General features: G+C 48.7%; 120 protein-coding genes and 7 pseudogenes (2 of these 127 cut by a window edge). 105 read left to right on the forward strand and 22 right to left on the reverse strand.

Annotation, left to right across the window (positions count from 1 at the left end):
* From DWX00_RS02865 to DWX00_RS03050, 40 genes and pseudogenes are all read left to right on the forward strand, one after another.
* Window positions 1-483 carry the 3' portion of an energy-coupling factor transporter ATPase gene (locus DWX00_RS02865; RefSeq protein WP_118594702.1) on the forward strand. Its footprint begins 363 nt before the window's first position, so the window shows 483 of its 846 coding nt (coding positions 364-846); its start codon lies off the left edge, out of view; it ends in the stop codon at window positions 481-483.
* Window positions 474-1,358 carry an energy-coupling factor transporter ATPase gene (locus DWX00_RS02870; protein ID WP_055265743.1) on the forward strand — a complete coding sequence of 295 codons (885 nt, stop codon included), beginning with the start codon at window positions 474-476 and terminating at the stop codon, window positions 1,356-1,358. The genes DWX00_RS02865 and DWX00_RS02870 overlap by 10 nt, the downstream gene beginning before the upstream one ends.
* Window positions 1,352-2,152 (forward strand): energy-coupling factor transporter transmembrane component T family protein, encoded by an 801-nt coding sequence (locus DWX00_RS02875; RefSeq protein WP_118594635.1) that lies wholly within the window; start codon window positions 1,352-1,354, stop codon window positions 2,150-2,152. Before DWX00_RS02870 ends, DWX00_RS02875 begins: the two co-directional genes overlap by 7 nt.
* Window positions 2,153-2,176: 24 nt before the next feature.
* Window positions 2,177-2,929 (forward strand): tRNA pseudouridine(38-40) synthase TruA, encoded by a 753-nt coding sequence (truA, locus tag DWX00_RS02880; protein ID WP_055226919.1) that lies wholly within the window; start codon window positions 2,177-2,179, stop codon window positions 2,927-2,929.
* Between the two features lie 214 nt (window positions 2,930-3,143).
* Complete coding sequence (gene rplM, locus DWX00_RS02885; RefSeq protein ID WP_055219851.1) at window positions 3,144-3,572, forward strand: 50S ribosomal protein L13; 429 nt, start codon at window positions 3,144-3,146, stop codon at window positions 3,570-3,572.
* A gap of 17 nt (window positions 3,573-3,589) precedes the next feature.
* Window positions 3,590-3,982: a 30S ribosomal protein S9 gene (gene rpsI / locus DWX00_RS02890; RefSeq protein ID WP_055219853.1), complete on the forward strand. Its 393-nt coding sequence runs from the start codon at window positions 3,590-3,592 to the stop codon at window positions 3,980-3,982.
* Window positions 3,983-4,415: 433 nt separating this feature from the next.
* Window positions 4,416-5,246, forward strand: coding sequence for a phage antirepressor Ant (locus DWX00_RS02895; protein WP_002576413.1), 831 nt, complete (start codon window positions 4,416-4,418; stop codon window positions 5,244-5,246).
* The gene (locus DWX00_RS19810) at window positions 5,243-5,410 is read left to right on the forward strand and encodes a hypothetical protein (protein ID WP_171032223.1); all 168 of its coding nucleotides are present in this window, start codon (window positions 5,243-5,245) and stop codon (window positions 5,408-5,410) included. Before DWX00_RS02895 ends, DWX00_RS19810 begins: the two co-directional genes overlap by 4 nt.
* Window positions 5,391-6,065: a helix-turn-helix domain-containing protein gene (locus tag DWX00_RS02900; RefSeq protein WP_097772875.1), complete on the forward strand. Its 675-nt coding sequence runs from the start codon at window positions 5,391-5,393 to the stop codon at window positions 6,063-6,065. Before DWX00_RS19810 ends, DWX00_RS02900 begins: the two co-directional genes overlap by 20 nt.
* On the forward strand, window positions 6,062-6,907 hold the full coding sequence (locus DWX00_RS02905; protein ID WP_005929990.1) for an ATP-binding protein: 846 nt from the start codon (window positions 6,062-6,064) through the stop codon (window positions 6,905-6,907). The genes DWX00_RS02900 and DWX00_RS02905 overlap by 4 nt, the downstream gene beginning before the upstream one ends.
* Window positions 6,904-7,050: a hypothetical protein gene (locus DWX00_RS19545; protein WP_158574624.1), complete on the forward strand. Its 147-nt coding sequence runs from the start codon at window positions 6,904-6,906 to the stop codon at window positions 7,048-7,050. Before DWX00_RS02905 ends, DWX00_RS19545 begins: the two co-directional genes overlap by 4 nt.
* Window positions 6,983-7,891, forward strand: a complete 909-nt coding sequence (locus DWX00_RS02910) for a ParB/RepB/Spo0J family partition protein (RefSeq protein ID WP_117963962.1) — start codon at window positions 6,983-6,985, stop codon at window positions 7,889-7,891. Before DWX00_RS19545 ends, DWX00_RS02910 begins: the two co-directional genes overlap by 68 nt.
* A gap of 13 nt (window positions 7,892-7,904) precedes the next feature.
* Window positions 7,905-8,411: a hypothetical protein gene (locus tag DWX00_RS02915; protein WP_005929984.1), complete on the forward strand. Its 507-nt coding sequence runs from the start codon at window positions 7,905-7,907 to the stop codon at window positions 8,409-8,411.
* A 10-nt stretch (window positions 8,412-8,421) separates the two neighbouring features.
* Window positions 8,422-9,057: a DUF3846 domain-containing protein gene (locus DWX00_RS02920; protein WP_117963961.1), complete on the forward strand. Its 636-nt coding sequence runs from the start codon at window positions 8,422-8,424 to the stop codon at window positions 9,055-9,057.
* A gap of 18 nt (window positions 9,058-9,075) precedes the next feature.
* The gene (locus DWX00_RS02925; RefSeq protein ID WP_005929980.1) at window positions 9,076-9,558 is read left to right on the forward strand and encodes a PcfB family protein; all 483 of its coding nucleotides are present in this window, start codon (window positions 9,076-9,078) and stop codon (window positions 9,556-9,558) included.
* Window positions 9,555-11,312 carry a VirD4-like conjugal transfer protein, CD1115 family gene (locus DWX00_RS02930; RefSeq protein WP_005929977.1) on the forward strand — a complete coding sequence of 586 codons (1,758 nt, stop codon included), beginning with the start codon at window positions 9,555-9,557 and terminating at the stop codon, window positions 11,310-11,312. Before DWX00_RS02925 ends, DWX00_RS02930 begins: the two co-directional genes overlap by 4 nt.
* Window positions 11,313-11,520: 208 nt before the next feature.
* Entirely contained in the window at window positions 11,521-11,736 is a 216-nt protein-coding gene (locus DWX00_RS02935; protein ID WP_002576404.1) for a Maff2 family mobile element protein, read from the forward strand.
* 306 nt (window positions 11,737-12,042) lie between these two features.
* Window positions 12,043-12,909: a VirB6/TrbL-like conjugal transfer protein, CD1112 family gene (locus DWX00_RS02940; protein ID WP_117963960.1), complete on the forward strand. Its 867-nt coding sequence runs from the start codon at window positions 12,043-12,045 to the stop codon at window positions 12,907-12,909.
* A gap of 17 nt (window positions 12,910-12,926) precedes the next feature.
* Window positions 12,927-13,319: a PrgI family protein gene (locus DWX00_RS02945; protein WP_002576402.1), complete on the forward strand. Its 393-nt coding sequence runs from the start codon at window positions 12,927-12,929 to the stop codon at window positions 13,317-13,319.
* A 19-nt stretch (window positions 13,320-13,338) separates the two neighbouring features.
* Window positions 13,339-15,726 carry a VirB4-like conjugal transfer ATPase, CD1110 family gene (locus DWX00_RS02950; protein ID WP_117963970.1) on the forward strand — a complete coding sequence of 796 codons (2,388 nt, stop codon included), beginning with the start codon at window positions 13,339-13,341 and terminating at the stop codon, window positions 15,724-15,726.
* 3 nt (window positions 15,727-15,729) lie between these two features.
* Window positions 15,730-17,499, forward strand: a complete 1,770-nt coding sequence (locus DWX00_RS02955; RefSeq protein ID WP_117963958.1) for a CD1108 family mobile element protein — start codon at window positions 15,730-15,732, stop codon at window positions 17,497-17,499.
* 35 nt (window positions 17,500-17,534) lie between these two features.
* The gene (locus DWX00_RS02960) at window positions 17,535-17,786 is read left to right on the forward strand and encodes a DUF4315 family protein (protein ID WP_117963957.1); all 252 of its coding nucleotides are present in this window, start codon (window positions 17,535-17,537) and stop codon (window positions 17,784-17,786) included.
* Window positions 17,783-18,946 (forward strand): CD1107 family mobile element protein, encoded by a 1,164-nt coding sequence (locus DWX00_RS02965; RefSeq protein ID WP_117963956.1) that lies wholly within the window; start codon window positions 17,783-17,785, stop codon window positions 18,944-18,946. The genes DWX00_RS02960 and DWX00_RS02965 overlap by 4 nt, the downstream gene beginning before the upstream one ends.
* Before the next feature lie 312 nt (window positions 18,947-19,258).
* Entirely contained in the window at window positions 19,259-19,918 is a 660-nt protein-coding gene (locus tag DWX00_RS02970) for a phosphatase PAP2 family protein (protein WP_173745128.1), read from the forward strand.
* A 23-nt stretch (window positions 19,919-19,941) separates the two neighbouring features.
* Window positions 19,942-20,559: a helix-turn-helix domain-containing protein gene (locus DWX00_RS02975; protein ID WP_117963955.1), complete on the forward strand. Its 618-nt coding sequence runs from the start codon at window positions 19,942-19,944 to the stop codon at window positions 20,557-20,559.
* 117 nt (window positions 20,560-20,676) lie between these two features.
* Window positions 20,677-22,755: a DNA topoisomerase 3 gene (locus DWX00_RS02980; RefSeq protein WP_117963954.1), complete on the forward strand. Its 2,079-nt coding sequence runs from the start codon at window positions 20,677-20,679 to the stop codon at window positions 22,753-22,755.
* Window positions 22,752-23,639 carry an LPD16 domain-containing protein gene (locus DWX00_RS02985; RefSeq protein WP_117963953.1) on the forward strand — a complete coding sequence of 296 codons (888 nt, stop codon included), beginning with the start codon at window positions 22,752-22,754 and terminating at the stop codon, window positions 23,637-23,639. The genes DWX00_RS02980 and DWX00_RS02985 overlap by 4 nt, the downstream gene beginning before the upstream one ends.
* Entirely contained in the window at window positions 23,636-23,944 is a 309-nt protein-coding gene (locus DWX00_RS02990; RefSeq protein WP_117963952.1) for an immunoglobulin, read from the forward strand. The genes DWX00_RS02985 and DWX00_RS02990 overlap by 4 nt, the downstream gene beginning before the upstream one ends.
* Complete coding sequence (locus tag DWX00_RS02995) at window positions 23,931-24,524, forward strand: YodL domain-containing protein (RefSeq protein ID WP_117963951.1); 594 nt, start codon at window positions 23,931-23,933, stop codon at window positions 24,522-24,524. Before DWX00_RS02990 ends, DWX00_RS02995 begins: the two co-directional genes overlap by 14 nt.
* On the forward strand, window positions 24,525-24,731 hold the full coding sequence (locus tag DWX00_RS03000; RefSeq protein ID WP_097783070.1) for a transposon-transfer assisting family protein: 207 nt from the start codon (window positions 24,525-24,527) through the stop codon (window positions 24,729-24,731).
* Between the two features lie 803 nt (window positions 24,732-25,534).
* Window positions 25,535-25,879 (forward strand): TnpV protein, encoded by a 345-nt coding sequence (locus DWX00_RS19975; protein ID WP_227970575.1) that lies wholly within the window; start codon window positions 25,535-25,537, stop codon window positions 25,877-25,879.
* 1,349 nt (window positions 25,880-27,228) lie between these two features.
* Window positions 27,229-30,207: pseudogene (locus DWX00_RS20505) on the forward strand (DEAD/DEAH box helicase family protein); the annotation flags it as partial.
* 749 nt (window positions 30,208-30,956) lie between these two features.
* A complete protein-coding gene (gene ltrA, locus DWX00_RS03010) occupies window positions 30,957-32,843 on the forward strand; it encodes a group II intron reverse transcriptase/maturase (RefSeq protein ID WP_118594703.1) in 1,887 nt (628 codons plus the stop codon).
* Between the two features lie 284 nt (window positions 32,844-33,127).
* A complete protein-coding gene (locus tag DWX00_RS03015; RefSeq protein WP_243037933.1) occupies window positions 33,128-34,984 on the forward strand; it encodes a helicase-related protein in 1,857 nt (618 codons plus the stop codon).
* The gene (locus DWX00_RS03020; RefSeq protein WP_117963949.1) at window positions 34,981-35,313 is read left to right on the forward strand and encodes a plasmid mobilization protein; all 333 of its coding nucleotides are present in this window, start codon (window positions 34,981-34,983) and stop codon (window positions 35,311-35,313) included. The genes DWX00_RS03015 and DWX00_RS03020 overlap by 4 nt, the downstream gene beginning before the upstream one ends.
* Window positions 35,314-35,464: 151 nt before the next feature.
* Window positions 35,465-35,770 (forward strand): hypothetical protein, encoded by a 306-nt coding sequence (locus DWX00_RS03025; RefSeq protein ID WP_117963948.1) that lies wholly within the window; start codon window positions 35,465-35,467, stop codon window positions 35,768-35,770.
* A gap of 16 nt (window positions 35,771-35,786) precedes the next feature.
* Entirely contained in the window at window positions 35,787-36,056 is a 270-nt protein-coding gene (locus DWX00_RS03030) for a protein BART-1 (protein WP_117963947.1), read from the forward strand.
* Between the two features lie 61 nt (window positions 36,057-36,117).
* Window positions 36,118-37,584, forward strand: coding sequence for a relaxase/mobilization nuclease domain-containing protein (locus tag DWX00_RS03035; protein WP_117963946.1), 1,467 nt, complete (start codon window positions 36,118-36,120; stop codon window positions 37,582-37,584).
* A gap of 178 nt (window positions 37,585-37,762) precedes the next feature.
* A pseudogene (locus DWX00_RS03045) lies at window positions 37,763-39,235 on the forward strand (YodL domain-containing protein); the annotation flags it as partial.
* Between the two features lie 4 nt (window positions 39,236-39,239).
* Window positions 39,240-39,449, forward strand: a complete 210-nt coding sequence (locus DWX00_RS03050) for a transposon-transfer assisting family protein (RefSeq protein ID WP_002584960.1) — start codon at window positions 39,240-39,242, stop codon at window positions 39,447-39,449.
* A gap of 201 nt (window positions 39,450-39,650) precedes the next feature.
* Here DWX00_RS03050 and DWX00_RS03055 read toward each other — a convergent pair whose 3' ends face one another.
* The 3 genes from DWX00_RS03055 to DWX00_RS03065 all read right to left on the reverse strand — a co-directional run bounded on the left by DWX00_RS03055 (window position 39,651) and on the right by DWX00_RS03065 (window position 41,833).
* Complete coding sequence (locus DWX00_RS03055; RefSeq protein ID WP_118594636.1) at window positions 39,651-40,985, reverse strand: relaxase/mobilization nuclease domain-containing protein; 1,335 nt, start codon at window positions 40,983-40,985, stop codon at window positions 39,651-39,653.
* Entirely contained in the window at window positions 40,946-41,275 is a 330-nt protein-coding gene (locus DWX00_RS03060; RefSeq protein ID WP_002584958.1) for a plasmid mobilization protein, read from the reverse strand. The genes DWX00_RS03055 and DWX00_RS03060 overlap by 40 nt, the downstream gene beginning before the upstream one ends.
* Window positions 41,276-41,476: 201 nt before the next feature.
* A complete protein-coding gene (locus DWX00_RS03065; protein WP_002584957.1) occupies window positions 41,477-41,833 on the reverse strand; it encodes a helix-turn-helix transcriptional regulator in 357 nt (118 codons plus the stop codon).
* Between the two features lie 397 nt (window positions 41,834-42,230).
* Here DWX00_RS03065 and DWX00_RS03070 point away from each other — a divergent pair, with 397 nt between their 5' ends.
* Complete coding sequence (locus DWX00_RS03070; protein ID WP_003431289.1) at window positions 42,231-42,416, forward strand: cysteine-rich KTR domain-containing protein; 186 nt, start codon at window positions 42,231-42,233, stop codon at window positions 42,414-42,416.
* Between the two features lie 126 nt (window positions 42,417-42,542).
* Here DWX00_RS03070 and DWX00_RS03075 read toward each other — a convergent pair whose 3' ends face one another.
* The gene (locus tag DWX00_RS03075) at window positions 42,543-43,751 is read right to left on the reverse strand and encodes an IS110 family transposase (RefSeq protein ID WP_117964060.1); all 1,209 of its coding nucleotides are present in this window, start codon (window positions 43,749-43,751) and stop codon (window positions 42,543-42,545) included.
* A 289-nt stretch (window positions 43,752-44,040) separates the two neighbouring features.
* Here DWX00_RS03075 and rlmN point away from each other — a divergent pair, with 289 nt between their 5' ends.
* The 8 genes from rlmN (at window position 44,041) to DWX00_RS03125 (ending at window position 50,414) form a co-directional block, all read left to right on the forward strand.
* Complete coding sequence (rlmN, locus tag DWX00_RS03080) at window positions 44,041-45,024, forward strand: 23S rRNA (adenine(2503)-C(2))-methyltransferase RlmN (RefSeq protein WP_002584956.1); 984 nt, start codon at window positions 44,041-44,043, stop codon at window positions 45,022-45,024.
* Between the two features lie 473 nt (window positions 45,025-45,497).
* Window positions 45,498-45,935 carry a sigma-70 family RNA polymerase sigma factor gene (locus tag DWX00_RS03085; protein WP_003502131.1) on the forward strand — a complete coding sequence of 146 codons (438 nt, stop codon included), beginning with the start codon at window positions 45,498-45,500 and terminating at the stop codon, window positions 45,933-45,935.
* Window positions 45,919-46,161: a helix-turn-helix domain-containing protein gene (locus DWX00_RS03090; RefSeq protein ID WP_002604473.1), complete on the forward strand. Its 243-nt coding sequence runs from the start codon at window positions 45,919-45,921 to the stop codon at window positions 46,159-46,161. The genes DWX00_RS03085 and DWX00_RS03090 overlap by 17 nt, the downstream gene beginning before the upstream one ends.
* A gap of 455 nt (window positions 46,162-46,616) precedes the next feature.
* The gene (locus DWX00_RS03100) at window positions 46,617-46,790 is read left to right on the forward strand and encodes a transposon-encoded TnpW family protein (RefSeq protein WP_002604472.1); all 174 of its coding nucleotides are present in this window, start codon (window positions 46,617-46,619) and stop codon (window positions 46,788-46,790) included.
* A gap of 77 nt (window positions 46,791-46,867) precedes the next feature.
* Window positions 46,868-48,541: a recombinase family protein gene (locus DWX00_RS03105; protein WP_069989194.1), complete on the forward strand. Its 1,674-nt coding sequence runs from the start codon at window positions 46,868-46,870 to the stop codon at window positions 48,539-48,541.
* Window positions 48,542-48,748: 207 nt separating this feature from the next.
* Window positions 48,749-49,567, forward strand: coding sequence for a hypothetical protein (locus DWX00_RS03115; RefSeq protein WP_117964041.1), 819 nt, complete (start codon window positions 48,749-48,751; stop codon window positions 49,565-49,567).
* An 18-nt stretch (window positions 49,568-49,585) separates the two neighbouring features.
* Complete coding sequence (locus DWX00_RS03120; protein ID WP_117964040.1) at window positions 49,586-50,014, forward strand: MmcQ/YjbR family DNA-binding protein; 429 nt, start codon at window positions 49,586-49,588, stop codon at window positions 50,012-50,014.
* On the forward strand, window positions 49,983-50,414 hold the full coding sequence (locus tag DWX00_RS03125; RefSeq protein WP_117964039.1) for a hypothetical protein: 432 nt from the start codon (window positions 49,983-49,985) through the stop codon (window positions 50,412-50,414). Before DWX00_RS03120 ends, DWX00_RS03125 begins: the two co-directional genes overlap by 32 nt.
* 71 nt (window positions 50,415-50,485) lie before the next feature.
* On the opposite strand, the gene DWX00_RS03130 is transcribed toward DWX00_RS03125, so the two are convergent.
* A complete protein-coding gene (locus DWX00_RS03130) occupies window positions 50,486-50,998 on the reverse strand; it encodes an ImmA/IrrE family metallo-endopeptidase (RefSeq protein WP_330416899.1) in 513 nt (170 codons plus the stop codon).
* A gap of 45 nt (window positions 50,999-51,043) precedes the next feature.
* Window positions 51,044-51,460: a helix-turn-helix domain-containing protein gene (locus DWX00_RS03135; RefSeq protein WP_002576372.1), complete on the reverse strand. Its 417-nt coding sequence runs from the start codon at window positions 51,458-51,460 to the stop codon at window positions 51,044-51,046.
* 201 nt (window positions 51,461-51,661) lie between these two features.
* On the opposite strand from DWX00_RS03135, the gene DWX00_RS03140 reads away from it, so the two are divergent.
* From DWX00_RS03140 to DWX00_RS03160, 5 genes are all read left to right on the forward strand, one after another.
* Window positions 51,662-52,897 (forward strand): DNA polymerase Y family protein, encoded by a 1,236-nt coding sequence (locus DWX00_RS03140; RefSeq protein ID WP_117964037.1) that lies wholly within the window; start codon window positions 51,662-51,664, stop codon window positions 52,895-52,897.
* An 81-nt stretch (window positions 52,898-52,978) separates the two neighbouring features.
* Window positions 52,979-53,239 (forward strand): hypothetical protein, encoded by a 261-nt coding sequence (locus DWX00_RS03145; protein ID WP_013274265.1) that lies wholly within the window; start codon window positions 52,979-52,981, stop codon window positions 53,237-53,239.
* Window positions 53,236-53,967: an ImmA/IrrE family metallo-endopeptidase gene (locus DWX00_RS03150; protein ID WP_117964036.1), complete on the forward strand. Its 732-nt coding sequence runs from the start codon at window positions 53,236-53,238 to the stop codon at window positions 53,965-53,967. The genes DWX00_RS03145 and DWX00_RS03150 overlap by 4 nt, the downstream gene beginning before the upstream one ends.
* Window positions 53,964-54,224, forward strand: coding sequence for a hypothetical protein (locus DWX00_RS03155; RefSeq protein ID WP_008396552.1), 261 nt, complete (start codon window positions 53,964-53,966; stop codon window positions 54,222-54,224). Before DWX00_RS03150 ends, DWX00_RS03155 begins: the two co-directional genes overlap by 4 nt.
* Before the next feature lie 216 nt (window positions 54,225-54,440).
* Window positions 54,441-54,731: a helix-turn-helix domain-containing protein gene (locus tag DWX00_RS03160; RefSeq protein WP_002576367.1), complete on the forward strand. Its 291-nt coding sequence runs from the start codon at window positions 54,441-54,443 to the stop codon at window positions 54,729-54,731.
* A gap of 265 nt (window positions 54,732-54,996) precedes the next feature.
* Here the strand turns inward: DWX00_RS03160 and DWX00_RS20510 are convergent.
* Window positions 54,997-55,179: pseudogene (locus DWX00_RS20510) on the reverse strand (ATP-binding protein); the annotation flags it as partial.
* Between the two features lie 145 nt (window positions 55,180-55,324).
* Here DWX00_RS20510 and DWX00_RS03170 point away from each other — a divergent pair.
* The 13 genes and pseudogenes from DWX00_RS03170 (at window position 55,325) to DWX00_RS03250 (ending at window position 66,550) form a co-directional block, all read left to right on the forward strand.
* Window positions 55,325-56,476: an AAA family ATPase gene (locus tag DWX00_RS03170; RefSeq protein ID WP_117964034.1), complete on the forward strand. Its 1,152-nt coding sequence runs from the start codon at window positions 55,325-55,327 to the stop codon at window positions 56,474-56,476.
* Window positions 56,477-56,488: 12 nt separating this feature from the next.
* Entirely contained in the window at window positions 56,489-57,007 is a 519-nt protein-coding gene (locus DWX00_RS03175) for a hypothetical protein (protein WP_117964033.1), read from the forward strand.
* A gap of 648 nt (window positions 57,008-57,655) precedes the next feature.
* Window positions 57,656-58,078 carry a type II toxin-antitoxin system PemK/MazF family toxin gene (locus DWX00_RS03185; protein WP_002576364.1) on the forward strand — a complete coding sequence of 141 codons (423 nt, stop codon included), beginning with the start codon at window positions 57,656-57,658 and terminating at the stop codon, window positions 58,076-58,078.
* Entirely contained in the window at window positions 58,071-58,301 is a 231-nt protein-coding gene (locus DWX00_RS03190) for a hypothetical protein (RefSeq protein WP_002576363.1), read from the forward strand. The genes DWX00_RS03185 and DWX00_RS03190 overlap by 8 nt, the downstream gene beginning before the upstream one ends.
* A 71-nt stretch (window positions 58,302-58,372) precedes the next feature.
* Window positions 58,373-59,581 carry a tyrosine-type recombinase/integrase gene (locus DWX00_RS03195; RefSeq protein ID WP_118594637.1) on the forward strand — a complete coding sequence of 403 codons (1,209 nt, stop codon included), beginning with the start codon at window positions 58,373-58,375 and terminating at the stop codon, window positions 59,579-59,581.
* A gap of 145 nt (window positions 59,582-59,726) precedes the next feature.
* Window positions 59,727-60,938 carry a tyrosine-type recombinase/integrase gene (locus DWX00_RS03205; protein WP_055222189.1) on the forward strand — a complete coding sequence of 404 codons (1,212 nt, stop codon included), beginning with the start codon at window positions 59,727-59,729 and terminating at the stop codon, window positions 60,936-60,938.
* Between the two features lie 621 nt (window positions 60,939-61,559).
* Window positions 61,560-62,381 carry a ParA family protein gene (locus DWX00_RS03220; protein WP_002592136.1) on the forward strand — a complete coding sequence of 274 codons (822 nt, stop codon included), beginning with the start codon at window positions 61,560-61,562 and terminating at the stop codon, window positions 62,379-62,381.
* Window positions 62,338-63,267 (forward strand): ParB/RepB/Spo0J family partition protein, encoded by a 930-nt coding sequence (locus DWX00_RS03225; protein ID WP_004798093.1) that lies wholly within the window; start codon window positions 62,338-62,340, stop codon window positions 63,265-63,267. The genes DWX00_RS03220 and DWX00_RS03225 overlap by 44 nt, the downstream gene beginning before the upstream one ends.
* 12 nt (window positions 63,268-63,279) lie before the next feature.
* Entirely contained in the window at window positions 63,280-63,558 is a 279-nt protein-coding gene (locus DWX00_RS03230) for a DUF5720 family protein (RefSeq protein WP_117453426.1), read from the forward strand.
* A 26-nt stretch (window positions 63,559-63,584) separates the two neighbouring features.
* A complete protein-coding gene (locus tag DWX00_RS03235; protein WP_442857804.1) occupies window positions 63,585-63,776 on the forward strand; it encodes a hypothetical protein in 192 nt (63 codons plus the stop codon).
* 69 nt (window positions 63,777-63,845) lie between these two features.
* Window positions 63,846-64,103, forward strand: a pseudogene (locus DWX00_RS03240) (helix-turn-helix domain-containing protein); the annotation flags it as partial.
* Window positions 64,096-66,333, forward strand: a pseudogene (locus tag DWX00_RS03245) (YodL domain-containing protein); the annotation flags it as partial. The pseudogenes DWX00_RS03240 and DWX00_RS03245, both read left to right, overlap by 8 nt.
* Before the next feature lies 1 nt (window position 66,334).
* Window positions 66,335-66,550 carry a transposon-transfer assisting family protein gene (locus DWX00_RS03250; protein WP_003526257.1) on the forward strand — a complete coding sequence of 72 codons (216 nt, stop codon included), beginning with the start codon at window positions 66,335-66,337 and terminating at the stop codon, window positions 66,548-66,550.
* 96 nt (window positions 66,551-66,646) lie between these two features.
* On the opposite strand, the gene DWX00_RS19985 is transcribed toward DWX00_RS03250, so the two are convergent.
* Window positions 66,647-67,414 (reverse strand): hypothetical protein, encoded by a 768-nt coding sequence (locus tag DWX00_RS19985; RefSeq protein WP_243037934.1) that lies wholly within the window; start codon window positions 67,412-67,414, stop codon window positions 66,647-66,649.
* On the opposite strand from DWX00_RS19985, the gene DWX00_RS19990 reads away from it, so the two are divergent.
* The 6 genes from DWX00_RS19990 (at window position 67,413) to DWX00_RS03280 (ending at window position 77,317) form a co-directional block, all read left to right on the forward strand.
* Entirely contained in the window at window positions 67,413-67,757 is a 345-nt protein-coding gene (locus tag DWX00_RS19990; protein ID WP_442857805.1) for a TnpV protein, read from the forward strand. The genes DWX00_RS19985 and DWX00_RS19990 overlap by 2 nt on opposite strands.
* Window positions 67,758-69,253: 1,496 nt before the next feature.
* Window positions 69,254-75,418, forward strand: coding sequence for an SNF2-related protein (locus DWX00_RS03255; RefSeq protein WP_442857806.1), 6,165 nt, complete (start codon window positions 69,254-69,256; stop codon window positions 75,416-75,418).
* Between the two features lies 1 nt (window position 75,419).
* Window positions 75,420-76,226, forward strand: a complete 807-nt coding sequence (locus tag DWX00_RS03260) for a DUF3849 domain-containing protein (protein ID WP_118594639.1) — start codon at window positions 75,420-75,422, stop codon at window positions 76,224-76,226.
* A 2-nt stretch (window positions 76,227-76,228) separates the two neighbouring features.
* Window positions 76,229-76,567 (forward strand): plasmid mobilization protein, encoded by a 339-nt coding sequence (locus DWX00_RS03265; RefSeq protein WP_118594640.1) that lies wholly within the window; start codon window positions 76,229-76,231, stop codon window positions 76,565-76,567.
* Window positions 76,568-76,718: 151 nt separating this feature from the next.
* Entirely contained in the window at window positions 76,719-77,021 is a 303-nt protein-coding gene (locus DWX00_RS03275; RefSeq protein WP_015529855.1) for a hypothetical protein, read from the forward strand.
* The gene (locus DWX00_RS03280; RefSeq protein ID WP_097772891.1) at window positions 77,018-77,317 is read left to right on the forward strand and encodes a CD1845 family protein; all 300 of its coding nucleotides are present in this window, start codon (window positions 77,018-77,020) and stop codon (window positions 77,315-77,317) included. Before DWX00_RS03275 ends, DWX00_RS03280 begins: the two co-directional genes overlap by 4 nt.
* 73 nt (window positions 77,318-77,390) lie before the next feature.
* On the opposite strand, the gene DWX00_RS03285 is transcribed toward DWX00_RS03280, so the two are convergent.
* Window positions 77,391-78,815 carry an ATP-binding protein gene (locus tag DWX00_RS03285; protein WP_118594642.1) on the reverse strand — a complete coding sequence of 475 codons (1,425 nt, stop codon included), beginning with the start codon at window positions 78,813-78,815 and terminating at the stop codon, window positions 77,391-77,393.
* A 114-nt stretch (window positions 78,816-78,929) separates the two neighbouring features.
* Here DWX00_RS03285 and DWX00_RS03290 point away from each other — a divergent pair, with 114 nt between their 5' ends.
* On the forward strand, window positions 78,930-80,345 hold the full coding sequence (locus tag DWX00_RS03290; protein ID WP_117485008.1) for a relaxase/mobilization nuclease domain-containing protein: 1,416 nt from the start codon (window positions 78,930-78,932) through the stop codon (window positions 80,343-80,345).
* 222 nt (window positions 80,346-80,567) lie between these two features.
* Here the strand turns inward: DWX00_RS03290 and DWX00_RS03300 are convergent, their stop codons facing one another.
* Together DWX00_RS03300 and DWX00_RS03310 are read right to left on the reverse strand one after the other, a co-directional pair.
* Window positions 80,568-80,924 (reverse strand): helix-turn-helix domain-containing protein, encoded by a 357-nt coding sequence (locus DWX00_RS03300; protein WP_005337966.1) that lies wholly within the window; start codon window positions 80,922-80,924, stop codon window positions 80,568-80,570.
* A gap of 567 nt (window positions 80,925-81,491) precedes the next feature.
* Window positions 81,492-82,463 (reverse strand): helix-turn-helix transcriptional regulator, encoded by a 972-nt coding sequence (locus DWX00_RS03310; protein WP_008395299.1) that lies wholly within the window; start codon window positions 82,461-82,463, stop codon window positions 81,492-81,494.
* Between the two features lie 180 nt (window positions 82,464-82,643).
* Here DWX00_RS03310 and DWX00_RS03315 point away from each other — a divergent pair, with 180 nt between their 5' ends.
* Genes DWX00_RS03315 through DWX00_RS03340 form a run of 6 tightly spaced genes read left to right on the forward strand, consistent with a single transcriptional unit; the run spans window position 82,644 to window position 89,294 of the window.
* Window positions 82,644-83,252, forward strand: a complete 609-nt coding sequence (locus DWX00_RS03315) for an MptD family putative ECF transporter S component (protein WP_008395298.1) — start codon at window positions 82,644-82,646, stop codon at window positions 83,250-83,252.
* Complete coding sequence (locus tag DWX00_RS03320; RefSeq protein ID WP_117485010.1) at window positions 83,249-83,974, forward strand: energy-coupling factor transporter transmembrane component T; 726 nt, start codon at window positions 83,249-83,251, stop codon at window positions 83,972-83,974. The genes DWX00_RS03315 and DWX00_RS03320 overlap by 4 nt, the downstream gene beginning before the upstream one ends.
* Window positions 83,971-85,443: an ABC transporter ATP-binding protein gene (locus DWX00_RS03325; protein ID WP_117485012.1), complete on the forward strand. Its 1,473-nt coding sequence runs from the start codon at window positions 83,971-83,973 to the stop codon at window positions 85,441-85,443. The genes DWX00_RS03320 and DWX00_RS03325 overlap by 4 nt, the downstream gene beginning before the upstream one ends.
* A gap of 4 nt (window positions 85,444-85,447) precedes the next feature.
* Window positions 85,448-87,217 carry an ABC transporter ATP-binding protein gene (locus tag DWX00_RS03330; RefSeq protein ID WP_117485014.1) on the forward strand — a complete coding sequence of 590 codons (1,770 nt, stop codon included), beginning with the start codon at window positions 85,448-85,450 and terminating at the stop codon, window positions 87,215-87,217.
* Window positions 87,204-88,913 carry an ABC transporter ATP-binding protein gene (locus tag DWX00_RS03335; protein WP_117485016.1) on the forward strand — a complete coding sequence of 570 codons (1,710 nt, stop codon included), beginning with the start codon at window positions 87,204-87,206 and terminating at the stop codon, window positions 88,911-88,913. Before DWX00_RS03330 ends, DWX00_RS03335 begins: the two co-directional genes overlap by 14 nt.
* A 12-nt stretch (window positions 88,914-88,925) precedes the next feature.
* Entirely contained in the window at window positions 88,926-89,294 is a 369-nt protein-coding gene (locus DWX00_RS03340; protein ID WP_117485018.1) for a metal-dependent transcriptional regulator, read from the forward strand.
* Between the two features lie 111 nt (window positions 89,295-89,405).
* Here the strand turns inward: DWX00_RS03340 and DWX00_RS19815 are convergent, their stop codons facing one another.
* On the reverse strand, window positions 89,406-89,567 hold the full coding sequence (locus DWX00_RS19815) for a hypothetical protein (protein WP_015529866.1): 162 nt from the start codon (window positions 89,565-89,567) through the stop codon (window positions 89,406-89,408).
* 217 nt (window positions 89,568-89,784) lie between these two features.
* On the opposite strand from DWX00_RS19815, the gene DWX00_RS03350 reads away from it, so the two are divergent.
* From DWX00_RS03350 to DWX00_RS03375, 5 genes and pseudogenes are all read left to right on the forward strand, one after another.
* Window positions 89,785-90,198: a sigma-70 family RNA polymerase sigma factor gene (locus DWX00_RS03350; RefSeq protein ID WP_118594643.1), complete on the forward strand. Its 414-nt coding sequence runs from the start codon at window positions 89,785-89,787 to the stop codon at window positions 90,196-90,198.
* 113 nt (window positions 90,199-90,311) lie between these two features.
* Window positions 90,312-90,728: pseudogene (locus tag DWX00_RS03355) on the forward strand (RNA polymerase sigma factor); the annotation flags it as partial.
* A complete protein-coding gene (locus DWX00_RS03360) occupies window positions 90,709-90,969 on the forward strand; it encodes a helix-turn-helix domain-containing protein (protein ID WP_016289899.1) in 261 nt (86 codons plus the stop codon). The pseudogene DWX00_RS03355 and the gene DWX00_RS03360, both read left to right, overlap by 20 nt.
* Window positions 90,970-91,386: 417 nt before the next feature.
* Complete coding sequence (locus tag DWX00_RS03370; RefSeq protein ID WP_004607973.1) at window positions 91,387-91,614, forward strand: transposon-encoded TnpW family protein; 228 nt, start codon at window positions 91,387-91,389, stop codon at window positions 91,612-91,614.
* A 100-nt stretch (window positions 91,615-91,714) separates the two neighbouring features.
* Window positions 91,715-93,391 carry a recombinase family protein gene (locus DWX00_RS03375; RefSeq protein WP_009447114.1) on the forward strand — a complete coding sequence of 559 codons (1,677 nt, stop codon included), beginning with the start codon at window positions 91,715-91,717 and terminating at the stop codon, window positions 93,389-93,391.
* Between the two features lie 48 nt (window positions 93,392-93,439).
* Here DWX00_RS03375 and DWX00_RS03380 read toward each other — a convergent pair whose 3' ends face one another.
* From DWX00_RS03380 to DWX00_RS03415, 7 genes are all read right to left on the reverse strand, one after another.
* Window positions 93,440-93,631 carry a recombinase family protein gene (locus DWX00_RS03380; protein ID WP_118594704.1) on the reverse strand — a complete coding sequence of 64 codons (192 nt, stop codon included), beginning with the start codon at window positions 93,629-93,631 and terminating at the stop codon, window positions 93,440-93,442.
* An 80-nt stretch (window positions 93,632-93,711) separates the two neighbouring features.
* Window positions 93,712-94,014, reverse strand: a complete 303-nt coding sequence (locus DWX00_RS03385; protein ID WP_085531218.1) for a hypothetical protein — start codon at window positions 94,012-94,014, stop codon at window positions 93,712-93,714.
* Between the two features lie 18 nt (window positions 94,015-94,032).
* Complete coding sequence (locus tag DWX00_RS03390) at window positions 94,033-95,322, reverse strand: plasmid recombination protein (RefSeq protein WP_117788320.1); 1,290 nt, start codon at window positions 95,320-95,322, stop codon at window positions 94,033-94,035.
* Window positions 95,323-95,399: 77 nt separating this feature from the next.
* Entirely contained in the window at window positions 95,400-95,585 is a 186-nt protein-coding gene (locus DWX00_RS03395) for a hypothetical protein (protein WP_117522849.1), read from the reverse strand.
* A 63-nt stretch (window positions 95,586-95,648) separates the two neighbouring features.
* Window positions 95,649-95,864 carry a phosphoribosylglycinamide formyltransferase gene (locus DWX00_RS03400; RefSeq protein ID WP_109258817.1) on the reverse strand — a complete coding sequence of 72 codons (216 nt, stop codon included), beginning with the start codon at window positions 95,862-95,864 and terminating at the stop codon, window positions 95,649-95,651.
* A gap of 399 nt (window positions 95,865-96,263) precedes the next feature.
* A complete protein-coding gene (locus DWX00_RS03410) occupies window positions 96,264-97,637 on the reverse strand; it encodes a DNA primase family protein (RefSeq protein ID WP_227143262.1) in 1,374 nt (457 codons plus the stop codon).
* A complete protein-coding gene (locus tag DWX00_RS03415; RefSeq protein ID WP_117522847.1) occupies window positions 97,621-98,232 on the reverse strand; it encodes a CHC2 zinc finger domain-containing protein in 612 nt (203 codons plus the stop codon). Before DWX00_RS03415 ends, DWX00_RS03410 begins: the two co-directional genes overlap by 17 nt.
* A 220-nt stretch (window positions 98,233-98,452) precedes the next feature.
* On the opposite strand from DWX00_RS03415, the gene DWX00_RS03420 reads away from it, so the two are divergent.
* From DWX00_RS03420 to DWX00_RS03435, 4 genes and pseudogenes are all read left to right on the forward strand, one after another.
* The gene (locus DWX00_RS03420; RefSeq protein ID WP_117522886.1) at window positions 98,453-99,556 is read left to right on the forward strand and encodes a DUF6076 domain-containing protein; all 1,104 of its coding nucleotides are present in this window, start codon (window positions 98,453-98,455) and stop codon (window positions 99,554-99,556) included.
* Window positions 99,557-99,570: 14 nt separating this feature from the next.
* Window positions 99,571-100,860: a protein kinase family protein gene (locus tag DWX00_RS03425; RefSeq protein ID WP_117522846.1), complete on the forward strand. Its 1,290-nt coding sequence runs from the start codon at window positions 99,571-99,573 to the stop codon at window positions 100,858-100,860.
* A 31-nt stretch (window positions 100,861-100,891) separates the two neighbouring features.
* Window positions 100,892-102,079, forward strand: a complete 1,188-nt coding sequence (locus tag DWX00_RS03430) for a hypothetical protein (protein WP_117522845.1) — start codon at window positions 100,892-100,894, stop codon at window positions 102,077-102,079.
* Window positions 102,080-102,156: 77 nt separating this feature from the next.
* Window positions 102,157-102,675 (forward strand): annotated as a pseudogene (locus DWX00_RS03435) (ABC transporter ATP-binding protein); the annotation flags it as partial.
* Between the two features lie 24 nt (window positions 102,676-102,699).
* On the opposite strand, the gene DWX00_RS03440 reads toward DWX00_RS03435, so the two are convergent.
* Complete coding sequence (locus DWX00_RS03440) at window positions 102,700-104,094, reverse strand: recombinase family protein (protein WP_118594645.1); 1,395 nt, start codon at window positions 104,092-104,094, stop codon at window positions 102,700-102,702.
* Between the two features lie 165 nt (window positions 104,095-104,259).
* Window positions 104,260-104,670 (reverse strand): NINE protein, encoded by a 411-nt coding sequence (locus DWX00_RS03445; protein WP_199669499.1) that lies wholly within the window; start codon window positions 104,668-104,670, stop codon window positions 104,260-104,262.
* 83 nt (window positions 104,671-104,753) lie between these two features.
* Here DWX00_RS03445 and DWX00_RS03450 point away from each other — a divergent pair, with 83 nt between their 5' ends.
* A complete protein-coding gene (locus DWX00_RS03450; protein ID WP_118594646.1) occupies window positions 104,754-104,951 on the forward strand; it encodes a helix-turn-helix domain-containing protein in 198 nt (65 codons plus the stop codon).
* Between the two features lie 268 nt (window positions 104,952-105,219).
* Here DWX00_RS03450 and DWX00_RS03455 read toward each other — a convergent pair whose 3' ends face one another.
* Window positions 105,220-105,600, reverse strand: a complete 381-nt coding sequence (locus tag DWX00_RS03455) for a helix-turn-helix domain-containing protein (protein WP_118594647.1) — start codon at window positions 105,598-105,600, stop codon at window positions 105,220-105,222.
* A 174-nt stretch (window positions 105,601-105,774) separates the two neighbouring features.
* Between DWX00_RS03455 and DWX00_RS03460 the strand changes: the two genes are divergently transcribed.
* From DWX00_RS03460 to DWX00_RS03520, 15 genes are all read left to right on the forward strand, one after another.
* Entirely contained in the window at window positions 105,775-106,011 is a 237-nt protein-coding gene (locus tag DWX00_RS03460; protein ID WP_004840176.1) for a hypothetical protein, read from the forward strand.
* A 17-nt stretch (window positions 106,012-106,028) separates the two neighbouring features.
* Window positions 106,029-106,196 carry a hypothetical protein gene (locus tag DWX00_RS19550; RefSeq protein ID WP_158578735.1) on the forward strand — a complete coding sequence of 56 codons (168 nt, stop codon included), beginning with the start codon at window positions 106,029-106,031 and terminating at the stop codon, window positions 106,194-106,196.
* A gap of 48 nt (window positions 106,197-106,244) precedes the next feature.
* Entirely contained in the window at window positions 106,245-106,562 is a 318-nt protein-coding gene (locus tag DWX00_RS03465; protein WP_118594648.1) for a hypothetical protein, read from the forward strand.
* Window positions 106,555-106,779 (forward strand): hypothetical protein, encoded by a 225-nt coding sequence (locus tag DWX00_RS03470; protein WP_118594649.1) that lies wholly within the window; start codon window positions 106,555-106,557, stop codon window positions 106,777-106,779. Before DWX00_RS03465 ends, DWX00_RS03470 begins: the two co-directional genes overlap by 8 nt.
* An 11-nt stretch (window positions 106,780-106,790) precedes the next feature.
* On the forward strand, window positions 106,791-107,339 hold the full coding sequence (locus tag DWX00_RS03475) for a hypothetical protein (protein ID WP_118594650.1): 549 nt from the start codon (window positions 106,791-106,793) through the stop codon (window positions 107,337-107,339).
* Entirely contained in the window at window positions 107,336-107,641 is a 306-nt protein-coding gene (locus DWX00_RS03480) for a DUF6874 family protein (RefSeq protein ID WP_118043588.1), read from the forward strand. Before DWX00_RS03475 ends, DWX00_RS03480 begins: the two co-directional genes overlap by 4 nt.
* A gap of 15 nt (window positions 107,642-107,656) precedes the next feature.
* On the forward strand, window positions 107,657-108,007 hold the full coding sequence (locus DWX00_RS03485) for a hypothetical protein (protein ID WP_118594651.1): 351 nt from the start codon (window positions 107,657-107,659) through the stop codon (window positions 108,005-108,007).
* A gap of 213 nt (window positions 108,008-108,220) precedes the next feature.
* Entirely contained in the window at window positions 108,221-109,234 is a 1,014-nt protein-coding gene (locus DWX00_RS03490) for a DNA cytosine methyltransferase (RefSeq protein WP_118594652.1), read from the forward strand.
* Complete coding sequence (locus DWX00_RS03495) at window positions 109,231-110,067, forward strand: hypothetical protein (RefSeq protein ID WP_118594653.1); 837 nt, start codon at window positions 109,231-109,233, stop codon at window positions 110,065-110,067. The genes DWX00_RS03490 and DWX00_RS03495 overlap by 4 nt, the downstream gene beginning before the upstream one ends.
* The gene (locus DWX00_RS20000) at window positions 110,049-110,588 is read left to right on the forward strand and encodes a hypothetical protein (protein ID WP_243037940.1); all 540 of its coding nucleotides are present in this window, start codon (window positions 110,049-110,051) and stop codon (window positions 110,586-110,588) included. The genes DWX00_RS03495 and DWX00_RS20000 overlap by 19 nt, the downstream gene beginning before the upstream one ends.
* 10 nt (window positions 110,589-110,598) lie before the next feature.
* A complete protein-coding gene (locus tag DWX00_RS03505) occupies window positions 110,599-111,039 on the forward strand; it encodes a hypothetical protein (RefSeq protein WP_118043593.1) in 441 nt (146 codons plus the stop codon).
* Window positions 111,030-111,170 (forward strand): hypothetical protein, encoded by a 141-nt coding sequence (locus DWX00_RS19555; RefSeq protein ID WP_158578737.1) that lies wholly within the window; start codon window positions 111,030-111,032, stop codon window positions 111,168-111,170. The genes DWX00_RS03505 and DWX00_RS19555 overlap by 10 nt, the downstream gene beginning before the upstream one ends.
* Before the next feature lie 304 nt (window positions 111,171-111,474).
* Complete coding sequence (locus tag DWX00_RS03510) at window positions 111,475-112,365, forward strand: rolling circle replication-associated protein (RefSeq protein WP_243037942.1); 891 nt, start codon at window positions 111,475-111,477, stop codon at window positions 112,363-112,365.
* Window positions 112,295-113,086, forward strand: coding sequence for a lytic transglycosylase domain-containing protein (locus DWX00_RS03515; protein ID WP_243037943.1), 792 nt, complete (start codon window positions 112,295-112,297; stop codon window positions 113,084-113,086). The genes DWX00_RS03510 and DWX00_RS03515 overlap by 71 nt, the downstream gene beginning before the upstream one ends.
* Window positions 113,083-113,389: the 5' portion of a hypothetical protein gene (locus DWX00_RS03520; protein ID WP_118594655.1), read on the forward strand. The gene runs 137 nt beyond the window's last position; only the first 307 of its 444 coding nucleotides appear in the window; its start codon is at window positions 113,083-113,085; its stop codon lies off the right edge, out of view. Before DWX00_RS03515 ends, DWX00_RS03520 begins: the two co-directional genes overlap by 4 nt.

A 113,389-nucleotide genomic window follows, 5' to 3' on the forward strand; every position in this document is an offset into this window, starting at 1 on the left:
GATGAAATCTGGAAACGGGTGGAGGAGAGCCTTACGGCGACCGGGATGATTTCATACCGGGCCCACTCTCCGAATAAGCTCTCGGGAGGTCAGAAACAGAGGGTTGCAATTGCAGGAGTGATGGCTATGCAGCCGGAATGTATTGTTCTTGATGAACCAACCGCGATGCTGGATCCGAACGGACGAAAAGAGGTTCTTCGCGCTGTGCGTAAGCTGAATGAAGAAAAGGGCGTTACGGTTATTCTGATTACGCATTACATGGAAGAGGTTGTTTTTGCGGACCGTGTGTTCGTTATGGACAGCGGCAGACTGGTAATGCAGGGGACGCCAAGGGAGATTTTTTCCGAAGTGGAGAAATTAAAAGAGCTCCGTCTTGATGTACCCCAAGTGACACTGTTGGCTTATGAATTGAGAAAAAATGGTGTAGATCTCCCGGAGGGAATTTTGACCATTGAAGAACTGGTGAATGCATTATGTCATTGAAACTTGAAGATGTAACGTACACATACAGCCCGGGAACGGCATATGAAATGCACGCCCTGGAGCATATCAATCTTGAAATTCCGAATGGCCAGTTTGTTGGGATTATCGGCCATACGGGAAGCGGAAAATCGACGCTTGTGCAGCATTTGAACGGTCTGATCCGCCCGACATTGGGACGGGTGCTGTATAACGGAGAGGATATCTGGAAAGAAGGATATCCGCTAAGAGAGCTTCGAAGCCATGTGGGACTGGTTTTCCAGTACCCGGAGCATCAGCTCTTTGAGACGGATGTGATCACAGATGTCTGCTTCGGACCGAAAAATCAGGGACTTTCACCGGAGGAATGCAGAAAACGGGCGGAAGAGGCACTGGATCATGTCGGATTTCCAAAGGAAATGTATGAAAAATCGCCGTTTGAACTCTCCGGAGGTCAGAAGCGTCGTGTTGCGATTGCCGGTGTGCTTGCCATGAACCCGGATTTTCTGGTGCTTGACGAGCCGACGGCGGGCCTTGATCCGAAGGGACGCGATGAAATCCTCGATCAGCTTGCATTGCTGCATAAGACGCGCGGCATTTCGGTCGTGCTCGTATCGCACAGCATGGAGGATATTGCAAAATATGTAGAGCGGATTATTGTCATGAACCACGGTCATGTGGCGTTTGACGATACACCGAAGAAAGTCTTCGCTCACTATAAAGAGCTGGAGAAAATCGGTCTTGCGGCGCCGCAGATGACGTATATTATGCATGCGCTAAAGGAACACGGCATGGACGTGGATGTAACGGCGACAACGGTTGAGGAGGCGCGCGATACGATTCTTGCGGCACTGGAAAGTCAGAAGAAAAACGGGAAAAAAGGAGCAGAAGTATGTTAAGAGATATTACTCTGGGACAGTATTACCCGGCAGATTCCATTCTGCACCGGCTTGACCCGCGTGTGAAATTTGTAGGAACGATCGTTTATGTCATTTCCCTCTTTTTGTTCCACAACTGGGGCTATCTGCTTGGAACCGTATTCCTTGCGGTGATGATTAAACTGTCGAAGGTACCGTTCAAATTTATCACGAAGGGTCTGAAATCAATTTTTGTGCTGCTCGCGATTACGATGGTATTTAACATCTTATTCACGCCGGGTGAGGTGCTCGTCCGTATCTGGAAAATTACGATCACCCACGAGGGTGTGGCCATGGCATGCCGTATGTCGGTGCGTCTGATTTTCCTGATGATCGGCTCTTCGCTGATGACGCTGACGACAACACCGAACCAGCTGACGGATGCACTCGAAAGCCTGCTCGGACCATTGAAAAAAATCCATGTGCCGGTGCATGAGATTTCCATGATGATGTCAATCGCGCTCCGTTTTATCCCGATTCTTCTGGAAGAGACAGACAAGATTATGAAAGCGCAGATGGCGCGCGGCGCGGATTTTGAGAGCGGAAATATTATCCAGAGAGTAAAGAACATGGTGCCGCTTCTGGTGCCGCTGTTTATTTCAGCCTTCCGCCGTGCAAATGATCTGGCGCTGGCAATGGAAGCACGCTGCTACCACGGAGGAGAGGGAAGAACACAGATGAAGCCGCTTCGGTATCAGACGCGCGATTATGCGGCGTATGGCGTCCTTATGGCATACCTTGTGTGCAGTATTGGCCTTCGCGTGTGTGGACTCTGATTTTGGCGAAAACGGAGGAGAAGAATGCGCAGAATTAAGCTGATTGTAGCGTATGACGGCACAAATTACTGTGGATGGCAGGTGCAGCCAAACGGCATTACAGTACAGGAAGTATTAAATCAGGCTCTTTCCGATCTCTTTGCAAAAAAAATTGCCTGCATCGGCGCAAGCCGGACCGACGCCGGGGTACATGCTCTCGGCAATGTTGCGGTATTTGATACGGATGCGAGAATGCCGGCGGACCGTATCGCTTTTGCACTCAACACACGGCTTCCGGCAGATATCCGTATTCAGGGATCATCCGAAGTGCCGCCGGACTTTCACCCGCGTTTTACCGCAACAGTCAAAACATATGAGTACAGGATTTTGAACCGCACCTTTGCAGATCCGACGCGGAGACTGAATTCCTATTTCTGGTACGGCCCGCTGGATGTGGATGCGATGCGGCAGGCAGCATCGTATCTGGTTGGCATGCATGATTTTAAAAGTTTTGCAACAGCCAAACCGGAGGTGACCGACACGGTCCGTACGATCTATGAAACGAGTTTGGAAAAAGAAGACGATCTGATCCGCTTCCGGATCACTGGAAACGGTTTTCTCTACAATATGGTGCGGATTATCACCGGAACACTGCTTGAGGTTGGAAAGGGTGATTATCCGCCGGAGAAAGTAAAAGAAATTCTTGCGGCGAAGGATCGAAAAATGGCGGGAGCAACGGCAAGGCCGGAGGGGCTGACCCTGGTGCAGATCCGGTATCCCGAATGGGATTTCGAGTAAAGACATAAGTGGTCTGTATTTTCCGCAAAACGGGACTCGCAGTTTGCGAAAAAATGCAAAATATGGGTAAAAAACAGTTGACATTCCAAAATCCGTATAATATAATTACTAAATGTGTGACGTAGTTTGAAAACGCCGATGCCATAAGCCCCGGTAAGGCGGTTTCCTATATACATGAAACAGTAAATTGAATTTTTCACAGGAGGTTATATCCATGAACACCTTTATGGCAAATCCAGATAAGATTGAAAGAAAATGGTATGTTGTTGATGCAGAAGGATGTACATTAGGACGTCTGGCATCTGAAGTAGCAAAAGTATTACGTGGAAAAAACAAACCGGAGTACACTCCACACGTAGATACTGGTGATTACGTAATCGTAATCAACGCTGATAAAGTAGCAGTAACCGGTAAAAAACTGGATCAGAAGATCTATTACAGCCACTCCGATTATGTTGGTGGAATGAAAGAAGCTACTCTTCGTGAGATGATGGCTAAGAAACCGGAGAAGGTTGTTGAACTTGCAGTGAAAGGCATGCTTCCAAAAGGACCTCTTGGAAGACAGATGTTCACAAAACTTCACGTATACGCTGGTGCAGAGCACGCTCATGCAGCTCAGAAACCAGAAGTATTAACATTTTAATAGGGAGGTAAAGAACATTGGCTAGCGCAAAATATTACGGAACCGGAAGAAGAAAAAAATCTATCGCAAGAGTATATCTTGTACCGGGAACTGGTAAAGTTACCATCAATAAAAGAGACATCGATGAGTATTTTGGTCTGGAGACCCTGAAAGTTATCGTTCGTCAGCCTCTGGCAGCTACAGAGACCGCTGATAAATTTGACGTGATCGTAAACGTTCACGGCGGCGGATACACAGGACAGGCAGGAGCAATCCGTCACGGTGTTGCACGTGCCCTTCTGACTGTAGATAACGACTACAGACCAGTTCTGAAAAAAGCAGGATTCCTGACTCGTGATCCTAGAATGAAAGAGCGTAAGAAGTACGGCCTCAAAGCCGCTCGTCGCGCTCCGCAGTTCAGCAAGCGATAATCTACAGCTTAATAATGCTAAAAAAGCCCGGAAATACGCCATTTTCCGGGCTTTTTCTATGCCTGAAATCGCCTGATTCCGATGGTGAAATTTGAGGAAATTTGACTTCAAATTAACCCATTTTGATGGGTTTACCATGGGTTTACGGCCTATTTTTGAGCCTAATGGGTGGGAAAATGGGTTTACAGAAGGCCATTTTGGAGGGGAAATTAGCCCCATATCCTTGACAGATTTTCGGCAAAAATCCGGCTGAAACGGAATGAAAAACAGTGTCAGGTTCGTTTGGCGAGTTCTGACAAATTCTGCAAAAATTTAATATCAGGTATCCTGTTACATAGAGCCTTGGCTCATTCTTTGAAAACGAGAATGGGTCGAGGCTCTATTTTTTTCGCCCGAAATCCGGCGAGACAAATTTGAGCAGGAGGTAACAGGTATGACGGATTTCAATCAGAAGACCCATGACACCGATGTGGGCAGTCATGGCGGACAGTCAAGGCAGATGATGGAGGTGTTTGAGAACCAGGAGTTTGGTTCGATCCGCGTGTTGCAAGAGGCGGGCAAGACCTTCTTCTGTGCAAGCGATGTGGCGAAAGCGTTGGGGTATGTGAATCCCTACGCCGCAGTGAAACGCCATTGCAGAGGCCCCCTAACGAAACGCGAGGGGGTCGTTCAGAAGGTGAATCAGTATGGAGATGCTGGAGAGCAGGTCGTTGAAATCTCCTTTATCACAGAAGGCGATGTTTACCGGCTGATCGTTCACAGCAAGCTGCCATCGGCAGAACGATTTGAACACTGGGTGTTTGATGAAGTTCTCCCGTCCATTCGCAAGCATGGTGTGTATATGAGCGATTCCATTTTGGATCAGGTGATTCAGCATCCGGAGGTCATCTACACACTGGCACAGGAGCTTGTAGCCGAGAGAGAGCAGCTTGAGGGTATCCGCAAACAGCTGGATGCGGCACAGCCCAAGGCAGACTACTTCGACACCTTTGTAAATTCGGAAGATTGCACCTGCATCCGGAATTTCTGTAAGGAAATCGGAATCCCAGAGAAGACGGCAGTAGCTCTCTTACTGGATCACCGCTATCTGTACCGCAGTCCAAGCGGCTGGCTGATGCCTTTTGCAGACAAATCTGCAAGGGGCTATTTTATTGTCCGGGATTGCTACGGCAGAAGCGGAAAACTGGTGCAGCAGACGAGAGTGACCTGCAAGGGAAAGAATCATCTCTTCAAGTTGTTTAAGAAATGGGGTGTGATCGAATGACGCTTTTTACAGAGGGACGCCTTCAGGCGTTTGAACGCATGATGCAGGATACCGGCAAATACCATCGACGGGAGGACAGCGAAGATCGTTCGCGCAAATGTCCGAAGAAAAAAACGGAGCCTGCGAAAAAGGATGGTGAGCACCATGCCGGTATTCAGGGTTGAGAAAAACAGCAATTACACAACGATGTGCAATTACCACCTGCGGGATCAGGGTCTCAGCCTGAAAGGAAAAGGACTTCTCTCTATGCTGCTTAGTTTACCGGACACATGGAACTATTCGGTACGGGGATTATCTTCGATTACACCGGATGGCGTAGATGGGGTGCTTACAGCTCTGAAAGAACTGGAACGTCTTGGATATCTGGAAAGGAACCAGCAGCGTGAGAGTAACGGTCGGATGGGCAGAGCGGAGTATGTGATCTATGAGATGCCAAGGAAAAAGCCGTGTTCGGAATCACCGTGTACGGAAAAGCCGTATACGGTAAATCCGGATACGGACACACCGGTTACGGAAAATCCCGCGCAATTAAGTACTAATAGAACAAGTACTGAAACAATCAATAAAAGAGAGAAGAAGGAAATCCAGCACCGGTATGGCTCATACGAAAATGTCCTTCTCTCTGACACGGAATACGGCAAGCTCCGGCAGGAGTTCCCAGGAGATTATCAGATGCGGGTGGAACGGCTCTCTGAGTATATGGCTTCCACCGGCAGGAGCTACAAAAATCACCTTGCCACAATCCGGAGCTGGGCAAAGAGAGAAAAGCCGAAGTATAACCCGGCAGACTACACATTTGAGGAAGGAGACAGCCTATGAGCGACATGGTGCCTGAAGTATTGAATGCGGCGTTGGATTCGCTCTTTACGCCGAAAGAACCCGGAGAGCAGGAATACCAGGGCGTGGACGGACTGCTGTATTGCCGGAACTGTCATACTCCGGTGCAGTGCAGGGTAAAGCTCTGGGGCAGAGACAAGATTGTTCCCTGCCTTTGCAGATGCCAGCAGGAAGCGATGGCGGAAAAGAAACGCCAGGATGAACTGGTGGAGCGGCAGCGTAAAATCAGGCAGCTGAAAGCAACTGGGATTCAGGAAAAGCATCTTCTGGAATGGAATTTTGGCGTTGCAGAAGACAACAAGGACATCCAGATGGCAAAACGTTATGTGGAGCAGTGGAAAAAGGTCAAGGCTGAAAACCTTGGCCTTTTGTTATGGGGAGATGTCGGAACCGGAAAGTCCTTTGTGGCGGCATGTATAGCAAATGCGCTGCTGGATCAGGGCATTCCGGTTTTGATGACGAACTTCTCCAAAATCCTGAACCAGATGGGTGCCATGTATTCGGAAGAACGATACCGGTATATCGCTTCGTTTTCCAACTATTCTTTGCTGATTCTGGATGATCTGGGAATTGAGCGCAGCACCGAATATGCGCTGGAGCAGGTCTACGCTGTCATTGATGAGCGGTATAAGTCCGGGCTTCCGGTCATTATCACAACCAATCTGAAAATTGCAGAAATCCGCAATCCGCAGGATGTGGCATACGCCCGGATTTACAGCAGGATTCTGGAAATGTGTACGCCGGTGCGAATCAGCGGAGAGGACCGCAGAAAGAGCATTGGAAAAGAAAAACAGCAGGTCGTTAAGGAGGTACTTGATCTATGAAGTGCAAGGCAAAAAAGGCGTTTTTCGCAGGTAAGAATGACATCTATCACCGCTGGAAGGAGGTTAAGAAGCTGAATGGCAAAAGCAAAAACCAGTATTACAACAGAAAACCGCAGTGGCTCAGCTGCCGACGCTGCGGCTAAGGAGAAGCGGACGGAGATGCCGTTTTCTGACCTGCATCCTTTTGAAGGGCATCCCTTTAAGGTGCTGGATGACGAGCTGATGGAACAGACCGTAGAGAGCATCAAGCAGATCGGTGTGGTATCACCACTGATTGTCCGACCTGACCCGGAAGGCGGATTTGAAATTCTTTCAGGACACCGCAGACTTCATGCGGCGCAGCTGGCAGGTTTGGAGACTGTGCCGGTCATCGTCAAGGAAATGGACGATGATGCAGCAATCATCTTTATGGTGGACAGCAACTTGCAGCGGGAGAATATTCTTCCCAGCGAGAGAGCGTTTTCCTACAAGATGAAGTTGGAGGCGATGAAACATCAGGGTCAGAGAAAAGATTTGACTTCGGAGCAATTTGCACCGAAGTTGTCTACGGAGATTATTGGTGAAGCTGTTGGAATGAGTAAGGATACGGTTAAACGCTATATCCGCCTTACCAACCTGATTCCTGAAATTTTGGATATGGTGGATGAGAAGAAAATCGCCTTTAATCCGGCGGTGGAGTTGTCTTACCTGAAACCGTCTGAACAGAAGGAATTTCTGGAGGCAATGGACTATGCACAGGCATCTCCATCCCTGTCGCAGGCACAGCGGCTGAAGAAGCTCTCACAGGAGGGCGGCTGCACGTTGGATGCCATGTGTGAAGTGATGAATGAAGTCAAAAAGGATGAGCTTGACCATGTGACGATTAAAAACGAGGTTCTTCGGAAGTATTTCCCAAAATCCTATACGCCGAAGCAGATGCAGGACACGATTATCCGGCTGCTGGAAAAATGGCAGCGAAGTAAACAACGAGATATGGAACGATGAGAAGGAGATTTTTATGATGATGAACTTTAAGAAGAATCAGAACAACGCAGTGTGCAGCATGGATTGCAAGAACTGCCCGCACGGTGCATCGCAGCCCAATCCGATGGATGATCCCATGTTTGAGAAGTCCATTGCGATGCTTCATAACTGGCTGATGCTGGAGGCAATCCGTGAAGATCACCCGAAGGAGCGCATTGTGATGGTGATCCTGCCGGGGGCTGGCGGCGAACTCCTGACCGAGGATGGCAGTCGAGACATCTTTGAGGATGTTTACGATGAGATGGAGGCTGATCTGGTGGCAGATGGGGAACTGCTTCTCCATTATGATAAGAGCGATGTGATCGAGACTGACAGAACCCGCTATCTGTTGGGAGCTGCGGAGGTTTCGGAAATCGACCAGAACGGCAACGAATGCAGCATCAATCTGTTTACGCTGGAACGCACCATCGACTATGTGAACGAGAACCTGACGGTGGTTTCCATTGGCGGCGAGTTGGTTCCGGCACTGCGCCTGATCTAAGGAGGTGCCTATGAAGAAATTTGATGTGGAGATTACAGAGACTCTCCAGAGAAAGGTTTCCGTGGAAGCTGCCTCACAGGAAGATGCGGAACGCATGGTGACGCAGGCGTGGAACAATCAGGACTATGTTCTGGATTCCGGCGATTTCACCGGTGTGGATTTCAAGACCGTGGGAGAACATGAATTGGCAGAGGCCAGGACAATGGATGTGCTGCTGGTACAGCCCAATGCCTATCCGAAGAAAATCAGTGTTGGCACGGAGCTGGAAGATTTGCAGGCCATGGTCGGCGGCGATATTGAAGTCACCTATCCATTTGAGGATGAAGTGGCCATTATTCTGAATGAATCCGGCAAAATCAATGGTCTGCCGCTGAACCGTGCGATTTACACCGAAGACGGGGATATGCAGGACATTTATGCCGGTGATTTTCTGGTGGTAGGGCTGACAGAGGATGACTTTGGTTCTCTGACTTCGGAGCAGATGCAGAAATTTGAGGAGCAGTTCCATCAGCCCCAGATGTTCGTTCGTATGGGGCGCAGCATCATGGCGATTCCGGTTCCGGATGACATGGTGAAGAAGATGGAGGAAAAGGCTGCAAAGCCCCAAGAAAAGAGTAAACCGGCACCGGACCGGGACAGTTTGTAAGGAAGGAGGCGGAGATTCATGCAGGAAGAAGTTGAAAATCGTACCGTCAATCTGGCAATCAGTACCACGAAACTGACATTTCGCACTATCGTGAATGGCTATAATGCGTGGAAACGGCACCATCAGGCAAAGGCGGCTCAGAAATCAGCGCAGATGCCGCTTGGAAAGCAGAGCATCAAAGAACTGATCGGTCAGAATCAGGGAGTCAGCAGTATCCCCATTGAGAAAACGGATTTGAAAGGCTTTGAACAGGTGGCGCGGAAATACGGTGTGGATTATGCCATTACGAAAGACCAAAATGTGATTCCACCCAAGTACACGGTGTTCTTTAAGGCGAAGGATGCGGATGCACTGACTTCCGCTTTTGAGGAATTCACCAACCGCAAGCTGAAAGCAAAGGAAAAACCGAGTGTTCTGGAGCAGCTTAACAAGCTCAAAGAACTGGTGGCTGCAATTCTGCCGGATAAGGTTCGTCACAAAAGTCAGGAGCGTGATCTATGAGTAATAAGACCAAGAAGCTGCTGATCCTGAACCTGCCGTACTTCATTGCCGGTCTTGTATGTACCAATCTGGGAGAAGCGTGGAGAATTGCCGAGGGCGCAGACATGTCTGAAAAGCTCCTCGGCTTTCTTTCTGCCCTGGGTGCAGCATTTTCCAACCCGATGCCAAGTCTGCATCCGCTGGATTTGCTGATTGGTGTGTGCTGCGGAGCGGGTCTGCGGCTTGCTGTGTATCTGAAAGGCAAAAATGCCAAGAAATATCGTCATGGTATGGAGTATGGCTCTGCCCGGTGGGGTACGCAGAAAGACATCGAACCGTTTGAAGATCCAGTGTTTGCAAACAATGTGATTCTGACCCGGACGGAGCGGCTGATGATGGGCAATCGCCCGAAGAATCCGGCAAATGCCAGAAACAAAAATGTGCTTGTGGTCGGCGGTTCCGGCAGCGGTAAGACGAGATTTTGGCTTAAACCCAACCTTTTACAATGTCACAGTTCCTACGTGGTCACTGACCCGAAAGGTGATATCGTAATCGACTGCGGCCAAGCCCTTTTGAAGAACGGATACAGTATCCGGATTTTCAATACTATCAATTTCAGAAAGTCGATGCATTATAATCCCTTCGCGTATATTCACAGCGAAAAGGATATTTTGAAGCTGACCACAACCCTCATTGCCAACACTAAAGGGGACGGCAAGGCCGGTGACGAATTCTGGACGAAGGCAGAGACCTTGCTGTATTGTGCTTTGATTGGTTATATCCATTATGAGGCACCGCTGGAAGAGCAGAACTTTGCAACGCTGATTGAATTTCTGAACGCGATGGAAGTGCGCGAGGATGATGAAACCTTTCAGAATCCAGTGGATCAGATGTTTGAAGCTCTGAAAAAGAAAAAACCGAACCACTTTGCTGTCCGCCAATATGCCAAGTTCAAGCTGGCGGCGGGCAAGACCTTAAAGTCGATTCTGGTGAGCTGCGGTGCACGTCTGGCTCCCTTCGATATTGAGGAAGTCCGCGATATCACCATGTACGATGAGCTGTCGCTGGATACGGTGGGAGATAAGAAAACGGCTCTGTTCCTCATTATGAGCGATACAGACCCGACTTTTAATTTCCTGATTTCGATGATCTATACACAGCTGTTTAACCTGCTGTGCGAGAAAGCGGATGATATTTACGGCGGCAGATTGCCGGTGCATGTGCGCTGCCTGATTGATGAGTGTGCGAACATTGGTCAGATTCCAAATCTGGAAAAGCTGGTAGCCACCATCCGATCAAGAGAAATCTCGGCATGTCTGGTACTTCAGGCACAGAGCCAGTTGAAGGCAATCTACAAGGACAATGCCGATACCATCATCGGCAATATGGATTCTCGTATTTTCCTTGGCGGTTCGGAGCCGACTACGCTGAAAGAGCTGAATCAGGCATTGGGAAAAGAAACGATTGATCTGTACAACACTTCCGATACCAGAGGCAACAGCCCATCTTACGGCACCAATTACCAAAAGGTTGGGCATGACCTGGCTTCGGTGGATGAACTGGCTGTGCTGGATGGCGGAAAGTGCATTTTGCAGCTGCGCGGTGTCAGACCGTTCAAGTCAGATAAATACGATCTGACCCAGCATCCGAACTACAAGCTCACTGCCGGTGCTGATAAGAAAAACACGTTCAGCATCGAGACGTTTCTCGATCATCGGCTGAAGCTCAAGCCCGGTGATAAGTACGAAGTAGTTGATGCAGATCATGCCAAATAAGTTTGTTCCGGTGACGAAGATGTCATGGGTACGCTGCTGGTAACAGAATAAGATAAGGGGCGGCGAGCTGCCGCCTCTTTACATAGCCAGGTTTCTGATTGGGATTGGAGACCTGGCTATATGTTTGCCCATTTGCAGGTGCACATGCAGATGGAAAATCACTATTCATTAGCCCGCAAGGGCGCATCGTACAAGGAGGTACACATTTATGGCATTTTTCAACAGCGCAGTAACCGTTCTTCAGACTCTTGTCATCGCACTGGGTGCCGGTCTCGGCATCTGGGGAGCCATCAACCTGCTGGAGGGCTACGGCAACGACAACCCCGGTGCCAAATCCCAGGGTATGAAACAGCTGATGGCTGGCGGCGGCGTGGCACTGATCGGTACGACTCTGGTGCCGCTGCTTTCCGGTCTGTTCGGTTAAGCAAAAGCTGTCGGAGCGAAGATTCCGGCCGGGCGGCGAAAGCTGCCTGTTACATAGTCAGGTGCAGGCAATCTCCGCAGCTGGCTATTTTCTGCGCTCTCTGGCAGGTGCACATGTTGGAAGTATGGCGCAGAACCGCAGTTTAGAATCGCACCGGCGGATAGGCCGGACAAGTTACAGGAGGACAAATCTATGGCGTTTCTTACTACAACTGCATCGGCACTGTCTCTTTTCTCTCAGCTGTTCATGCTTCTGTCCCGGATGGCGAAGCTGTTCGGCGTGTTTGCGTAAGGAAGGAGGCGGCTCATGCAGAGTATCCTTGAACAGATCACAGATTGGCTCAAGAGCATGATCATCAGCGGTATCATGGGAAATCTTTCAGGGATGTTCGATTCGGTCAACCAGCAGGTTGGACAGATCGCAGGCGATGTGGGAACCACACCGGCGAACTTTTCACCTGCTGTTTTTTCTATGATCCGCAACATCTCGGAATCCGTGATCCTGCCCATTGCCGGAATGGTGCTGACTTTCATCGCCTGTTATGAGCTGATCCAGATGCTCATTGAGCATAACAATCTGGCAAATTTCGAGACATGGACATTTTTCAAATGGGTCTTTAAGACCTTTCTGGCAGTGACCCTGATCTCGAACACATTCAATATCACGATGGCTGTCTTTGATGCGGCGCAGCAAGTGATCTCCCGAAGCGGCGGGCTGATTTCCGGCAGTACGTCCGTCAGCGATGCGACCCTGACAGCAATGCAGGCCACGCTGGAAGGCATGGACTTAGGACCGCTGCTGGGACTGTATTTGCAGACCTTTGTGGTTCAGGTCACGATGCTGGCGTTGTCGGCTATCATCTTTGTCATCGTGTATGGCCGAATGGTGGAAATATATCTCATGGTGAGCCTTGCGCCGATTCCGTTCGCAACCTTTGGAAACCATGAGCAGAGCCATACCGGTCAAAACTATCTGCGCTCCCTGTTTGCACTGGGATTCCAGGGCTTTCTTATCATGATCTGTGTAGGCATCTATGCAGTTCTGATTCAGAACCTGTCCTTTTCGGATAACATCATCAGCAGCATTTGGGGCGTTTTGGGCTATACGGTTTTGCTGGCATTTACGCTGTTTAAGACGGGAAGCCTCGCGAAATCCGTGTTTGCAGCGCACTAAGAGAGGAGGAATGATTCATGGCATCTTATATTTCTGTGCCGCGAGACCTTTCAAAGGTCAAGACCAAGGTCTTTATGAACCTGACCAAACGGCAGATTCTCTGCTTCGGAGCCGGTGCGCTGATTGGCGTTCCGGTTTTCTTTTTGCTCAAATCCAGCGGAAATCTGAGCCTTGCTGCACTTGGCATGATGGCAGTGATGCTGCCGCTCTTCTTTCTTGCCATGTACGAGAAAGACGGTCAGCCGCTGGAAGTGGTGGCAAAGCATTTCTATGAGGCGAAGTTCAAGAGGCCGAAAACGCGGCCTTACAAAACGAAAAATTACTATGCACTGCTGGTTCAGCAGGCAGACGTGGAAATGGAGGTAAATCGCATTGTTCAAAATTCTCGAAAAGCTGACAGCGAAGAATAAAAAGCAGGATGACATCCGAATGCCGTCTCATCTGTCAGCCGCAGAGCAAAAACAGGTGCAGACGGTGATTGATCGTGCAAGGGGTGACCGCACGGTTCCGCATTCGGCACAGGAGAGCATTCCTTTTCAGCGGATGTTCCCGGACGGTATTTGCCGTGTGACGGACAATTACTACACCAAAACCATTCAGTTTCAGGACATCAATTACCAGCTGGCGCAGCAGGAAGATCAGACGGCTATCTTTGAGGAATGGTGCAGCTTCCTGAACTTCTTTGATTCCAGCATCCGCTTTGAGCTTTCTTTTATGAATATGGCTACGGATGCCTCGAATTTTGAGAAGATGGTGCGCATCCCGTACCAGAAGGATCATTTCAATCCGGTGCGCACGGAGTACAGCACCATGCTGCGCCGCCAGCTTGCCCAAGGTAACAACGGCCTGACCAAGACGAAGTATCTGACGTTTGGCATTGAGGCGGAATCCATGAAACAGGCAAAGCCGAGGCTTATCCACATCGAGATCGACCTGATGAACAACTTCAAACGCTTGGGTGTCCGGGCAAAATTGCTGAACGGCAAGGAACGGCTTCATCTGATGCACGATATGTTCCACATGGGTGACCATGACCGATTCAATTTCGATTGGAAGTGGTTGCCGGAGAGCGGACTGTCGGTAAAGGACTTTATTGCACCGACCGGGTTTGCCTTTCCGAAGAACCGCATTTTTCAGATGGGCGGGATGTATGGCTCCATGTCCTATCTCCAGATCACGGCTTCCGACCTGTCGGACCAGCTGCTGAAAGATTTTCTGGATATGGAATCCAGCCAGATTGTGACCATGCACATTCAGTCGGTAGACCAGAACAAAGCAATCAAGTCCATTAAGCACACCATTACGGAGCTGGATCGTTCCAAGATTGAGGAACAGAAGAAAGCTGTCCGTTCCGGATACGATATGGACATCATTCCGTCAGATTTGGCAACTTACGGCAAGGACGCAAAGGCACTGCTGAAGGAATTGCAGAGCCAGAATGAGCGTATGTTCCTGCTGACCTTTCTGGTGATGAACACCGGCGAGACGGAGCAGGAGCTGGAAACCAATGTGTTTCAAGCTTCCAGTATCGCGCAGAAGTACAACTGCAACCTGCGCCGTCTGGATTTTCAGCAGGAGCAGGGGCTGATGAGCTGCCTGCCGCTGGCACAGAACCTGATTGAGATTCAGCGCAGCATGACTACCAGCAGCACGGCAATTTTCGTGCCGTTTACCACCCAGGAGCTGTTTCAGACCGGGAAAGAGGCTCTGTACTATGGGCTGAATGCTTTGTCCAACAACCTGATTATGGTTGACCGGAAAAAGCTCAAAAACCCCAACGGGCTGATTCTGGGTACTCCCGGTTCCGGTAAATCCTTCTCTGCCAAGCGAGAAATCGCCAATGCGTTTTTGGTGACGGATGACGATGTAATTGTGTGCGATCCGGAAGCCGAGTACACGGCACTGGTGCAGAAATTTGAGGGGCAGGTCATTAAGATCAGCCCTTCCAGCACGCAGTATATCAATCCGATGGACATCAACGCGAATTATTCGGAAGAAGATAATCCGATTGCCCTGAAAGCAGATTTCATCTTGTCCCTGTGCGAGCTGATCGTGGGCGGCAAAGAAGGCTTGCAGCCGGTAGAAAAGACGGTTATCGATCGTTGCGTTCATCAGATTTACCAGACCTATTTTGAGAATCCGGTGCCGGAGAACATGCCGGTGTTGCAGGACTTGTATGAGGCACTGCTCAGGCAGGATGAAAAGGAAGCACACCATGTGGCAACAGCACTGGAAATCTATGTAACCGGTTCTCTGAACCTGTTTAACCACCGCACCAACGTAGATATCAATAACCGGCTGGTCTGCTATGACATCAAGGAACTGGGCAAGCAGCTGAAAAAGATCGGGATGCTGGTGGTGCAGGATCAGGTCTGGGGGCGTGTGACCGCCAACCGCAACGCAGGTAAAGCCACCCGCTACTATATGGACGAGTTCCATCTGCTTTTGAAAGAAGAGCAGACAGCGGCTTACAGCGTGGAAATCTGGAAGCGATTCCGTAAATGGGGCGGTATTCCAACCGGCATTACCCAGAACGTAAAAGATCTGCTTTCTTCCCGCGAAGTGACAAACATTTTTGAGAACAGCGACTTCATTTATATGCTGAATCAGGCAGCCGGTGACCGTCAGATTCTGGCGGATCAGCTGAATATCAGTCCGCACCAGCTGTCCTATGTGACCCACTCCGGTGAAGGCGAAGGATTGCTGTTCTACGGAAATGTGATTTTGCCGTTCGTTGATCGTTTCCCGACCGATTTGGAACTGTACCGGATCATGACGACCAAATTAACCGAAGTGCAGGAAGCAAAGGAGGCATAAGTGATGGCGGGCAAGAAAAATCCGAATCTCGGAGACAAGCTGCGGCAGGAGCGCGAGGGTGCGAAGAACACCCTTCGCAATTCCAGAAACAAAACCGCCGATAGCAGTACGGGAGACAGCAGCAAGAAAAAAGCGGAACACCGAAGGCAGATTCGTCACGAGGCCGATCTTGCTAAGATGGGCAGTAAGAAACTGAAATCAGAGCAGGAAGTAAAAGCGAAAAAGAATGCAGCAGCTTCCGGGAAAAAAGGCGGAAAGCCAAAGAAGCCGGGAAATCTTGCGGCAGATGCACTTTCAGCCAAGGCACATCAGAGCGTGCGCAATGCCGACCAGGATAATAATTCTGGTGTGGAGGCAGCGCATTTTACCGAAGGCTCAGCGGAAGGTGCAGCCCGTGCTGGTTACCGGTTCCAATATGGTCGAAAGCTGCGGCAGTACAAAAAGCTGGAGCGGTTGGAGAAAAAGGCAGATAAAGATGCCGTGGATTCCATCTTTGCGGAACGCATGAAGTCTGATCCGCAGGCTGGTTCCAATCTCTTTTCCCGATGGAGGCAGAAGCAGGCTATCAAAAAAGAGTATGCCGCTGCGAAGGCAGGTGCGGCTGCTGCGGAGAACACAGTAGCTGGCACAGCCAAAGCTGCGCAGGGTACTGCCAGCATGACGGAAAAGGCATTTCAGTTTGTGCAGAGCCACTCGCATATCATCATCGGCATTGCAGCCGTGGGACTGCTTGTTTTGGTGATTGCCGGGTCGGTATCGTCCTGCTCCGTCTTGATCAATGGCGGCGGCAATGTAGTGCTGGGAACTTCCTACACAGCGGAAGATGAAGATTTGAAAGGCGTGGAGACGGATTATACCAAGCTGGAAGATAAACTTCGCAAACAAATCGACCGTATTGAAACCGACCATCCGGGCTATGACGAGTATCGCTACAATCTGGCGGAAATCGGTCACAATCCCTATGAGCTTGCATCTCTGCTGACCGTAGAATTTGAAAACTATACGAGAAGCCAGGTGCAGGCTCGGCTCCAGAGTATTTTTGAAGCGCAGTATGAGTTGAAGCTGGTGGAAAAGGTGGAAATCCGGACAAGGAAAGAAACCCGTGTGGGTTATAGTTACAATCCGATCACCGGAACCGGACACACCTACACCTATCAGGTAACGGTACAGTATGAGTATAAAATCCTCAATGTGACGCTGCTCAATCGGGGCGTGGACTATGTTGCCAGAAATTCCGGCCTTACAGATGACCAGCTGCAACGCTACGAAGTCACATTGGATTGCCGTGGCAATCGGGATGACCTGTTTGCAGGCATCGCCTTTGCAACGCCGGATGGCGCGGGTTCCAGCGGAGAATATCAGGATTACGACATTCCGGGCGAAGCTCTGACGGATGAAAAATTCCGGAAGATGATTACCGAAGCAGAGAAATATCTCGGTTATCCCTATGTTTGGGGCGGCAGCTCGCCGAGTACCAGTTTTGACTGCTCCGGTTTTGTAAGCTGGGTCATCAACCACTGCGGCAATGGCTGGAATGTAGGCAGGCAGACGGCCAACGGTCTGATGGGAAAATGCGACATTATCCCGAAGAGTGAGGCAAAGCCCGGAGACCTGATCTTCTTCCAGAAAACCTACAACACCAGTGGCGCATCCCATGTGGGCATTTATGTCGGCAACGGGATGATGATTCACTGCGGCAACCCAATTTCCTATGCTTCCATTGAGACGAACTACTGGCGGCAGCATTACTACTGTATGGGAAGAATTCGATAAAAACAGGGCGTTTATTCGTCCGGAAAGGAAACGATATGAGCTTGAAACTGGAAAAGATTGCTGCGGAGCGGGAGAAAGCCCGCAGAAAACGCGATGAGTGGGAGGAGCGCAGAAAGGAATGGGACAGAAAGTACCACGAACAGGAAAACAGCGAAATCTGTGAAATGGTACATGCCCAGAGCCTGACCCCGGAACAGCTGGCAGTCATCATTCAGATGGCGCAGGCTGCGGTTCCCAACCCGGAAAACATGAAACTGGACGAGAAAGAAACGGAGGATATGGAATGAAAAAGATGATGGCAATGCTGCTTGCCAGCGTGATGGTGGCAGGAACCTTTGCGACTACTGCGTTTGCCTATACGGGCGATGATGTGCAGAAGAACACATCTGTCAGTACCGCTGCGCAGGAAGCGGATGCAGCAGGAAGCGCAAATGCAGGGAAAACGGACAATACCGACAGCATCGAAATCGACCCGGATATGCAGGTGCTGCCGGATGGCTATGAGGTTTCTACGGATGCGGATGGGAACCTGATCGTTACGGTGGGCGGCAAGGAATACAACATCGGCAGCGAAAAGTCTCGAAAGCAGATGGGTACAGTGGTGCCGGGTATCACCAGCCTGCATTTTCGTTCCGGTCCCGGCATGGATCAGGAGATTATCGGATATCTGCATTCAGGCGATACGGTGGAGATTGTCGAAAAATACGGTGACTGGTATAAGGTGAATTTCAACGGCAAAACCGGATATGCACATGGAAAGTACCTGAATGTCACGGATTCCGCAAATGACAGCAGCATGTTCAGTGAAGATGCTCTGAAGCTGTTTCTGGATCTGATGCAGGGCGGAATGTCATCCGAGGATGAGACGGAATCCAGTACAGCTTTGACTCCGGAAGGAAATATGACGCTGGTGGATGATATCGGTGAGGAAGAAGATAAATCCAGCCAGCAGTTCATTACGCTGGTGACAAAGGCGGGCAACACCTTCTATCTGATTATCGACCGCGATAAAGACGGCAACCAGAATGTGCATTTCCTGAACATGGTGGATGAGGCCGATCTGCTTGCACTGATGGATGAAGAGGAAGCCGCCAAGTATCAGGAGAAGGAGCCGGAAGTCACGGAACCTGCGGAAACCGAAAAGCCGCAGGAGACGGAGCCTGCACCGGAAGAGCAGAAAACAGAGAGCGAGCAGAAGAAAGCGTCTCCGCTTCCGATGATTATGCTGCTTCTGTTTGTGATTGGTGCAGCCGGTGTCGGCGGTTATCTCTATATCAAGATGAAGGGCGTAAAGCCTGCATCCAAGAAAAATCAACCGGACCCTGATGCGGATTATCACGATGAGGATGAAGACGCGCTCCAGCTGCCGGAGGATGACGGTGACGAGGACGAAGAAGTGGATGTAAACGAGGATTACGAAGCGGAATCGGATGATGAACCTGTCTAATTAAGACTGTGTTGACCTGAGGGGCGGCTGAGAAGCCGTCCCTTTTACATAGCTAAATGGTTTGTGAATGGAGTGTTTTGAGCAATGAAGCTATGGAAACTGTAGGTGATATCTGATAAAATAGAGAGAGAACAGTGATACAAATCGAAATTTAGAGGGAAAGAAAATCTAAAAACATCGAAAAAACAAGCATTTGCGGGCATGATACGAATCGTATCATGCATGTGAAAGAGCGTTTCTTTCATAGTTTTACACTTTTTGATAAGGTGGAGTTGTCGGAAAGACAAGCCAAAACAGAAAGGATGTAGAATTATGAAAAAGAGCGAAAAGAAGAATTTGCTGATTGGAAGCATATTCCTTGCAATGTTTGCAGTATGGACAGCTTTGATTCAGTCTGTGGATGTGCAGCCGCTTGGTCAAAACGGAACAAGTATTGGATTTGCAACATTCAATTGCTGGTTTCACCATTTCACAGGGGTAAACATGGCAATTTATACGATTACCGATTGGATGGGGCTGGTGCCTGTCGTAATATGCCTTATTTTCGCAGGGATTGGACTTGTACAGTTGATCAAAAGAAGAAGCCTTTTCAGGGTGGATGCAGATATCATGATTTTGGGTGTGTATTTTGTCATCGTGTTCTTGGCATATGCGATTTTTGAAATGATCCCAATCAATTACAGACCGATTTTAATCGAAGGAATTATGGAGGCTTCTTATCCGTCCTCAACTACCTTGTTGGTATTAAGTGTAATGCCTGTCTTGATCGAGCAAATCCAGCGTAGACTTTCTGGCATTGGGGTAAAACGAATCATAACGATTGCGGCAATCGCTTTTTCGGTATTCATGGTGACTGGGAGATTGATTTCCGGAGTACATTGGTTTACGGATATCGTAGGCGGTGTACTGCTAAGTGCCGGATTGTTTAAGCTTTATAAAGCGGCAGTTATGCTGGCATTAAAAGAAAAATAGAATTGGTATGGGAGGTGCAGGTTTTGGAATTTCATGAAAAGCTTCAGGAATTAAGAAAGAGTCGAGGTTTGACACAGGAAGAATTAGCCGAGGCATTATTTGTTTCCAGAACCGCTATTTCAAAATGGGAGTCCGGAAGAGGATACCCAAGCATAGATTCATTAAAGGAAATATCCAGCTATTTTTCTGTATCAATTGATGATTTGTTATCTGGAGAGCAATTGATTTTCATAGCAGAAAAAGAAAACAAATCAAATCTCAATGGCGTATGCGATTTGTTATTGGGGTTTGTTGACTTGTTTTCACTGATGCTGATATTTCTTCCGCTGTATCCCAAACCGGTCAATGGATATATCTATTCGGTAAATCTCTTAGGATATGTAGATGGAAATGCTTTCATAATCAGGATCTATTGGGCATTGTTTATCAGCTTGACGATTGCCGGAATCGTGAAAATACTGATGGTCTATTTCAAGTTTGAAAAGGGCAAAAAAGCGGTTACATTCATCTCTGTAGGACTCAGTATCATTGCTGTTTTGTTTTTGGCTATGGCGAGAGAGCCGTATGCGATAACAGTAACGTTCCTGTTATTGCTTATCAAAGGCATTCTGCTTTATAAGCAGGCTAAGGCAGGTCGATAAGATATTGTGCCCTGCAACTTCCAGTTTGTAGACCTAAAATAGAATACAGTTCCTTACATAGCAGTCATGTACTTCGGTGCCTGGCTGCTAATTTTTTTGCGAAAGGAGCAGTATCGAATGAAGCTTGTATTAGCGGAAAAGCCCTCGGTTGCCATGAGTCTCTCGAAGGTGATCGGGGCAAATCAGCGCGGAGACGGTTATATGGAGGGCAATGGCTACCTTGTCAGCTGGTGTGTGGGGCATCTGGTGGAACTTTCCCAGCCGGAAGCCTATGATGAAAAGTATGCCAAGTGGAAGTATGATGATCTTCCGATTTTGCCGGAACATTGGCAGTATCAGGTGTCCGCCAGCACGAAAAAGCAGTTCGGAATCCTGAAAAAGCTCATGCAGCGGAAAGATGTGGAGAGTCTGATCTGTGCAACCGATGCAGGGCGTGAGGGCGAACTGATTTTCCGACTGGTTTACCATCAGTGCGGCTGCAAAAAGCCGGTGGAACGGCTTTGGATTTCATCAATGGAGGACAGTGCTATCCGGGAAGGCTTTCAGAAGCTCAGACCGGGAACAGAATATGATGCCTTATATGAGGCGGCTTTATGCCGGGAGCGAGCCGACTGGATTGTCGGAATCAACGCCACCCGGCTTTTTTCATGTCTGTATGGGCAGACCCTGAATGTGGGGCGCGTGATGACACCAACGCTTGCGATGGTGGTTATGCGAGATGCAGCAATCCGGGCGTTCAAGCCGGAGCCGTTCTACTCGGCAGAATTAAAATTTCGGGATTTTCAAGCGGGCGGTGAGCGAATGAAAGAAAAAGCAGAAGCAGAAAAACTGGTGGCAGAGTGTTGCCAGGCAGGAAGTGCCATCATTACCAAGGTAGAGCAGAAAGAAAAATCAGAGAAGCCCCCGGCCTTGTTTGATCTGACATCGCTTCAGAGAGAAGCAAATCGGCAGCTGGGATTCACTGCCCAGCAGACCCTGGATTACACACAGGCTCTGTACGAGAAGAAACTCGTGACATATCCCCGTACCGACAGCCGGTATCTGACGGATGATATGGCACCGCTGGTGCCGGAACTTGTTTCTGTGATCCAGCAGAGCTTTCAGATTCAGGCGGATGTACCGGCACCGGTGAATGCAGCGCAGGTCATCAATTCTAAGAAAGTCACCGATCACCATGCCATTATCCCTACAAAAACAGCGGCGGGTTATGACATTTCCTCGCTTCCCAGTGGAGAACAAGCGATTCTTACTCTGCTGGCGGTGCGGCTGATTTGTGCGGTCGGAACACCCTGCCACTATGCAGAAACCATAGTGGAAGCGGAGTGCGCCGGTCAGAATTTCCGCACGAAAGGCAAAACAGTCACGGATATGGGCTGGAGGCGATATGCAGGAAAGCCGGTTGAAGATGCTGAGAAGAATGCGGAGGCGGGTGATCTTCCGGAGCTTTCGGAAGGCATGACACTGGAACTTGCCGGTGTCGATCTGAAAGAGGGCAAGACCAGCCCGCCTAAGAGATTTACCGAAGATCTTCTGCTTTCAGCGATGGAGAGTGCCAGCTCGGATGAATTTCCGGCCGGTGTAGAGCGAAAAGGCATCGGCACACCGGCTACACGCGCTGCCATCATCGAAAAACTGGTGCAGAAAGGCTTTATCGAGCGCAGGGGTGATAAGAAAACGAAATATCTTTGTTCTACGGACAAGGGAAATGCGCTGGTGACGGTGGTGCCGGAACAGATTCAGTCCCCATCCATGACGGCAGACTGGGAGGAAAAACTGCTGAAAATAGAACACGGCGAGTACGACAGCGATGCCTTTATGGGCGAAATCAGCAGCATGGTCAGCGGACTTGTTAAAACCTACGAGGCTGTAAAAGGTGCTGATGTGCTGATGCAGCCGGAACGGAAAGTCATTGGTTCCTGCCCGGCCTGCGGCAATGATGTCTGTGAAACGGCAAAGGGATGGTTTTGCAGGGATAAGGGCTGTAAATTTGCGCTCTGGAAGGAAAACAGGTTCTTTCAGACACTGGGAAAGCAGATGACAGAGGAACTGGCAAGCCAACTGGTAAATCAGGGGAAAGCACGACTTACCCATTGCTATTCCAGGAAGTCCAATCGTTACTATGACACAACCGTTTATGTAGAGACTGGCGAGGACGGTGCAGCAGCATTTAAGCTGGAGTTTGGAGGTAAAAAATGAGCATGAAAATGATGAATGCAGCTTATCTGGTGGATAATGTCGCTCTGCTTTCCTTGCAGGAAAAGCAGGACGGCGTGGAATTCCACTGCTTTGATATGAACAGTAAGGTGCAGACCGCCGAAGGACGTATTGGCTGGGATGTGTTGGATAAACAGCCGTTTTCTACGCTGGAAGAAAGCGCGAGGATGGCGGCACTCCAGAAGATTCCCCAGCTTGACGGTCTTGCCGTTGCGCCGGTAGCCCCGGAGATGCTGGAGCAGATGCGAGGCGGCAGAAAGGTTCTTTGGCAGATGAAAAAGGCTGATCCTGAGCTGGAGAATGCTAAAAATATCCGGTTTATCACCAGCAACTACGAGGATCGGTTCAAAATCCCGGATGGCAGTGCGGTGGAGGTCGAGTATCCGAATCGAAAATTCTCAGCCCGCTGCGAATATATGGACGAATATCATCTGCGCCTTGGGTATGATGTTCTGCACATCTGTCAGCTGGCAGAAATGCTGGAACGCGGCGGTGGCACATGCCGCCCGGAGCCATTGATTACAGAAGAACACAGCGCATGGGATTTGGGAAGCAAGGGCTTTCTTGCCATTCAGACCTGTGAGGACGGTTACGACTATACCTTATATCATAAGGACTTCACGGAAATTGACGGCGGACAGATCGACAACCCGGAAATCAGCATGAATGCAGCCAGAGACCAGATTCTTTCGGATTATGGGTTCGGTGGACGCACCATGACGCGGATTGACTATGATGAACTTTGTGATCGAGCAGAGGATGCAGAAATCAGTAGACGGGAATCTGTGCTGGGTAAACTCTCGGATCTGTCTTCCAGAACGGATACACCAGCGAAAGCTGCCAAGGCGAAGGAGGCGGAGAGATGAAATATAAGCTTACGAAGGCAGAGCAGGAAACCGTCATCAATTTTGACAATGAACTGGATACTGCCAGTATTTACACCCATGACAGCCGCCTGATTAAGAAGCTTCGGAAACTGCGAAAACAGTATCCGGAGCAGTTTGTTTTGGAGCATCGGGAGCAAGGGTCAGTCACTTATACGATTCCGAAACGCTGTGTTGGTATCCGACCGCCTTATAGTGAAAAACGACGGGAACAGCAGCGACAGGAAGCAAAGGAAAACGGCCTGCCGTTTATGGAGAAGGGAGAAATGAACGATGGCAAGAATTGAAAAATGGGATGAAGTGCATGGAAATCAGGCACCGGACGAAAGAATGATGGCATTTCTCGACAGCGCTACCGACCAGTATGCGATTTTGCAGCTTCGCCGCAGCGAGAATACGGTATATGAACGCTTTTCGTCTATGCGCGAACTGGAACGGATGGGGCTGGAACCGGATATTGACCATTATGAGGTGGTGTATACGGCTCCGCTTCTTCCATACAAGGATCAGAATACGATGTTGGAGGAACTGTATGCGAAATTCAATGTTTCCCGCCCTGATGATTTTACTGGGCATAGTCTTTCTGTGTCTGACATCGTGGCTTTACGGCAGAATGGTGTTGTAAGCTGTCACTATGTGGATTCCATCGGTTTCCAGGAACTGCCCGGATTTTTGAAACCGGAGAATTACCTGAAAGCCGCAGAAATGGCGATGGAGGACGATTACGGCATGATTGACGGCGTGATCAATAACGGAAAGAAGGAAGAACCGGCAGAGAAAGCATCGGTTCTGGATCAGCTGAAGGAAAAGCAGGAGGCGGTGCCGCCTGCGCCGCCTCGCAGGTGCTGCGAAGAAAAGGAGTTATAAATGCGTTTTACGGATGACGAATGGATGCTCATGATGCTTTACAGCCCTGGCACACGGACAGGGCTGATTGCAGAGCTTCAGACGATGCAAAAAAGTCTGACGGGCAGAGACAGAAACCTGCGCAGGTGGACGGCCTCGCTGCTTGCGAAACTGGCAGAGATGACAGATGCAGAATATGAGGCACTGGATTTGTATCCGGACGAATAAGAGAGAGGAGGAAAATAGACAGATGATGACGAAAACGGCTTATTATATGCAGATGGCACAGGAAGCTGCGGCACAGATCACTGGCAGCAAAGAACAGTGGACAGCGTTTCTGACCACATCCGCAAGGCTTTATAAGTATCCTTTTGCGGAGCAGCTGATGATCTATAAGCAGAGGCCGGAAGCAACGGCCTGTGCGGAGTACGATCTCTGGAATGATCGGATGAACCGCTATGTGAAACGTGGTTCCAAGGGCATTGCTCTTTTGGATATGCGTGGCGAGCAGCCGAAACTGCGGTATGTATTTGATGTGGCAGATACCGGAGAACGGAAGAATTCACGTCCGGTACAGCTCTGGAAAATGAATGCGGAGCATGAGCAGCCGATCATTCGAGCAATGGATGCAGCGTTTGATGTGCCTGCCGGTGCCGGATCTCTGGAAAATCACATTATGGAAGCGGCGGAACGCCTTGCAAGGGATTACTGGGAGGAAAACCACAGGCAGATCAGTGACATCGTTGCAGATTCCTATCTGGAAGGGTATGATGAACTCAACATCGGAGCTTCCTTTAAGAGAGCTGCCGCTGTCAGCATCGCATATTCCGTCTTTACCCGGACGGTGGGCAATGCAGATGACTATTTTGAGCACGAGGATTTTCTGGATATCTTTGATTTTAATACGCAGGCTGCCGCCAATGTGCTGGGAACTGCGGTCAGCGAAATGTCCAGCCAGATCTTCCGGGAAATTGAACGCACGATCCGAACCTATGAAAGAGATAAGCAGGCAGAAAGGAGCCAAAACTATGATGGAGCTGAATTACACGAAGAACGGCGATTACCTGATTCCGGACATCCAGTTGTCGGTGCAGGAACAGAAGCCGCTGGGCAAGTACGGGAGGATGCGCAGAGCGTTCCTGCAGGAGAACAACACGCTGCTGTACAATCACCTGATCCTAACCGAGAAGCTGTATCCGCACCTTTGGGAGATTCAGGAGACCGCGACCGCACGGATGGAGCAGATGATGGCGGAACTTCTGAAAGCGAATCCGGCACCGGACAAGAAATCGAACCAGATGGCCTGGGTGCAGCACATGAACATGCTGAAAGCGCAGGCAGAGGAAGTCATTCTGACGGAACTTATCAACAGCTAAATTTTATGAGCCTGTTTCAGTCCGAAGCAGAGCAGATTCAGAAAATTGATGCGGCGGCAGAAAATGCAGCCAGAGAAGCGGAGAGCGAAAAGCCCTCCGCTTTTGTCATTTCTGAGGATGAAATCGACCGGATGCTGCGGACAGGCTCCAATTTTGAGGGCGGAAAAATCCGTATTTATGCGCTGTATCAGCAGCAAGGGGACGCAAAAGAACGAGCTGCATTTCTGAAAGCGGAATATGGTATCGGTGGTCACAGCTATACCTTTATGGATGGCAGTCGCGGTTTTGCGGATTATGACGGGAAAGGCATTCTGCTTCGCAATTATGGTCATGACCGGGAAGTACGCCTCACATGGTCGGCGGTGGATAAGCGGTTAGACCGGCTTGTGGAAAATGGTCAGTACCTGACTGCTCTGGAAATGGAAGAGTATCGAAAGCTGGAGCAGGAATACGGCGCGCCGCTTCCTATGCCGACTGCTGCCCATGTCTTTCCTCCAACGCCACCGGAACACTACGATACTGGAAATGAGCATGTGGACAACATGCTGAATACGGCTGCGGATGTCTATGCCCGGAGTGAACTGGCGGCACCCCAGCGTTTTACCGTGATGGAGACAGACGATGGCTATGCGGTCTGGGATGATATTCAGGACGGCATTCATGTAGAGCCGGATGGTGTCAGCGAGGAGTTTACCAGCGAATGGGAGGCAGAGACCTACCGTCAGCAACTGATTAAAAAAGTCCAGGAACGGGAGGCCAAAGACTGGCTCTATGTTGAGCAGAGTAAACAGAATTTGCAGCAGGACATTCCATTCCCGGATGTGGAATCCGAAGAAGCACCGGAAGCGGTTCACGCAGAGGCAGATCCTCTGGTGCTGGAAATGCAGGAACACGCCAGAGAACTTGCCAGAGAGTCAGGCTATGCACCGAATGAACGATTTGTGGTCACGATGACCGGCGAGAATTTCCCGGATTCTAAGGATGCGTTTGCCATCTGGGATTATGTTAAAGAAGAGTATTACGGATATTCGGACGGAAAAGTGCAGACATTTGCCGATTATGTGAGTGCGTCAGAGGCGTTGCAGGAGATTCGCGGCAGGAATATGGAGGCTGAAAAAGAGCCTGCGACTGTGCAGCCAGAACCGGCAGCTCCGGTGCAGCCGGATTATCGTGTCGGTGATACGCTGTATCTGGACGGAAAGGCATTTACGATTGAAAAAGTCGGGCTTTTCGACGTGGAGCTTCGGGACCCGGATTCCGTGTATCCGATCTTCCGCTCGGAAAGCAAGGAGAATCTGGCAAGACTTTTGGGGCATGAGGAAAATGTTCACCTGCACAATCTGGTGGTTGATCTGAATCCTGGCAGAGAAAAGCAAAGTGAAGAACAGCACTTGACTATCCAGGAGACAGAACCGGAGAGCACTCATGCAGAAAACTACCGCATCAACAGCTTTCATCTCGGTGAAGGCAGCCCAAAGCAGAAATTCCGTGCCAACATGGATGCCATCTACACGCTGAAAGCCTTAGAAAATCAGCATAGGGATGCGACACCGGAGGAACAGGAAACGCTGGCCAATTATGTCGGCTGGGGTGGGCTGGCAGATGCCTTTGACGCAGAGAAAACTGCCTGGACAGGCGAATATAAGGAGCTGAAAGCAGCTCTTACGGAAGAAGAATATGCCGCAGCCAGGGCTTCGACTCTGAATGCGCATTACACCAGCCCTACCGTGATCCGTGCAATCTATGAGGCATTGGACGGTATGGGATTTGAGAAAGGCAATATTCTGGAACCTTCGATGGGTGTCGGCAACTTCTTCGGTATGCTGCCGGATTCCATGCTGGGAAGCAGACTGTATGGTGTGGAACTGGATTCCATCACCGGGCGCATTGCGCAGAAATTGTATCCGCAGGCAGAAATCAAGGTGGCAGGCTTTGAAACCACCGACCGGCGCGACTTCTATGATCTGGCCGTGGGCAATGTGCCCTTTGGCAACTACCGTGTCAGCGATAAGCCCTATGATAAACTCGGATTTTCTATCCACAACTATTTCTTTGCCAAGGCATTGGATCAGGTTCGTCCCGGTGGCATCGTGGCCTTTGTTACCAGCCGCTACACGATGGATTCCAAGAATCCGGACGCGCGAAAGTATCTGGCGCAACGGGCAGAACTGCTGGGGGCTATTCGACTTCCTAACAACGCATTCCGTGCCAATGCCGGTACAGATGTAGTGTCGGATATCATTTTTCTGCAAAAGAGAGACCATCCCATTGATATCGAACCGGATTGGGTGCATCTGGGGCTGACATCGGAGGGTATTACCCTCAACAGCTATTTTGTTGACCACCCGGAAATGGTGCTGGGTGAGATTACAACGGAAAGTACCCAGTACGGCAAGGAAGAATGTACGGTCATTCCGATTCCGGATGAGGATCTGGGAGACCAGCTGCATGAGGCTGTGCAGCATATCGGCGGTCACTATGAAGCGCAGGAGCTGGCACCGGAGGAAGAACTGTCCTTGCAGGGCGAAACCATTCCGGCAGACCCCAATGTAAAGAACTTCTCCTATGCGGTGGTGGATGGGGATGTCTACTTCCGTGAGAACAGCATCATGCGAAAGGCTGACCTTTCTGCGACAGCCACCGGCAGGATCAAGGGCATGGTGGAGCTTCGTACCATTGTGCAGGAACTGATCGACTATCAGCTGAACGATTATCCGGAGGACGCGATTGCCCAGAAACAGCGGGAACTGAATGTAGCCTATGACCGATTCGCCGATCAGTATGGGCTTATCAACTCCCGTGCAAATGCGCAGGCTTTTTCAGAAGATTCGTCTTATTATCTGCTCTGCTCTCTGGAAAATGTAGATGAAAACGGCAGGCTGGAATCCAAGGCGGATATGTTCACCAAACGGACGATTCGACCGGAACGGGCTGTTACCAGCGTAGATACTCCGGCAGAGGCTCTGGCAATCTCCATCGGAGAGCGCGGCAAAGTGGATTTGCCCTATATGTCGGAGCTTTTAGGTACACCGGGAGAATATGAAAAAATCCGGCAGGAACTGCATGGTGTCATTTTCAAAGACCCGATGACGCAGGGCGGCGAGGAAAACGGATGGGTGACGGCTGATGAATATCTGTCCGGCAATGTCCGTGAAAAGCTCCGTGTGGCAGAACTGGCTGCGGCTTCGGACTCTGCCTTTGCAGTGAACACGGAATATTTGAGAAAGGCGCAGCCGAAAGACCTGGATGCGTCGGAGATTGATGTGCGCCTTGGTGCCACATGGGTCAATCGGGATTATATCCAGCAGTTTATGGAAGAAACCTTTGAACCGCCGTTTTACCTGCGCCGAAACATTGAAGTGAAATTCTCTCCCATGACGGCAGAATGGCAGATCACTGGCAAGAGTACACCGAGCCGGAATGATGTTCATGCCTATATGACCTACGGCACCAGCCGTGCCAATGCCTACCGGATTCTGGAGGATACGCTGAATCTGCGGGATATCCGTATCTACGATACCGTGGAGGATGCAGACGGCAAGCAGAAGCGCGTTCTGAATAAAAAGGAGACCACCCTCGCCCAGCAGAAACAGCAGGCCATTAAGGATGCGTTCCAGAACTGGGTGTGGAAAGACCCTTATCGCCGTGCGGAACTGGTGGAAAAGTATAACGAGCTGTTCAACAGTACCCGTCCCCGTGAATACGATGGTTCTCATATCCGCTTTGGCGGCATGAATCCGGAAATCCGGCTGCGGGAACACCAGCAGAATGCCATTGCTCATGTGCTGTACGGCGGCAATACGCTGCTGGCTCACGAGGTAGGTGCCGGTAAGACCTTTGAGATGGCCGCTTCTGCTATGGAGGCAAAGAGGTTGGGACTGTGCCAGAAATCCATGTTCGTTGTTCCGAATCATTTGACCCTTCAGTGGGCAAACGAGTTCCTGCGCCTGTATCCGAGTGCAAAATTGCTGGTGGCAAGCAAAAAGGACTTTGAGACTGCCCGAAGAAAAAAGTTCTGCGCACGAATTGCCACTGGCGATTATGATGCGGTCATCATCGGGCATTCTCAGTTTGAGAAAATCCCGGTGTCCGCAGAACGGCAGGAGCGGATTTTGACTGCCCAGATTGATGAAATCGAAAATGCCATTGCTGAGATGAAATCCCAGAATGGCGAACGTTTCTCCATCAAACAGATGGAAAAAACCCGGAAAGGATTGGAGGCGAGATTGGAGAAACTCCGGGCAACCGACCGAAAGGACGATGTGATTACCTTTGAGCAGCTGGGCGTAGACCGGTTGTTTGTAGACGAGGCACACGCGTTTAAGAACCGTGCGAAACGTTGTGCATAAGCCCTTGTTGACAGCAAGGACGAAAAGCACCATGTGATTGCACTTAGCAATAAGAAAATATCACAGAGAACTTTAATCTCGAAATCAGAGGTGAAATTCCTCTGCCGTACAGAACCAATGTCAAGGAAGAAGTTCCTAAGAACAAGTCAAAGTTTGAGACAGTACGAGAGCTAATACTCCACTGTGCGTTGCCACCTGTAAGTGTGCATTGTACAGAGCGTGGTGAAGGCGTAACCTGAAAACCTAAACCTCTGCAAAGAGGCATGGATAATAATGGTGCGGGCTTCCGAAACCTATGGCTATCCGTTAGGGAAAGCTATGCAGCATCGTAAGAGCGAACGGCATCCGAAAGGGTGACCCTTGGAAAAAGTGTGTGTGGCTGGTTTTTCTGCACACACCCTGTGGGATGAAATCCCCATCAGGAATCATGCAGCAACTGTGGTTCAAAGCATGGTTAGATTTTCCCGGTGTAAGGTAGCGGCCTAAGGGTTTCAGAACAGGGATAGAGATTAAGGAACGTTTGAGAGCCTGTTGTTGGAGCGTTACAGCGCAGTGAAAGCAACAGGAAGTCAGCCGTATCATAGTAGTCTGGGCTGGGTAATGCCAGTCATACGGAATTGAAATATTCCATGGCGAAGGATACGAGTCAAATCGATTTGTAAATTTCACAAAACGAAAATCCTATAACTCCCTGAAAGATGGGTGACGAACTGCGAGGTGAAAACCTTGTGCATTTGAACGTCAGATTTTCAACGGAAACGGAACTTAAAAAGATTCAGGACTTTCTCTATGAGAAGTCCGGTCAAGGAGTATCGTTCACCGGTCTGGTGGAAGCGATGGTAAATGAAGTGACCATTGTAACCGCCGTCCACAATATCAAGTCCAACAAAGGCAGCAAAACTGCTGGCGTGGATAAGATAAAAATGGACAAATACCTTCAAATGCCAAAAGATGAGCTTATTTTATTGATTCAATCGAGTTTTCGCAACTACCGCCCCAAACCAGCCCGCCGTGAATATATCGAAAAGAGTAACGGAAAGAAAAGACCGCTGGGCATCCCTACCGTATTGGACAGGATCATACAGGAGTGTGTGCGCATCATTATCGAGCCGATCTGTGAAGCGAGATTTTATCCGCAAAGCTACGGCTTTCGCCCCTATCGGGCACAGAAACATGCAATCCGGGGTATCATCAATGTCATAAATGCTGGATGCAAATCGCCTGACCAACCCGTGTGGGCAGTTGAGGGCGACATCAAGGGATGCTTCGACAATATCAATCACCGCCTGCTGATGCAAAAGCTCTGGAGAATCGGTATCCATGACAAACGTGTGCTGAAACTTATCAGCCAGATGCTGAAAGCTGGATATATGGAAAATGACCTATTTCATGCAACAGAGCTTGGTACACCGCAGGGTGGAATCCTTTCACCGCTTTTATCCAATGTCTATCTGAATGATTTTGATTGGTATGTTGGTCGTATGTATATGGAACCGCACAGACAGTGCAAGCACAAATGCAACGATACGAGGCGACTAAAATGGGCTGGCGTAACACCAAAGTACAATTATCGCTACGCCGATGATTGGGTGATTCTAACATCAACGGAGAAGGAAGCACTCCGTTTGAAACGTGTCTTGACAAAATATTTTCGGAACAGAATGAAACTTGAACTGTCGCAGGAAAAGACCTATGTAACAGACCTGCGGACAAACGGTATACACTTTCTTGGCTTTGTGGTAAAGGCCGAACGAAAACGGAAAACTCCTGACCCGGCAACATGGACAAACCATTTGGTTGGAAAGCCGCTGCCGGATATGGAGCGGCTAGGAAAGAAGATTAAGAAACTGCTCGAAGAAGTGCACCGCATAGAACTTTGTCAAAAAGTTAATGTGCAGGCTGCGCAAATTCAGTACGTTAACTCTGTCATTATGGGTATGGCACAGTACTTGCAGACATCTATCTGTGCTCATGCCTACCATGCGATAGACCGCAGAGTAAACAATGCGGCACTGGCCGTATGGAAAAAGCTGTACCCCAAACGGTACAACTCCATGCAGGTGCCGCTGAAGGTGCTCTGCAATCTTCCTGACCGACACAAAGGCTACGAGAGCAAGACATTTGCTGTATGGGTCGAAGGAAATTGGTTTGGTATAACTTATGCGTTCATCACGCATAGTCACTATGAATCCAAGCCATTTGACCAGAAAATGACACCGTACACAGCGGAAGGGCGTAGGCGATATGTAAGTTACCGTACTAAGCACAAGCCGCTTCCGTGTGACCGTCCATCCGTTAACTCCCCAAGCGATATTGCGATATCAGCGTACGCAAAGGGAAGGATGAATTTTGAGTATTATATGAACCGGGAGTATGCTTACAGCAGGGACAAAGGAAAATGTAAATGCTGTGGAAATGCCTTCTCACCCATGCTTCAAAAGCATTGTCACCACGTTAAAAACAAGCTTCCACTTGATAGAATCAATAAAGTACCGAATCTGGTTTGGCTGTGTGAACCATGCCACCGCATGGTTCACAACAGTCCAATACCGCCTGAGCTTGATGCAAAGACGGTAGGCAAAATCATGAAATACCGCGAAAAACTTAAACTGTGAAATTTACAACCACTCTGTGTCCGTGAGAACACAGCAGTGTTGAAATCTGAAGGAAGAAAGTAAATCGATTTGATGGTACGCCGGGTGCGCTGAAAGGTGCACGCCCGGCGTGAGGTGGGGGAAAACTTGGAGATTACTTCAAAAAGTTACCTATCACAACAAAGCAGACTACTCTGCGGACTGCTTCGCAGCCGCAGGGGTGCTGCACATTGTTTCTCTACACAAAAATGCGCAATGTCGCAGGCTTGTCCACTTCGGAAGCGCAGAAATCTTCGGATATGTTTATGAAGTGCCAGTATATGGACGAGCTGACAGGTGGGCGCGGCATCATCTTTGCGACCGGAACCCCGGTCAGCAACAGCATGACGGAGCTTTATACCATGATGCGGTATCTCCAGTATGGCACGTTACAGCAAAAAGGGCTGACCCATTTCGACAGCTGGGCTTCTACCTTTGGTGAGACCACCACGGCCATTGAGCTGGCACCGGAAGGAACCGGATACCGGGCAAGAACAAGATTTGCAAAGTTCTTCAACCTGCCGGAGCTGATGAATATGTTCAAGGAAGTGGCAGATATCAAGACTTCCGATCAGCTGCATCTGCCGGTGCCGGAGGCAAAGTTTGAAACCGTGGTAGTGCAGCCCTCGGAGCATCAGCAGGCGATGGTGGCGGAGCTTTCGGAACGGGCGGCGGCTGTGCATTCCGGTGTGGTAGACCCATCGGTCGATAATATGCTGAAAGTCACATCGGATGGCAGAAAGCTGGGGCTGGATCAGCGGCTGATGAATCCGCTTCTTCCGGATGACCCCAACAGCAAGCTCAACGCCTGTGTGCGGAATGTGCTTCGGATTTATGAGGAAGGACAGTCGGATAAGCTGACCCAGTTACTGTTCTGCGACCTCAGCACGCCGAAGAACGATGGAACCTTCAATGTCTATGAGGATATCCGCGCCAAACTCATCCAGTCCGGCGTACCGGAGGAAGAAATCGCATTTATCCATGATGCGGATACCGAGGCAAAAAAGAAAGATTTGTTTGCCAAAGTCCGTACCGGACAGGTGCGGGTGTTGTTAGGTTCGACACAGAAGATGGGCGCAGGCACGAACGTGCAGGACAGACTGGTGGCCGTGCATCATTTGGATGTGGGTTGGCGGCCTGCGGACATGACCCAGCGAAATGGTCGTATCATCCGTCAGGGCAACCGCAACAAAGAAGTGCAGGTTTATCAGTATGTGACGGAAGGAACCTTTGATGCCTACCTCTATCAGACACTGGAGAATAAGCAGAAGTTTATCAGCCAGATCATGACCAGCAAATCTCCGGTTCGTTCCTGTGATGATGTGGATGAGCAGGCACTTTCCTATGCGGAGATCAAGGCACTTTGTGCAGGAGACCCGCAAATCAAGGAAAAAATGGACTTGGATGTAGATGTTGCAAGACTGAAGGTGCTGAAAGCAGATCATCAGAGCCAGCAGTACCGATTGGAGGATAAGCTGATGAAATATTTCCCTGCGGAGATTGAGAAAACACAGGGGTTCATCAAGGGCTTTCAGTCGGATATCCGGACGGTGGCGGCACATCCGCTGCCGGAAGAGGGTTTCTGCGGCATGGAGGTGAAGAGCACACGCTTTATTGAAAAAGCCGAGGCCGGTGAAGCAATCCTTGCGGTCTGTAAAGCCAATCAGAGTCTGGAGCCGGTACCGCTTGGCAGTTATCGAGGTTTCAAGATGGAACTGGCATTTGACAGCTTCCAGAAAGAGTATCAGGTACTGCTGAAAGGCGAGATGACCCACCGGGTACCCATCGGAACCAGTGCTGCGGGTAATATCCAGCGTCTGGACAATGCTCTTGCTGGGATTCCTGCAAGATTGGAAAAGGCAGAACAGCAGTTGGACAGTCTTAGGAGCCAGCAGGAAGCTGCGCAGGCCGAGCTTGGAAAACCGTTTCCCCAGGAGGCAGAACTGGCAGAGAAGAGTGCAAGACTGGCAGAATTGGACGCACTGCTGAATATGGATGACCGTGGAAATGATGATCCTGACCGTGAGAATACAACAGAAAAGCCGTCTGTCCTGGCAGAGCTGCGTGATCGTGCTGGTCGCATTCCGCCGATGACACATCGGGATGAGGAGGTGGCACTATGAGTGTTCGGGAACACTGGATCAATGTCCGGGTGAACCCGGAAGAGCTGGCGAGGATTCGTGAAAAGCAGAAGGAATTGGGTATTCGGAATACCGGTGCCTATATGAGAAAGATGGCGATGGACGGGTACTGCGTAAATCTTGATTTGTCGGATGTGGCGCAGGTATCCATCCTTCTTCGCCGATGCAGCAACAACCTGAATCAGTACGCAAAACGCGCCAATGAATCTGGAAGCATCTATGCGGAGGATATCCGGGATTTGCAGAGACGGCTGGATGAACTCTGGGAGATGCAGAAGCTGATCCTGAAGAGGCTTTCTGGTATTCGCTGACGGCGCAAATGTGCGGGATTTCTACAGCACATGGCACAGATGAAACTGTCTGTGCCGTTACATATTTCTTGGTCTACCTGTTGACATCGTGGTGTTTGGCAAGCAGGTACGATAAAATGAAGATGAAAAGAAAAACGAAGGGGTGAAATCCATGAAGATCGTATGTTTTTTGTTGAAGCTGGTGCTGAAAATCCTGTTGCTGCCGGTTGCGTTTCTGCTGCGATTTCTATGCTTTATCTGGAATCTGCTGATGCAGCTATCCCTGTGGGTGCTTTCACCGGTTATGCTGTTCGTTCTTGGCTGCGGCATCTATTCGGTGGTTCGGGCGAGCTGGACGGATGTGTTCCTGCTGACCCTGATTGAGATGGGACTGTTCGCAGCTGCGGTTGGTGCGGGCGGCATCATGGAACTGATGGAGCGGCTATGTGAGCGTGTAGAGGATGTTTTGACAATTTGAGTTCAGGAGGGATTTGATGGATATTCAGTTTATGAAAGATTATTATGATTTACGATACGAGGAAACAGATGGAGAGAATCATTTTGTGAATGAGACTGCTTATCAGGAAAAACAGTCTGAGCAATCGAAGATGGAAGACCAGCTGATGGAAATGGTGGGCGGCAGCGAATCTAATGTGTGGAAGCTGTACGAAAGCATTATGTGCGTCTATTTCGATATGGAAGAGATCATCAAGCAGGCCGTTTATTTGCAGGGAGCTTATGATCGGGAACGGATGTTAAAATGAGAATAGTGAATTGGTAAGAGCTGCCTTCGGGTAGCTCTTTTTAGATGGAGGAATATGAAAAATGGCGGCTACAAGACTAATTGCGCTGCATATCAATAAAGGAAAGACGGTAGCGCAGTGTCTGGCTGACCGTACTGATTATTCTGAGAATGCAGCAAAGACGGAAGATGGAAAATATATCAGCGCGTATGCCTGTGACGCAAAGACCTGTGATGAAGAATTTCTGCTTTCTAAACGGCAGTATGAGCATATCACCGGTAGAACCCAGGCGCATGATGTGATTGCATATCAGATTCGGCAATCCTTTAAGCCCGGAGAAATCACGCCGGAGGAGGCGAACAAGGTTGGGTATGAGACAGCCATGCGATTCACCAAGGGAAAACACGCATTTATCGTGGCTACCCATGTTGATCGTGCGCACATTCATAACCACATTATTTTTAATTCGACTACATTAGACTGCACCAGAAAATTCCGAGATTTTCGCTTGTCAGGACTTGCACTGGCAAGGCTCAGTGATATCGTCTGCCTGGAACATCGGCTGTCGGTCATTATCCGGAAGCCCTATGGGGAGCGGCAGAAGAGAACGGAATACCCGGAGAGAAAATCGCAGCGTGATGAAATCTGCGAGGCCATTGATACGGTATTGGAAAGAAAACCAAAAGACTTCCGGGAACTGATTGGTATTTTGCAGGAAGTAGGGTACGAGTATAAAGATGGAAAACAGCCTGCACTGCGGGGAAAAGGCCACGCCAGATTTGCTCGTTTCCGCTCTCTTGGTAAAGGATATTCGGTTGAAGAACTATGCGAAGTGATTGCTGGAAATGCGGTTCATAAAAGCAAATTTGTAGAGAAAACTCGCACAAGCGCACGGTCGGCGCAGGTGCATCAGAAGGCGGAGCTGTCGTTCCTTATAGATGTCCGTGCCAAAATGCAGGCAGGCAAAGGCGCGGGATATGCACGCTGGGCAAAAGTCTTTAATCTGAAGCAGATGGCGAAAGCTATGATGTTCATGGAAGAGCATGGAATCAAGAGCTATGCAGAGCTGAAAGAAAAAGCAGATGGGATTTCTGAAGAATGCGATGCGTTGCTGGAATCTGTAAAGGCAGATGAGGCACGGATGTCGGAAGTGTCAGTGCTGCGGAAGCATCTAATCAATTATGCCAAGACAAAAGATGTTTTTGCCGCATATAAAGCATCCGGCTACAATCGGGAGTTCTATGAAGCCCATCGGGATACGCTGGCCTTACGCAGCGCAGCGAAAAAGGCGTTTGATGGTTATAAGAAAGAGAATGGCTCTGACAAAAAGCTCCCGCGCATCAGCGAGCTGAACGCAGAGTATGCGATGCTTCTGGAACGAAAGAAAAGCTCCTATGCAGAGTATCGCAAGACCAAATCGGAAATGCAGGATTGGCTTGTGGCACAGAAGATTGTGCAGGAAATCCTGAAAGAGGACGAACAGAAAAAAGAGCAACTGCATGAGCAGGAAGTGCGGCAGGAAGAAGAAAATAAGGAGAATAGTAGATGATGGAATGTCCGGTGCAGTGTGGGCGTAATGCTCATGCTGCACCGGGCTTTTTTTCTTTGGCAGGAACTGCCGTTAAAGCATCCGGAACGGATGCGCAGCTCGATGCCGCAGGCAGCGTTCTATGGGGATTGGGGAGTTTCCCCAACAAGCAGAAAATCGCTTTCGTGTCACGAAAGCCCTGCTTGCCGATGTGGAGCAGTACGAGGATTTTTTCGCCGCCCTTGAAAAAGCGTCCCCCGTCCCGATTGCATTTGAGCAGATCACAAACGGCGCAAATGGGTATTTCAGTTTGACCGACAAGCGTATTGCAATCAAAGAGGGCGTGAGTGAATTACAGGCGGTAAAGACCGCCATTCACGAAATCGCCCATGCGAAGCTGCACGACGTAGACTTAAACGCCCCGCCGGAGCAGCAAAACCGCGTTGACCGCCATACCTGCGAGGTAGAAGCGGAAAGCGTCGCTTATACGGTTTGCCAGCATTTCGGCCTTGATACTTCCGATTACTCTTTCGGCTATGTGGCTGGTTGGAGCAGCGGCAAGGAAATGACCGAGTTAAAAGCGTCCCTTGAAACAATACAGACCACCGCAAAGGAACTCATTACCGAGATTGAGGGGCATTTTACCGAGTTGCAGCAGCAGCGGCAAGCCGAGCAGGAGCAGGGCGATACCTTTTCCATTTATCAGTTAAAGCGCGGGGACGAAACAAGGGACTTGCGCTTTGAGCCTTATGACCGTCTGCAAGCGGCTGGACTTACCATTGACCGGGTAAATTATGAACTCGTCTATACTGCACCGCTTACAAAGGATATGACGCTGGGCGACATTTGGGAAAGGTTTAATATCGACCACCCCGCCGACTTTAAGGGGCATAGCCTTTCCGTTTCCGACATTGTTGTGCTTCATCAGAACGACGAGGACACCGCCCACTATGTAGACAGTATCGGTTTTCAGCAAGTGCCGGAGTTTTTGCAGGAGCAGCAGACCCCCGTATTTGACAAGCTGCCGCCCGAACAGCAGCAAGCCTTGTCCGACACCGTACAAGACACTTTGCAAATGCTGGTTGACGCAGACAAGCGGATTTATGGCGACGTTACGGGCAAGACCCTTGAAGCAATCGCGGCGCAAGGATATTCCTACAAGGACGGGCAGCTTGAAAAGCAGCAGCCGGAAGCGACCCCCGACAGCCTTTTGACGGGTGAAACCGTTAGAACGCCGAGGGGCAATTTTCATATTACCGATATGAGCCGTGAACAGATCGAAGCGGCGGGATTTGGTTTTCACCATGCGTCGGAGGACGGGAAGTATCTCATTATGGGGAATGGCACACAGGCTTATGCCATAGCCGCCGAGCAGCCGCAGCGGGATAATCCCTTAAAGCACGTCGAGGACACCATAGAGCAGAACGACAACAATTTTGACGGGCTTATCAACAATACGCCGCAAACGCCCACCGTTGCAGATTTTGAGCAGCGGGCAAAGGCGGGGGAAGCGATTTCCGTTACCGACCTTGCAAAAGCGGTAAAAGCCGAGAAACGGGAACAGCCGCAGAAAAAACCGTCCATTTTGAAGAAGCTGGACGAATACAAGAAACAGGCGGCGCAGCAGCCGAAAGATAAACAGAAAGAGCATAAAAAGGATTTGGAGGTTTGATAGCATGAATACCCGCTTTACCATTGAGGAAGAAAACATTGTTGCGATCTACGCCGAGGACAGCCGGGAAACAACGCTTGAAAATATCCTTGCCGCCATGCCCTACATGGACGAGGATATGCGCCAGCTTGCCGCCGCAGCGGTGAACAAGCTGCAAGCCATGACGGACAGCGAGTTTTCCGAAAGGGAGTTTATCTTGACCGACGAGGAATAGCCCATAGAGAACAGGGGCGCGGTTGCCGATTTCCGGCACCGCGCCCCTGTTCTTTTTTTGTCCTTGCGTGGACAATTAGAAAGCCGTTTTTGCGGGTTTGAATATACTTTATCGTCTATGTCGTTTTCATGCGCTGGAAGCCGCAGAAACACAGGCGTTTTCAGCCCTTAACATTCCACTTGCCACCCCATGTTTTGCGCCTTATCGCTCCTGCTCCCGCGCCCTGCTTTGGGACGGGTAAAGAATACTATCGACGTTCTTTTTGACAACGCCGTATTCCTGCATTTGCTTCTTGGCTTGCCGATAATCTTCATACAATTTGGTTTTCCTGTCGTTTAAGCTTCTATACTCCTTGCGCAGCGCGGCGAGATCGGGCAGCTTCTTTATCTGCATTTCCTTTAATGCCCTTGCCGCAGCTTCAAACAGGATAATTTCGCTTTCATGCCCCCGCAGATACTTTTCCTTGTCCGGCGATTTTCGGTATTCATCGTAAATCGGTTTTAACTGTCGGTATGTGGTGGTGTGCTTGATAAGCAGCGACAAATCAGACATACGCTGTTCCACTTCCTTAACCGCCTTTGCCGCCGCGTCATGAGCGGTCATAATATCGGCTATCTTGCTTTCAAGTTCGCTATAATACTCAATCTTGTTTTCGGTTAGGAAGTTCATGCTTTTAGCAGCCTGTTTCAGATTATGGATTTTTGCCCACCGTTCATAGCCCGCCGACTGTTGGGCTTTGATACTGTTTTCAAGATCGACGACAAGCCGGATTTTCTTATCTTCCCGCAGCGTTTTTGTTTTGGCAACATACACGCCCTTGATACGCTCCTTTATCGCTTCTTCCGTATAGGCCGCGCCGAGCGTCTTTGTGCGGGTAAACCGTTCCTGTCCGGCAGCGCGAAAGGAAATGTATTTGCCCTGTTTGATTTCATACCCCATTTCCTGCAAGCGGCGCAGCAGTTCGTCAAAATCTTTCACTTGGGGAATGAGAGTATCTATCGCCGTTTTCAGCTTTGCTTTGTAGCTTGTCCCTTGCTTTTCGGCGGTGTATTCTGCATAGCTTTTTTCCTTGTCCTGTCCCGGTACGACGACGGATAGCCCATGCTCTTTACATATCCTGTCGCTGGTGCGCCGGATAAAGTGATAGCTTTGCTTGTTGGAATGGTACTTTTTGTAGTCAACGAAGCTAACCGCGTTGAAAATCAAGTGATTATGCAGATGGTCTTTATCGACGTGAGTTGTCAAAACAAACTCATACTTGCCGCCTAATACCGCCCCGGCAAGTTCCATGCCGATTTTGTGCGCTTCTTCCGGTGTGGTTTCTCCCACCGCAAAGGATTGTATCAAGTGCCGCCCTAAATGTGTGCCGCGATCTCCGGCAGCTTCCCGCGTCCATGCAAACTCAATATCGGCGGTTTCCAGCCCGCAGCCGAAAGAGGACGCAAGCAGCTTCCCGTCTGTCTTTTCGGGATTTAAGATATAGTCTATCGCAGCCTTTAAGGTTGATTTAATAGGGTGCGTCTTTGTAACCGCCATATCTCGTCCACCGCCTTTTTAATGTCCTCTATATCCTGCCTGTAAACCGTCCCCGTCGCATTGGCGCGTTTTGCAATTTGGTTGATGTTCCGGCTCACCGCTTGCAGTTCCCGGATATATGCTTTTGTGTCGCTTCGGTCAACGACAAGAATATACCCGTCTATCGCCATTTTACGGAAGTATGCCCCATACTGCTTTATGGGAAGCTGCTTCATCTTCTCGTCGATCAGCCGCTTTTCTTCTTCCGTAACGTAAAACTTCATCTGTATATTTCTCTTTCGGTTTTCCATTTCCGCACCGCCTTTCGGTATAAGGGTTTGGGATTATCCCAACAAGCATTTTCCGCAAACGGGTACTCGTTTGCTGTGCTTGCTATCTACTCCATACCCCCACCGAAAGGCGGTATTTGTTGCGCGTTCCTTTGATTTTGGACGCAAAAAAAGATTGCAGCCGCCATGCGCTGCAATCTCCCGATTTCTCATATTGTGAGGTTAATCCTCTGCTTTTTCGACTTCCGTTATCTCCCTTGCTGTTGCGGTTACAATCCGTATGCCTTTATCGCTCATACCGTCCAGCAGCGCGTCAAGCTGCCGCCGCCCGGTGGATTTCTCCGCATTGCTGTTCGGGAAGAAAAATTGATCTACCGAAATATGATACCGGGTTACAAGGTCATAGAATACCTGTAAACTCGGCTGTTGTCCCTTGTTCTCGATATTCGCAAGGTAGCGCGGGGAAATATATAACTCGTCGCTTACCTTTTTGCGGCTCTCGCCGTATTCATTTCTCGCGGCTTTTATAGCTGCCCCGAAAGCCTTAAAGTCGTACAATGGTACGGGTCTTTTTGCCATTTTCATTCACCCTGTTACATTTTACAGTTCACCTTTCTTTTTGATATGTCCACACAATTCATATCATTAGGTTAAATACTTCCTGTTGTGTATTGACAGTAGACTGATTTTCTGATAAAATAAAATTTATGTAAAAGGAGGCGGCGTTTATGTTGCATAGCATGCGTATTAGATAAGCATTGAAAAAAAGGATTTTCCCATTTTCAACATGGGCTTTTTTGTCATGCTTATTTTGCGGATGCTATACAAAAAACTAACGACGTATAGATATAGTATAGACATAGTGCAAGCTATGCCTTAGTTTTGTTGTACTGCTCTGTGCATTATAAATGCAGGTCAATGCTCATGTTGAGGATTGACCTGCATTTTTTTGTGTAAAAAGGACGAGTGAAATATAATGCTTAAAAAATATTGGATAAAATGTCCGATTTGTAACGGAAAGACGAGAGTTCAAGTATTTCATAATACTGTATTAAAAGATTTTCCTCTTTTCTGCCCTAAATGCAAATTGACGCATATCATTGATGTAGAAAAATTAGAGATTGTAATCAAAAATACAGAAAAACAAACTTTTATTATTTAGAAGACCTGCTAACAAAAGTCAAGAAAAAAATTCAAAAATTTAAGCAGCACAAAAATGGCGCACCCAAACAAGCCACTTTGCATCTGAAATTTCAGATGGTGGCTGTCCGTAGATGATGAAACGGCATTATGCCTCGTCTAAGGCGTCCAAATAAGCTTTAACAGTTGCGTAGTAAATGCGGAGGAATTTGTTCGCCGAGGCCATCATGTAAACCTTGTAAGGCTTTCCTTCGGAACGCTTTCTGTCCATGAATTGGTATATGGGTTCATCTGGCGGAGCGTTCTGCAAGTAAATCCCCATTACGAGAAATAACGTTCTGCGCAGCGAGGACGAACCACGCTTAGAGATGCTTCTGCTGTAAACATCCATCTGCCCAGACTGGTACGGAGGGGCGTCAATACCCGCAAATGCCACCAAGGCTTTCTTGGAATGAAAGCGGCGAACGTCTCCGATTTCTGCCATGAGCTGTGGACCGAGTGCCGGGCCAACGCCAAATATCTTCATTACCACCGGATACTCCGGAAGCGAAGCTGCCAGTGACTGCATTTCCTGCTTGAGAGAGGCCAATGCCGTTGAGGTTACCCGGAGCAGAGAGACAGCCTGTTCCACCAAAAGCTTAGTGGTGTCTGTCTTTGGCATGACACCAAAATGGCCGCAGGCGGAAGCGTAGATATCCAGCGCCTTATCCTCGCTGAAATTGTAACCGAGTTTCTTACACCACTTCTGATATTTGGCAACAAAGACTTTCTCAGAGCTGCCGCAAACGCACTCACAGTGCCAGAATGTGGCTACAAAGTCCACCCACTTCTCGCTGCCGTCAGCGCGTGGAGGGCTTGAAAACAGGCGATTTGCGTCAGGGAAAGCAGTATCCAGCAAAGAAATTAGGTTGTTCTTCAGCATGGTTTGTACCTTGGAATACTGCTGGTACTGCCTGTAGCAGTTTTTCAGCATCAATCGGGTATCTTCTTCCGGAACGTACCTCGGTAAGGCAAGCCAGTGATCGAGACCGTAGTTTGCCAACTTGATGGCATCCTTCTTGTCGGTCTTGGCTCGCCGCAAACTGTTGTTCCCGTAGCCATGCACCAACATTGCATTGACTACTGAAACGTAAAAGCCGGAGTCATTTAGTAACCAGGCTACCGGCAGATGGTAATTACCCGTGGCTTCCATAACGACACGGGTCTCACCGGGCAGGCTTCTAAGCAGCTTTGCCAGCTCGCACAGTTCGCTGTCCGTGTGACGAACTTCAAAGGGAGAGACCGCCACTTCTCCAAAGGGGCGCATGACGGCGATCATGCTTTTGCCTTTGGAAACATCAATGCCAACAGAGTTCATGTATCTACCTCCAGTACAAAATCGCGCAACCGGAACCCATCTTTTACTCATTGCCGATTCAATCTATTGGGTGACACGAACTCCCCGGCATTGCGGTAGGCTCAACCTGCTTAAATCGAACGCTACAATAAGAGGACGGCTGACAGTCTTCTGAACGGACACGAAAGCCCAAGAAAGGAGAGGTCAGCCGGTTGCTCCTCTTATTGTAGCTTAGGCATGAGACGGATGAAAGCCGGACTGGCTGCCCGGCTTTCCTGTCCAAATTTATTGTAATAGAAAGGATATAAAAATGAAACGTTTACCTAAATATACGCCTGCGGAAGTACGGAATGATCCATACGGATTTACTTACAAAGAAATGTCGGAAGTTATTGGCGAGAATGAAGCAAAAGCCTTATATGAAGAATTATATAAGCAATTACCACGCAAAAAAAATCTATCAATGTTGGTAAAAAATATTTGCAAAAGCAGTGATACTGAAAAGTATGTTTACGAACTGAAAGACAACAAATACATTGAAACGGTTTTTATCAAGCGGCGAGATGGTGGAACTGTTTGCGTGAGCACACAAGTCGGTTGTCCTGTTGGTTGTATTTTTTGTGAGTCCGGGCGAAATGGCTTTGTTCGTAATCTAACATCGTCAGAAATCGTACAACAGATTATATTGTTGCGTCGAAAAGTAAACCGTATCGTTTTTATGGGTATGGGAGAGCCTTTATTCAATTATGACAACTTGATAAAAGCAATCCATATTCTCCGAGATAGATATGGGCTCAACTTTCCAACCGACGGCATTACCATATCAACAGTTGGTCCGGTCGATCAATTAAAAAAATTGCGCGAGGAACATCTTAAAATTCAGTTGACAATATCTTTACACGCAGCAACACAATCTGCAAGAAATCGTATTATTCCTCACATGCGCATATATGCTATTGAAGATGTTGTTAAGCAAGCCTTATCCTATTCTGAAAGGCATAATCGCAAAATTGTCTTTGCGTATTTGCTTTTACCGGGTATAAATGACCGGCCCTCAGATGTAAGACAACTTGCAAAATGGTTTCGGGGCAAAAAAGTTATGATTAACGTGTTACAATACAACCCAACAAGCAATTCAAGAATTAAAGCACCACAGAAACGGGAAATAGTTGCATTCAAACATCAATTAGAGCAAGCAGGACTTGAAGTTACTATGAGAGTTTCTCATGGCAGAGAGATTAACGCGGCTTGTGGACAGTTAGCTAACACATATAATAAATTCAAAAAAAAATGATTAAAAGTGCCAGACGCATAGACGCAGAGCCGATAACGCATTAGGTCAAAAAACCTATGTGTTATCGGCTTTTTTATTTAATATTGCGCAAAAGCCGCTGTTCCCTATTATAGAATGGATTGCGGGTAGTGTATTAAAGTCGCCCTTTTTTAAGGATACGGCGGTATCGGGGAGGTATCGCCGTGTCCATTTTTATTTACTGTAACCCGCCTAATGCTTTGCGGTCAAAAAAAGCTATGCTCCGCAAGCGGGATATTCCGGCTATGAGTATGAACTGTCAATACATCTAAATACTTCTTACATTTCCTTTGCGCTCGTCCGCGTCTTGCGGACGGGCGCATTTTGCTTTTTTCAACTTTTTTCTGAAAAACGCACTCAAGAGCCATCTCCCGAACGGGTACGGAGCGAAAGGGGCAGAGAGGACAAGCCCTTAACTCCCGTCCTCTACTCCACGCGGGAAGGAGGTGAACTCTATGGAGCTATCTTCTTCCGACAAGGAAAGAATACAACATCAGTACGACGCATTAGCAAAGAAAACTTTGGTTGGCGAAGCGAAAAGCCACCGCCGCACTCTTGCGAAACGCGCAGCACGCGAAGTACCTTTTTCGGATTTGAGCGAAAGCGAACTCGCGCAGCTTTTCACAACGGACGAATACAAAAGCGATTATTTCCGTTTTCAAGTGTCCGGCTTTGATGTACTCGTCAAAAATGAACTGCTTGCCGAAGCCCTTAACGCTTTGCCCGAAAGGAAACGCGACATTATCCTTTTGTCCTACTTCTTGGACATGAGCGACGCGGAAATTGCTGAACTGCTGAATGTTGTACGCACGACGGTTTTCCGGCACAGGAAATCCGCGCTTGCGAAAATCAAACAGTATTTGGAGGGAAAAGCAGATGATGAATACCGTTAGGAAATCTGAAAATCTGTTGCCGTTCCCTGTCATTTCCGCAGCGGCAAACGGCGACACAACCGCCATGTGCGCGATCTTGAAGCATTACGAGGGTTACATAGCGAAACTTTGTACCCGCACGCTGAAAGACGACGCGGGCAATACCTATTCCTATGTGGACGAGGAAATGCGTAACAGGCTGCAAGTGCGCCTTATTACCCGCACCCTTGCTTTTCATGTAGGATAATCTTTTAGCCCATGCGGGGAGCGTGTCCCCTTTCCACGCTTCCCGTTATGGGCTATTTGTCGTTCCGTAACAGCACATCGGAAACGGTGTACTGTTACAGGCCGACAAAGCCTATTGTTCCTTGACAAAGAAAGCGGCCTTTGGTGCGCAGCATAACAGGCAACGGGTACATTCCGTCTGTACCGAGCCGGGCGGCGGGTACGCCATGACCGCTTTTCCCCGTTGGGGAAAAGTCGAGCGAGAACTACCGCGCCGTAAAACAAGTTTAGCAGCTTGTGGGCGACGACATACAAGGCGGCACAATGATACTCCCGCGTTGAACACCCTCAAAGTATTGCGCGGCGCACCCATAAGCATGGGCCGGGGTGAAACTCCCGTGAGGTTGCAGCTAACAACCGCCCGTTTTGCCTTTTGACGAATATAGTTTATCCATACAGGAAAAGGAGGTTTTTCTAATGGATAAAAAACAGACAATTACAACCGAACGCAAAATAGGGAAAATCACCTATCTTGTTCAAGCGTTGCCGAGTGAAAAGGCAACCGATACAATCCATAAAAAGATTGAAAAACTCATTGTAAAGGATTTGCAGAAAAAGCCCGGAAATCCGGGCTTTTTAGCGTCCGAGTAGTGCATTAGGCGGCGGGATATGGTATAATGATAGCAACACATTATACCTGTTTATTCGGCTGTCGGAAAGGAGGACTAATGTTACAGTCGAATAAAATCACCGCCCTTTACTGCCGTTTAAGTCAAGAGGATATGCAGGCCGGAGAAAGCGGAAGCATACAGCACCAAAAAATGATACTTCAACGCTATGCGGACGAACACCATTTTTTGAACACAAAGTTTTTTGTGGACGACGGATTTTCCGGCGTGAGTTTTGAGCGCGAGGGGCTGCAAGCGATGTTGCAGGAAGTGGAAGCCGGACGAGTGGCGACGGTTATTACCAAAGACCTCTCCCGTCTTGGCAGAAACTATCTGAAAACGGGCGAACTCATAGAGATTGTATTTCCCGAAAACGGAGTGCGCTATATCGCGATTAACGACGGAGTTGACACAGCGCGGGAGGATAACGAGTTTACCCCCTTGCGGAACTGGTTTAACGAGTTTTACGCCCGCGATACAAGCAAGAAAATCCGTGCAGTTAAACAGGCACAGGCGCAAAAAGGCGAGCGTGTCAACGGGGAATATCCATACGGCTATATCCCAGACCCGAACAACCGCCACCACCTTATACCCGACCCGGAAACCGCGCCGATTGTCAAACAGGTTTTCGCTATGTTTGTTAGCGGCGTGCGTATGTGCGAAATCCAAAAATGGCTTGCGGAAAACAAAGTCTTGACGATTGGAGCGTTGCGCTATCAGCGCACAGGACAGGCGCGGTATCAGCGGGCAATGATCGCCCCCTATACTTGGCCGGACAAAACGCTCTATGACATATTAGCAAGGCAGGAATATTTAGGGCATACCATAACCGCGAAAACTCACAAGGTATCCTACAAGTCGAAAAAGACCCGGAAGAACGAAGAAGAACAACGCTATTTCTTCCCAAACACCCATGAGCCGCTTGTTGACGAGGAAACCTTTGAACTTGCGCAAAAGCGGATTGCTACCCGCCACCGCCCGACAAAAGCAGCGGAGATTGATATTTTTTCCGGCTTGCTGTTTTGCGCTGGTTGCGGACATAAGATGTATTACCAACAGGGCGTAAATATCGAGCCGCGCAGGTTTTCCTATTCTTGCGGCGCATGGCGCAACAGGGCAAGGACAGGCAGCGAGTGTACCTCTCATTATATCCGCAAAAACGTACTTCTTGATTTAGTGCTGGAAGATATGCGGCGGGTTTTGCAGTATGTTAAGGAACACGAACAGGACTTTATCTGTAAAGCTACCGAGTACGGCGACATGGAAGCGAGAAAGGCATTAGCGCAGCAGCAAAAGGAACTTTCCAAAGCACAGGCGCGTATGACCGAACTTGACACGCTTTTCCGCAAGCTGTACGAGGACAACGCATTAGGCAGACTGACAGATGAACGGTTTGTGTTTCTAACTTCCGGCTACGAGGACGAAAAGAAATCCCTTGCCGCAAGGATAGACGAGTTACAACAGCAGATCGCAACCGTTACCGAGCGAAAAAGGGATATATCAAGGTTTATTCAGATTGTCGGGAAATACAGCGACATACAGGAATTGACCTATGAAAACGTCCATGAGTTTATCGACCGTATTTTGATACATGAATTAGACCGGGAAACCAACACCCGGAAAATCGAAATCCATTACAGCTTTGTCGGACAGGTTGATACCGAGCAGGAGCCGACGCAAGTTGTCAACCATGACCGCCGTAACATGGTAGATGTAAAAAGTATCGCTATCTAACCCCAGCAAACAACAAGCCGGATTTCAGAATTCAGGTAAAAGGTTTGTTCGGGACAGAAGAGAAACGGTTTGAAGTGGTTGGCGGTGATAAGAAAAGACCAGCAACCAAGAAGAAATCCGACCTGGGCTGGATTGATCGGCTGGAAGAAATAGATGCTGCATTAGATGATTTTTGATGGCGATGCAGTGTGGAGGAGGTGCGGCTAAGTGACCTGGGCTGAATATTATGAGCGATATGACGGATGGCAGGAAAGTACTCAGTATAGCCGTCTGGCCTCTATCAAGGACTTCGGACCGGATGGAAGTCCATCTGAGGAAATATGTGACTGCATTCAGTATGTGGATACGCGCACAGCGACCAGCATTCTTCGCAGAGCATTAGCAGCGGGAGTCCGGTTTCGAGCCGCGGAAGTTGCGGAGATTGCAGATAGCGGGCAAATCGAAGATGAAGAAGCACTGGAAAAGTTGATTCAGACAGCTGTGGATGCTTATACGGGGGAACAGCTGGATACGCTGCTGAGCTGTCTTCCTGATCCGGAACCGGTGTTTGAGTTGATTGATAAGATTACTTCCAAACCAACGCACTTTACAGAGGAGGATGTTCTGACACTGCTTCCTAATCTGCCAGATGAGGAATCCATCTATCAGTTGGTCAACTCGACAGATGCGATTTTCACAGAAAATGGGCTGAATGAGTTATGTGATTATGGTGTGGACGAGTCTCTGATTAGGAAGATTTCAAAGCGCAGTGGCATTCCGTATGCTGATCCAGATGAGCCTGACGAGGAAATTTCGCTTAAAGAGGCACAACCGAAGAAGCCGGGACTGTTCAGCAGTATACTAATGGGAATGGCTCTGGCTGGCAGTCCTAAGCCTAAAAATACAGGCAAATGCACGGGAGATTGTGCTCATTGTCCTCCCCACTATGGTTATCGCTATGGGCGATGGTATTATGGACATGGGCATACACATGGCTGCGAATTCTGTGGAAATGGAGGATGCAGTGGGAAGTGCAACATAGATTGACTTCGCTTGCAATGTGGAATGACACGCCAAGAATTATTTACATGGATACGCCAGCAGTACGGCACAGAGCCGGAATACCCCTGGCATGACTGGAATGCGGTGCTGCGGCACAACGACAATAACAAATGGTATGGTGTAGTTCTGGAAGTATCTGCTGATAAGTTGGGACTGCCGGAAGCAGGCATCATTGATGTCCTTAATGTGAAAAGTGATCCGCTGCTGATAGGCTCTCTTCGTGGGCAAGACGGCTATTTTCCAGCCTATCACATGAATAAGGAAAAATGGCTTAGTATTCAGCTTGGCAAACCAGAACTGGATGATGCCATCAAAGACCTGCTTTCTTTGAGCTATGAGCTGACGGCACCGAAGAAGCGCAAACCAAAGTCATCAGCAAAAAATCCGGGAGATTTCGCAAATGGCAAAGAAAAAGAAACTGACGAAGGCTGAGCGAAAGGAAGCTCGCCTCCGAAAAGGCAAGCAGTGGCTGCTCACCTATACCGGCTCACCGAAAAAGATGAACAAGCATTACCGGGAACGCTTTCATGTGGATGCTGTGACTGCCGCTAAAGATTTGCAGGAGCTTGGAGTCAATTATACACAAGAGCAGCTTGACCAGATTAAACAGGCTGAAGAACAGCGGCTTCGGCAGCGGAGAATGGAGCGGGAAGCGAAAGAACGGGAACGGCTGGGAGAACTGTATGAGGACTGCGATGGTCGTTTTGCCTTTATCGCCGGATATACAGATGGCGGCGCACCGTATGGTGTGATGTGGGAAGAAGTCGGCATTGATCCGGGACTGCCGTTCGAGGAAAAAGTGAAGCTCTATCACATGCAGATGTTAGGCTGATAATTGTGCAGACGGCATCTGCACAATTTGCAACAAAAAAGAGGAGCCGGTCAAGGCTCCTCGAAGATACGTTATTTCAAAAAGTTGCTTTTATGTTCCAGTGCGTGCAGATTATAGCCAAGTGTGGCCAGGTGTGCTACCTTCAGCGCAACCAGATTGATGTCAGTGGACATCGCGCTGGCGATCTGCTCGGCTGTGTATCCATACTCATAGATGTAACGAAGGACTTCGTTGCTGTCCATCAAGATCTCCGCTGCTACGATGTTCGCTTCATATTCCGGTTTGGATTTCATGTCGTAGAGCATGAACTCATGAATCGGGGTGGTTTTCGCCATATTCCGGTGAAGCTGATCATGCCCTAATTCATGTGCGCACACGATGCGCAGCATGTTTTCATCCAGACTGTTATTCAGGAAAATAAAGCGATTTCGCTTAATCACCCGGTACATTCCCTTCAGGGAACCAAAATTTTCGCAAAGCATAACATTGATACCAAGCTGCCTTGCAATTTCAAAAGGGTCTCTGGAACCGTAGCGTTTTACCAGTTTCTCACCGACCCGTGAAAGCTGTTCCGCATTCATCATACCACCTCCAGTTTACAGTATAGCGAAAAGTGTGTACGATAAATATCACTGATCGGATTTTTTACGCCTCGTTTTCGGGGCGTATTTTTTATTGTTCTCTTTGGCAATCCAGTAGGCATCGGTCAGAGCTTTATAAGCTCCTTCGATGGCATCTTCGCTTAATTCGCCGCCAGCGAACATACCGGTCACTTCGCTGACCAGTTCTTCAATATCTTTGGCTGCTTTTGCGCCACCTTTTTCATGAGCTTCTACGACATAGGTGCCGCTGCTTCCCAGCAGGTACTCGGTAGTAGTATTCAGCGCATCTGCAATCTTCTGGATCGTGACCATATTGGATGGTTTGCGGCTGCCAAGCTCATAATTCTGAATTGTGCGGGCGGTTACACCGGCCTTCTCTGCAAGTTCTACCTGAGTTAAATTGGCTTCTGTTCTTTTTTCTTTCAACCTTTCTTTGAAGACCATAGGAATACCTCTTTCTTTTTTGATGACGAACACGAACACTTTTTCATAAAAACCTATTGACACGAAAAACTGTGCTTGCTATAATGACGATGAAAACACGAAATACAATTCGTGTAATTATAGTATCACAAGAAATGCTGTGTGTCAATGCGTTCGTGAAAAGTTGTTCGTGCTTTCACGAACGGAGAGGAGGAATACGGGATGCAAAGAGTGATTCTTCATTGTGATATGAATAATTTCTATGCCTCTGTCGAGTGTATGCTGAACCCGGAACTGAAGAACAAGCCGGTGGCAGTGTGCGGTTCTGTGGAGGAACGGCATGGTATCGTACTTGCGAAGAACTATGCAGCAAAGGCGTTTGGTGTTTCCACGGGGGAGGCAATCTGGCAGGCAAAGCAGAAGTGCCAGGATCTTGTGATCGTGGAGCCGCACTATGAGCAATATATGAAGTTTTCAAAGCTGGCTCGTGAAATATACAGTCGCTATACCGATCAGATCGAGCCGTATGGGATGGACGAATGCTGGCTGGATGTGACCGGAAGCGGCTGCATGGGAACCGGATTTGAAATTGCAGATGAGATTCGCAGAACGGTTAAGTTTGAATTGGGACTTACGATTTCCGCAGGAGTGAGTTTCAACAAGATTTTTGCCAAGCTTGGGTCGGATATGAAAAAGCCGGATGCGATTACCTGCATCGAAGCAGATTCGTTCCGGGAGAAGATTTGGTGTCTTCCCGCCTCTGACTTGCTTGGAGTCGGCAGAGCGACCGAGAAGGTTCTGTCCGGTTATGGGATTCATACCATTGGAGAGCTTGCTGCAACATCGGATGATTTCTTGAAGTGCCGCCTTGGAAAGAATGGACTGGCGATTAAGAAATATGCCAATGGACTGGATGATTCGCCGGTTATGCGTTCCGATTATGTCTCCCCAGTAAAGAGCATTGGGCATGGGATAACGACCATGCAGGATTTGGAGAATAACGCCGAAGTCTGGTGTGTCATGCTGGAACTGGTGCAGGAGATCGGAACCAAGCTGCGAACACATAAGAAGAAAGCCGGCGGAATAGCGATTTCCATCCGTAACAACGAGCTTTACACGAAAGAGTGGCAGTGCCGGATTAGTATTCCGACACAAAGCCCTACTTATCTGGCGAAAACTGCATTTGCATTATTTGCAAAAAACTATCAGTGGGAACACCCGATTCGTTCAGTGACAGTTCGGGCAATCAACCTGTTTGAAGAGGATTGTCCGATACAATACGACCTATTCACCGATGTGAAATCACTGGATCGCCAGGAACGGTTGGACGCAGCGATTGAGCAGATTCGATTCCGATTCGGGAAAGATGCGATTAAAAATGGGGTACTTTTTCAGAAAAGCAAGATGCCGACAGAGCGAAAGGTGGATTTGGTTATGCCGACAGGAATGATTGGTTAATACAGCACCGGTAGAATCTGGTGAGTTCTTTGCTAAAAGAAGTCAACACATTCGCCGGTTTACAGAGGAGGAGCGTAGAATATGTCGGAACAGAAGTGTAGAAAAGTATATGTACCTGTGAATTTGGATGTGGATGCCGAGGGAAATATCCGCCCGCGCTTGATTCGGTGGATTGACGGACGGGTGTATGAGATCGACCGATTGAAGCATAAGTGTCGGGCTGCTTCCACGAAGGTAGGTGGCTGCGGAATCCGCTATACGGTCATGATCGGTGGGCATGAGAGTTTCCTGTACAACGAAGATGAAAAATGGTTCGTTGAAGCAAAGGAGCCGTGCCTATGATCCTTTCGCAGAAAAACATAGAAGAAATCGCTGTTGCAGTGATAAGAGATTTTCAAAAGTCCTTTTTCGGCAGCGAAGCAGATGATCCGGCAAGATTCGCACTTCCGACACCCATTGATCAGTTTGCATCCGATTATCTGAACCTGAAGGTGTCATTTCAAAAGTTGTCCTCGGACGGAAGCATCTATGGTCTGACCGCGTATGTGGATACAGAATATCAGATTGAAGTCGATGGAAGTCAGAGGAGCATCTTCCTGAAAACCAATGATGTGGTTCTGGACAAGAGCTTCATTGAACCGGAGAATATACGGAAACTCTGCGGAAAACGCAGATTTACGCTGGCACATGAGTGCGCTCACCAGATATTGTTTCAGCTGGATGCCGATGACCGAAAGATAGCCTGCCATAAGAGACCGGAAGTGAGGAAAAAAGGTTCCCGCGTTCTGAGAACGCAGGAAGATTGGAACGAGTGGCAGGCCAATTCGCTGGGAGCTGCCATCCTGATGCCCCAGTCAGAAGTGGATCGGGCGATGTGGTTCATCAACAGCAGAAAGCCTCTGACATGTTATGGATGGCGTTTTTATAACAAAGACCAGGTGAAGATAGATACTTTCTGTGGTGTCTTTGGCGTTTCGAGATCGGCAGCTGCTATCCGCTTGGAACAACTGGGCTATCTGAACCGGAAAAAGGATTATGAATATCGTGATCCATTGGAGGTGTGGCCATGAGCAGGAATATCAGAGTATCGGAACCATCTGCGGAAATGCAGATTAAAATCATCCGGGCAAAGGATGCGATTGCTTCGCAAAAGCCCAGGATTGTCAGGTGCCCTTATTGCCGACACAATTCAATCATCGTCTTTGAGGATACCAGAGGACATGTGCAGACCAAATGTAAGGCCTGCGGACGCGAGACCGTCTTCAATGTTTTGGAGATGAGAAGATTACGGAGATTGCAGCTCTACTATTCGTCTTTGAATGGTTGAGATGACAATAAATAACCCTATTAACACAATTTTATAAGTCATAGCTGTGCTGTGGAGCCGCTGACAGGCGAAGTCTTCCGAATGCCGCATGAGACAGAATTATGGGATACCCATGTTCTGTTTTATCGGCACAGGATTTTTCTTCACCGTCATGCGGCTCTTTTTTTGACCTTCCGTCGATCCGGTTCTGTACCGGCTGTGCGGAAGGAGAAACGTATGTATTTTGACGCAAAAGAGTTTGGTAAGAGACTTCACGATGTTCGCACTTCCCGTGGCATTACGCAGGAGGAACTGGCGGTTCGCCTGGGCCTGGCAAGCAAGCAGCATGTCAGCCGCATGGAGAACGGTGAACGCAGCTGCTCTATTGACTTGCTGATTGAACTGTCCTGCATCCTCCATGTCAGCACGGATTATCTTCTTATGGGCAGCGAGCCAAGCAAAGAGGAAGTCAAAAATGATCTTCTTAGTATTATTTCGGAGCTGTCTACGATTGCGAAGAAAATCTAAAAAGCATTAGGCGCAATATAACTGCTGACGGCGTAGAATCATGGTGGCTATCTTGGTGGATACCTTGATGGGTGTCATCCTCTAAGTTATCATGGGTTGCGTCATAGGACTTATCATTGGCTGTACCCATGATAGAGTGAGCATGAGTGATTTGAGCACCCTCACTGCCGTGGGCAATAAGGTGGATACAAAGATTCAAAACTGTGTGTGGGATGTCCGGCGATTTATCTTGCTCACTAACTTGGTCATTGACTAAGTTTTTCTGACTAAGTTGGTAATTTACATTTTTCAAGATGACTCTGAAATCTGTTGCCGTTGAGAAAATTTTCGGATTATATGCCGCTGTATATCCAGGCGGCTTTTCGGTTTCCCTGACGATTTTGCGTAGGCCGCTTCCATGACGCTCCATGTATTTCATGCGTTGGAACGGGTCAGCAATCACAGGGCTTGCCATATTGAACGGATACTTTTTAGTGTCAAAAACAAATCAGAAAATAAAAACGGAAAATCCGTTGATATTTTCTGATTTGCGGCGTATAATAAGATTATAAGAAAATAAAAACAAAAAAACTGTTTTTAGAGGAGGACTACCTATGAAAATACTCCGCATCACCGCACAAGGACTCCCATTATTCAAAAAAGACTTGGATATTTGCTTTTATACGCAGCAACGTGTTTGCGAAGAGGACAAAGATAGTCTTTACCGTTTGACGGATAATTACTATCTCCACTCTGCCTGTGCTTTCATTGGAATTAACGCATCTGGCAAGACCTCGGTATTAAAGGTCATTAGCTTGGCCTTAAATATTGTGAAAAATGAGCCCATCAATCATGTGGAGGCAAAAAGCATTCTTGGCGGAGCGAAGAATGTTACAATCCGCACATATTTTTATGATAAGCGTAGCTACATCTGCTGCTTGGAAACTGTAATTGCGGCAAAGAAGTCGAAAACAGGGGAATATGTGTATTCGATTCTGTCTGAAAGCCTTTGGGAAAAACCGATTGCAACCGTTAAGTCGAAAAAGTATCTGACAGATTTTACAGGAATGAAGCCTGTAGAGCAGCGCAATAGCGATGAAGCATACCTTTCTGATGATGTCAGCTTTGTCATTGCACATAATAAAAAAGCGAATGATACAGTGGAAATATTCAGCCTGCTTTCCTATACGAATGTGAATGTGCTTCCATTTACCGAAGATATTCCATTGGAGGTAATTGCGCTTCTCGATCCGACCATTGAGAAATTGTGTTTTGAGCAGGCAGAGGGAAAAACATTTATCCACTTGAAGTTTAAGGATGAAGAAGAGATTATCCTGAATAATGCGGCAGACCTTGAGCAGTATCTGTCCTCTGGTACGATTAAGGGTATTATTACATTCTCGATGGTAAAGGAAGTTCTTCATTCAGGTGGTTATCTTCTGGTAGATGAAATAGAGAATCATTTCAACAAGGAAATTGTAACGACCTTAGTGCGCTTCTTTATGGACAGCCGACTGAACAAAAATGGCGGAACGCTTATTTTCACTACGCATTATCCGGAACTGCTGGACGAATATGACCGAAATGACGGAATTTGTATCGTTAGAAACCGTAATGGCATTACAGCAGAAAATCTGAGCTATATATTGAAACGTAATGATATTAAAAAGAGTGATGCTTACCAGAGCGGCTTCCTTGAGGGAACAACGCCAGCATATGAAGCGTATATGCGCTTGAAGAAAAGCCTGGCTGCTTCAATCAAATAAGGAGGCGGCAGAATGGAATTAGCAAAATACAAGGCGTGTATATGTGAAGGCTCTGCCGAAGAAGCTATTATCGACATACAGGTTGATAATGATCTTCTGATTTTCAACAGAGAAGAAATGTTGGAAGAACGTGTCATTCGTTGCAGAAGTGCTAAACGATTCGAGGAGCGATACTTACGGAAAGGATTCGATGAGCAGATTTCTGTGATACGGATTTTGGATTCTCGCAGAGAGGAATTTCGATTGAGTAAAGCATATGAGCAGAAAATTGACGTGGTAAATGTCATTACTGCTCCAGAAATTGAAATGCTGATTATTCATGCGGAAGGAGCATATGATCAGTTTAAGCGTTCTGGAAAAAAACCAAGCGAATTTTGTAAAATAAATCTTCGGATGCATGATGTGAAGTCGTATGATTTTGTGAAGCAGTATTTCAGTAATCCTCAGCTCTTGGTGAAAGCCATAAAAGAGTATCGCAGAACAGCAAATATCCCCAAAGGAGAATACAGCTTGTCTGATTTGCTGAGATGAGCGTTGCTTTTTTGATACATTAGCCGTGACTCAAATGGTCACCAGGAGATAAACGGGTACCAGTTTATAGAAAATAGAATAGAATCGTCTTTGATGCCTCGTTGGGAAACCAACGGGGTATTTTTTTGCCTCAATCCGGCTGTATAGAACACTGAAAAAGTCAAAACGAACCGTATGTAGTCCTGCAAGGACAACCAAAGTGCGCCTACGAGGCCAACGCGAAACCGGAGGATTCTTGTTAAACTTACTTTGTAAGGACGAAAGTCCGAATGTCCCTTGAAAACTGAATACTCATTCTTCAGGTACATTCCTGTTTGGTCGAGTCTTCGACTGCACGCCATGAAGCCCATCGGGGCGATAGCGGTTTCGCAGAAGCAAATGCCGGATTGCAACCGGCGGCGGTGTTAAAGCCAGACAGGGACAATGATACTTCCGTAATTCGCGGTCCGGCCATAAGGAAGGCGGGATGGTTAAATTCCAATGGAGCAGTGAAGCACACTGCCGCCTGTGAGAAATCCTACATCTCTGGGGTGATAAGAAAAAGTACAGAGAAACCATATTTTCAGAAAGCGCTGCCGGGTGCTGTATCAGCATGATACCTGGCAGGCTTTATCCATATCAGTGTATGGAGATTGGAGACAACAGCATATGAAAGAAAACTGGGTTTATCGGCGAGGTGATTTATATCTCGCCAATCTCGGTGTTCCGGTAGGATCAAAGCAGGGCGGTGTTCGTCCTGTTGTGGTTCTTCAGAATGATGTCGGCAATTATTATGCGCCGACGATCACGATTGCTCCGCTGACATCGAAAATTGAGAAGAAGCGAAAACAGCCAACGCATTTCTTTCTCCGTAAAGCAAAGGGACTGGCAAAACCGTCCATGGTATTGGCAGAACAGCTCGACACCTGCGACAAGATATGCGTGATTCGCTATCTTGGGCGGGTAAGTAAGGGGCAGATGCGTGGGATTGATGAAGCTGTAAGGATTCAACTTGGATATTACATTCCGGAACAAGCAGAGAAAAAAAGACAGGGCAAATGCCGAAAGGATGGCGAAGAAGGCGATGGATAAACTGATTACAAGGAAAGAAGCAGCCAGTATACTGGGAATCAGCGTAAAAACACTGGATGCTGCAAGAACAGACGGTTTGATCTCCTATGTTCAGTATGTGGAAAACGGCTGCGTTTATTTCACGGAAGTGGGGATTCAGGAGTACATTGCAAAATGTACGCACCGTGCAAAACCGATGGAACGTGCTGCGACATATCGCAAACCTCGAAGCTTTCGGCGGTGAAAATCGACATCGTTGAGTATGGACGATGAATCCGCAATAATGAAAGCATCAACAGGATTGGAGGTAATGATATGGCGGCAAGAAGAATGATGCTTCCCGATTATGGTACGGTGAGTATGAAGGGAACGCAATATTATCGAACCCGTGTAACAGATCAGCAGGGACGGCGGGTTTCCTTATATGCAAGAACGAGAGAGGAACTGTACCAGAAGGAACAGGAAGCGATCCAGCAGATTGAGAACAAGACGTATCGCCGCAGTACACCTACAGTGGAGGAGTATTGCGAGAAATGGCTGCTGATGCAGTCGGCACAGATCAGGATGACAACGCTGATTGACTATACATCGAAAGTGAAGAACTACATCATCAAGCCATTGGGCGATATGCATATGGGAGATGTAACAGCAGATGACATTCGCCTGGCACTGTTGGAGGCATCGAAAAAGTCGGCATCCGTGTGCAAATCAGTGAACGTTCTATATAAGTGTATTTTCACGGCAGCAATGGAGAGTAAGATCATTGATGAGAATCCGACCATCTATCTGAAGAAGAATGTGGGCGGGATTCCCCAGAAGGATCGCCTCCCGCTTACGGATGAGCAGGTGGATAAGCTGCTGGATGCCATTTACGGCTTACCGCCGTATGTGTTCGTGATGCTGGGGCTGTACGCAGGATTGCGGAGAGAAGAAATCCTCGGACTTCAATGGGATTCGGTGTATCTTGATTGCGAGGCTCCGTACCTTACCGTTCGGAGAGCCTGGCATACGGAGCATAATCGTCCGGTGATTCTGACAGAGCTGAAAACAAAGGCAGCGCATCGGAATGTCCCTCTGCCGGACAATCTTCTGGAATGTCTGAAAGAGGCGAAGAAGACATCGACATCGGATTTTGTGGTTGCAAACCGGGATGGAGACCCGTTGTCCTATACGCAGTTCAAGAGATTATGGCAGTATATCGTAACCCGTACCACCAAGGAACGCTGCTATTACCGCTATGAAGATGGCAAGAGGGTGAAGCATACGGTGAAGCCGGTTCTGGGGCAAAAGGCAGCACACAATGGAAATGTGGTTTACAGTCTGGACTTTGAGGTGACTCCGCATCAGCTGCGGCACACCTACATTACGAATCTGATTCATGCTTCGGTTGATCCGAAGACGGTTCAGTATCTTGCCGGTCATGAAAGCAGCAAGATCACCATGGATATTTACGCCAAGGTGAAATATAATCGCCCAGAGCAGCTCGCAGGAGTGCTGGAAGATGCTTTTGCATCGTGGGATTAAGAGTAAATCAGAAAGAAATTAGGGCAGGGATGGTCAAAAATCCCTGCCTTTTTACATACATTCGACATCCTTGAAGGAAGTGCTGTACGCCATGATAATAAAAGTGACAACACGCAATGTATGAAGATAGATAGGAGGAGAACACATGGCTAAAGGGAAAAAGCGTCCTGCTGAACTTCCGGAATACGGAACAGTGATGATGAAAGGGGTACAGTATTACCGCACCCGGATTACAGATGCAGACGGAAAGAGAGTGGCGATTTACGGGCTGACACGCGAAGAATTGTATGACCGGGTGGAAGATGCCCAGAAGAAAATCGCGGAAGTGGTTTTCCATAGAGAGAATCCGACCGTGGAAGAGTACTGTGAAAAATGGTTGCTGATGCGGTCTGGAACGGTAAGAACTAATACGTTGGAAGGATACGCACGGATGGTGAATCGGTACATCGTGGGTCCGATTGGACAGATGTATATGGACGAGGTGACCACAGATGACCTGCGGCTGCTGATGGTTCCGTTATCAAAAGGTTCTTCCGGAATGTATGGTCAGCTCAATATGCTGATTAAGAACATTTTTAATTCAGCAGAAGAGAGCAAGGTGATTAAAGAGAATCCATCCAAAACGATTTGCGCAAGAGGCGGAAAGCCAGCGAAACGGCGCGAGGCTTTGACGGATGAACAGACTGCTATTTTGCTGGATAGCATTCGTGAGCTTCCACCGTATGTCTTCGTGATGATCGGTTTGTACGCGGGATTGCGTAGAGAAGAGATCCTTGGATTAAAATGGGACTGCGTATTCCTGGATGAAAAAACGCCGTACATTTCGGTAAGGCGTGCATGGCATGTGGAAGGCGGTGAGCCGGTAGTCAACACGCTATTGAAGACACCGGCAGCAAAACGAGATGTTCCGATTCCAAAATGCCTGGTAGCCTGTCTCAAGGAAGAAAGGGAAAAATCAGAATCGGAATATGTGATCTCGAATTCGAAGGGAACTGTTTTGACGGAAACACAGTTTGTGAGAGTCTGGAAGTACATAACAGTCCGTTCTACTGCAGAACGCTGTTATTACACTTATGTAAATGGACAGTCCATCAAGCATAGAATAAAGCCAAGGCTTGGTGAGCATCAGCCGAATAATCCCAAACTGGTGTATACGATGGACTTCAAGGTGACTCCGCACATGCTGCGGCACACCTACATCACCAATCTGATTTACAAAGGTGTTGATCCTAAGACGGTGCAGTATCTGGCAGGCCATGAGAACAGCAAAACGACTATGGACATCTATGCGAAAGTCAAGTACAATAAACCTGAGGAATTAAGCAGCGTTGTGAATGCTGCATTCGGGCTGCGTTAAACTGCACCAAAAATTTCGCGATTTCGTGGGTTTACCTATGGGTTTACTGAGAGAGGAAAGCCCGAAAAACCGCATGAATACTGGTCTTTTTGGATCAAGGTCAGGTGAGTACGGTCTCAAAGCAGCTCGTCGCGCTCCGCAGTTCAGCAAGCGATAATCGACTGCTCAGACTATATCAAAATGGTTCAAAAAGCCCGGAAAATCAAGGTTTTCCGGGCTTTTGCTATATCTAAACGGGCTGATATGGTTTGACCAAATTTGGCAAAACGAGAGCCGATTTCATCCAATTTTTAGTGGTCCGCAAGTGGTTAACTGGCCAAAAAGAGGGCGAAAAGAGGGGGAAGTGGTTCCCAAAGTGGTTAACCGAGAGCCGATTTTTGGGGTGCTTTTCAGTCCTCCTTTCCCTCGTTTTTTGGCTGTGGCAGTTTGGCATAGTTTGAGCTAATTTGAATAATTGAATATGAATTTGATGTAGCACACAGTATAAATGCTGGGTGCTTTTTCATTTCAGGAACTCGTATTCCGGCGATAGAAAGAGCCGTCACTTCACTGTTAATTTTGAAGTGGCGGCTTTTTCTATTTCCAGAAGCAACAGCAATAATTAGAAATGAGGTGAAGTCAATGAACACGCAAATCATCGCCATTGCCAACCAGAAAGGCGGCGTTGGCAAGACAACGACCTGTGCCAACTTGGGAATCGGGCTGGCGCAGGCCGGAAAGAAAGTCCTTCTGATCGACGGGGACCCACAAGGGAGCCTGACAATCAGCCTGGGAAATCCGCAACCGGACAAGTTGCCATTTACATTGTCCGATGCAATGGGCAAAATTCTGATGGATCAGCCTATACGCACTGGAGAAGGTATTCTGCATCATGCGGAAGGCGTTGACCTGATGCCTGCGGACATCCAGTTATCCGGTATGGAGGTATCCCTGGTAAATGCCATGAGCCGTGAGACTATCTTGCGGCAATATCTGGACACGCTGAAGGGGCAATACTCCCATATTCTCATCGACTGTCAGCCCTCCCTGGGGATGCTCACGGTCAATGCGCTGGCCGCTGCGAACAGGATCATCATTCCCGTTCAGGCGGAGTATCTGCCCGCCAAAGGGCTGGAACAGCTGCTCTCCACGGTAAACAAGGTAAAGCGGCAGATCAACCCCAAGCTCCAGATAGACGGTATCCTGCTGACGATGGTGGACAGCCGAACCAACTTTGCCAAAGAGATCTCCGCGCTCCTGCGGGAAACCTATGGCAGCAAGATCAAAGTATTCGGCACAGAGATCCCCCACTCTGTCCGGGCAAAGGAAATTAGCGCAGAGGGAAAAAGTATTTTCGCCCATGACCCTGGCGGCAAGGTGGCAGAGGGGTATCGAAATCTGACGAAGGAGGTGTTGAAACTTGAAAAGCAGCGCGAAAAAAATAGAGCTGGCCTCGGTAGATGATCTGTTCTCCACCGAAGAAGGCCGTCAGGATGCAAAGCTGGAAAAGATTCAGGAGATTCCGCTGTCTGAACTGCATCCCTTTAAGAACCACCCATTCAAAGTCAAGGATGACGAAGCCATGATGGAGACCGCTGACAGTATCAAGCAGTATGGCGTTCTGGTTCCGGCGATTGCTCGACCGGACCCGGAGGGCGGTTATGAGCTGGTAGCCGGACACAGGCGGCACAGAGCCAGTGAGCTGGCAGAAAAGGAGACCATGCCGGTCATTGTTCGGGATTTGGATGATGATGCCGCCACGATCATTATGGTTGACAGCAACCTGCAACGAGAAAGCCTGCTTCCAAGCGAGAGGGCCTTTGCCTATAAAATGAAGTTGGAGGCTATAAAACATCAGGGAGAACGCTCAGATTTAACTTCTCGCCAAGTTGGCGAGAAGTCGCAGACATCAATTCAGCTGGTTGCAAATCAAGCAGGAGAAAGTCAAAGGCAGGTTCAGAGATTTATTCGCTTGACTGAGCTGATTCCCGAACTGCTGGACATGGTGGATGAAAAGAAAATTGCCTTAAATCCCGCCTATGAACTGTCCTTTCTCAAAAAGGAGGAACAGGTAGACCTGCTGGACGCGATGGACAGCGAACAGGCTACCCCTTCCCTTTCCCAAGCCCAGCGGCTCAAAAAATATAGTCAAGAGGGGCATCTGACCCTCGATATGATGCGTGTCATCATGGGTGAGGAAAAGAAAAGTGATCTGGACCGAGTGACATTTACCTCTGACACTTTGCGGAAGTATTTCCCTAAAAGCTATACGCCCCAGCGGATGCAGGAAACCATCATTAAGCTGCTGGAGGCATGGCAGAAAAAGCGTCAGAGAGACCAGGAACGATGAAAGGAGCCGCCTATGAGGGATATTTCAGCCCGTGAGCTGAAAGGACACAATATTCTCGCCGTAGAGAGGTTTTGGGATAACACCCGCTGGATGATTGAGTTTTCCGTCCTGCGTCCCAGCACAGCTTACGGCAGCCCCGGAGAGGAAATGCGACTGTTTTTGACTGAGGACGGGTATCAGGCCGCCCTGCAAAGCCAGCAGCGCCGGGAGATCAAGATCAAGCGTTACGCTCGTGTGATTGAGGGACATATCCTCGATTTCAAACCGGGAAAACATCGCCGCCACTCATAAACAAATCATTACTGCGAAAGGAAAGGATTGAAATGTGTACTGTAAAGGAAATCCGGGAAGCAATCCGGGAGGATTGCCATTCCCAGCATGGTATGGAATTTATAGAGATTGACCGTGTTCTGCAAACTCTGCCATTCTCTCAGGAAAATGACCTGTTGGATAAACCGCCCATTCCCAAGCGCCCCTACCGGCGCAGAAAAAGTGAACAAAACAGCTGACTGCCACAATTCTTTTTACAGGATTGTGGCTTTTTTCATACCCTGAGAAATTTGGAAGGAGTGAGGTCGATGGCCGTTTTTCGCATTGAACGGACCCGTGATTATACCGTGATGAGCAATCATCACTTACGAAATGCAAACCTGTCGTTAAAAGCCAAGGGGCTGCTTTCCATGATGCTGTCTTTGCCAGAGGACTGGAATTACACCACCCGTGGTCTTGCAAAGATTTGTAAGGAGGGCGTGGATGCCATAGGCGCTGCGTTGCGGGAATTGGAGGCTGCCGGTTACATTGTGCGGCACAAACTGCGTGACCGCCAGGGACGCATTCATGGAGGCTCTGCGCCGCAGTGCGCCGGTGCCGATCACTTTTGAAGCAATGGCCGCCGATACGGACGGCTATTTTTCTGCCGATCATCAGAAAATCGCCATTCGTCAGGGCATGAGTGAGGTGCAGACGGTTTCGGCCACAGTACATGAGATTGCCCACAGCAAGCTCCATGACCCTAAAAAATATGAAATGCTACCGTCATGGAAGGTTGTGCTGGAGAGTGAAGGTGGAACCAAGCATGATTTCAAGCTGGATTTTGCCACAGAAAGAGAAGCTGAACAGTTTGCTTCTGATATGGATTGGCGCTATGTGGACGAAAATCAGTTTGAATGGCGTCTTGCAGTTGAGGAAGATCCAACCGCAGAAAAACAGGCAATCAAAAATCGCCACACGGAGGAAGTGGAGGCTGAAAGCATCTCCTATGCGGTCTGCAAGTATTTTGGCATCGAGACCGGAGAAAACAGCTTCGGCTATATTGCAAGCTGGAGCCAGGGCAAAGAGCTGAAAGAGCTGAGAGCCAGTTTGGAGACCATCAACAAGACCTCCGGCACTTTGATCTCCGACATTGAGCGCCACTATAAGGAAATCTGCAAAGAGCGTGGAATTGACCCTCATGCAAAGGTAGAGCCGGAACCCGCCATGATAGAGCAGCCAGAAGATGCCGCTAAGGTATCTGATAGACAGCAGACCGGCGATCTGACCTACTATGTAGCAGAGTGCATGGAATTTCCAAACCTCGGAGAATACCACGATAATCTGTCTTTGGAGGAAGCAATCCGCATTTATCAGGAGATTCCGACAGAACGAATGAACGGGATCAAGGGCATTGGTTTTGAGCTGAAAGACGGAAGCGACTATGAAGGACCTTTTCCGATTTTGACCGGCCAGACCATTGACCTAGACACCATCCAGGCAATCGACTATTACCGTGATAATCCTCTGGTGCAAAAAGCGGTAAAGGAACTGGCTGCGGCAATGCCGGAAATGGAAGTGCTGGGGGTGGACGCCAATCAGCAGGAGGCTTTGTTTCTGATCGACAATGCCACCTATCTTCATATCCAGTCCTGTGACAGTGGCTGGGACTATACCCTTTATGATGCCGCATCCATGAAAGAGACGGATGGAGGTCAGCTGGATATGCCGGAGCTTTCCTGCATGAAGGCAGTTCTCCAGATTTGTGATGACAACGATTTGAGCAGCAATTCAGTAAAGTATGCGCCCCTGTCTATGATTGAGACCTTGCAGGAAGCTGCCTACCAGCAGATGCAGGCAGAGGCCAGTCAGATAGCTGCTTCTTCCCAGCTGCCGGAAGCACAAGAGCAGGCACTGGATGAATACCCCATGCCTGATGAGCAGGTATCTGCACCGGATATGCAGGAATACGGCTACTCCTATGATGGGATGCTCCCTGTTACCAGAGAACGGGCGCTGGAACTGGATGCCGCTGGTTTGACCGTCTATGTGCTGCATGAGGACAATACGGAGAGCATGGTGTTTGACCCGCAGGAAATCATGGATCATGGCGGTCTTTTCGGTGTGGACCATGAGGAATGGGAGAAAAGCCCTCAGTTCCACGAAAAGGTCATGGAGCGTCAGGAACATCAGCAGGAACGCGAACAGGCATTTCTCTCTCAGAACAGAGATTGCTTTGCCATCTATCAGGTAAGTCGTGATGATCCGCAGAATGTGCGCTTTATGAATCTGGATTGGTTAAAGTCCCATGACATTTCCATAGACCGCAGCAATTATGACCTCATTTACACAGCTCCTCTGAGGGAGTCTGGCACTGTGCCGGAGCAGCTGGAAAAACTCTATCAGCAATTCAATCTGGAAAAGCCCGTGGACTTTCACAGTCCCTCCATGAGCGTCAGCGACATCGTTGCAATCAGACAGGACGGTAAGGTATCCTGTCATTACTGTGACAGCGTTGGTTTTACCCAGATCCCCGGATTCCTGCCGGAAAACCCGCTGAAAAATGCGGAAATGGGCCTGGAGGACGATTACGGCATGATCGACGGTATCATCAACAATGGCCCAAAAGAGCCGACCGTGGCAGAGCTGGAACAGCAGGCCCGAAGCGGTCAGCCCATTTCCCTGATGGACTTGGCTGATGCCGTTCATCGGAAGGAACGGGAAAAGAAAAAGTCCGTCATGGAGCAGCTGAAAGGCCAGCCCAAGACAGAACACAAAAAGACAGCACCCAAAAAGAGTGCGGAAAGGGAGATTTGATATGGGAAACTTTACCTTTGAGGAAATGAACCTGATGTGCATTTACAATACCGGCAGCCGCACCGGGCTGATTGACAGTCTGCGTGAGATGCGCGGCGAGCTTTCGCCGGAGGAAACGGAACTGAGGGAACTGACTGACAGCGCCCTTACGAAGCTCTGTGCGATGACCGATGAGAAGTTTGCCGAACTGGAGCTGTACCCGGATTTTGATCAGTAAACAACATAACCGCAGGGATGGGGTGGCGATCTGCCACCCCACCTTTTTACCCCAAAACTGAAAGGAGGACAGAACACTATGCCAACCAAAGCTGAACTATATGCGCAGATGGCGGACAAGGTGGCAACACAGCTCACGGGGAGCTGGCAGGAATGGGCAGGGTTTCTCACCACTGCTTCCCGCCTTTACAAGTACCCGTTCCATGAGCAGCTGATGATCTATGCCCAGCGACCGGACGCCACCGCCTGTGCGGAGTACGATTTGTGGAATGAAAAGATGGGCCGTTATGTAAGGCGCGGTTCCAAGGGAATCGCTCTGGTGGATGATTCCGGGGACAGACCTCGCCTGCGTTATGTCTTTGACATTTCTGACACCGGAACCCGTGAACATTCCCGCACTCCCTGGCTGTGGCAGTTGGAGGAGCGCCATCTGGATTCCGTGCAGGCCATGCTGGAGCGCACCTATGATGTTTCCGGTGATGATCTTGCCGGACAGCTCACGGAGGTAGCCGGAAAACTGGCCGAGGAATACTGGACGGAGCATCAGCAGGACTTCTTCTATATCGTTGACGGTTCCTTTTTGGAGGAATATGATGAGTATAACATCGGAGTGCAGTTCAAGGCAGCCGCCACCGTCAGCATCACTTACGCTTTGATGTCCCGCTGCGGACTGGAGCCGGAACGCTACTTCGACCACGAAGATTTCATGGCGATCTTTGATTTCAATACCCCGTCCACCATCGGGGCACTGGGAACAGCGGTCAGCCAGATCAACCAGCAGGTGCTGCGGCAGATCGGCGTTACCGTCCGAAATGCAGAGCGCGAAGCCAACCAAGAAAGGAGCAAACAAGATGAACAATCCCATGACCTATATCCAGAACGGAGACTATCTGATTCCCGACCTGAAGCTGAGCCAGCAGCCGGAGAAACCCCTGGGCAAGTACGGCAGGATGAGGAAAACCTACCTGAAGGAACAGCGTCCCATCCTCTACAACCAGATGTTGCTGAGCGAGAAGCTGTACCCGCACCTTCTGGAGATCGACGAGACCGCCCAGAGCAGACTGGAGCAGATGATGCCCCAGCTGGCGAAGGAAGCGGGAGCCACCGAGGAACTGAAAACCAGCGATCCCATGAAGTGGGTGGGGCTGATGAACACCTGCAAAGCTCAGGCCGAGGAAATCCTGATGGCGGAGCTTATCAACAGCTGACTCTAAACCTGTTCCTCTCCGAAGCGGAACAGATCCAATCCATAGATGAAGCAGAGAATGTAGCGCATACATCCTCTGCTTTTTCTTTTGCCCAAAATGACATTGACCATGTGCTGCGTTTGGGCGGCAATACAGACCGTCAGAGGGAGCGTGTGGTTGTAGCCTTTGAAAAGCAGAAAACCACCGCTGAGATTGCCGAGATACTGAAAACGCTGTACCACGGCGGCAATGGCCTTGGCAGTGTGAGCGCATGGTATGCCGAGGATGGTATCCATCTTTCCCATGGGAAGTCTGTCCGTTATGACAGGTCTGCCCAGGTCATTTCCTGGGAGAGCGCCGCAGAGCGTATCGGGGAGCTTTTGGAAAGTGGTCAGTTTGCCTCCAATGTGGAGCTTGCAGAAGCGGCAGGCTATGAACGCTCCCTCCTCTCGGAAAAGCTCTGGCATCTGTATCACGATCTCAGTGAGGACGCCAGAAAAGCCGGATATTTGTCCTGCCTGTCAGAGATCAAAGGCAATGGTTTCCCAGAGGAGACCCGCCGCCTGACGGAGCAGCTGAGTGACCCGGCTTTCCGCCAGACCCTCAAGGAAGAATACGCTGCCTTCTGGACTGCCTATCAGCAGGACCGTGACCTGTTGCGTTTTCACTATCATAGACCGAGGGAGATCTGGGAGAACCTGAAGGACCTTGACCTGCCCCGCAGGACCTTTTCTTCAGAGCTTTCCAAAGTGCCAACCGTCCAGCACTTTATTACCGAGGATGAGATCGACGCCGCCATGACCGGCGGAAGCAGTTTCGCCGGAGGAAAAGGCCGTATCTATGCGTTCTTCATGGCAAACCATACGGATAAGGAGAAAGTGAGATTCCTCAAAGACGAGTATGGCATTGGCGGACGCTCTCATGCCTTGTCCGGTGCAACACACAGCGGCGAAGATCACGATGGGAAAGGACTGCACTATAAAAAGCAGGACTGCCCGGATGTTCACTTGAACTGGGAAAAGGTTGCCAAGCGCATTACCTCACTTGTCCAGAAAGACCGCTATCTTACCGAACAGGAACAGGCGCAGTATGACAAAATCCAGTCTGAACAGGAACTGGCCGAAGAAGATGCCATTCAAGCCCAGCAGCCGGAGATGGAAGAAGAAACGCCAAAGCCTATCCTTCGGGAGCAGTTTGAGCAGTATAAGCCTGTGGTGACTGCCGCTATTTCCGAGGATGCCGCATACCGCAATGCCTGCGGGCATTCTGACCGTGAAAATGCTGTCATCGAGGGCAATGCCGCTGTGCGCCGTGCGGTTCTTGGTTCTAAGGATATGGAGCTGATCCGACTCTATTCGGATGTGCCGGAGTTCCGTCAGCGACTGCACCGGGAAGTGATCGACGAAACCTATCCAAAGCTCCATGAGCTTCTGCGCCCTCTTTCTCAGGAAGATATTGATACTGCCCTTTGTGCATGGAACGGCAATATCGAGAGTAAACACGCTGTTGTCCGCTATATGAAAGACCATGAAAGAGAAAAAGATACCGCCGCATGGCTGGCTCAGGAATACGGCGGCAGTAACAGCAACAGCCTGTTCGTTGTCCGTGCCGGCAGCCCGGAGGAAACGCAGCTGCCCTGGCCGAAGGTACAGCGCCGGATTGCCCAGCTCATTCAGGAGGACCGGTTCTATACCAAAGAAGAACAGAACCGTTTTGACGACATCGACCCAATCGCCATCCGGGAAGCTCTGGAGGAAAGAGGGATCGTCAACGGCCAGGTGGCAGACCCGGAAAAACTGGACAATGATCCGTTTATCCAACAGGTGATGTCAGATGCAGAGCAGATCGCAGATGCCGAGACAGAGCAGACTTCCGAAGTTTCCATTTCCGATGAGGAATATGACACAGTTCGCCGCCCAATTCCGCAAAGAACCTCCTATGACCCAGCCGCCTCGGTCTATGCCGTGGGCGATACCGTGTATATCGGGGATAACGCCTATCAGATCACCGAGCTGCGGGAGGACACCGTACAGCTTCTGCCCACCGGGATGGTATATCCCATCTACCGGGCAGAGCGCAAAGAACAGTTCGAGCAGCTGCTTCGGGCAGACCGTCGCAATGCTTACTATACCGAGTTTCTTCCTATTGACCCGGACAAGGCAGATCAGGACTTGCGGGATGTATTGGCTCATGGACTGATGGATGAAGCGGATAAAAAGCAGATTTCCACGCTGCTGAAATCCGGCAGGAGCAACAGCGAGATCGCCTACTGGCTGAGCAGAGCCTATTCCGGTGAGATCGAGACACTGAATTTGGAGACTGGCGATATTGCCGATTACCGTACCACGGCACAGGGCATGGAGCTGGAAGTCCTGGACGCAGAGGAAAAGCGTCTGGCTGTGCTGTATTTCCGCTGGGATGAAGTTGCGCCTTTGCTGCGCGGGATGTATGCCCGTCAGCTGGATGGCTTTGGACAGGAACAGCCCGAACCGGCTGCCGAATCCCCGGCCTTCCATTCCGAGACCATGGCCGTCTATCCGGGCGATAAGAACAATCTGCCTTATGATGTGGTGGTGGAACGACTGCATATCGAGGAGCCGGAGCCACCAGCCCCTGTGACTGAGCCGGAGAAAACCTTTGAGGAAGTGTTGGATGAACACCCGGTTTCCATTCAGGTCAATGGCCAGTGGCAGACTTTTCCCAATGCCAGAGCCGCCGAGGAAGCCGCTTACGGGGAATACAAGGACAACCTGCGCCGCACCGCTGAGAATTTCCGTATCACCGACGACCACCTGGGCGAAGGCGGTCCGAAAGCCAAGTTTCAGGCCAATATCGCGGCAATCAAGCTGCTGAAATATCTGGAGGAAACCACTGAACAGGCAACGCCGGAGCAGCAGAAAATTCTTTCCCGATATGTGGGCTGGGGCGGTCTGGCCGACGCCTTTGACCCGGAGAAGCCCGCATGGGCTGCGGAATATACCCAGCTGAAAGAGCTGCTGACCCCGGAAGAATATACTGCCGCCAGAGGTTCCACCCTCAACGCGCACTACACCAGTCCCACGGTAATCCGGGCCATCTATGAGACCGTGGGGCGCATGGGCTTTGAGACCGGAAATATTCTGGAGCCATCTATGGGTGTGGGCAACTTCTTCGGTATGCTGCCGGAGGAAATGAGAAACAGCCGTCTATACGGTGTGGAGCTGGACCCGATTTCCGGGCGCATCGCAAAGCAGCTCTATCCCAAGGCGGACATCACAGTAGGCGGCTTTGAGACCACTGACCGCCGGGACTTCTTTGACCTTGCCATCGGCAATGTGCCTTTCGGTCAGTATCAGGTCAACGACAAAACTTACAACAAGTTAAACTTTAGTATTCACAACTACTTTTTCGCCAAAGCACTGGATCAGGTGCGTCCCGGCGGTGTGGTAGCTTTTGTGACCTCCCGCTATACCATGGACGCCAAGGATTCCACCGTGCGCCGTTATCTTGCCCAGCGTGCCGAGCTGCTGGGAGCGATCCGTCTGCCTAATGACGCGTTCAAAAAGAATGCCGGTGCCGAGGTTGTATCGGACATCATCTTTCTCCAAAAGCGGGACCGTCCGCTGGACATTGCACCAGAGTGGACGCAGACCGGACAAACGGAGGATGGGTTTGCCATCAACCGGTATTTTATCGACCACCCGGAAATGGTGCTGGGCAGACAGGAACCGGAAAGCACCGCCCATGGCATGGACTACACCGTGAATCCCATTGAGGGGCTGGAGCTTGCCGATCAGCTGCATGATGCCGTGAAGTACATTCGCGGCACTTACCAGGAGGCCGAGCTGCCGGAGCTGGGTGAGGGCGAAGCCATCGACACCTCCATTCCTGCCGACCCCAATGTGAAAAATTACTCCTACACCGTGGTGGACGGCGCTGTATATTTCCGTGAAAACAGCCGCATGGTGCGCCCTGACCTGAATGCCACCGCCGAAGCCCGTGTAAAAGGACTGGTGGGGCTGCGGGAATGTGTCCAGCAGCTCATTGATCTGCAAATGGACGCCGCCACACCGGACAGCGCCATCCAGGATAAACAGGCGGAACTGAACAGCCTCTATGACAGCTTTTCTGCAAAATATGGCCTGATCAATGACCGGGCGAACCGACTGGCCTTTGCCGATGATTCCAGCTACTATCTGCTCTGCGCGCTGGAAGTCATTGACGAGGACGGCAAGCTGGAACGCAAGGCGGATATGTTCACCAAGCGCACCATCAAGCCCCACAAGGCGGTGGACACCGTGGATACCGCCAGTGAAGCCCTTGCTGTCTCCATCGCGGAGCGAGCCTGTGTGGATATGGCGTATATGTCGGAGTTGACCAATAAGACCAGCGACGAACTGGCTGCCGAGCTGCAAGGCGTGATCTTCCGTGTACCGGGACAGGTGGAGAAAGACGGCACTCCCCATTATGTGACCGCCGACGAGTATCTGTCCGGCAATGTGCGCCGCAAACTGCGTCAGGCACAGCGGGCGGCACAGCAGAACCCGGTTTATGCAGTCAATGTGGAAGCTCTTACCGCCGCCCAGCCCAAAGACCTGGATGCGTCGGAAATTGAGGTACGTCTGGGCGCTACCTGGATTGACAAGGAGTACATCCAGCAGTTTATGTACGAGACCTTCAACACCCCGTTTTATCTCCAGCGCAGCATTGAGGTCAACTATTCCTCCTTTACTGCTGAATGGCAGATCAAGGGGAAATCTTCTGTATCCTACAACGATGTGGCAGCTTACACTACCTATGGAACCAGCCGTGCCAATGCTTATAAGATTTTGGAGGACAGCCTGAACCTGCGGGATGTCCGTATCTATGACACCATAGAGGACGCAGACGGAAAAGAGCGCCGCGTACTAAACGCCAAGGAGACCACCCTGGCTGCTCAAAAACAGCAGGCTATCCGGGAAGCCTTTAAGGACTGGATCTGGAAAGACCCGGAGCGCCGCCAGACTTTGGTGCGCCAGTATAACGAAGAAATGAACTCTACTCGTCCCCGCGAGTATGATGGCAGCCATATCACTTTTGGTGGCATGAACCCGGCCATTACCCTGCGGGAACACCAGAAAAGCGCCATCGCCCATGTGCTGTATGGCGGAAATACCCTGCTGGCACACGAAGTAGGCGCGGGCAAAACCTTTGAGATGGTGGCCGCTGCGATGGAAGCCAAACGCCTGGGCTTGTGCCAGAAATCTCTCTTTGTGGTTCCCAACCACCTGACTGAGCAGTGGGCATCGGAGTTTCTGCGCCTCTATCCTTCTGCCAACATCTTAGTCACAACCAAAAAGGACTTTGAGGCCCATAACCGCAAGAAGTTCTGCGCCCGTATTGCGACCGGTGACTACGACGCCATCATCATGGGACACAGCCAGTTTGAGCGTATCCCCATCAGCCGGGAGCGTCAGGAACGGCTTCTCTATGAGCAGATCGACGAGATCACCGAGGGTATCGCAGAGGTGCAGGCCAGCGGCGGCGAGCGTTTTACCGTCAAGCAGCTGGAGCGTACCAGAAAGTCTCTGGAAGCCAGACTGGAAAAGCTGCAAGCCGAGGGACGAAAAGATGATGTGGTAACTTTTGAGCAGCTGGGTGTGGACCGGCTGTTTGTGGACGAGGCCCACAACTACAAGAACCTGTTTTTATACACAAAAATGCGGAATGTGGCTGGTCTTTCCACATCGGACGCGCAGAAATCCTCCGATATGTTTGCCAAGTGCCGCTATATGGATGAGATCACCGGAAACCGTGGCGTGATCTTTGCCACCGGTACACCGGTCAGCAACTCCATGACCGAGCTTTACACCATGCAGCGTTATCTTCAATATGAACGCCTGCAAGAACTGAACATGACCCACTTCGACTGCTGGGCTTCCCGATTTGGGGAGACCGTCACAGCATTGGAGCTGGCACCGGAAGGCACCGGCTACCGGGCAAGAACGAGATTCAGCAAGTTCTTTAATCTGCCGGAGCTGATGAACCTGTTCAAAGAAGTGGCGGACATTAAGACTGCCGACCAGTTAAATCTCCCTACCCCGGAAGTGGAGTACCACAACATCGTGGCGCAGCCCACCGAACATCAGCAGGAAATGGTCAAGACCCTTTCGGAGCGCGCATCGCTGGTACACAGCGGAACTGTTGACCCGTCCCAGGATAACATGCTCAAGATTACCTCGGATGGCCGTAAGTTGGGGCTTGACCAGAGGATCGTCAACCAGATGCTGCCGGACGAACCTGGCACAAAGGTCAATCAGTGTGTGGACAACATCATGCAGATCTGGCGGGACGGCAAAGCTGACAAGCTGACCCAGCTGGTGTTCTGCGACATTTCTACACCACAGGCCAAAGCTCCTGCAAGCAAGGCGGCGAAAACGCTGGATAATCCACTGCTTCACGCATTGGAAGGCGCTGTGCCTCTGCCGGAACAGGAACCGACCTTTACGGTATATGACGATATTCGTCAGAAACTCATTGCTCAGGGGATGCCTGCCGACCAGATCGCTTTTATCCATGAAGCCAATACCGAAGTGCGGAAAAAGGAGCTGTTCTCTAAAGTCCGTACCGGTCAGGTTCGTGTCCTTTTGGGCAGCACCGCCAAGATGGGCGCAGGCACCAATGTGCAGGACCGTCTGGTGGCACTTCATGATCTGGATTGTCCGTGGAGACCTGGAGACCTTGCCCAGAGAAAGGGGCGTATCGAGCGTCAGGGCAACCAGAACCCCCTTGTTCATGTGTACCGCTATGTGACCGATGGAACCTTTGACGCATACCTCTGGCAGACAGTGGAGAACAAGCAGAAATTCATCAGTCAGATCATGACTTCTAAATCGCCGGTGCGTTCCTGCGATGATGTGGATGAAACAGCCCTCAGTTTTGCCGAGATCAAGGCTCTGTGTGCCGGAGATCCCCGCATCAAGGAGCGTATGGATTTGGATGTGGAGGTATCCCGCCTGAAGCTGATGAAAGCCGACCACCAGAGCAAGCAATATCGTCTGGAGGACCAGCTGCTCAAATACTTCCCGGAGGAGATTGAAAAGCACAAAGGTTTTATCAAGGGCTTTGAATCCGATCTGGAGGTTTTGACAGCTCACCCGCACCCGGAGGACGGTTTTGCTGGTATGGAGATTCGTGGAGACCTGCTGACCGATAAGGAGAACGCCGGTGCAGCCCTTTTGGATGCCTGCAAGGAGGTCAAAACCTCCGATCCGGTGCAGATCGGCAACTACCGGGGTTATGCCATGTCCGTGGAATTTTCCGCTTGGAAACAGGAGTATACGCTCCTGCTGAAAGGACAGATGACCCACCGGGCAACCCTTGGTACAGACCCTCGCGGAAATCTTACCCGTATCGACAATGCCCTCGCCCAGATGCCCCAGCGTCTGGAGGCGGCAAAGGCCCAGCTGGATAACCTCTATCAGCAGCAGGCTGCCGCAAAGGAGGAAGTCGGAAAGCCATTCCTTTATGAAGAAGAACTGAGAAGCAAAAACGCCCGTCTGGTGGAGCTGGATACCCTGCTCAACATCGACGGAAAGGGGCAGGCACACACCGAGTCTGTTGTTGCCAAAAGCACACGGCCTTCGGTGCTGGATAACCTAAAACGCCCGGTGCAACCCCGCAGTACAGACAAGAAACCAAAACAGCATGAGGAGGTGCGATAACATGAATACTAACGATCTGAATACAGCTCTTTATGAAAAGATGGCTGCCGAACAGGACAAGTTCCGGGACTGGCTGAAAAGCCAGCCCCCGGAAGAAGTCTTAAACCATGCCTATGAGTACACCATCCGCGAGGACATCGTGATGGCAATGGAGGAACTGGAGTTGACCGACACCCAGGCTCAGGCACTTTTGGAATCTCCCTCTCCATTGACGGATGTGTACCGCTATTTTGAAAAGCTGGAGACCGGCTATATGGGTGTGATCCGGGACAGCATTGAAAGCCGTGCCGACGATGTGTGCAGAGCCAAAGAGGAACTGCGAACAACACCGGTCTATCCATATTCTGCTGCCTATGCGTCCGAGCATGGGGAAATGGCACAGTACAACCTCTCATATCAGGCGAACAGCGCCTGCAAAGAAGCCATTGAGCAGACCATCAGCGCCCACTATGCAGAGAATCGGCTGGATACGGAGGCTGCGGTCAAAGATGTGCTGGAAAAGTTCGGGACGGAACGGGTACAGTTTATTCTTGCCAACACCATCCAGCGCAAGAACTATGACGGGCGTATCTCTCAGGACAATAAAGCATGGGCAAAAAGCATTCCTACGCTGGAGGACAGCGGCGCTTCCCGCCACTGTGCCTATCTGGTGGTAGATCAGGTCAATCCCGGTTTGACCGACCTGTTCACCAGACAGTTCCGAAAAGTAGCTCAAGAACAGCAGAAAAGCTCTGTCCTGCAAAAGCTCAAGCAGGAACCGTCTGCCCGCAAGCCTGCCACCCCGAAAAAACGGGAGCCGGAGCGATAACCATGGCAAAGCGCAAGCGGGATGTGCCGGTTTTGTTTTGGGTGTCCGCAGAAGAACTGGAACTGATCCATCAAAAGATGCAGCAATACGGGACAGAGAATTTGAGCGCTTATCTGCGGAAAATGGCGCTGGATGGTTATGTGGTCAAGCTGGAACTGCCAGAGCTGAAGGAGCTGGTCTCCCTGATGCGCCGAAGCAGCAACAACTTGAACCAGCTGACCCGCAAAGTGCATGAGACCGGGCGGGTTTATAATGCTGACTTGGAGGATATATCCCAGCGGCAGGAACAACTGTGGGAGGGTGTGAAGAAAATCCTTACCCAACTCTCCAAACTTTCATAACAGGGATAGATACTCCATTTGCGGAGGGAGGAACGGCGTTTCTTCGCCGCACCTTCCTCCGCTTTTTCTTTTTGTCTGTATCCTTGTCTTTTGCCTGTCCGTACCGGATAATATGAGTAGAATAAGAAGCGTAGCAAAGGAGTGAAAACAGATGCTGACCTTTGAAAAGGTGCTGGAGATTTTTGCGGATTACCTAACCGCAGACGAGACCATAGAAGTTTATATCAGCCGCCATGGATGTGTAAGAGTTGAATTTGACCAAGATTTTCACTATTGCTCTGGCGAGGTGTGCCATACTCCCAAGGAACTGTTCGACCTCTTAGCCGATGATTACCGGACTTATCTGGAGATTGAACTGACCAAAGGAAAACGGGAAGTGACGGAAGATGATGAGAGAGAAGCGGATGCCCTATGCAAACAGTATCTGGAGCGTTGGAAGGAGGAACAGAAATGAAGATTTTGAAATGTCTGCTGATGATCGTAACTGCACCGGTCATTTTGGTGTTGACGCTTTTTGTCTGGCTCTGCACGGGGCTGATCTACATATCCGGTCTGGTGCTTGGTCTACTAAGCACGGTAATTGCTCTGCTTGGCGTGGCTGTGCTGATTACCTATTCCCCGCAGAATGGTGTGATTTTGCTGGTTATGGCATTTTTGATTAGCCCGATGGGGCTGCCGCTGGCTGCGATCTGGCTGCTAAGCAAGGTGCAGAGTTTGAAATTTGCGATCCAGGATTGGGTGTATGGGTAAATGATGTGAATATAATTTGGAATGAAAAGAAGCAGGACAATGGGAGATGAGACCCACTGCCCTGCTTCTCTGTTTATTCGGAACGAACTGTAATATATTTTTGATTGCGACTTTTAGGTTTATCGGGAATAGTCATTTCTAATTGCCCGGATTCTAAAAGCGGATTGATATGCTTCAAAGTGAAGTTTCTTAAATCTTTGAAGCCGCAAAATACTGCAAGCTCTTTCTTGGATTTTGGTGTTGTGCAAAAAGCCAAAATCTGTTTGGACACCGTTGATAGTTCAATATCTTGGTGGGTAACTTGGTGGATAACTTGGTGGATAACTTGGTGGGTGTCATCCTCTAAGTTGTAGTTTACATTTTTCAAGATGACCCTGAAATCTGTTGCTGTTGAGGAAAATTCAGGCTTATATGCCGCTGTATATCCAGGTAGCTTTTCGGTTTCACTGACGATTTTGCGTAGGCCACTTCCACGGCGTTCCATGTACTTCATGCGGTGGAACAGGTCAGCAATCACAGGGTTTCGCCGCATGGAACGGATACTGTAAATATCGTATTCCTGAATTGAGCCGCCGCCAAACATACCGCCAGGAGATGTGATTTCCACCCGATCATCAAACATATCAATATGGATTTCGCTGCCAAGCACAATATAATCACGATGGATAAGCGCATTGACAAGAGCCTCTGTCACAGCTCGTTCAGCATAATCCGGCTTGTCTACACGATACTGTGCCTCTTTGACAAAACGGACTTTGGAATTATTGCGAATAAATTCACTGCCGCTTTTCAGTAGATAAATCAGATTCCCTTCGTATTCTTTATCGTCCAGCGCATCATCAAAGATAGAGCCTTTTTCCAAGCCATTCCACCGGGTACAGAACATACGGGAGTTATAAACTGTGTGCTGATCGGTCATGAGCTTTCCGGCATTGGTCAAGAACCCATTTTTGTCAGCCAAACCGAAGGAGACATAATCGGATGGCTCAAAGCGGAGACCAGTCCGTTCCAGATAGGTTGCTTCCAGAAGTGTAAAGCTGTAATCCTTTTTTACCGCGTCTGTTGTTAGGGTATCAAAGGACTGATTGGTTCCCTTTAAGATCAGTTCATTCACAATGTAATCCGGTGCAATTACGCTTTCATTTCCAACACGGATGTATGCTTCCATTACTCCGTCTGCCTTGTAATAGTATGGGGTGCTGCGGCCAGGAGAAACCTCCAGAGCCAACAGGTTTTTACCATCTTCCTGCAATGGCTTTAAGATAAACTGCGGTAATGGTGTGATACGTTCTTTGATTAAGCGGCTGATCGCTTCAGCATCCTTTTGAACATCGGACAAGCCGATAGGCTCCCGGTCATCGGAGACTCCGAAAAACAGAGTGCCGCCAATTCCATTGGAAAAGGCACTGACACTTTTTAACCAGCTTTTTGGCTTTTTTATTTCGAGAGCAACTTTGAAATCACATTCGGTTGCTTCAGCAATGAGCTGTTCTATCATAAAATCCCTCCTTTGAGGTATTGGTAGTTTCTTTATATTATACCCATAAGGAGAGTTTATTTCAACGATAGGCACAAAGAGTTCAGAGAAAATATTTTGAGAGGAGGGCTTTTTATGGCAACTACAAGAATCATGCCACTTCATGTCGGCAAAGGCCGCACAGAGAGTCGGGCGATCAGTGACATCATCGACTATGTAGCAAATCCACAGAAAACAGATAATGGAAGGCTCATCGCAGGATTTGCGTGTGACAGCAGAACGGTTGATGCGGAGTTTCTTTTAGCAAAAAGGCAGTATATCGTTGCTACCGGACGAGTGCGCGGTGCGGATGATGTGATTGCCTATCATGTGCGCCAGTCCTTCCGCCCCGGCGAGATTACTCCGGAAGAAGCTAACCGGCTGGGGGTGGAATTTGCCAAGCGATTTACTAAAGGCAACCATGCCTTTGTGGTCTGCACTCACATAGACAAGTCGCACATTCATAATCACATTATCTGGTCATCGGTCAGCTTAGAATATGACCGGAAATTCCGAAACTTTTGGGGCAGTACCAAGGCGGTTCGCAGGTTAAGTGATACCATCTGCATTGAAAACGGACTGTCCATTGTAGAGAATCCGAACCCTCATGGAAAGAGCTATAACAAGTGGCTGGGCGATCAGGCAAAGCCCTCTCACCGAGAGCTGCTGCGAGTAATGATTGACCGTGCGCTGGAGCAGAATCCAGCGGACTTTGATGCGCTGCTGAAACTGCTTTCCGAAATGGGCTGCGAGGTATCCCGGCGCGGGAAAGCGATCCGGCTCAAAGCACCCGGCTGGAAGAATGTAGCCCGCATGGATGACAAGCTGGGGGCCGGGTACAGTGAAGCGGAAATTCGTGCGGTGCTGGCCGGAGAAAAACAGCATACGCCCCGTAAAAAAACCGTCGTGCAGCCGGAGCCGCCGAAGGTCAATCTACTGGTGGACATTCAGGCAAAATTGCAGGCCGGAAAGGGTGCTGGCTATGCTCGATGGGCCAAAGTTTTCAATCTGAAGCAAATGGCGCAGACCATGAATTACCTGTCAGAGCATAACCTGCTGGAGTATGCGGTTTTGGAAGAAAAGGCTACGGCTGCCACGGCACATCACAATGAACTTTCGGCGCAGATCAAAGCGGCTGAAAAGCGCATGGCAGAGATCGCTGTTCTGCGTACTCACATCGTAAATTATGCCAAGACCCGTGAGGTCTATGTGGCATACCGCAAGGCGGGTTACTCTAAGAAATTCAGGGAAGAACATGAGGAAGAAATTCTGCTCCACCAGGCTGCTAAGAATGCCTTTGATGAGATGGGCGTCAAGAAGCTGCCCAAGGTCAAAGAGTTGCAGACAGAGTACGCGAAATTGTTGGAAGAAAAGAAAAAGACCTATGCCGAGTATCGGCATTCCCGTGAGGAAATGCGAGAACTTTTAACGGCAAAGGCCAATGTGGATCGGGCCCTGAAAATGGAGGTAGAACAGGATGTTGAAAAAGAAAAAGACCACGGCCAGCGGTAAGCTGGTCCTGGTCAAAAGCGTTCGCAGAACGCGTAGCCACAGAATGAAATTCTGTGTTCAAAGGGGCTTGGGGGCGCTGCCCTCAACAAGCAAGCGGAGAGGAAAATCACAAAGGGATTTTCTTCTCTGCGGGTCGGTGTGTATTAACACCGGCATTGCTTGCCTCTTTTCTCCGAAAATGAAAAGAACCAGTGAGAGAATCGTTAAATTTCACTCACTGGCTCAATTCGTTTCAAATTTCTCGGATAACTCTGTCAGTTCCTTCACCGTTTCTTGGGTGTGATGCAGCAGGGTGTCACGCATTTCTGGCGGACAGCTGGAATAAAGCATTTTCATCTGATTGACACCCTCATCCTCCAGAGAAACATCTGGATTTATAAGCGTATCTAAAGAGATGTGCAGGACCTTTGCCAATGCTCTCAAAATCAAATAGGACGGGTTCATTTTCCCTTTTTCGATATTGGCAATTTGCTTTACAGAAACATGGCTTAGATCGGAAAGTTCCTGTTGTGTCAGTTCTTTATTCTTTCGGGCTTCCCGCATTTTTTGCCCTAAAGCAGTTAAATCATCAATCGGCATAATCGTTCACCTCAAATATATTTTATCGTTCCGATTTGCACAAAGGAATAACCTTATTGTGCTTGAGAACAGGACTGATTATGCCGATTCCTTTTTGATAACATGGTTGCTCCATGATTATGGCGTTTCCGGCTACTAATTGAACTATGAGGATGAATTGCAGATTTCAGCTTTTAGTTCGTTGCCAAACGAGAATGATATTGAATGCGGTAGGGAGGCTAGCAGTTTTATCCGCTCATCTATGAGCCGTTTTTTATTCTCTGTGACATAAAAATCCATCTGGATATTCCGTTTCCGGTTCGCCATGCGCTGCCTCCATTCTTCATAAGAGTTTGAGATTATCTCAACAAACATTTTTCATTTTCGGTCAAGAGATCTGAAAATACGAAAAATCGCAAGCGGGTACTCGCTTGCTGTGCTTGTTATCAAGCCTTACCTTCTATTTTTCTCTCTACTAATACTACAATTTGGAAAGGGGAAAATGGCTATATCCGTAAAGAAAAGCAGAAAAATGCCACGACTGAAACTCCGTTGTAGAGTGATCTGTCGTGGCATTACATTGTGAATTTATTTTTGCTGAGCCATTTTCCGATATTCAATCGGCAGGAGGCCTGTACTCTTGCGAAATAATTCCGCAAACCGGCTAGAAGTAGAGTAACCGATCATTTCCGCAATCTGTCCCATTGTGAAATCCGTATCGATCAGCAAATGCTCTGCCTGGCTCATGCGGCGCTGTTGAATGTACTCTGTGATCGTGCAGCCTTGCAGCTGCTTAAAAGATGTTTTCAGCTTAGTGGTTCCCATGCAGGCGATTTTTGCAAGACGTTCTAATGGAATATCAAAAGCATAGTGGTCATTGAGATAAGCAATCACATTTTTCAGTTGCGCCACATCCTGCTCGGACAAACGTTTCTCTTTACGGGACAGAATTTTTTTCTGTTCTTCCACGACAAGAGATACGGCCTCGGCTACTTTCGCTTCATAGAATAATCCTGCGGCAATCCCATCCCCACGGTAGACCTTTACTTCATGGAGCAATTTAGCCATAGCTGGGAAATCTGTTGTCTGATCGATCTGCCGGAAAGCTGCAAGCGGGCTGATATAATCCCCTGGATATTGCTTTTGGAGATAATCCTCATAGTATGCCGGCATGACTTCGATACCGATGGAACGGATGGGGATTTTTTTGTGGATCAGCGCCTTGTATGGCTTATAACCGCCGATAAAGGCTTTAATACATCCGGCAGACATCCGCCGATAGGGATTTAATTCCTCCCCGGAGATAGATTCATACTGGGTAATGCTTAAGGCTTCTGGCAGGTTAAATTCCATGAAGAAATCTTCGTGAAAATAGAAATCGTGGATTTTAATGTCGTACAGGTCTTTTTTCGCATAGACCCAGTAAAGGCCTTCCCCAAATTCAGGCGATAACCGCCAGCATTGTCCGGCAGAATTGAAGCGGTTATTGCTATCTACCGGGATAAAATGGTTATCTGTTAAAAGCGGCTCATAGTAATCCGCAATAATGCTATTGTTCAAATGACGGCCTCCTTTGAAACGATTGGACGGAGCTTTGCAATGAAAGGACGAAGATGCCCGGAACATATTGCAGACCGCCCGGAAAGTTAGTATCATATAGACCGTGGTTAGCAGCAACTAATCATAATATAACAGATTTCAGGCGGTAGGTCAACCGTTCTTGAAGCAGGAGGAAAAAATATGAGTAATCAAGTAAATGCAAAGGCAGGATTGTCCGTCAAGGACTTAGTAACAACAGGGATTTTCACCGCACTTTTGTTCGTATTTATCATGGTGGGTGGCGTCTTTTTTGCTACCAACCCGATGCTGACCTTTTTCATGCCCGCCGGGAGTGCTCTGCTTGCCGGGCCGGTTTATCTGCTGATGATCGCAAAAGTACATAAGCGCTGGAGTATCACGATCATGGGCGTTATAATGGCCATCATCTGGTTTGTCACCGGTATGCACTGGGCGTTTGCGCTGGGCTATCTCATTATGGCCGTCGTAGCGGATTTTGTCGCCGGTACAAAGCAGTACAAGAGCAAGAAAATCAACAGCCTGTCCTATATCCTTTTCTCCCTGGGCGGAACAGGGTCGTACCTTGTTTTCTTCGCTGATCCCCAGGGCTGGGCACAGACCATGTTGGGAAATGGAACCGAGCAAAGCTATATCGACACCATGCAGGCGACCGCAAACGCGGGAATCTTTATCGCCATGTTTGCCGCTCTCCTTGTAACAGCTTCTATCAGTGCATTTGTGGGCTGCAAAATGCTGAAGAAGCAGTTTGAAAAAGCAGGTATTACAGCATGATGGGTAACACCGTCCAGAAAGGGCTTTGGCTTGACCCGCGGGCCAAGCTCTTTCTTATTTTAATGTGCGTACTGTGTTCCATGTTCGCACCTTCCCTTTCGTATCAGTTTGCACTTGTCCTGCTGATTGCTGTATTGGGAGTGCTTTGCGGAAAGTGGAAATATTCCATAAAAGGGGTCTGCTTTTATGCCGTGGTCTGTGTACTGACGGTCTGGATCATGGCGGCCATGACGGGGACGCTACGGACCATGTTTGTTGCGTTCCTTGGACTGTACCATAAAGTTTATGCTTGTGGGATGCTGGCAGGGATTGTCCTGTCCACAACGAAAGTCAGCGAGTTTTTATCTGCCATGAACCGCATCCATGCCCCGAAAAAATTTGTCATCACATTTGCGGTCATGCTGCGCTATATTCCAACTATCCAGGAGGACTGGCATTTTGTTAAGGACGCCATGCGGATGCGGGATGTATCGCCCTCCCTGGGCGGATTCCTTTCCCATCCGGGGATGACGGTAGAGTGTATTTATGTGCCGCTGATGATGATGGCCTCCAAAGCAGCGGACGAGCTTTCCATTGCCTCTGTTACTCGCGGGATTGAGAATCCCAATCCCCGGACCTGCCTTGTCCAGATAAAATGCGGGATTGCAGATTGGATGGCGATGTTGATTGCTGTTGCTTTCTTTATTTTTGAATTATGTATGCGGGGAGGTGTGACCGGGTGATTGAATTTGAAAATGTATCATTTTCTTATGAGGGACAGGAGCATGGTGGTCTGCATGGAATCAGCCTGAAAATTGCAGACGGGGAATGTGTCTTGTTCTGTGGCCGTAGCGGGTGTGGAAAAACAACGGTCACAAGGTTGGTAAACGGCCTGATTCCACAATTTTACCAGGGAGAACTTCAAGGGCGTGTGCTGGTGGACGGACAGGAAATCAGCAACCTGCCCATGTATCAGATCGCCGCAAAGGTGGGCTCCGTCTTTCAGAATCCCCGGACGCAGTTTTTCAATGTGGATACGGACAGTGAGATTGCGTTTGGAATTGAAAATGAAGCCAGGCCGGTAAAGGAACTGGAGGAACGGGTAGAACAGACAACAAAAGATTTGCATATTGAAAAGCTACGGAACCGCAATATTTTTGAATTGTCTGGTGGGGAGAAACAGAAAATCGCGTTTGCGTCTGTCTATGCCATGAACCCGGAAATCTATCTGCTGGACGAACCATCCTCGAATCTGGACATGGCTTCCATCCAGGAATTGAAAGAACATCTGCGGCTGATAAAAAGCCAGGGGAAAACCATTTTGATTGCGGAGCACAGACTCTATTATCTGATGGAGCTGGCAGATCGCATTGTTTATCTGGAAGATGGAGAAATAGCAAGGATTTTCACGCCGGAGGAATTTCTCCGGCTGCCCGAAACCGAACGGGAACACATGGGGCTGCGGGCGGTTGATCTGGCAAGGGTGCTCCCTCCGGCCAGTCATCCGCCTATTTCCTCTCCCACATTAGCACTCCATGATGTTACTCTGCGCTATAAAAAACGGACGATTCTACACCAGATTGCTCTTTCTGCGGCAAAGGGGGAAGTCATTGGGGTGGTCGGTCATAATGGAGCCGGAAAGACCACGTTTTCTCGCGCCCTGTGTGGGCTTCATAAAGACTGTGAAGGCGCGTTCCTTTGGGACGACCAGCCGATGGAACACAAGGCGAGGTTGAAACGCTCTTATATGGTTATGCAGGATGTGAACTATGAATTGTTTGCGGAGAGTGTGGGGGCAGAATGTTCCTTCGGAATCCGAAACCCGGATCAAGATTTAGTAGAGGAAACCATGAAGGAATTGGGGCTTACAGCCTACCGGGAACGCCATCCCAACACGCTTTCCGGTGGACAGAAGCAACGTGTGGCTGTGGCAGTCAGCATGATCTGTGGAAAAGATTTGCTGGTGTTCGATGAACCCACCAGCGGCCTGGACTTTGACAGCATGGCGCAGGTGGCAGGTCTGATAAAACGGTTATCCGAACAGGGGAAAATCATTTTTATTGTCACCCACGATTTTGAATTTGTCTGCCGTACCTGCTCCCGTGTCCTGCATTTTGATGAAGGGGAAATGCCGGATGACATCCCTGTTGTGATGGATTCCCTTCAAAAGCTCCGGGAACTGTTCTCTGTTTCAGAGAGAAAGGAGATGTGAAGTGATGAAACAGAAAAAAGAAAACAGGATTGCACTGCTGCTTCAATGGGCCGGTGAGCAAAAAATCTGGCTGCTGCTGGCAATCCTGCTGGCCATGGCAAGCGGCCTGTGTATCATTGTCCCGTATATCGGGATTTATCGCCTGATGGATGCCGCTTTCCAGCATATCTGCACAAAAGAGCTTGTCGTACAGACGGTAATGATGATCTCCGTTTCTGTGGCCCTGCGCTTTGTTTTATTCGGGTGTTCCGGTGTGGCGGCCCATAAAGGTGCTTACGGTGCTTTGTTCAAGGTGCGCTGCATGGTGGCGGAACATCTGGCAAAAGTCCCCCTTGGTACATTGAATGAGCGGCGGACCGGGGATATTAAAACGGTTCTGAATGAAGATATTGAAAAGCTGGAGTTGTTTTTAGCCCATAACCTTCCAGACCTTGTGTGCTATATGGTAGGGCCGGTAGCAATTTTCATTTATTTGATGACAGTAAATATCCCATTGGCACTGGTTTCCCTGGTGCCGTTGATTTTGGCCGTTGTGGTAATGGGGGTTATGTTTCGGAATACGGACGGTTTGATGGACCGGGCGAACCGATCCATTACAACGCTCAATTCCGTTATGATCGAGTATATCAGCGGCATGAAACTGATTAAAGCGTACAACATGGGGAGCAAATCGTTCCAGAAATTTTCCGGTGCGATCCAGGAAGAGAATGCCATGTGGAATGAAACCTCCCGGAGAATGGGGCCTCCTTATGCAACCTTTGTGGTTCTGATTGAATGTGGGATGCTGCTGATGGTTCCCCTGGGCGGGATGTTCTTTCTGAAAGGCTCCCTGGCGGCCAGTGCATTTTTGCTGTTCGTCTATGTCGGCTCCATGTATCTGACGGAGATCCGGCCTTTACAGGAATTGGGGACAAACTTTGCGAATGTCCTGGGCGCCATTACCAAAACGAAAGAAATATTGGACGTTCCTGTTTATGAAGGTGGAATGGACTTCCCGGAAAACCATGATATTGAGCTTAAGAATGTACGTTTTTCCTACGATGGGAAAACGGATGTCCTGCAAGGCGTCAACCTCAAGATCAGGGATGGGGAACGCATGGCACTTGTGGGACAGTCCGGCGCGGGCAAGAGTACCGTGATTGAACTGATCTCCCGGTTTTATGATGTGCAGGAGGGGGAGGTGCTGATCGGCGGGATCAACGTGAATGAACTGAACTACGATACCATCCTGAAGAATATTGCCATTGTATTTCAAAAGACATTCCTTACCCGTGACAGTGTACTGGAAAATATCCGCATGGGTTCAGACGCCAGCCTGGAGGAAGTACGGGCTGCCGCCAGGGAGGCGCAGATTGATGACTTCATCATGTCGCTGCCGGATGGTTATGACACAAAGGTAGGCAGCTTCGGCTCCCGTTTCTCCGGTGGGGAAAAACAGCGGATTGCTATTGCAAGGGCGATCTTGAAAAATGCTCCCATCCTGATTCTGGACGAAGCGACAAGCGCCTCTGACCCGGAAAATCAGATGGAAATTGATAAGGCCATTCAGAACCTCTGCAAAGGCAGGACGGTCATTGTGGTAGCGCACAGGCTGAGCGCCTTGAAAATGTGCGACCGTGTGGCGGTGGTAGAGAATCATACGATCACCAGTGTCGGTACCCATGAGGAAGTGCGGAAAGAGAACGCTTATTATCGGAAAGCATGGGAGGACTACGAAACAGCGAGGGGAATTACTTATCAACTGGAAGGAGGCGGGCAGAATGAATCCAAATAACGTATGGAAGAAGAACCGGGAGTTTTATATTGGCGTTGCCGGGACTGTCCTGGAGGGGCTGTTCTCTGGTAGCCTGTTTATGCTGCTTTATTCCGTCATGCGGTTTTTATGGGACGGTCAGTTTGATATGAACCGTGTACTGGTCCTAACAGGTGTTATTGCATTTATCTTTCTGCTCCGTATTTTGATATACAGCTATGGCTATACCAAAGCACAGATCGGCGGCGCAAAAGTCAGTAAAAATATCCGCTTGTTTATGGGCGACCATCTCAAGCGTATCCCGCTTTCCCGGTTTACACAAGGTCAGACAGGCGATTATATCAACACCATTACCAGTGATGTAAATAACTATGAAAAAATTCTGACCCATAAGATCGGGGACATTGCAAAGAGCTTTGCCCTGTCGCTGATGTTGATTGTTTTTGTGATGACGATCTACTTTCCAGCCGGGCTGATCCTCCTGATTGCCGACCTGCTTTTGATCCCTGGATTATGGCTTTCTTTCCGGCAGGTAGCGAAGTATGGCAAAGAGAAGAACGATATTTGTGCAGAGAATGTCAGCAGCATTGTGGAGTATGTATCCGGTATCCAGACTTTCCGGGCCTATGGCGTTGGCGGTCTGAAAAACAAAACCGTGATCCATGCCATGCAGGAGTTTAGCAGGATCAGCTTTGTGTATGAAGCCAAGGTTCTCCCGATAGGTGCGGGATTTGGTATTTTGAGCTGGCTGTCCTGCCCGGTTGTGATCTGGACGGCCTATGGCCCCTGGGCAGCCGGAACTTTAGATACCGTGTCCTATCTTTTGATTTGTATGCTGCCTTTGTTCTGTGCGAAGCTGGCAAATTCCATTTTTGTAGACCTCACCAGCTATAAGAATCTGATGATCTCGAAAAATAAAATCATGGCTGTGATGAAGGAACCGGAAGAAACCGGCAGCATGGAGCCGCTACAGGCAGCCTCCCATGAGATTGTATTTGACCATGTGAACTTTTCTTATGTTCCCGGGGAACCGGTGTTAAAACAGGCTTCCTTTACTGTGCCGGATCAGAAGCTGACCGCCATTGTGGGGGATTCCGGCTCCGGCAAGTCTACCATCCTGAACCTGATTGCAAAATACTATGAAGTATCTGGCGGCACGATTTCCATAGGAGGCAGACCGATCAATCATGTAGCTGCGGAACGGGTATTAGACCAGATTTCTATGGTGGACCAGGATGTGTTCCTGTTTGATGATACAGTGCGGGAGAATATCCGCCATGCCCGTCCGGATGCTACGGACGCAGAAATTGAAGTGGCCTGCCGAGAGGCAAACTGTGACGGCTTTATCCGCAAGATGGAGAGGGGTTATGATACGCCGATTGGGGAAAATGGAAATCTCCTGTCCGGCGGCGAACGCCAGCGCCTTTCCATAGCACGTGCCATTTTGAAAAACAGCCCGATCCTGCTGCTTGACGAGGCGACGGCCTCCCTAGACATTGAGAATGAATTGGCGGTAAAGCAGGCGATTGCGAACCTACTGAAAGAGAAAAAAACCGTGGTGATGATCGCACATACCCTATCCATCGTAAAAAATGCCGATCAGATTCTGGTGGTTTCCGATGGTCGGATCACCGAAGCTGGTACACACGAAGAATTGTTAGCAAAGGATGGAAAGTACGCTGCCATGTGGAACGCAGAACAGCAGCTTTCCGCCTAAAAGGAGGCTACGATGAAGATTCATGCGTCCGGGGAGGATTATCTGGAGGCTGTGCTGATACTCCAAAAGAAGCAAGACATGGTCCGCTCCATTGACCTTGCCCGGCACATGGGCTTTAGCAAACCGAGTATCAGCCATGCGGTAGGCGTTTTGAAAAATGGAGGTTTTCTGACCGTGGATGATGATGGGTTCCTTCATCTGACCGTCATAGGTCGGGAGATTGCCGAGAAAATCTATGAACGCCATTTGTTTTTTATGGAGCAGTTTATCGCTGCTGGCGTCGATCAGGAAACAGCGGAACAAGATGCCTGCCGGATTGAACACGCCATCAGTGATACATCTTTCCGAAAGCTGAAGGAGAAAGTACAAGGAACCGATTAGCGCACATCGGCTCCGCTCTGCTCTGCATAATAAGTTATCTGCCCCGTCCGGGGAAAGAAAAAAACCGTTGACTGGGGCAGATAATTTCGTGCGCTATTTTAAGGTTTGAACTCAATCGGCGGTTTTGAAGGACAATTTCAGAGCCGCCGTTTCTTTGCGTTTACACAAACTAATGACGACTTGCAGGGACACGGTAGCCGCTTGGAGGTTAATTTGCCGTGTCTCTTTTGCTTTTTCAAAGCTCCCATGATCTACATCAATTAAAAAAAGCATTGCCCCTCCTCCGGGCAAGTATAGCATTGCATCGGCATTATCGTTCCATGTGATTCAGCATAATAATGACTGTTCTTGGTGCGCCAGTTTCCCATTGCGGGAATCTGGCGTTTTTTGTTGCCTTTTTTTCGGAGATAATCCGGCTGTATACCGGTGTCGTTCCCCACCTCCATTCGATTCACTCGTCAATCACCCGTGAATCGAATGGAGGTACATAATGAAGAAAATTAACCTTCGGGAACTTTATCCTGATGTTTATACAACAGACTTTTTTGTAGATGTGACAGAGGAAGTAATGGAGACTATTCGAGCAGCTGAACGTGCGGAGGCTGCGTATGAGCGAAAGATGTATCGTTATAAAGCACAGTATTCTCTGGATTGCGAGAATGGCATTGAAAATGCGGTGCTGTTGAAGCCGAAAACACCGGAGATGATTCTGGAGGAAAAACAGCTTCAGGAGCAGGTCTATTCTGCTGTGATGAATTTACCGGAAAAACAGGCAAAGAGGATTTATGCCCGATATTACCTGGGAATGACGGTAAATGAAATTGCCGGGGTAGAAGGTGTAGACCCAAGCCGTGTCCGAGACAGTATCCGGCGCGGCTTAAAGCAGCTCGGAAAATATTTTTGATAAAGTTTCGTTTGATGCGCCTGTTTTTTGCCTTTTTTGTCAGTGTTAATAAGAAGGACAAGTTTTCCTCCTTCATCTGCACATTGACAATCGAATAGACAGCACAACAGGTACATAAACAATGTGCTTTTCAGAAGTTTTGTAATACGGTGCTGCACAATGAAGCGTGTGACGCTCACAGGGAGCTGCACAGGCATAAGGCAAGGGAAGTCACCTTTTCCGATTTGCCCTTAGACGAAGCGCGGCAGCTTCATACCTTTGATGAATATTTCAAACGGGAAACCGCCGAAACCGTCTTTGAGAAAGCCGGGAAGAAAATCACGCCGAAGCTGCTTCTTGAAGCAATCCGTACTTTGCCGGAAGAAAAGCGCAAAGCCGTACTCCTGTACTATTTCGAGGGAATGAACGACACCGAGATTGCGAAGTTGTTCAATACATCGAGAAGCACGATACAGTACAGGCGGACAAGCTCTTTTGAGAAATTAAGAAAATATCTGGAGGAAAATGCTGATGAATGGGACGAATGGTAACGAACCCGGCTACCCGGAAAATGCCCTTGTTCCCTATCCTGTCATTGTGGCAGCGACAAAGGGTGACCCGGACGCCATGAAGATTGTCTTGCAGCATTTTAGCGGCTACATAGCCCGCCTCTCCATGCGGAAGCTGTACGACGAGCGCGGGAACGTCTATTTCGGCGTAGACCACGACATTCGGGAACGGCTGCAAGCAAAACTGATGATGGCTGTCCTCACCTTTAGGACAGAGGAATAACCGCAACGGCGGCGGGACGCTTTCTCTCACCCCCTTTTCCGTTCCGCTGTTGACGCGGGTAGCACAGCCATTTTGAACCTTGAAAAAGAAAGCGGCGCAAGATAACGGCGGCGCAGCATAGGGCAAATCGGATACGTTCCTTTTGCGTCGAGCCATACGGCGGGTGCGCCATGACGCTATCCGGGCGAGGTTATCACCGCCCGGACAGCCGAGCGACCAACACCGCGCCGGAAAGCAAGTGTAGCGGTTTGCGGGCAACGACACGCAGAATATACAATGATACTTCCTTACAGCCACAGTCCGAGCGTTAAGAGCGTCGCAGGCAATGGGTAGGGCTGCATGAGAACCATGCCGGGGTGAAATTCCCATGAGGTTATGCTAATAACCGTCCGATTAAAGCCTTTGTTTTATTGAATAGTGGACTTGCTGCTATTCATAGACTGTATTATATGTTTGCGAAAGAAAGGGGGATTTTCTTTGACGCAAAACCAAACGCCCGTTACCACAACGGAGCATAAAATCGGAAAAGTTACTTACCTTGTATGTTCGTCTGCAAGTGAACGCGCAACGGACACACTGGATAAAAAGATAAAAAAGCTCATTCGCAAAGACATGGAGCTGAACCCCGCAAACGCCCGAAAATAGGGCGTTTCTTCACATTTTATACATGACACAGGCAGCGGTATGTGGTATAATATAGACAGTACAAATACCATGCTTGTCTGTCGTCGGAAAGGAGGACAAAATGTTACAGACAGACAAGATTACCGCTTTATATTGCAGATTGAGCCAGGAAGATATGCAGGCCGGGGAAAGCGAGAGCATACAGAACCAAAAGCTGATTTTACAAAAGTACGCTGACGAACACCACTTTTTCAATACGCGCTTTTTTGTAGACGACGGATTTTCCGGCGTGAGTTTCGAGCGTGAGGGGCTTCAAGCCATGCTGCATGAGGTTGAAGCCGGGAACGTGGCGACCGTCATAACAAAAGACCTTTCCCGTCTGGGACGCAATTATCTGAAAACCGGCGAACTGATAGAGATTGTTTTCCCCGAATATGAAGTGCGCTACATTGCCATTAACGACGGTGTAGACACAGCGAGGGAAGATAACGAGTTTACCCCTCTGCGGAACTGGTTCAACGAGTTTTACGCCCGCGACACCTCAAAGAAAATCCGGGCTGTTAAACAGGCAAAGGCACAGAAAGGCGAGCGTGTCAACGGCGAAGTGCCGTATGGTTACATAGCCGACCCAAACGACCGCAATCATCTATTGCCCGACCCGGAAACGGCGCACATTGTAAAACAGATTTTCGCTATGTATGTGCGCGGCGACCGTATCTGCGAAATCCAGAACTGGCTACGGGAACATGAGGTACTTACTGTTTCAGAACTGCGCTACCGTCGTTCCGGCAGTTGCCGCCACCCGCGCCCGCACCCGACCTGTATTTATAACTGGCCGGATAAGACACTGTATGATATTCTTGGACGCAAAGAATATTTGGGGCATACCATTACGGGCAAGAGCTATAAGGTATCTTACAAATCGAAAAAGACGAAAAAGAACCCGGAGGAAAAGCAATACTTTTTCCCCAACACGCACGAACCTTTGATTGACGAAGAAACCTTTGACCTTGCACAGAAACGGATTGCTACCAAACACCGCCCTACAAAGGTTGATGAAATTGACATTTTTTCGGGACTTCTCTTTTGTGGGGATTGCGGCTATAAAATGTATCTGCAACAGGGAGCCGGGACACTGGAACGCAAACACGCCTACACTTGCGGAAAGTACCGAAACAGGATAAGGACTGGCGAGCTTTGCACTACCCATTATATCCGAAAGAGCGTCCTTAAAGAACTTGTCCTTGCTGATTTACAGAGGGTGCTGTCCTATGTGAAAGAGCATGAACAGGAGTTTATCGAAACCGCCAACGAGTGCAGCGCAAAGGCAGTACAAAAGACGCTGACACAGCAGCGGAAAGAGCTTGACAAGGCGCAGAGCCGCATTAGCGAGCTGAACATCTTATTCCGCAAGCTCTACGAGGACAACGCTTTAGGGAAACTTTCTGATGAACAGTTTGCTTTTCTGACTTCCGGCTATGATGAAGAAAAAAAGACGCTGACCCGGAGGATTGCGGAGCTGTCACAGGAAATCGACAACGCCACCGAGCGCAGCGCGGACGTGAAAAGGTTTGTCGCACTGGTACGCAGATACACCGCCATTACCGAACTGACCTACGAAAACGTCCATGAATTTATTGACCGTATTCTTATTCACGAACTGGATAAGGAAACGAACACCCGCAAAATCGAAATCTTTTATAGCTTTGTCGGCAGAGTTGATACGGGCGACAAGCCTACCGAAAGTATCTCCTATTTCAGACAGATAGGAGCCGACGTAAAGAGTTATGCTATCTAACATACATCAAAAAGAGGTAAGATAACGCCCTCTGCAAAAAAGGTTACGTTATCTTACCTCAACAAAGTTCGTCCCCGTATAACCGTCATCCACCAGAATTTTCAGGTTTGTATACCCGTGGTTACGGGCATATCGGGTTAAATACTCTCGCTGATTTGCGATACTGTTACTCTCTCCATCTTGGGCATCCTCATTGCTCAAACGACAGTAGAGAATGGTAATTTTCTGCTGATCCAACATAATATCCTCCTTCGGTTGTTGGTCAGCCGACAGTACCGTTGTGCATACTGGAATTATATCATGCTTTTGTGTCGCAGTCATTAACAAATCACCCCCTTGTCAGAAAAAATGAGCCGTTTTACCTTGTCGGCAAGCGGCTCATTCCCGTCACATTCTGTTTCAATCACATACCATGTGTTCCCGATCTTACGCTCAATGGTTTTGCGGAAAGAAGACTGCGCTGTTTCCCAATGCTTGCGGCATTCTTCCAAAAAATCAATGGGCGGCTCAAAAATCGGGTCGAAGCAGGAGTAAATATCAATATAGCCGATGGCATCATTGATTTCTTCCATCGGGGCATCTTCCATAATCATCTTGTTAATTTCCTCTACGGTTTTATTCATAGGCAAATAGTTCCTTTCTTAAATTTCCATATCCTGCCTACGCTTACGGGCAGGGTGCTTATGTTCCTGTGTTTCCTTTCCTCTGGCGAGAATGGCATGAACAAAAGCCCAAACCCTTTCAGACGCAATCTCTATCGCATCCAAGAAAGGCTGGGCTTTCTGTTTCAGTTCCATATATTTTTCGTTTACTGCTTCATACCGCTGTTTCCAGATGGAAATTGTTTTTTCAGCAGAAGCCAGTTTCTCTTTCAAACGCTTATTGTCAGCATTGGCAATAATGCCGTTGACCGCATAGCGTTTGAGTGTATCGCACTGATCCGGCGTGAGCGAGACATTTCCGGTGAGGGCATTTTTCTTGCCCATTTCCTCAATATCCTGCACCGTCAGCGCAATGGTCTTTGCTGCCTTGGTTTCCTTTTGCAGAGCTTCCAGTTTCTTTTTCTGCTTCTCCGTAGCAGCCTTGGCATCCGCCAAACTCTGCTCGGCCTGTTCCACCTGTCCGGTCACAGTTTCCAGGCGGTGCTGTTCGGCCTGTACCTTGAACTGTGTCACCGTCAGATGTTCCTCGGTACTGCCACGCTCTCCACGCTCCACATCGGTATATCCGGCGGCTCGCATGAAATTAAAAAAGTCATCCTGCAGCACACTGTAGGACGACTTCAAAATCTTTTTCCCTTTTGCGTTCAACATCGGATTGCCATCTTCATTGAGAACGGGTTTGGATTCCCATTTCTTACTGCGGCTGACCTGTGTGATCGTTTCTTTTACCGTTCCCCGGAGGAATTCATCCTTGCACCGCTTCGACCACAGGATTTGCTTTTCCACCACCGGGATATAAACCACATGGAGGTGGTAGTGATACACATCCTCGCCCAGGGCTTCGGACATTGCCCGGTTGCGCTCATCGGCGTGCATCACAGCGGAGAGGATATACTGCTCGCCGCCCACAATCTCCACGGCGGCTTTGTAGGCATCGGCATAGAACTGTTTGGCATATTCATAGCCGCCGTGGTTGTGGAAGTAGGCAGAGTTTACATCAAACAGCAGCTCCCCATATTTCACCGCATCGGCTTTCAGACCACGGGTGGAGATAACACCATCTGCAATCATCTGATCGAACATGGCGGCATAGCTGTCGGTAGGTTTCTTGAAGTGGACATTGCGGTGGGTCTGGGTGGTATCAATATCTTGATTGGAGTAGCTGTCTTTTTCTCGCTCGTTATGCTCCTGAACTTTCGCCACATCGTCGAGGGTGGGCAAGTCCTGGTTACGGGCAAAGGTACGGTCAATTCCATCGTTTCTTGCCATAGGTTTTTTCCTTTCTTTCGAGAGTAGCAGACGGGCGGGGCTGCGGGGATGCACTTCTGCGGAAGTGTAATAACCCACTATAACACTTTCATCCATTCTGGCTGCAAAGTGCCGTGGGCTCTCCCGAGGGGGTATGCGGTCACTGCGGTGACCTCTGCTGACCAAGGCAAAATGTCTGCAACTTTTCCCATGGTCAGCCCGTCTGCATGAAGCTGTTCTGCGGAACGTTTCTTGCAGACGTTGGCAGCGTCTTTCACTGCCATCCATAGGCAGCACTGCGGTGTGCCTATGGGGACGGGAGATGCGAGGGGCTGTTGCCGGGGGCATCACTTCTCCCGTCTTTGCTGCCATACAATGTCGCATCCCAGCACATCGGCAAGCTCCAATACTTCCTTGTATCGGATGCTTTCCCGCTGTAATTTTGCGGACAGGTTGGAAACGCTGTCGCTCCATCCGTACTCGTCCGAGAGCAGGTCAACAACTTCCTGCATGGTCATCCCAGCACGGATGATCTGTGCCTTGATTTCATTGCGTACATTCATATTGAAAAATCCTTCATAATTCTGTTTGTGGTTCGGTACAATCTCTGCACCCCAAAACGGAACAGATACACCGAACAGTGAAAAATCTGCAATCTCTGAAATCCGTTCAGAATTTTGCTTGTGATGTCCTGTCCATATATGACCATATCCCGCTTTACTGTTTCGTGTGATTTGGTCTGGAAAAATGAAAACATCTATTGTTCCGTGAACAGGGTACACGGTTCAGAGAAGCACGATTTCGTGAAATAGCTTCGTCCTGCGGTCAAAAACTTTGCTGTTTCCATTGCCATTGATTTTCAATACCCGAAAACAGGTTGTCTCTGAAAGCCGTTGTTTCCTATAATGGGAGAAAACAGGGGTAAATGCTGCGTACATACGTACAGAGCATGACTGGCAAAATCAATCCCGCCATTCCTCCGGTACGTACGTACATGACGAAACATCGTAAAACCCATTTATATGAGGTCTTGCCACAGCTTCCACACCCATAAATCCCCACACCCGCCGTCCGGCAGAGTTGGTGATGTTGTTGCAATGTTCCAGATTGAATCTCCCGGCATTGGCAATCATGGCGTCGCTGAAGCTGCGGGCTTTCAGCGGTGCAAGGGAATTTTCTTCGCACCACATCCGGTAGATTTCATAGAAATCCTTGGAGCTGATGGACGCATCCGCTTTGCACCGGATGTATCCCTCCGATTCCATGAAATCAAAGATATTATTATTGTCACGCTTGACCGCTTCCCGGTTTTCCCGGATACGGTCACTCTCTGTGAATTTGAAGTTGTTGGCAACAAGCCGCTGCAATCCCTCCAATGCCCACAGGAAGATGCCCTCGGCTTCGGCTTTCATCTTCTCCGCAAGGTCAGGATCATCAGCTCTATCCACAGGCTTTTCCTTGGTGGTCAGCACAAGCTGTCTGCGATAAAATCCGTCACTGCGATCATAAAGAGCTTGCAAATCACCGTTGCTGAACGCAAGCAGCCGGGCGAACATCCAGCCCTGATAACTCTGCTTGCCCTTGCGTTCCAAATCCATCTTGCCCTGTGCTGTCACGATGGATTTCACATAGTTGGTCTGGCGCAGAGCTTCCATCCGCATATCATCATCCACGCACAAGAGGATATGTTCCAGATCGGCACGGGCAAAGCGGTTTTCGGAAATCTTTCCGATGCTGCCGTCTTTCATATTCATGCCAAAGATTGCCGAAAGCACCGCACCGATTTGGGATTTACCCTCGCCGCCGTTGCCCTTAATCACCATCATGCGCTGTCCTTTGTTGGAGGGAATCAGGCAGTAGCCGATAAACTCCTGCAAAGTGGGAATGTCCTCTGTATGAAGCAGGTCATCCAGAAAGTTCAGCCAGACCACAGGAGCAGGAGCATCGGGATTGTAGGCAACAGGCAGACGGCTCCGCACGATAGCAGGTCTGCCCTCAGTGAATGTTCCGTTCTGCAGCAGCGTACCGTTGGCAACATGAATCCGATCCTGCTCCGGAGGAAAGTCAGGCACTTGTGCTTCCAGTTTCAGCACCTCCAGAATATTGGTGATCTTCCGGGGGATGTTGTTCACGGCACAGAATTTCAGCTTGTCGTAAATCTCACCCCGGAGAGGGAGATCGTCTGTTACCCGACCATCGGGCGTAAAAAAAGCTCCGTTTGCGAAGATGATTCTGCGCTCACGCAGAAATTCTTCACAGAACAGAGCTTCATTGATGTTCTGCCCGTCAAACCAGATCGGCAGATTCATATCCGGCATTTTACCTTTCTTCCCCATGGGACAACCCCTCCTTTCGTTTCCGTGCCACATAGTTCCGAAGGAAAGCAATCTTGCTCTCCTTCATTAGCTCGTCCACCACGGCAACCCGTTCTTCTAAATCACCGACTGTCAAAATATCTGCCAGATATTCGATATAATCAATCATCTGGCAGGCTTCCACAAAACGGTCATCCAGATCATCGTCCGGTGTTTTCGGTGCATATCGCACTTTCCAATCTTCCAGCAGATGCAGATAATCCATCAGCACCCGGAAGCACAGCATTTCGTCCTCCCGAAACTGACGGATATAGGGACGTTTGGGCTTGAGCATAGCTGCGGAAGTGGGCGGTTTCGGGTCAAGCCCAAAATCCGAAGCCAGCTTTTGTGCTGCTTCATAGCTGCTCAGATCGAACGACCTTGCCACGAAGTCGATCACATCCCCCTTGACTCCGCAGCCAAAGCAGAAGAAATAATCCTCATTCAGCCTCATGCTCGGATGCCTGTCATTGTGGAACGGGCAGCAAGCCATGCCGTTTCGGTTGACTTTCAGCCCGTAGTGTTCGGCGGCTTGCTTTACGCTGATTGCCACCTTGATGGTTTCATAGATTGTCATAGAAAACCTCCGTTCATAGTATTCAGAAAGCACGAAACACCCGCCGTGATTGGCAGGTGCTTCGCTCCGTCTACTATTGTTATGCCGGATTTTTCAAAAAACAGGCTAATCGGTGGACAACCCCATTTCAAAAAACAGGACAGCTTTTCGGAGGATGTAGATTTCTTCACATTTGCATGATATAATGAAAGAAATGAAAAAACAGGACAGGAGAGCAAGCATGAATCAAGAATTGATGACATTGGATTTTTGGCAGGATACAATCATATATGAGGACAAAGCACTTCCTATCGGCACTCTTGCCTGTGATGCGCTGAATGTTTCGGCGGATACTCTTGCCAAAATGAATGAACAATGCCAGAAAATTAATCTACTGCTTGGAATGCTGAACGCCGGACAGGACGCTTCTGCACTCTTTCCTATGGCAAGGGAAGCTGCATTGACAATGTTAGAGATTCTCAGCAAAACGCCGCCGTTCTCCTATATGGATATACCAAAGCACCGGGAACGGATAGAAAAGGTTTTTACTGCGGACAGCGCACAAAAATATGTGGAGTTTGCTACAAAAGCTGCAACCAATTCTTTACCGTTTGAAGAAGTTCCGAAATATGCTGATGCGGCGATGCTCCAACGTTATACCGCTGTATTCGGACATTTGGCATATTCTCTTAGGGAATACCAAACCGCAGTGCTTGATTTTGCGGAAAAATCAGACAGCAACGAAGCAGACCGTACCGCAGAGGGCTTTGCAAAAATGTTCGGCAGCTATTTCCCGCCGGAGTTTTCTATCACGGAGGGCAATGCCTGGATGTCTGTTGCGAACAACTCTATTCAGTATGTGACAACTGTCCGTCCCGGCGAGGATGTGGCGAAGCTCGTCAAACGGATGCACTATGTATCCTTTGTGGGAATGTTCCGTTCTGATCTCTTTGAGGGCTTGTGTGTTGGTCATGCACCGAAAAAATGCCGGATCTGCGGCAAATGGTTTCTGACCACCAACGCAAGGCACACCAAATACTGCGGCGGTTATGCACCGGGAGATAAGCTGCACCGCACTTGCCGGCAGATCGGCAATCTGAAAGGCAGAGAACAGCGGGAGCTTGCGGACGATCATCCGCTGAAACAGATTTATGAGAAGCGGCTGAACACCATAAACCGCTATGTGAAGCGTGGTACTCTGGACGCTGATCTTGCAGAGGTTATGAAGAAACTGGCGAAAGATAAAATGCTCCGGGCCTTGAGCAATGTTGCTTATGCCAAGGGCGATTATGAAAAGGAAATGGGACAGGCTGCCTTGAAAAAGGAAGCTTACAACAAAAAATGACAAGGAGATAATACATGGCACGAAAAGCTGATGTTAAAGGCGGTAATGGTGATGTGGTATTCGATACTGAAACCGGAACTGCGAGAAAATACCTTCGAAATACGTCTACCGTTGAAAAAGTCGCACGCTTCAAACGAGAACTTGCTGTATTTCAGGAATTATGCAAGAATCCAATTCCCAATGTTGTTGAGGTGACGGATGTTTATATTAACGAGGATAAAATTGCTGAATCTTATGTTGAAATGAAAAAATATGACGGTTCGGTATACGATATACTCGAAGTTACCAAAGGGAATGTTAAATTAGCATTTGAACTGCTTTTGCCGGTCATCAAAGCACTCTATACACTTTCAACCGGAAATCCGCCCTTGTATCACAGAGATATAAAGCCGGATAATATCTTGTTTTTGAAAAAAGGTGATGAATACACACTGTATCTTACAGATTTTGGAACGTGTTTTCTTAACGATGGGAGCGAACGACTGACACCGGAAACTATGGCAGTTGGTCCCAGGATGTATATTGCCCCAGAATACGAAACAGGTCGTGTAGAGGAAGTAACTGAAAAAGGAGATATATTTTCTTTGGGTAAAGTTCTTTGGTGTATGATCAATGGTGAGCCGGAGGACTTTATGCCTTCAAACTTCTGGTTTGTTGATGAATATGATTTGACCAAGCGTTTTCCCGGAAATGCTGATATGATTGTTGCTAATACAATTATTGCATCATGTTTGAATATTGCTCCTGATGAGCGCTGCGCATATTCAAGTTTGATTGGACAGATTGAGAACTTCATTGCAGAGGGCAATATGACGCCAGGGGAAGAAGAACAGTATCGAGTACGAGTATATCAAGAGAAACGGAATTTAGAACTCTTGGAGATAAAAGAAAAGAATCGGCTAATTGTAAATTCCTTTAGTCAGTATTATATAAAGGCGTTAGAAGAATTACTGAATACATACCCTGATTTTGAGCTGATTCAAAAACTCTACGATGAATACCGTAAAAATTCAAAGGATGGCATTGATTATACATCCGTAAATGTTGAAAACAATGCCAGCCATTATCTCTATAGCGGAACTTATGACCGAATCTATTTTTCAATTAATTATGAACCCGCTCGTGGAACTGATAGGTATTGCAGCATCACGATAAAATACACAATAGATAGTTGGAAGACGATACGGTTCTATTATTCCGAAGATGGTACGATTTTAAGTGACCATAACGGCGTAGTAAAGCTGATGTGCGTAGAATCATTGTATAATATTTTGAACTCCATAATCATGGAATACATTTCATAAAACAGAATGGCATACAGAAGGGAGGTGCGCTATGCTGAATGATTTTACATGGAATATGACCGGATACATACCAAAATACCAAGTCAATCCGCACGGTGACGGCATCATTCCCTATGTGGCAGAGCGCATCTTCCAACTGGAACCGGAGCCGCCATCAGTGGGCAATCTGAACGAATATATCCTGTCTGCTTTGCATGAAAAGAATTTGCTACATTTTTCGTTCTTTCTACATCACTACGAGCCGCAGCTTAATAAGCGCATCAAGAGCTTTCTTGGTGTGGATGGCGGCGATTTGTACGATACAGACCGTTTTCTGGATATAAAACTGTCCTGCCGGGAGCAAATGCTCCAAAAGCTGATGGACTATGATCCTGCCAAGGGTGCGGAGTATGCTACATACATTTTTCCGTTCATCCGGGATGCTATGCTCCGTTTCCGCATGGGCGAAGAAAAATGGTCGGTATCCTCTCTGACTAATTACAAAATGGTGCGGTCAATGGCTTGGCTGTACCACAATACCAAGGATGCGGTCAACGAGTTTTCCAAGAAATACAACTGTGATCTTGCTCTTGCCGAAGAATATCTGAAAGTTGTCCGAGGTATCCGCAATCAGCAGCCATTCTATGTGACAGACGAGGACGGCGAGGAAACTGGCGAAGATGTCGCCCTTGACGATAGTTGGAACTATACCGACATCCTCTGGAACGGCATACAGGCAGAAAAGGTGCAACGGGCATTTGAGAAACTGAATTACCGGGAGCAGACCTTGCTCGAAAAACGGTTAGCAATTTGCATGACCTGTGGGCGTGTTGGCTCATGGAAGAACCGCCCCACCTTTGAAGACCTGGCGGTTATGTTTGAGGGAAGCACAGCCAGCGGTGCAGAGCGGGCTTACCGGAAAGCGATGGATAAGCTGACAGAGCTTCTGGTTGCCGAGGGTGCTATCCATGCAGTCCGGCTGAAACAGAAATCCAAAACCAAGCGCAAAAAGAAAATCACCGCCGCAATCTACGAATACCAGGCAGACTGCGACGGCGAATGGGGCGAAATATCAGTTGATTTTGAGAACGGCACAGCAGAAATCATTCGGCTTGCTGATTGGGATACAATTAAAACGAACTGGTTTGCCAATGAGGCGATCCGGTATATTTTATCATTGTCGCCTGATGCTCTTAAAAAATATATGCTCGTCCCCCTTGAGCCGCCACTTATATCCTGAATCCTTACAACAACTGTAAGTGGTATTTGCTGTGTTCCCATGCTATCATTTTATTACAAATGATAGGAGGTATTCACATGAAACCCATTTTGAATATTGAAAATTTAACAAAAATCTATGGCAATGTGCCAAGTCAAACAAAGGCACTGAATGGGATCACCTTCCAGGTGATGCCGGGAGAGTTTCTCGGCATTATGGGAAGCAGTGGTTCCGGTAAATCCACGCTTCTCAACTGTATTGCAACTGTGATTCAGCCCACCGGTGGGAGCATTCAGGTGGAAGGCGATACTCTGCAATCCCTCAAGGGAAAGGCTCTTGCAGAGTACCGTGGCAAAAAAGTTGGTTATCTATTCCAGAACTTTGAATTGCTGGACAACCTGACTGGCAGGGAAAACATCCTGCTCCCGACTTCCTTGCATGGGGTATCCGAAGCAGAAAGCAGCCAGCGGCTGAAGCAGTTGGCTGACTATCTGGAAATCACTGATGTTCTGGATAAGTTTCCGTCCAAGATGTCCGGCGGCCAGCGTCAGCGTGTTGCGGCAGCAAGGGCTCTGATCTTACATCCCCAAATGATCCTTGCCGATGAACCGACAGGAGGTGCGTGGTTAGTAGAAACAAGATCATAAAAAAACAATATCCATTTCTCCGTCCTCGTGAACAGTGATTGACTGCACGAAGGACTTCCAAAACACATTCTTCTCCTGATCGCTGAAAGTATGATACACAGTTTCCCAATCATCAGAAAGCATCTTCTTTATGCTGTCAAGGTTACGAACCGGAGCAGCAGGACAACTTCTCAATTTGTCAATCTGCGACTGAAACTTCTCATATTCGTTTCTGTATGAAGCCTTGTCAATCAGATCATCCATGAAAAGGTCATACAGTTTCTTCATCTTACGTTCCACTTTCGCAATTTCAATGGCAGGGTCCTTTTTTGCAGCAGCGGCAGCAGTGACTTCAAAATCTGCAACATAAGAGGAAAGAGCAGGGCGGATATGCTGAAGCATATATTCTTCGACATACTCTTCGCGGTAATGCTTGGAACGGTCACAAAGTTTTGACTGCGCTTTAAAATTGCATCTGTAAGATTTATATGTCTTTTCTTTTCCATCTGCAAGCGTTCTATATGTGACAGTTCCGGTCATGTAATGATTACACGAAGAACAGATCAGAAGACCGGAAAAAATATAAAACTGTTGAGTGTGACGGATGCGGACATTCCTGATCGCAAGATTCTGTATATGTTCAAACCGCTCACGACTGATCGTCTTCTCACAAAATTCAGGGTCATCACGATACTGACCCATGAAAAGAGGGTTCCGAAGATAACGAACGACGGTATCATAACAAACACGGATGCCGTATTTCTCCTGAAGGAATAACTGCGTCCCTCTCTTGCTGCAAGTGGATTCAAAATGGTCGAACATATCAAGGGCGAACTGATGCCATTCAGGGTCAATGACAACGTGCTTCTCTGCATCCAACTTCAGGCCACGAGGGAGAGAACCGGAAAGATATGTTTTGTTCTTCAGTTTGTATGAAAACACATCTTTGATTCGATCACTGTCACGGTCGCACTCGTCCTGCGCTACGGACAGACGGATGTTGATGTGAAGACGGCCGTTCGTTGTTGTGGTGTCATAGGATTCAGTGATCGCCTTCCACTGAACTCCGTTCGCTTCAAGTATTTCCTGAATCTTGTGATAATCTCCGATGTTACGGAACCAGCGGTCGAGTTTGGTGAAAAGAATCATGTCAAAGTTGTGAGCACGGACACCATCGAGCAGACGGACGAACTCTTTCCTTCGTGTGAATTTCTTCCGGGCAGTCAGAGCCTCATCGACGAAAGTATCAACAAGAATCATGTGATTGACTTTGATGAACTCATCGAGGAGAGCGTCCTGCGCTTCCAGAGTGTCACCATGAAGGACCTGACCGTCATGGGAACAACGTATATATTTAACAACACGCAGGCCGAAGAGTTCCGGTTGCGGTCTGAAGTATGTACTGTTCATAAAAAACCTTCTTTCTACTGTAAAAAAGCGTAAAAAAATAAAGCTATGCAGCAGCACAACTTCGTGGTAGAATAAAGGTTGCGAATCAGTATTCTATGAAGTAATGCGCTGCATAGGAAACGATGGGGAAAGGCAGTTCTTGTCAGGGACTGTCTTTTTCTATGTTTAGATTTCAATATTGCATTTTATGGCAAGATAATACATATGCTTACAAGGAACTTTTCTTTTCTGGAAGTCAGGGCAGGTACAGCCGGATAAAGTGGTGCGATACTGTCCACCATCGGAACCTGCGAAAGTTCCTGTTTTTGCCTTCGGGTTAATATGTACAGGAGTGAGTTCACCATTCAGCGCACGACGTTTCCGCGCTTCAGCAGCTTCGCCGCATACGTCAGACCATTGACTCCACTCATTATTAGACCGGGAAGAAAAAGAGATGCACACATCTCGAATCCATCCGATACAGAATCCGCCGCAGGTGCAAGTGTACAACAGACCCATTCCGATCTCACCGGAAAGATACCGATGAAGACCAAACCATCCGCCGAACAAGGCGGCCCATTTATTATATTTTCTCATAGCAAACCCCACATAAAATTTTTCCTTGCCATCCTTCAAACCTCTTGGATGAATACATAATAGTTCACCACAAGGAGGAAATGATGGAAATACTAACATGGCAGGCAAGGACTGAAAAAAATGTAACACTGAAGCAGTTGGAAAAGATGACCGGAATCAGCAAAACGGCACTAAATACGATTGAGAACGGTCTGACATCTCCGACGCTCCGGCAACTGGAAGCCATAGCGATTGCACTTGACACGAAGATCAGTGCTCTCTATGACTCCGAATATAAATAAGTATATCACAGGAGCTGCGATGATACGCAGATCACAGAACGATTTCCGTAATTACGGAAACAGGAGCCGAACCCATTCACGAAGCCTGAAAAAAATGGTAATATTTTCAAAAGGAGGCGATGAAAATGGATATTCGGCAGAAAATAATCGGACTGCTGAACAAGATAGACTCTGAAACTCTCCTGAAGAGAATATATGAGTTTATCAAGTACATATACATATATCAGTAGCCGACACGAAGAGAAGGGAATCCAGATGGGTTCCCTTTTTATTTTTCCTCTTCTGAAGTATTCCTTTTCTGAATAAGGTCCTTCGCCCTCGCTTTTATGCCATCCCTCACATCCTTCGGAAGTCCGACATATAACTCGACGATGAATCGGTCGAGGTCATCCAGTTCGTACTGCGAGCAGAGTTCATCAAGAACTGTCTGCGGCAGATCGGAAAACATATCACCTTCTCCATCCATTAACCAGTCATAATTCACATTGTATTCTCGACAGATCAGTTTGACCATCTGGTCGGATAAGTTGACTTTATCTTTTTCTATTTTAGAAATCGCAGACTTCTGAACTCCCAACTTTTCCCCGAATTTATCCATTGTCAAACCTAATGCTTTTCGTATTTCAAGGACACGCTCGCCTTGCGTCATGTTGCTCACCTCTCTTTCTGTATTTCTTCTATAACAATACCACGCAAAAAATAAAAGGTCAATAACAAAAGTTGAATTAAGACACAAAAATATGTTGACAAAGTGGAGTTAAGACACTATAATATGTCTTGAAGACACAGAGAAACACACATCATCATAAAGGAGGCAACAACAGTGACAACGATTCAGGTATACAGAAATCGAAGGAACTCAAACAAATACATAGAAGTGCATAATGATGGACACTATCACAATTCATTAAAACAGTATCTGTACTGGGAAAGAAACGTCATTACAGGCGAACCGCTCCCGGAACCAGTGAAGAACATCACCGGAGACAGACGGCTCCATCGTTGGAGAAAAGCGAACCTGAAGGAACTGCTCGAAGATTACGAGCCAGTGACAGCATAAAGAAAGGAGGAACACACATGGCAGCAGCAACTCTTGAAATGGATAACAAGGAACTGAAGAAACAAACCGAAGACATTGAGGAAATGATTTCACTGCTGAAGCAGCTGACCAGCGGCGAGAAGCGTGAAGTCAAAGGAATCATGATCGGATTGCAGATGGCAAAGCAGGCAGGACTGACTGCATAGAACAGGCCCCGGCGGAAATGCCGGGGAGTACATATAAGGAGAACAGACATGAAACTGAATAAAGAGAAATTCATGAAGACAGAAATGGGCGGCGAATTAGAAGAAACTATTCGCACATGGGACAAGGCCCTTGACGAAAGAAGAAAAGCAACACCGGGAATCGGAAATCCAGATCAGGGACTCGGCTTCAAATACTGGGACAACACTTGCAGAAGCTGTCAGGACAGATGGGAAGTGTTCAAACTGGCAATCAAGCAGTTTTATGGAATTGAATTTTTCTTCACAAGAACAGATGAATACTTCGGAGTGTGCAGCGAGGATGAGAGCATCTGGCTCATGAAAGAAGGGAGAGAAGAGAATGAATAAGATCAGAAGGAAACAGCTTCAGGAGGCATCTGAACTGATTGCGAAGGCACAGGGAATCATTGAGAGCGTGAAGGATGATGAGCAGGAGGCTCACGACAACCTCCCGGAAAGTATTCAGTACGGAGAAAAGGGACAGCAGATGGAGGAATACATTGATATGCTCGACGAAGCATACAGACAGTGCGATGATTTGATGTCAATTATTGATGAGATATAGGAGGAGCAGGCATGACAACGAAAGATCAGGAAAGACAGGCAATCGAAAAGATCAGAAAGATCGTGGAAGGACTCGGAGAAAACAGTTACGTCGGATTCGCGATGGAGGGAGTTCTGGAACTGGCAGAGGACAACATTCGAGAAGATACTGCGTGTAGCATGAAGAAAAGCGCAGAGATCGCGTGGGAGAGAGCAGACAAAGCAGAGACAGAGAACAAAGACCTGAAGAAAGAGGTTGAAGACCTGAAGAAGACCGTCGAGAAGAGAGGAGCAACCATTTCAGAACTGAATACGGAACTTTGCAATACGAGAGCAGAGGCAAAGGCAAACGAGATTCCTGAAGAACTGGTTCAGGAGATGTATTGCATGGCCTATGATAAGGAAGCAGAGTCAATCGGAAAGATGGAGAGGGCAGCAGATCAGATGACAGAAGCCACTATCGCCGGAGAAGATGCACATGGATTCGCAGAGGAGTACAAGAAGCAGAAAGAGAACCGGAACAGATACAGAAAAGTGATGGAGATGCTGGACCAGAGAGAAAGACGGAGGGCCGGAAGATGAAAAAGATAGATTTCAGACAGAGAGCAGCGAAAACAGAAGAAAGAAAACGTAAAAGCAAGTATGCGGATGTGATGGTCAGAGCGACGGTGATGGGCCTGATGAAACCGGATGAAGATGTGGACAGAATGATGGACATTGAAAGTGCAGATAAGAAGTTCAATATGCGTCTGGACGAGTGGCTAAATGCTGATGACTTCAATTTCGCCCATGATTTCTATGGAATCGTGAACAACATCAACAGAGAGAAAGGATTCCCGGCAACGGACTTCGGATTCTTCGTTCCGAGATTCGCCGGAAGATAAAGAAAGGAGAATAGAATGTTCATTTTATCACAGGACAAAACAAGGATTTTCAATATGCAAGGTCACATTGAGGGAATCGGATATGAGGAAGAGAACTTTAAGAAGGGGAAGAAAGAAGAGATCAGACACACGATTCAGGTGTTTGACGGATGCGCCGAAGAAATTGCCGAGTACGAATGCAAAGAAGATTGCCTGATCGTGCTGTATGCGATTTTCAAAGCGATAGAGCAGGGAAGTAAAACGGCAGAGCTTCCGGCACGGGAGGAAATGAAAGAACAGAGAGAAGCATTGAAACAGTATCTGGAATCAGGAAAGAAACTGACAGAGTGGACAGCAGAACTCCTGAAAGAATTGCTTGATATGTAATAAAAGCCGAAACAGGGCATCCGCCCTGTCTGAACACGACGGCAACGTGTTCACTGATGATGGCAAGCCGAAAGACATTATCGGAGCATCGTGAAAACATGGCGGCGCGTACAGTCTGCCAGAACACTGTATGGATGGATAACAGGTTTTAGCACTTTTTAAGGCGAAAAGGCAGACACGGTGAGAACGCTTGCCAGAAAGAAGGTGATACAGATGTTTAATGAACAGCGGCCAGTGCAAATTCTGGAACTGTTCGGAGGAATAGGGAGTCCGCGATGCGCGCTCCGCAACCTCGGCATCCCGACAAAGGCGATTGACTATGTGGAGATAGATGAGAAAGCCGTGAGGTCATACAATTCGATGTTCGCAGAGGAATTGCCGTACAAGACGCAGAGCGTTGTCGGGTGGAATCTGAAGCCAGACATCCTGATTCACGGAAGTCCATGTCAGGACATGAGCATTGCAGGACATCAGGGAAAAGCAAAGGCAGAGGACGGAAGAGTCAACAGAGGCAAAGGAGCCGATCAGGGAAGCGGAACACGGTCGAGCCTGATGTGGGAGACAATACATATCATCGAGCAGATGGGAAAGTGGAAACCAAAATACGTGATATGGGAGAATGTGCGAAATGTAACGAGCCGACACATGATCGCAAACTTCATCCGGTATCAGAAAGAGATGGAGCGCATGGGGTACACGAATAACTATGAGGTACTGGATGCCAGAGAGTTCGGACTGCCGCAGGCCAGAGAAAGAGTGTTCACAATATCCGTCCTCGGAGGAGAGAAGTTTCAGTTCGACGAACTGATTCGGACACCGATGCGGAGCATTGATGAGTTTCTGGAAAAGAACGAAGAAGTGCCGGAAGTGTACGATGTGACACAGCCATCCGTGAGAGAGGTGATCGGAGTGACTGGGAGCGTAAGAAGAGCAACGGTCATCGAAGACTATGCCTTCACGATCACGACTCGGCAGGATAGAACACCAGCGCAGGTGATTGACTGCGGAAAGGGAAGATACAGATACCTGACGGAGTTGGAGTGCTGGCGGTTGCAAGGCTACACGGACGAGGACTTCGAGAGAGCAAAGAAAGCACAGCAGAAGAAAGGGAGATACTACACGGCATTATATAAGCAGGCAGGGAACAGCATTGCAGTTCCAATCTTTGAAAGCATCTTCCGAAAAATAATCCTGAATGAAGTCAGAGAAAAGGAGAAACAAAGGTGAGCAACGGACCAATAGTGAGAAGAATTTCATTCGATATTCACGGAGAGTTCATCACGCAGCTTGCGAGAGAATGGTTTTATACCGGAGAAAAGAGCCATGAGAAAGTCATTGAGATTCTGATGGATAGCATGACCGGAACAGACACACCGGAGGCGCAGATCAGAAGATATGCAGAGGACATTCTGATCGGTCGCGCCGCCCTGAAGGGGAGCACGGCAGCAGGTACATATCATCTTGAAACATATGAACCGGGAGAAGAAGAGCAGATGCCGCAGAGCATGAACATCTGGAAAGAAGTCGAAAGACGGAAGAAAGCAGAGAAGGACCTGCGGAGGATGATTGAACGGTGGGACGTAGCAATGGCCCACATATCGGAAAGTACACAGAGAGAAATCAGAAAGGAACTCGGAGAAGAGACTGCGGAGGATAGACAGCAGGATTCACTCGACAGTTTCACGAAACGAATGATGGATGAAGAAAATCACACCACAGAGGATTATGGATGGTTAGAGCCGGACGGAACTTTTCATGGAGTGGAATGGGGAGCGCATCAGGAATGGGCGCAGAATTACATGAGCGAAAAATTCCCGGAGGAAGCAATGAACGGAGACATTGACTTGCAGACAAAATGCAATGTCGGCCTGATCGGAGCAGGAGACTGGCTCGTCGAAAGAGGGTGGGTTCTCTTACACAATCCGAGTCGAGGAATTGCTTTTCCGACAAAGAATCCGGTCAAAGAGTACACAAAGGCACAGAAAGAGTTCCTGTATGACTATTACATGGAAAGAGATTGCAAAAAGGAGGCGAACGCAATATGGCAAGAAGACGAGTGAGAAGCTTCATCACTCCGAAGTATGACTCCGATGCAGCACAGAGTCATCCGGTTCAGACACCGGGCAAGAGCACTTCGACAGTGGCTCATGAGGTCATCGCAGGTCAGTGGGGAAATGGAGATGCAAGAAAGAACGCTCTGAAGGCGGCAGGATATGACCCGGCAGTCATTCAGGCAGAGATCAACAAGATTCTGAACGGCTCCGCAGCAACTACAACCAAACCACAGCCAAAAGACCAGCCGATCACAAAGACCGTGAAGTCAACTTGCGAAGAGGAAAGAAGAATCAGAGCGGATGAAAGACTGCGAGAAGAACTGTCGAGAGGATGTGAGTATTCTGGAACGCAGGAGATCGTTCAGGAAACCTTCGAGGAAATGCGAGAACAGATCGGAATGGAGGGAGACTGGGACGAGATAGGTGTGACAGACACAGACAACAGAGAATTTGTTCTTCAGGATGTGATTGAACAGTTCTATGACCTGATGATCGAGAAAGTCCTGAATTATATCGGCGTGGAATGAGGAATAGTACATGAGAGCAATGAACATTAAAGACAGAGTGAACACAATCATTGAGCACCAGAGAGAAGTTCTTCGAGGAGAGATAGAAGAGTTCGAGGAGAAATTGAGAGGCACAATGGAATACTGGGGATGCGGAGGGCCGTACAACAGACAGGAAGAAGCCATCGAAAGACGGAAGAAACAACTGGACGAACTCGATGACTTTGCAATGCAGTTGAACAGAGCAAAGAAGCACGAAACAGTGAGAATGTGGATATTCGGATGCAGAAGCTGTGGAAGTATAACGATGGTGAACAGACAGCCTTTTGACGATTGGCATGAATGCCCTGTATGCAGGCAGATGGTCCATCTGAACAGCCTGCCGAGTAAAGAGTTTGAAATCGTGGATACAGGAGAAACATGGCAGGAACAGATCAAGAGAGCAGCAGAGGAGGGAAACTCATGGCAGTAAGAACACAACCGGATGCGCTGAAGGTATTCGCTGCGATCGCAATGATCGTCAACAGCAGGGAAGATTCAGCAAAAGTGAAATTGACAAGTGTAACCAGAAAGACAGAGAAAGAAGAAAAAAGAAGTGCATGAAATGAAAAAGCCTTCGGAATTGCTTGCGGGCTTCCGAAGGCGATTCGTTGACGTTCAGGTCAACACACATCTCGGTATTATTGTACTGCGAACGGCCTGAAAAGTCAATCAAAACAAGCGTCCCGAAGCGGTTCGGCGGACTTGTAATGGATAGTAACACTTCAACGATAAAGAGAAGTGACAGAGGTGATTCAGGATGGAGCAGAGCAGGAGACGGAGAAAGAAGAATGTCTATGTAGAGTATGACTATGAAGAGGCATATCAGAAACAGATTGAGAATCTGGAAGAGGACATCATCAAGAGGATGATGGATGGAAAGAAGATCAAGTATGTGTATGCCACAAAGGAAATCAAAGCAGGGGAGCAGTTGGAAGTCGAGATATATCCAGAGTTCACCAGAAAGAGAGTCGAAGAGATTCCAGAGGAGGGCAGAAGGAAGAAGGATAGACAGGCACAGAGGAACCTAAATGAGAAGAACAGCAGGAAGCAGTGTGAGAGGGTCATCAATGAGAACTTTGGTGACAGAGACATATGGGCCACGTTCACCTATTCAGCAGAGTACACACCTGCAAGCATGAAAGTGGCGAAGAGCCATATGCAGAACTACATCCGCCGCCTGAACTACCAGAGAAAGAAGAGAGGTCTTCCGAACGCTCGGTATGTGTATGTTACGGAGCAAGGAGACAAAGGCAGATGGCATCATCACATCGTACTCGACGGAGACATGGACATGGACACAGTGGAAAGTCTCTGGACATACGGAAAGAGGAATCAGGTTCGCCGCCTTCAGAAAGACGAAAACGGCCTCGTGGGGATGGCGAAATATGTGTCAAAGCCGAAGGGCAAGGGGAAGGACTCCGAAGAAGGAAAATATCAAAAAATTTGGACTCCATCGAAGAACCTGAAGAAACCGGATGAACACAAGAATCATTACAAAACAAAGCAGAGCCATGTGGACAAGATGGTCAACGGTATACTTCCAGTGCAGGAGCATCTGAACAAGTGGTACGCATCAGAGGGTTATGAGTACACGGAATCAGTGATCAAGTACAACAAGTGGAACGGCCAGTATTACATATATGCTCGAATGAGAAAACAGCAGGAGGAGAAAGGAGGGAAGAAGAGTGAGAAGACGAAGAAGAGCAAGGCGAAGAAAGGCGGTCAGAATCGCAAGAGCACTCGCAAGAGGGATTAACTGGAAGAGAGTGGCAGCAGTCGTGCTCTTGACCGGAGTTGCGGTGAGCATCGCAAGGTGCGGAAGAGAGAAAGAGATCAATGCACAGGTGATGGCGATGAAGGAAGAACAGACCAGACAGGAACTGCGGATGCAGCAGGAATATGGTTGCGACATCTATGGTCAGTATGAATACCCATACAACACGATGTCGCAGGATTGGAGCGGAGATCAGGTGGAAGGATTCTACTATCACGAAATAACTGAAGAGTGCAAGAAAGCAGGCGGTCAGTTCCCTGTCATCATGCAGGTGTACACATACATCATCTGCGAGCAGAACGATGTGGATTATGAGATGGTGTTTGCCCTGATCGAAAGGGAGAGCAAGTGCGTGTGGAACGCTGACGGAGGCGGCGGAGCATCTGTCGGACTCATGCAGATCGCAGAGAAATGGCAGCAGGAGCGCATGGAAGAACTGAACTGCACGGACCTGACGCAACCGTTCCAGAACGTGAGAGTCGGGGTGGACATCCTGTCAGAACTTCAGGAGAAGCTGAAGGGAACAGTTCCGGCGGAGCAGTTACCATATGACGTTCTGGCCGCGTATAACTACGGACTCCGGGGAGCACAGAAAAATCTATGGGCCTATGGGGTGCATGAGTACGAATACAACAGAGCCATTCTGAAAAGGGCGCAGGAACTGAAACAGGAGACGAAGGAAGCAAAGGAGGAAAAGCAGTGAAAGAGGGATATGTGCTGAAAGCAGATGCGGCGAAGTACCTGACACCGGAGCCGATCACATACGCAGCGATGAAGAGAAAGAGCGAAAAAGCTGCACAGACCGCATTGAAAGATGCGAAGGCGAGTATCTTGAACGCAGCAGGAATCGGAAAGGTTGAGGCATACTGCATCAATACCGTGCTTGCAGAACTGAAGCGCAAGGGACTCACACCGGAGCAGGAAGAGTATAAACGCATCAGCAGAGAGACGGCCAGAATGGTCATCAGGGACCGAAAAGGAATCTGGACAAGATACTATACCGACA

This window comes from Blautia sp. AF17-9LB (assembly GCF_003479185.1).
GTDB classification, from domain to species: domain Bacteria; phylum Bacillota; class Clostridia; order Lachnospirales; family Lachnospiraceae; genus Fusicatenibacter; species Fusicatenibacter saccharivorans.

Coding starts and splice junctions, on each gene's coding strand:
- DWX00_RS02870 (WP_055265743.1), top strand. CDS start 474: ATGTCATTGAAACTTGAAGATGTAACGTACACATACAGCCCGGGAACG.
- DWX00_RS02875 (WP_118594635.1), top strand. CDS start 1,352: ATGTTAAGAGATATTACTCTGGGACAGTATTACCCGGCAGATTCCATT.
- truA (WP_055226919.1), top strand. CDS start 2,177: ATGCGCAGAATTAAGCTGATTGTAGCGTATGACGGCACAAATTACTGT.
- rplM (WP_055219851.1), top strand. CDS start 3,144: ATGAACACCTTTATGGCAAATCCAGATAAGATTGAAAGAAAATGGTAT.
- DWX00_RS02895 (WP_002576413.1), top strand. CDS start 4,416: ATGACGGATTTCAATCAGAAGACCCATGACACCGATGTGGGCAGTCAT.
- DWX00_RS19810 (WP_171032223.1), top strand. CDS start 5,243: ATGACGCTTTTTACAGAGGGACGCCTTCAGGCGTTTGAACGCATGATG.
- DWX00_RS02900 (WP_097772875.1), top strand. CDS start 5,391: ATGCCGGTATTCAGGGTTGAGAAAAACAGCAATTACACAACGATGTGC.
- DWX00_RS02905 (WP_005929990.1), top strand. CDS start 6,062: ATGAGCGACATGGTGCCTGAAGTATTGAATGCGGCGTTGGATTCGCTC.
- DWX00_RS19545 (WP_158574624.1), top strand. CDS start 6,904: ATGAAGTGCAAGGCAAAAAAGGCGTTTTTCGCAGGTAAGAATGACATC.
- DWX00_RS02910 (WP_117963962.1), top strand. CDS start 6,983: ATGGCAAAAGCAAAAACCAGTATTACAACAGAAAACCGCAGTGGCTCA.
- DWX00_RS02915 (WP_005929984.1), top strand. CDS start 7,905: ATGATGATGAACTTTAAGAAGAATCAGAACAACGCAGTGTGCAGCATG.
- DWX00_RS02920 (WP_117963961.1), top strand. CDS start 8,422: ATGAAGAAATTTGATGTGGAGATTACAGAGACTCTCCAGAGAAAGGTT.
- DWX00_RS02925 (WP_005929980.1), top strand. CDS start 9,076: ATGCAGGAAGAAGTTGAAAATCGTACCGTCAATCTGGCAATCAGTACC.
- DWX00_RS02930 (WP_005929977.1), top strand. CDS start 9,555: ATGAGTAATAAGACCAAGAAGCTGCTGATCCTGAACCTGCCGTACTTC.
- DWX00_RS02935 (WP_002576404.1), top strand. CDS start 11,521: ATGGCATTTTTCAACAGCGCAGTAACCGTTCTTCAGACTCTTGTCATC.
- DWX00_RS02940 (WP_117963960.1), top strand. CDS start 12,043: ATGCAGAGTATCCTTGAACAGATCACAGATTGGCTCAAGAGCATGATC.
- DWX00_RS02945 (WP_002576402.1), top strand. CDS start 12,927: ATGGCATCTTATATTTCTGTGCCGCGAGACCTTTCAAAGGTCAAGACC.
- DWX00_RS02950 (WP_117963970.1), top strand. CDS start 13,339: ATGCCGTCTCATCTGTCAGCCGCAGAGCAAAAACAGGTGCAGACGGTG.
- DWX00_RS02955 (WP_117963958.1), top strand. CDS start 15,730: ATGGCGGGCAAGAAAAATCCGAATCTCGGAGACAAGCTGCGGCAGGAG.
- DWX00_RS02960 (WP_117963957.1), top strand. CDS start 17,535: ATGAGCTTGAAACTGGAAAAGATTGCTGCGGAGCGGGAGAAAGCCCGC.
- DWX00_RS02965 (WP_117963956.1), top strand. CDS start 17,783: ATGAAAAAGATGATGGCAATGCTGCTTGCCAGCGTGATGGTGGCAGGA.
- DWX00_RS02970 (WP_173745128.1), top strand. CDS start 19,259: ATGAAAAAGAGCGAAAAGAAGAATTTGCTGATTGGAAGCATATTCCTT.
- DWX00_RS02980 (WP_117963954.1), top strand. CDS start 20,677: ATGAAGCTTGTATTAGCGGAAAAGCCCTCGGTTGCCATGAGTCTCTCG.
- DWX00_RS02985 (WP_117963953.1), top strand. CDS start 22,752: ATGAGCATGAAAATGATGAATGCAGCTTATCTGGTGGATAATGTCGCT.
- DWX00_RS02990 (WP_117963952.1), top strand. CDS start 23,636: ATGAAATATAAGCTTACGAAGGCAGAGCAGGAAACCGTCATCAATTTT.
- DWX00_RS02995 (WP_117963951.1), top strand. CDS start 23,931: ATGGCAAGAATTGAAAAATGGGATGAAGTGCATGGAAATCAGGCACCG.
- DWX00_RS03000 (WP_097783070.1), top strand. CDS start 24,525: ATGCGTTTTACGGATGACGAATGGATGCTCATGATGCTTTACAGCCCT.
- DWX00_RS19975 (WP_227970575.1), top strand. CDS start 25,535: ATGGAGCTGAATTACACGAAGAACGGCGATTACCTGATTCCGGACATC.
- DWX00_RS03015 (WP_243037933.1), top strand. CDS start 33,128: ATGAAGTGCCAGTATATGGACGAGCTGACAGGTGGGCGCGGCATCATC.
- DWX00_RS03020 (WP_117963949.1), top strand. CDS start 34,981: ATGAGTGTTCGGGAACACTGGATCAATGTCCGGGTGAACCCGGAAGAG.
- DWX00_RS03025 (WP_117963948.1), top strand. CDS start 35,465: ATGAAGATCGTATGTTTTTTGTTGAAGCTGGTGCTGAAAATCCTGTTG.
- DWX00_RS03030 (WP_117963947.1), top strand. CDS start 35,787: ATGGATATTCAGTTTATGAAAGATTATTATGATTTACGATACGAGGAA.
- DWX00_RS03035 (WP_117963946.1), top strand. CDS start 36,118: ATGGCGGCTACAAGACTAATTGCGCTGCATATCAATAAAGGAAAGACG.
- DWX00_RS03050 (WP_002584960.1), top strand. CDS start 39,240: ATGAATACCCGCTTTACCATTGAGGAAGAAAACATTGTTGCGATCTAC.
- DWX00_RS03055 (WP_118594636.1), bottom strand. CDS start 40,985: ATGGCGGTTACAAAGACGCACCCTATTAAATCAACCTTAAAGGCTGCG.
- DWX00_RS03060 (WP_002584958.1), bottom strand. CDS start 41,275: ATGGAAAACCGAAAGAGAAATATACAGATGAAGTTTTACGTTACGGAA.
- DWX00_RS03065 (WP_002584957.1), bottom strand. CDS start 41,833: ATGGCAAAAAGACCCGTACCATTGTACGACTTTAAGGCTTTCGGGGCA.
- DWX00_RS03070 (WP_003431289.1), top strand. CDS start 42,231: ATGCTTAAAAAATATTGGATAAAATGTCCGATTTGTAACGGAAAGACG.
- DWX00_RS03075 (WP_117964060.1), bottom strand. CDS start 43,751: ATGAACTCTGTTGGCATTGATGTTTCCAAAGGCAAAAGCATGATCGCC.
- rlmN (WP_002584956.1), top strand. CDS start 44,041: ATGAAACGTTTACCTAAATATACGCCTGCGGAAGTACGGAATGATCCA.
- DWX00_RS03085 (WP_003502131.1), top strand. CDS start 45,498: ATGGAGCTATCTTCTTCCGACAAGGAAAGAATACAACATCAGTACGAC.
- DWX00_RS03090 (WP_002604473.1), top strand. CDS start 45,919: ATGATGAATACCGTTAGGAAATCTGAAAATCTGTTGCCGTTCCCTGTC.
- DWX00_RS03100 (WP_002604472.1), top strand. CDS start 46,617: ATGGATAAAAAACAGACAATTACAACCGAACGCAAAATAGGGAAAATC.
- DWX00_RS03105 (WP_069989194.1), top strand. CDS start 46,868: ATGTTACAGTCGAATAAAATCACCGCCCTTTACTGCCGTTTAAGTCAA.
- DWX00_RS03120 (WP_117964040.1), top strand. CDS start 49,586: ATGACACGCCAAGAATTATTTACATGGATACGCCAGCAGTACGGCACA.
- DWX00_RS03125 (WP_117964039.1), top strand. CDS start 49,983: ATGGCAAAGAAAAAGAAACTGACGAAGGCTGAGCGAAAGGAAGCTCGC.
- DWX00_RS03130 (WP_330416899.1), bottom strand. CDS start 50,998: ATGATGAATGCGGAACAGCTTTCACGGGTCGGTGAGAAACTGGTAAAA.
- DWX00_RS03135 (WP_002576372.1), bottom strand. CDS start 51,460: ATGGTCTTCAAAGAAAGGTTGAAAGAAAAAAGAACAGAAGCCAATTTA.
- DWX00_RS03140 (WP_117964037.1), top strand. CDS start 51,662: ATGCAAAGAGTGATTCTTCATTGTGATATGAATAATTTCTATGCCTCT.
- DWX00_RS03145 (WP_013274265.1), top strand. CDS start 52,979: ATGTCGGAACAGAAGTGTAGAAAAGTATATGTACCTGTGAATTTGGAT.
- DWX00_RS03150 (WP_117964036.1), top strand. CDS start 53,236: ATGATCCTTTCGCAGAAAAACATAGAAGAAATCGCTGTTGCAGTGATA.
- DWX00_RS03155 (WP_008396552.1), top strand. CDS start 53,964: ATGAGCAGGAATATCAGAGTATCGGAACCATCTGCGGAAATGCAGATT.
- DWX00_RS03160 (WP_002576367.1), top strand. CDS start 54,441: ATGTATTTTGACGCAAAAGAGTTTGGTAAGAGACTTCACGATGTTCGC.
- DWX00_RS03170 (WP_117964034.1), top strand. CDS start 55,325: ATGAAAATACTCCGCATCACCGCACAAGGACTCCCATTATTCAAAAAA.
- DWX00_RS03175 (WP_117964033.1), top strand. CDS start 56,489: ATGGAATTAGCAAAATACAAGGCGTGTATATGTGAAGGCTCTGCCGAA.
- DWX00_RS03185 (WP_002576364.1), top strand. CDS start 57,656: ATGAAAGAAAACTGGGTTTATCGGCGAGGTGATTTATATCTCGCCAAT.
- DWX00_RS03190 (WP_002576363.1), top strand. CDS start 58,071: ATGGATAAACTGATTACAAGGAAAGAAGCAGCCAGTATACTGGGAATC.
- DWX00_RS03195 (WP_118594637.1), top strand. CDS start 58,373: ATGGCGGCAAGAAGAATGATGCTTCCCGATTATGGTACGGTGAGTATG.
- DWX00_RS03205 (WP_055222189.1), top strand. CDS start 59,727: ATGGCTAAAGGGAAAAAGCGTCCTGCTGAACTTCCGGAATACGGAACA.
- DWX00_RS03220 (WP_002592136.1), top strand. CDS start 61,560: ATGAACACGCAAATCATCGCCATTGCCAACCAGAAAGGCGGCGTTGGC.
- DWX00_RS03230 (WP_117453426.1), top strand. CDS start 63,280: ATGAGGGATATTTCAGCCCGTGAGCTGAAAGGACACAATATTCTCGCC.
- DWX00_RS03250 (WP_003526257.1), top strand. CDS start 66,335: ATGGGAAACTTTACCTTTGAGGAAATGAACCTGATGTGCATTTACAAT.
- DWX00_RS19990 (WP_442857805.1), top strand. CDS start 67,413: ATGACCTATATCCAGAACGGAGACTATCTGATTCCCGACCTGAAGCTG.
- DWX00_RS19985 (WP_243037934.1), bottom strand. CDS start 67,414: ATGGGATTGTTCATCTTGTTTGCTCCTTTCTTGGTTGGCTTCGCGCTC.
- DWX00_RS03255 (WP_442857806.1), top strand. CDS start 69,254: ATGAAAGACCATGAAAGAGAAAAAGATACCGCCGCATGGCTGGCTCAG.
- DWX00_RS03260 (WP_118594639.1), top strand. CDS start 75,420: ATGAATACTAACGATCTGAATACAGCTCTTTATGAAAAGATGGCTGCC.
- DWX00_RS03265 (WP_118594640.1), top strand. CDS start 76,229: ATGGCAAAGCGCAAGCGGGATGTGCCGGTTTTGTTTTGGGTGTCCGCA.
- DWX00_RS03275 (WP_015529855.1), top strand. CDS start 76,719: ATGCTGACCTTTGAAAAGGTGCTGGAGATTTTTGCGGATTACCTAACC.
- DWX00_RS03280 (WP_097772891.1), top strand. CDS start 77,018: ATGAAGATTTTGAAATGTCTGCTGATGATCGTAACTGCACCGGTCATT.
- DWX00_RS03285 (WP_118594642.1), bottom strand. CDS start 78,815: ATGATAGAACAGCTCATTGCTGAAGCAACCGAATGTGATTTCAAAGTT.
- DWX00_RS03290 (WP_117485008.1), top strand. CDS start 78,930: ATGGCAACTACAAGAATCATGCCACTTCATGTCGGCAAAGGCCGCACA.
- DWX00_RS03300 (WP_005337966.1), bottom strand. CDS start 80,924: ATGCCGATTGATGATTTAACTGCTTTAGGGCAAAAAATGCGGGAAGCC.
- DWX00_RS03315 (WP_008395298.1), top strand. CDS start 82,644: ATGAGTAATCAAGTAAATGCAAAGGCAGGATTGTCCGTCAAGGACTTA.
- DWX00_RS03320 (WP_117485010.1), top strand. CDS start 83,249: ATGATGGGTAACACCGTCCAGAAAGGGCTTTGGCTTGACCCGCGGGCC.
- DWX00_RS03330 (WP_117485014.1), top strand. CDS start 85,448: ATGAAACAGAAAAAAGAAAACAGGATTGCACTGCTGCTTCAATGGGCC.
- DWX00_RS03335 (WP_117485016.1), top strand. CDS start 87,204: ATGAATCCAAATAACGTATGGAAGAAGAACCGGGAGTTTTATATTGGC.
- DWX00_RS03340 (WP_117485018.1), top strand. CDS start 88,926: ATGAAGATTCATGCGTCCGGGGAGGATTATCTGGAGGCTGTGCTGATA.
- DWX00_RS19815 (WP_015529866.1), bottom strand. CDS start 89,567: ATGCTTTTTTTAATTGATGTAGATCATGGGAGCTTTGAAAAAGCAAAA.
- DWX00_RS03350 (WP_118594643.1), top strand. CDS start 89,785: ATGAAGAAAATTAACCTTCGGGAACTTTATCCTGATGTTTATACAACA.
- DWX00_RS03360 (WP_016289899.1), top strand. CDS start 90,709: ATGAATGGGACGAATGGTAACGAACCCGGCTACCCGGAAAATGCCCTT.
- DWX00_RS03375 (WP_009447114.1), top strand. CDS start 91,715: ATGTTACAGACAGACAAGATTACCGCTTTATATTGCAGATTGAGCCAG.
- DWX00_RS03380 (WP_118594704.1), bottom strand. CDS start 93,631: ATGTTGGATCAGCAGAAAATTACCATTCTCTACTGTCGTTTGAGCAAT.
- DWX00_RS03385 (WP_085531218.1), bottom strand. CDS start 94,014: ATGAATAAAACCGTAGAGGAAATTAACAAGATGATTATGGAAGATGCC.
- DWX00_RS03390 (WP_117788320.1), bottom strand. CDS start 95,322: ATGGCAAGAAACGATGGAATTGACCGTACCTTTGCCCGTAACCAGGAC.
- DWX00_RS03395 (WP_117522849.1), bottom strand. CDS start 95,585: ATGGCAGTGAAAGACGCTGCCAACGTCTGCAAGAAACGTTCCGCAGAA.
- DWX00_RS03400 (WP_109258817.1), bottom strand. CDS start 95,864: ATGAATGTACGCAATGAAATCAAGGCACAGATCATCCGTGCTGGGATG.
- DWX00_RS03410 (WP_227143262.1), bottom strand. CDS start 97,637: ATGGGGAAGAAAGGTAAAATGCCGGATATGAATCTGCCGATCTGGTTT.
- DWX00_RS03415 (WP_117522847.1), bottom strand. CDS start 98,232: ATGACAATCTATGAAACCATCAAGGTGGCAATCAGCGTAAAGCAAGCC.
- DWX00_RS03420 (WP_117522886.1), top strand. CDS start 98,453: ATGAATCAAGAATTGATGACATTGGATTTTTGGCAGGATACAATCATA.
- DWX00_RS03425 (WP_117522846.1), top strand. CDS start 99,571: ATGGCACGAAAAGCTGATGTTAAAGGCGGTAATGGTGATGTGGTATTC.
- DWX00_RS03430 (WP_117522845.1), top strand. CDS start 100,892: ATGCTGAATGATTTTACATGGAATATGACCGGATACATACCAAAATAC.
- DWX00_RS03440 (WP_118594645.1), bottom strand. CDS start 104,094: ATGAACAGTACATACTTCAGACCGCAACCGGAACTCTTCGGCCTGCGT.
- DWX00_RS03445 (WP_199669499.1), bottom strand. CDS start 104,670: ATGAGAAAATATAATAAATGGGCCGCCTTGTTCGGCGGATGGTTTGGT.
- DWX00_RS03450 (WP_118594646.1), top strand. CDS start 104,754: ATGGAAATACTAACATGGCAGGCAAGGACTGAAAAAAATGTAACACTG.
- DWX00_RS03455 (WP_118594647.1), bottom strand. CDS start 105,600: ATGACGCAAGGCGAGCGTGTCCTTGAAATACGAAAAGCATTAGGTTTG.
- DWX00_RS19550 (WP_158578735.1), top strand. CDS start 106,029: ATGGCAGCAGCAACTCTTGAAATGGATAACAAGGAACTGAAGAAACAA.
- DWX00_RS03465 (WP_118594648.1), top strand. CDS start 106,245: ATGAAACTGAATAAAGAGAAATTCATGAAGACAGAAATGGGCGGCGAA.
- DWX00_RS03470 (WP_118594649.1), top strand. CDS start 106,555: ATGAATAAGATCAGAAGGAAACAGCTTCAGGAGGCATCTGAACTGATT.
- DWX00_RS03475 (WP_118594650.1), top strand. CDS start 106,791: ATGACAACGAAAGATCAGGAAAGACAGGCAATCGAAAAGATCAGAAAG.
- DWX00_RS03480 (WP_118043588.1), top strand. CDS start 107,336: ATGAAAAAGATAGATTTCAGACAGAGAGCAGCGAAAACAGAAGAAAGA.
- DWX00_RS03485 (WP_118594651.1), top strand. CDS start 107,657: ATGTTCATTTTATCACAGGACAAAACAAGGATTTTCAATATGCAAGGT.
- DWX00_RS03490 (WP_118594652.1), top strand. CDS start 108,221: ATGTTTAATGAACAGCGGCCAGTGCAAATTCTGGAACTGTTCGGAGGA.
- DWX00_RS20000 (WP_243037940.1), top strand. CDS start 110,049: ATGGCAAGAAGACGAGTGAGAAGCTTCATCACTCCGAAGTATGACTCC.
- DWX00_RS03505 (WP_118043593.1), top strand. CDS start 110,599: ATGAGAGCAATGAACATTAAAGACAGAGTGAACACAATCATTGAGCAC.
- DWX00_RS19555 (WP_158578737.1), top strand. CDS start 111,030: ATGGCAGTAAGAACACAACCGGATGCGCTGAAGGTATTCGCTGCGATC.
- DWX00_RS03510 (WP_243037942.1), top strand. CDS start 111,475: ATGATGGATGGAAAGAAGATCAAGTATGTGTATGCCACAAAGGAAATC.